This window comes from Serratia sp. CY44782, from assembly GCF_052168715.1.
Lineage (GTDB): Bacteria > Pseudomonadota > Gammaproteobacteria > Enterobacterales > Enterobacteriaceae > Serratia > Serratia nevei.
This window is the reverse complement of sequence record NZ_JBJNME010000007.1, coordinates 224,287-339,629: the sequence shown is the minus strand read 5'-3', so window position 1 is coordinate 339,629 and position 115,343 is coordinate 224,287. Positions and strand designations below refer to the sequence as shown.

95 protein-coding genes, 2 tRNA genes, 2 pseudogenes and 1 riboswitch (2 of these 100 only partly in view) are annotated in these 115,343 nt (G+C 60.1%); of the genes and pseudogenes, 55 read left to right on the top strand and 44 right to left on the bottom strand.

Annotated elements, in window-relative coordinates:
• Positions 1-39, top strand: partial view of an oxidative damage protection protein gene (locus ACJ8HT_RS15800; RefSeq protein ID WP_004937404.1) — the final stretch only. 234 nt of this gene lie to the left of the window's left edge; 39 of the gene's 273 nt are visible here — the last part of the coding sequence; the start codon falls outside the window, past its left edge; the stop codon is at positions 37-39.
• A 63-nt stretch (positions 40-102) separates the two neighbouring features.
• Positions 103-1,179: a membrane-bound lytic murein transglycosylase MltC gene (gene mltC / locus ACJ8HT_RS15795; RefSeq protein WP_004937402.1), complete on the top strand. Its 1,077-nt coding sequence runs from the start codon at positions 103-105 to the stop codon at positions 1,177-1,179.
• A gap of 50 nt (positions 1,180-1,229) precedes the next feature.
• Here mltC and speF read toward each other — a convergent pair whose 3' ends face one another.
• Positions 1,230-3,395, bottom strand: a complete 2,166-nt coding sequence (speF, locus tag ACJ8HT_RS15790; RefSeq protein ID WP_197653092.1) for an ornithine decarboxylase SpeF — start codon at positions 3,393-3,395, stop codon at positions 1,230-1,232.
• Between the two features lie 706 nt (positions 3,396-4,101).
• On the opposite strand from speF, the gene ACJ8HT_RS15785 reads away from it, so the two are divergent.
• From ACJ8HT_RS15785 to ACJ8HT_RS15700, 18 genes and pseudogenes are all read left to right on the top strand, one after another.
• Positions 4,102-4,177 (top strand) — tRNA-Phe (locus ACJ8HT_RS15785).
• 1,765 nt (positions 4,178-5,942) lie between these two features.
• Complete coding sequence (locus ACJ8HT_RS15780) at positions 5,943-7,238, top strand: lysine N(6)-hydroxylase/L-ornithine N(5)-oxygenase family protein (RefSeq protein ID WP_197653000.1); 1,296 nt, start codon at positions 5,943-5,945, stop codon at positions 7,236-7,238.
• A gap of 50 nt (positions 7,239-7,288) precedes the next feature.
• A complete protein-coding gene (locus tag ACJ8HT_RS15775) occupies positions 7,289-8,173 on the top strand; it encodes an ATP-grasp fold amidoligase family protein (protein ID WP_197653001.1) in 885 nt (294 codons plus the stop codon).
• Positions 8,174-8,801: 628 nt separating this feature from the next.
• Entirely contained in the window at positions 8,802-9,716 is a 915-nt protein-coding gene (locus ACJ8HT_RS15770; protein WP_194571738.1) for an alpha/beta hydrolase, read from the top strand.
• A gap of 429 nt (positions 9,717-10,145) precedes the next feature.
• A complete protein-coding gene (locus tag ACJ8HT_RS15765) occupies positions 10,146-10,556 on the top strand; it encodes a GNAT family N-acetyltransferase (protein WP_060422598.1) in 411 nt (136 codons plus the stop codon).
• A 27-nt stretch (positions 10,557-10,583) separates the two neighbouring features.
• Complete coding sequence (locus ACJ8HT_RS15760) at positions 10,584-11,273, top strand: helix-turn-helix transcriptional regulator (RefSeq protein WP_033636032.1); 690 nt, start codon at positions 10,584-10,586, stop codon at positions 11,271-11,273.
• Between the two features lie 20 nt (positions 11,274-11,293).
• Positions 11,294-12,595: a cytosine permease gene (locus ACJ8HT_RS15755; protein WP_197653002.1), complete on the top strand. Its 1,302-nt coding sequence runs from the start codon at positions 11,294-11,296 to the stop codon at positions 12,593-12,595.
• A 530-nt stretch (positions 12,596-13,125) separates the two neighbouring features.
• A complete protein-coding gene (locus tag ACJ8HT_RS15750; protein WP_194571737.1) occupies positions 13,126-13,740 on the top strand; it encodes a helix-turn-helix domain-containing protein in 615 nt (204 codons plus the stop codon).
• Positions 13,741-14,637 (top strand): queuosine precursor transporter, encoded by an 897-nt coding sequence (locus ACJ8HT_RS15745; protein ID WP_194571736.1) that lies wholly within the window; start codon positions 13,741-13,743, stop codon positions 14,635-14,637.
• Positions 14,615-15,248 (top strand): annotated as a pseudogene (gene queF, locus ACJ8HT_RS15740) (NADPH-dependent 7-cyano-7-deazaguanine reductase QueF). Before ACJ8HT_RS15745 ends, queF begins: the two are co-directional and overlap by 23 nt.
• 125 nt (positions 15,249-15,373) lie before the next feature.
• On the top strand, positions 15,374-17,521 hold the full coding sequence (locus ACJ8HT_RS15735) for a phosphocholine-specific phospholipase C (protein WP_194571735.1): 2,148 nt from the start codon (positions 15,374-15,376) through the stop codon (positions 17,519-17,521).
• Positions 17,522-17,607: 86 nt separating this feature from the next.
• The gene (locus ACJ8HT_RS15730; RefSeq protein WP_197653003.1) at positions 17,608-18,744 is read left to right on the top strand and encodes an ABC transporter substrate-binding protein; all 1,137 of its coding nucleotides are present in this window, start codon (positions 17,608-17,610) and stop codon (positions 18,742-18,744) included.
• A 160-nt stretch (positions 18,745-18,904) separates the two neighbouring features.
• Positions 18,905-21,028, top strand: a complete 2,124-nt coding sequence (locus tag ACJ8HT_RS15725; RefSeq protein WP_141960270.1) for a TonB-dependent receptor family protein — start codon at positions 18,905-18,907, stop codon at positions 21,026-21,028.
• A gap of 196 nt (positions 21,029-21,224) precedes the next feature.
• The gene (locus tag ACJ8HT_RS15720; protein ID WP_197653004.1) at positions 21,225-22,151 is read left to right on the top strand and encodes an aminoimidazole riboside kinase; all 927 of its coding nucleotides are present in this window, start codon (positions 21,225-21,227) and stop codon (positions 22,149-22,151) included.
• 195 nt (positions 22,152-22,346) lie between these two features.
• On the top strand, positions 22,347-23,756 hold the full coding sequence (locus ACJ8HT_RS15715) for a carbohydrate porin (RefSeq protein ID WP_197653093.1): 1,410 nt from the start codon (positions 22,347-22,349) through the stop codon (positions 23,754-23,756).
• Between the two features lie 63 nt (positions 23,757-23,819).
• Positions 23,820-25,190 carry a sucrose-specific PTS transporter subunit IIBC gene (locus ACJ8HT_RS15710; RefSeq protein ID WP_049198446.1) on the top strand — a complete coding sequence of 457 codons (1,371 nt, stop codon included), beginning with the start codon at positions 23,820-23,822 and terminating at the stop codon, positions 25,188-25,190.
• The gene (locus ACJ8HT_RS15705) at positions 25,190-26,599 is read left to right on the top strand and encodes a sucrose-6-phosphate hydrolase (protein WP_197653094.1); all 1,410 of its coding nucleotides are present in this window, start codon (positions 25,190-25,192) and stop codon (positions 26,597-26,599) included. The genes ACJ8HT_RS15710 and ACJ8HT_RS15705 overlap by 1 nt, the downstream gene beginning before the upstream one ends.
• A 21-nt stretch (positions 26,600-26,620) precedes the next feature.
• Positions 26,621-27,664: a substrate-binding domain-containing protein gene (locus ACJ8HT_RS15700; protein WP_197653005.1), complete on the top strand. Its 1,044-nt coding sequence runs from the start codon at positions 26,621-26,623 to the stop codon at positions 27,662-27,664.
• 55 nt (positions 27,665-27,719) lie between these two features.
• Here the strand turns inward: ACJ8HT_RS15700 and exbD are convergent, their stop codons facing one another.
• Together exbD and exbB are read right to left on the bottom strand one after the other, a co-directional pair.
• On the bottom strand, positions 27,720-28,142 hold the full coding sequence (gene exbD / locus ACJ8HT_RS15695) for a TonB system transport protein ExbD (RefSeq protein ID WP_004937307.1): 423 nt from the start codon (positions 28,140-28,142) through the stop codon (positions 27,720-27,722).
• Between the two features lie 3 nt (positions 28,143-28,145).
• A complete protein-coding gene (exbB, locus tag ACJ8HT_RS15690; RefSeq protein WP_074181144.1) occupies positions 28,146-29,126 on the bottom strand; it encodes a tol-pal system-associated acyl-CoA thioesterase in 981 nt (326 codons plus the stop codon).
• A 431-nt stretch (positions 29,127-29,557) separates the two neighbouring features.
• Between exbB and metC the strand changes: the two genes are divergently transcribed.
• Together metC and ACJ8HT_RS15680 are read left to right on the top strand one after the other, a co-directional pair.
• Positions 29,558-30,754 carry a cystathionine beta-lyase gene (gene metC, locus ACJ8HT_RS15685; RefSeq protein WP_197653006.1) on the top strand — a complete coding sequence of 399 codons (1,197 nt, stop codon included), beginning with the start codon at positions 29,558-29,560 and terminating at the stop codon, positions 30,752-30,754.
• Between the two features lie 145 nt (positions 30,755-30,899).
• Complete coding sequence (locus tag ACJ8HT_RS15680; RefSeq protein ID WP_038879412.1) at positions 30,900-31,559, top strand: DedA family protein; 660 nt, start codon at positions 30,900-30,902, stop codon at positions 31,557-31,559.
• Between the two features lie 10 nt (positions 31,560-31,569).
• On the opposite strand, the gene ACJ8HT_RS15675 is transcribed toward ACJ8HT_RS15680, so the two are convergent.
• Positions 31,570-32,490 (bottom strand): LysR substrate-binding domain-containing protein, encoded by a 921-nt coding sequence (locus tag ACJ8HT_RS15675; protein ID WP_197653007.1) that lies wholly within the window; start codon positions 32,488-32,490, stop codon positions 31,570-31,572.
• Positions 32,491-32,597: 107 nt separating this feature from the next.
• Between ACJ8HT_RS15675 and ACJ8HT_RS15670 the strand changes: the two genes are divergently transcribed.
• A complete protein-coding gene (locus ACJ8HT_RS15670) occupies positions 32,598-33,626 on the top strand; it encodes a zinc-dependent alcohol dehydrogenase family protein (protein ID WP_197653008.1) in 1,029 nt (342 codons plus the stop codon).
• Between the two features lie 7 nt (positions 33,627-33,633).
• On the opposite strand, the gene ACJ8HT_RS15665 is transcribed toward ACJ8HT_RS15670, so the two are convergent.
• Complete coding sequence (locus tag ACJ8HT_RS15665; protein ID WP_194243114.1) at positions 33,634-34,521, bottom strand: AraC family transcriptional regulator; 888 nt, start codon at positions 34,519-34,521, stop codon at positions 33,634-33,636.
• A gap of 226 nt (positions 34,522-34,747) precedes the next feature.
• On the opposite strand from ACJ8HT_RS15665, the gene yqhD reads away from it, so the two are divergent.
• From yqhD to ACJ8HT_RS15650, 3 genes are all read left to right on the top strand, one after another.
• Positions 34,748-35,911 carry an alcohol dehydrogenase gene (yqhD, locus tag ACJ8HT_RS15660; RefSeq protein ID WP_049196195.1) on the top strand — a complete coding sequence of 388 codons (1,164 nt, stop codon included), beginning with the start codon at positions 34,748-34,750 and terminating at the stop codon, positions 35,909-35,911.
• A 287-nt stretch (positions 35,912-36,198) separates the two neighbouring features.
• A complete protein-coding gene (gene dkgA, locus ACJ8HT_RS15655; protein ID WP_060424784.1) occupies positions 36,199-37,023 on the top strand; it encodes a 2,5-didehydrogluconate reductase DkgA in 825 nt (274 codons plus the stop codon).
• Between the two features lie 142 nt (positions 37,024-37,165).
• Complete coding sequence (locus tag ACJ8HT_RS15650) at positions 37,166-37,771, top strand: transglycosylase SLT domain-containing protein (RefSeq protein ID WP_141960282.1); 606 nt, start codon at positions 37,166-37,168, stop codon at positions 37,769-37,771.
• Between the two features lie 63 nt (positions 37,772-37,834).
• Here the strand turns inward: ACJ8HT_RS15650 and ACJ8HT_RS15645 are convergent, their stop codons facing one another.
• Both ACJ8HT_RS15645 and ACJ8HT_RS15640 read right to left on the bottom strand, forming a co-directional pair.
• Positions 37,835-40,003, bottom strand: a complete 2,169-nt coding sequence (locus tag ACJ8HT_RS15645) for a YgiQ family radical SAM protein (protein ID WP_060424780.1) — start codon at positions 40,001-40,003, stop codon at positions 37,835-37,837.
• A gap of 80 nt (positions 40,004-40,083) precedes the next feature.
• Positions 40,084-40,818: a GntR family transcriptional regulator gene (locus ACJ8HT_RS15640; protein ID WP_060424777.1), complete on the bottom strand. Its 735-nt coding sequence runs from the start codon at positions 40,816-40,818 to the stop codon at positions 40,084-40,086.
• A 658-nt stretch (positions 40,819-41,476) separates the two neighbouring features.
• Between ACJ8HT_RS15640 and ACJ8HT_RS15635 the strand changes: the two genes are divergently transcribed.
• Both ACJ8HT_RS15635 and ACJ8HT_RS15630 read left to right on the top strand, forming a co-directional pair.
• Positions 41,477-42,874 (top strand): purine-cytosine permease family protein, encoded by a 1,398-nt coding sequence (locus ACJ8HT_RS15635; RefSeq protein ID WP_025304294.1) that lies wholly within the window; start codon positions 41,477-41,479, stop codon positions 42,872-42,874.
• Positions 42,871-43,803 carry a PfkB family carbohydrate kinase gene (locus ACJ8HT_RS15630; protein WP_197653009.1) on the top strand — a complete coding sequence of 311 codons (933 nt, stop codon included), beginning with the start codon at positions 42,871-42,873 and terminating at the stop codon, positions 43,801-43,803. The genes ACJ8HT_RS15635 and ACJ8HT_RS15630 overlap by 4 nt, the downstream gene beginning before the upstream one ends.
• A gap of 34 nt (positions 43,804-43,837) precedes the next feature.
• On the opposite strand, the gene ACJ8HT_RS15625 is transcribed toward ACJ8HT_RS15630, so the two are convergent.
• Together ACJ8HT_RS15625 and xapA are read right to left on the bottom strand one after the other, a co-directional pair.
• Positions 43,838-45,088, bottom strand: a complete 1,251-nt coding sequence (locus tag ACJ8HT_RS15625; RefSeq protein ID WP_197653010.1) for a nucleoside permease — start codon at positions 45,086-45,088, stop codon at positions 43,838-43,840.
• An 81-nt stretch (positions 45,089-45,169) separates the two neighbouring features.
• Positions 45,170-45,991 carry a xanthosine phosphorylase gene (gene xapA, locus ACJ8HT_RS15620; RefSeq protein WP_047729825.1) on the bottom strand — a complete coding sequence of 274 codons (822 nt, stop codon included), beginning with the start codon at positions 45,989-45,991 and terminating at the stop codon, positions 45,170-45,172.
• Positions 45,992-46,128: 137 nt separating this feature from the next.
• Between xapA and ACJ8HT_RS15615 the strand changes: the two genes are divergently transcribed.
• Positions 46,129-47,040, top strand: a complete 912-nt coding sequence (locus ACJ8HT_RS15615) for a LysR family transcriptional regulator (protein ID WP_197653011.1) — start codon at positions 46,129-46,131, stop codon at positions 47,038-47,040.
• A gap of 17 nt (positions 47,041-47,057) precedes the next feature.
• On the opposite strand, the gene ftsP is transcribed toward ACJ8HT_RS15615, so the two are convergent.
• From ftsP to parC, 3 genes are all read right to left on the bottom strand, one after another.
• A complete protein-coding gene (ftsP, locus tag ACJ8HT_RS15610) occupies positions 47,058-48,473 on the bottom strand; it encodes a cell division protein FtsP (protein ID WP_049198460.1) in 1,416 nt (471 codons plus the stop codon).
• Positions 48,474-48,605: 132 nt separating this feature from the next.
• The gene (locus ACJ8HT_RS15605; RefSeq protein ID WP_004937266.1) at positions 48,606-49,340 is read right to left on the bottom strand and encodes a 1-acylglycerol-3-phosphate O-acyltransferase; all 735 of its coding nucleotides are present in this window, start codon (positions 49,338-49,340) and stop codon (positions 48,606-48,608) included.
• 246 nt (positions 49,341-49,586) lie between these two features.
• Positions 49,587-51,860, bottom strand: a complete 2,274-nt coding sequence (gene parC, locus ACJ8HT_RS15600) for a DNA topoisomerase IV subunit A (RefSeq protein WP_197653012.1) — start codon at positions 51,858-51,860, stop codon at positions 49,587-49,589.
• A 315-nt stretch (positions 51,861-52,175) separates the two neighbouring features.
• On the opposite strand from parC, the gene ACJ8HT_RS15595 reads away from it, so the two are divergent.
• Together ACJ8HT_RS15595 and ACJ8HT_RS15590 are read left to right on the top strand one after the other, a co-directional pair.
• Positions 52,176-52,757: an NAD(P)H-dependent oxidoreductase gene (locus tag ACJ8HT_RS15595; RefSeq protein WP_049198463.1), complete on the top strand. Its 582-nt coding sequence runs from the start codon at positions 52,176-52,178 to the stop codon at positions 52,755-52,757.
• A 33-nt stretch (positions 52,758-52,790) separates the two neighbouring features.
• Positions 52,791-53,099 (top strand): putative quinol monooxygenase, encoded by a 309-nt coding sequence (locus ACJ8HT_RS15590; protein ID WP_194572380.1) that lies wholly within the window; start codon positions 52,791-52,793, stop codon positions 53,097-53,099.
• Positions 53,100-53,104: 5 nt separating this feature from the next.
• Here the strand turns inward: ACJ8HT_RS15590 and ACJ8HT_RS15585 are convergent, their stop codons facing one another.
• The 6 genes from ACJ8HT_RS15585 to nudF all read right to left on the bottom strand — a co-directional run bounded on the left by ACJ8HT_RS15585 (position 53,105) and on the right by nudF (position 58,541).
• Positions 53,105-54,019, bottom strand: a complete 915-nt coding sequence (locus ACJ8HT_RS15585; protein WP_194572381.1) for a LysR substrate-binding domain-containing protein — start codon at positions 54,017-54,019, stop codon at positions 53,105-53,107.
• An 83-nt stretch (positions 54,020-54,102) separates the two neighbouring features.
• The gene (parE, locus tag ACJ8HT_RS15580) at positions 54,103-55,998 is read right to left on the bottom strand and encodes a DNA topoisomerase IV subunit B (RefSeq protein WP_025304305.1); all 1,896 of its coding nucleotides are present in this window, start codon (positions 55,996-55,998) and stop codon (positions 54,103-54,105) included.
• Positions 55,999-56,044: 46 nt separating this feature from the next.
• On the bottom strand, positions 56,045-56,629 hold the full coding sequence (gene yqiA, locus ACJ8HT_RS15575; RefSeq protein ID WP_038879469.1) for an esterase YqiA: 585 nt from the start codon (positions 56,627-56,629) through the stop codon (positions 56,045-56,047).
• Entirely contained in the window at positions 56,629-57,456 is an 828-nt protein-coding gene (cpdA, locus tag ACJ8HT_RS15570) for a 3',5'-cyclic-AMP phosphodiesterase (protein ID WP_004937250.1), read from the bottom strand. Before cpdA ends, yqiA begins: the two co-directional genes overlap by 1 nt.
• A 27-nt stretch (positions 57,457-57,483) precedes the next feature.
• Positions 57,484-57,909, bottom strand: coding sequence for a DUF1249 family protein (locus ACJ8HT_RS15565; protein ID WP_004937244.1), 426 nt, complete (start codon positions 57,907-57,909; stop codon positions 57,484-57,486).
• Positions 57,909-58,541, bottom strand: coding sequence for an ADP-ribose diphosphatase (nudF, locus tag ACJ8HT_RS15560; protein ID WP_004937242.1), 633 nt, complete (start codon positions 58,539-58,541; stop codon positions 57,909-57,911). The genes ACJ8HT_RS15565 and nudF overlap by 1 nt, the downstream gene beginning before the upstream one ends.
• A 346-nt stretch (positions 58,542-58,887) precedes the next feature.
• Here nudF and tolC point away from each other — a divergent pair, with 346 nt between their 5' ends.
• Both tolC and dhaR read left to right on the top strand, forming a co-directional pair.
• The gene (gene tolC, locus ACJ8HT_RS15555) at positions 58,888-60,402 is read left to right on the top strand and encodes an outer membrane channel protein TolC (RefSeq protein ID WP_197653013.1); all 1,515 of its coding nucleotides are present in this window, start codon (positions 58,888-58,890) and stop codon (positions 60,400-60,402) included.
• 152 nt (positions 60,403-60,554) lie between these two features.
• Positions 60,555-62,504, top strand: a complete 1,950-nt coding sequence (gene dhaR / locus ACJ8HT_RS15550) for a dihydroxyacetone kinase operon transcriptional regulator DhaR (protein WP_197653014.1) — start codon at positions 60,555-60,557, stop codon at positions 62,502-62,504.
• Here the strand turns inward: dhaR and dhaM are convergent.
• From dhaM to ACJ8HT_RS15530, 4 genes are read right to left on the bottom strand one after another with little or no spacing between them, the layout of a single operon-like run.
• Positions 62,501-63,934 carry a dihydroxyacetone kinase phosphoryl donor subunit DhaM gene (dhaM, locus tag ACJ8HT_RS15545; protein ID WP_197653015.1) on the bottom strand — a complete coding sequence of 478 codons (1,434 nt, stop codon included), beginning with the start codon at positions 63,932-63,934 and terminating at the stop codon, positions 62,501-62,503. The two genes, dhaR and dhaM, sit on opposite strands and share 4 nt — an antisense overlap.
• A gap of 17 nt (positions 63,935-63,951) precedes the next feature.
• Positions 63,952-64,584, bottom strand: a complete 633-nt coding sequence (dhaL, locus tag ACJ8HT_RS15540; RefSeq protein ID WP_174137187.1) for a dihydroxyacetone kinase subunit DhaL — start codon at positions 64,582-64,584, stop codon at positions 63,952-63,954.
• Between the two features lie 9 nt (positions 64,585-64,593).
• The gene (dhaK, locus tag ACJ8HT_RS15535) at positions 64,594-65,664 is read right to left on the bottom strand and encodes a dihydroxyacetone kinase subunit DhaK (protein WP_126179825.1); all 1,071 of its coding nucleotides are present in this window, start codon (positions 65,662-65,664) and stop codon (positions 64,594-64,596) included.
• 51 nt (positions 65,665-65,715) lie between these two features.
• Positions 65,716-66,816, bottom strand: a complete 1,101-nt coding sequence (locus tag ACJ8HT_RS15530; RefSeq protein ID WP_197653016.1) for a glycerol dehydrogenase — start codon at positions 66,814-66,816, stop codon at positions 65,716-65,718.
• Between the two features lie 353 nt (positions 66,817-67,169).
• Here ACJ8HT_RS15530 and ACJ8HT_RS15525 point away from each other — a divergent pair, with 353 nt between their 5' ends.
• Positions 67,170-67,838 (top strand): DUF1190 family protein, encoded by a 669-nt coding sequence (locus ACJ8HT_RS15525; RefSeq protein WP_033644601.1) that lies wholly within the window; start codon positions 67,170-67,172, stop codon positions 67,836-67,838.
• A gap of 3 nt (positions 67,839-67,841) precedes the next feature.
• Complete coding sequence (locus tag ACJ8HT_RS15520) at positions 67,842-69,002, top strand: glutathionylspermidine synthase family protein (RefSeq protein ID WP_033649062.1); 1,161 nt, start codon at positions 67,842-67,844, stop codon at positions 69,000-69,002.
• Between the two features lie 48 nt (positions 69,003-69,050).
• Here the strand turns inward: ACJ8HT_RS15520 and ygiD are convergent, their stop codons facing one another.
• Positions 69,051-69,833, bottom strand: coding sequence for a 4,5-DOPA dioxygenase extradiol (gene ygiD, locus ACJ8HT_RS15515; protein WP_197653017.1), 783 nt, complete (start codon positions 69,831-69,833; stop codon positions 69,051-69,053).
• A gap of 322 nt (positions 69,834-70,155) precedes the next feature.
• On the opposite strand from ygiD, the gene ACJ8HT_RS15510 reads away from it, so the two are divergent.
• Positions 70,156-71,688: an alkaline phosphatase gene (locus ACJ8HT_RS15510; protein ID WP_187321774.1), complete on the top strand. Its 1,533-nt coding sequence runs from the start codon at positions 70,156-70,158 to the stop codon at positions 71,686-71,688.
• 53 nt (positions 71,689-71,741) lie between these two features.
• Here the strand turns inward: ACJ8HT_RS15510 and ribB are convergent, their stop codons facing one another.
• On the bottom strand, positions 71,742-72,395 hold the full coding sequence (ribB, locus tag ACJ8HT_RS15505) for a 3,4-dihydroxy-2-butanone-4-phosphate synthase (protein ID WP_033636071.1): 654 nt from the start codon (positions 72,393-72,395) through the stop codon (positions 71,742-71,744).
• A 109-nt stretch (positions 72,396-72,504) separates the two neighbouring features.
• Positions 72,505-72,665, bottom strand: a riboswitch (FMN riboswitch).
• A gap of 145 nt (positions 72,666-72,810) precedes the next feature.
• On the opposite strand from ribB, the gene ubiK reads away from it, so the two are divergent.
• The gene (ubiK, locus tag ACJ8HT_RS15500) at positions 72,811-73,086 is read left to right on the top strand and encodes a ubiquinone biosynthesis accessory factor UbiK (protein WP_194572316.1); all 276 of its coding nucleotides are present in this window, start codon (positions 72,811-72,813) and stop codon (positions 73,084-73,086) included.
• 51 nt (positions 73,087-73,137) lie between these two features.
• Here the strand turns inward: ubiK and hldE are convergent, their stop codons facing one another.
• From hldE to ACJ8HT_RS15485, 3 genes are all read right to left on the bottom strand, one after another.
• Positions 73,138-74,568: a bifunctional D-glycero-beta-D-manno-heptose-7-phosphate kinase/D-glycero-beta-D-manno-heptose 1-phosphate adenylyltransferase HldE gene (hldE, locus tag ACJ8HT_RS15495; RefSeq protein ID WP_019453075.1), complete on the bottom strand. Its 1,431-nt coding sequence runs from the start codon at positions 74,566-74,568 to the stop codon at positions 73,138-73,140.
• Positions 74,569-74,645: 77 nt separating this feature from the next.
• Positions 74,646-77,483, bottom strand: a complete 2,838-nt coding sequence (glnE, locus tag ACJ8HT_RS15490; RefSeq protein ID WP_197653018.1) for a bifunctional [glutamate--ammonia ligase]-adenylyl-L-tyrosine phosphorylase/[glutamate--ammonia-ligase] adenylyltransferase — start codon at positions 77,481-77,483, stop codon at positions 74,646-74,648.
• A 45-nt stretch (positions 77,484-77,528) separates the two neighbouring features.
• Positions 77,529-78,836, bottom strand: a complete 1,308-nt coding sequence (locus ACJ8HT_RS15485; protein WP_197653019.1) for a CYTH domain-containing protein — start codon at positions 78,834-78,836, stop codon at positions 77,529-77,531.
• A gap of 278 nt (positions 78,837-79,114) precedes the next feature.
• Here ACJ8HT_RS15485 and ACJ8HT_RS15480 point away from each other — a divergent pair, with 278 nt between their 5' ends.
• Positions 79,115-79,735, top strand: a complete 621-nt coding sequence (locus tag ACJ8HT_RS15480) for a TIGR04211 family SH3 domain-containing protein (RefSeq protein WP_019453078.1) — start codon at positions 79,115-79,117, stop codon at positions 79,733-79,735.
• Between the two features lie 122 nt (positions 79,736-79,857).
• A complete protein-coding gene (locus ACJ8HT_RS15475; RefSeq protein WP_060424743.1) occupies positions 79,858-81,102 on the top strand; it encodes a multifunctional CCA addition/repair protein in 1,245 nt (414 codons plus the stop codon).
• Between the two features lie 39 nt (positions 81,103-81,141).
• On the opposite strand, the gene bacA is transcribed toward ACJ8HT_RS15475, so the two are convergent.
• Positions 81,142-81,966, bottom strand: coding sequence for an undecaprenyl-diphosphate phosphatase (gene bacA / locus ACJ8HT_RS15470; RefSeq protein ID WP_025160107.1), 825 nt, complete (start codon positions 81,964-81,966; stop codon positions 81,142-81,144).
• Positions 81,967-82,098: 132 nt separating this feature from the next.
• Entirely contained in the window at positions 82,099-82,458 is a 360-nt protein-coding gene (gene folB, locus ACJ8HT_RS15465; protein ID WP_197653095.1) for a bifunctional dihydroneopterin aldolase/7,8-dihydroneopterin epimerase, read from the bottom strand.
• A gap of 107 nt (positions 82,459-82,565) precedes the next feature.
• Here folB and plsY point away from each other — a divergent pair, with 107 nt between their 5' ends.
• A complete protein-coding gene (gene plsY, locus ACJ8HT_RS15460) occupies positions 82,566-83,210 on the top strand; it encodes a glycerol-3-phosphate 1-O-acyltransferase PlsY (RefSeq protein WP_047729813.1) in 645 nt (214 codons plus the stop codon).
• Between the two features lie 30 nt (positions 83,211-83,240).
• Here plsY and tsaD read toward each other — a convergent pair whose 3' ends face one another.
• On the bottom strand, positions 83,241-84,254 hold the full coding sequence (gene tsaD / locus ACJ8HT_RS15455; protein WP_049198481.1) for a tRNA (adenosine(37)-N6)-threonylcarbamoyltransferase complex transferase subunit TsaD: 1,014 nt from the start codon (positions 84,252-84,254) through the stop codon (positions 83,241-83,243).
• A gap of 325 nt (positions 84,255-84,579) precedes the next feature.
• Here tsaD and rpsU point away from each other — a divergent pair, with 325 nt between their 5' ends.
• The 3 genes from rpsU to rpoD all read left to right on the top strand — a co-directional run bounded on the left by rpsU (position 84,580) and on the right by rpoD (position 88,679).
• Positions 84,580-84,795, top strand: a complete 216-nt coding sequence (rpsU, locus tag ACJ8HT_RS15450; RefSeq protein ID WP_001144069.1) for a 30S ribosomal protein S21 — start codon at positions 84,580-84,582, stop codon at positions 84,793-84,795.
• A gap of 136 nt (positions 84,796-84,931) precedes the next feature.
• Positions 84,932-86,680: a DNA primase gene (gene dnaG / locus ACJ8HT_RS15445; RefSeq protein ID WP_025304325.1), complete on the top strand. Its 1,749-nt coding sequence runs from the start codon at positions 84,932-84,934 to the stop codon at positions 86,678-86,680.
• Between the two features lie 157 nt (positions 86,681-86,837).
• Positions 86,838-88,679, top strand: coding sequence for an RNA polymerase sigma factor RpoD (gene rpoD / locus ACJ8HT_RS15440; RefSeq protein ID WP_038879518.1), 1,842 nt, complete (start codon positions 86,838-86,840; stop codon positions 88,677-88,679).
• A 74-nt stretch (positions 88,680-88,753) separates the two neighbouring features.
• Here the strand turns inward: rpoD and mug are convergent, their stop codons facing one another.
• Positions 88,754-89,242, bottom strand: a complete 489-nt coding sequence (mug, locus tag ACJ8HT_RS15435; protein ID WP_197653020.1) for a G/U mismatch-specific DNA glycosylase — start codon at positions 89,240-89,242, stop codon at positions 88,754-88,756.
• 146 nt (positions 89,243-89,388) lie between these two features.
• Between mug and ACJ8HT_RS15430 the strand changes: the two genes are divergently transcribed.
• A tRNA-Ile gene (locus ACJ8HT_RS15430) sits at positions 89,389-89,464 on the top strand.
• Between the two features lie 106 nt (positions 89,465-89,570).
• Here ACJ8HT_RS15430 and ACJ8HT_RS15425 read toward each other — a convergent pair.
• Complete coding sequence (locus tag ACJ8HT_RS15425) at positions 89,571-89,792, bottom strand: hypothetical protein (protein ID WP_197653021.1); 222 nt, start codon at positions 89,790-89,792, stop codon at positions 89,571-89,573.
• Positions 89,755-90,402: a hypothetical protein gene (locus ACJ8HT_RS15420; RefSeq protein WP_197653022.1), complete on the bottom strand. Its 648-nt coding sequence runs from the start codon at positions 90,400-90,402 to the stop codon at positions 89,755-89,757. The genes ACJ8HT_RS15425 and ACJ8HT_RS15420 overlap by 38 nt, the downstream gene beginning before the upstream one ends.
• A 530-nt stretch (positions 90,403-90,932) precedes the next feature.
• Between ACJ8HT_RS15420 and ACJ8HT_RS15415 the strand changes: the two are divergent.
• Positions 90,933-91,561: pseudogene (locus tag ACJ8HT_RS15415) on the top strand (tyrosine-type recombinase/integrase); the annotation flags it as partial.
• Here the strand turns inward: ACJ8HT_RS15415 and ACJ8HT_RS15410 are convergent.
• Complete coding sequence (locus tag ACJ8HT_RS15410; protein WP_197653023.1) at positions 91,491-91,922, bottom strand: hypothetical protein; 432 nt, start codon at positions 91,920-91,922, stop codon at positions 91,491-91,493. The pseudogene ACJ8HT_RS15415 and the gene ACJ8HT_RS15410 overlap by 71 nt on opposite strands.
• 940 nt (positions 91,923-92,862) lie before the next feature.
• Complete coding sequence (locus ACJ8HT_RS15405) at positions 92,863-93,549, bottom strand: helix-turn-helix transcriptional regulator (protein WP_126180413.1); 687 nt, start codon at positions 93,547-93,549, stop codon at positions 92,863-92,865.
• A gap of 81 nt (positions 93,550-93,630) precedes the next feature.
• On the opposite strand from ACJ8HT_RS15405, the gene ACJ8HT_RS15400 reads away from it, so the two are divergent.
• Together ACJ8HT_RS15400 and aac(6') are read left to right on the top strand one after the other, a co-directional pair.
• A complete protein-coding gene (locus ACJ8HT_RS15400; protein WP_197653024.1) occupies positions 93,631-93,981 on the top strand; it encodes a hypothetical protein in 351 nt (116 codons plus the stop codon).
• 144 nt (positions 93,982-94,125) lie between these two features.
• Complete coding sequence (gene aac(6') / locus ACJ8HT_RS15395) at positions 94,126-94,566, top strand: aminoglycoside 6'-N-acetyltransferase (protein WP_197653025.1); 441 nt, start codon at positions 94,126-94,128, stop codon at positions 94,564-94,566.
• Here aac(6') and ACJ8HT_RS15390 read toward each other — a convergent pair whose 3' ends face one another.
• Positions 94,567-95,283 (bottom strand): HPP family protein, encoded by a 717-nt coding sequence (locus tag ACJ8HT_RS15390; protein ID WP_194571759.1) that lies wholly within the window; start codon positions 95,281-95,283, stop codon positions 94,567-94,569. It lies immediately after the preceding gene.
• 170 nt (positions 95,284-95,453) lie between these two features.
• On the opposite strand from ACJ8HT_RS15390, the gene yfcF reads away from it, so the two are divergent.
• The gene (gene yfcF / locus ACJ8HT_RS15385; protein ID WP_197653026.1) at positions 95,454-96,089 is read left to right on the top strand and encodes a glutathione transferase; all 636 of its coding nucleotides are present in this window, start codon (positions 95,454-95,456) and stop codon (positions 96,087-96,089) included.
• Between the two features lie 73 nt (positions 96,090-96,162).
• On the opposite strand, the gene ACJ8HT_RS15380 is transcribed toward yfcF, so the two are convergent.
• Genes ACJ8HT_RS15380 through ACJ8HT_RS15370 form a run of 3 tightly spaced genes read right to left on the bottom strand, consistent with a single transcriptional unit; the run spans position 96,163 to position 100,195 of the window.
• Positions 96,163-97,404, bottom strand: coding sequence for an aromatic amino acid transport family protein (locus ACJ8HT_RS15380; protein WP_197653027.1), 1,242 nt, complete (start codon positions 97,402-97,404; stop codon positions 96,163-96,165).
• Between the two features lie 58 nt (positions 97,405-97,462).
• Positions 97,463-98,917 carry an NAD-dependent succinate-semialdehyde dehydrogenase gene (locus tag ACJ8HT_RS15375; RefSeq protein ID WP_060451958.1) on the bottom strand — a complete coding sequence of 485 codons (1,455 nt, stop codon included), beginning with the start codon at positions 98,915-98,917 and terminating at the stop codon, positions 97,463-97,465.
• A 12-nt stretch (positions 98,918-98,929) separates the two neighbouring features.
• Entirely contained in the window at positions 98,930-100,195 is a 1,266-nt protein-coding gene (locus ACJ8HT_RS15370; protein WP_197653028.1) for a 4-aminobutyrate--2-oxoglutarate transaminase, read from the bottom strand.
• A 121-nt stretch (positions 100,196-100,316) separates the two neighbouring features.
• Between ACJ8HT_RS15370 and pdxR the strand changes: the two genes are divergently transcribed.
• A complete protein-coding gene (gene pdxR / locus ACJ8HT_RS15365) occupies positions 100,317-101,807 on the top strand; it encodes a MocR-like pyridoxine biosynthesis transcription factor PdxR (RefSeq protein WP_197653029.1) in 1,491 nt (496 codons plus the stop codon).
• A 15-nt stretch (positions 101,808-101,822) separates the two neighbouring features.
• Here the strand turns inward: pdxR and ACJ8HT_RS15360 are convergent, their stop codons facing one another.
• Entirely contained in the window at positions 101,823-103,442 is a 1,620-nt protein-coding gene (locus tag ACJ8HT_RS15360; RefSeq protein WP_197653030.1) for an ABC-F family ATP-binding cassette domain-containing protein, read from the bottom strand.
• A gap of 307 nt (positions 103,443-103,749) precedes the next feature.
• On the opposite strand from ACJ8HT_RS15360, the gene ACJ8HT_RS15355 reads away from it, so the two are divergent.
• The gene (locus tag ACJ8HT_RS15355; protein ID WP_197653031.1) at positions 103,750-105,771 is read left to right on the top strand and encodes an oxidoreductase; all 2,022 of its coding nucleotides are present in this window, start codon (positions 103,750-103,752) and stop codon (positions 105,769-105,771) included.
• 195 nt (positions 105,772-105,966) lie between these two features.
• On the opposite strand, the gene rlmG is transcribed toward ACJ8HT_RS15355, so the two are convergent.
• Complete coding sequence (rlmG, locus tag ACJ8HT_RS15350) at positions 105,967-107,106, bottom strand: 23S rRNA (guanine(1835)-N(2))-methyltransferase RlmG (RefSeq protein ID WP_015379148.1); 1,140 nt, start codon at positions 107,104-107,106, stop codon at positions 105,967-105,969.
• Between the two features lie 149 nt (positions 107,107-107,255).
• Here rlmG and ACJ8HT_RS15345 point away from each other — a divergent pair, with 149 nt between their 5' ends.
• From ACJ8HT_RS15345 to sstT, 5 genes are all read left to right on the top strand, one after another.
• Positions 107,256-107,762 (top strand): M48 metallopeptidase family protein, encoded by a 507-nt coding sequence (locus tag ACJ8HT_RS15345; protein WP_004937154.1) that lies wholly within the window; start codon positions 107,256-107,258, stop codon positions 107,760-107,762.
• A 50-nt stretch (positions 107,763-107,812) separates the two neighbouring features.
• The gene (locus ACJ8HT_RS15340; protein WP_194571495.1) at positions 107,813-108,793 is read left to right on the top strand and encodes a Gfo/Idh/MocA family protein; all 981 of its coding nucleotides are present in this window, start codon (positions 107,813-107,815) and stop codon (positions 108,791-108,793) included.
• Between the two features lies 1 nt (position 108,794).
• A complete protein-coding gene (locus ACJ8HT_RS15335; protein ID WP_060424716.1) occupies positions 108,795-109,526 on the top strand; it encodes a glutamine amidotransferase in 732 nt (243 codons plus the stop codon).
• Between the two features lie 252 nt (positions 109,527-109,778).
• Positions 109,779-110,747, top strand: a complete 969-nt coding sequence (locus ACJ8HT_RS15330; protein WP_060424713.1) for a TerC family protein — start codon at positions 109,779-109,781, stop codon at positions 110,745-110,747.
• 262 nt (positions 110,748-111,009) lie between these two features.
• Positions 111,010-112,245, top strand: a complete 1,236-nt coding sequence (sstT, locus tag ACJ8HT_RS15325; RefSeq protein ID WP_070915398.1) for a serine/threonine transporter SstT — start codon at positions 111,010-111,012, stop codon at positions 112,243-112,245.
• A gap of 52 nt (positions 112,246-112,297) precedes the next feature.
• On the opposite strand, the gene ACJ8HT_RS15320 is transcribed toward sstT, so the two are convergent.
• The 3 genes in view from ACJ8HT_RS15320 to ACJ8HT_RS15310 are tightly spaced (at most 55 nt apart) and all read right to left on the bottom strand, a layout consistent with a single transcriptional unit that may run on beyond the window.
• Positions 112,298-113,785, bottom strand: coding sequence for a UxaA family hydrolase (locus ACJ8HT_RS15320; protein WP_197653032.1), 1,488 nt, complete (start codon positions 113,783-113,785; stop codon positions 112,298-112,300).
• Between the two features lie 20 nt (positions 113,786-113,805).
• Positions 113,806-115,218 carry a glucuronate isomerase gene (gene uxaC / locus ACJ8HT_RS15315; RefSeq protein WP_197653033.1) on the bottom strand — a complete coding sequence of 471 codons (1,413 nt, stop codon included), beginning with the start codon at positions 115,216-115,218 and terminating at the stop codon, positions 113,806-113,808.
• 55 nt (positions 115,219-115,273) lie between these two features.
• Positions 115,274-115,343: the final stretch of a hypothetical protein gene (locus tag ACJ8HT_RS15310; protein ID WP_155296937.1), read on the bottom strand. The gene runs 98 nt beyond the window's last position; 70 of the gene's 168 nt are visible here — the last part of the coding sequence; its start codon lies off the right edge, out of view; it ends in the stop codon at positions 115,274-115,276.

Here is a 115,343-nt window from a genome sequence, read left to right as displayed (position 1 = left end):
GACGTGCACATCGAAGGCTATACGCCACCGAGCGAATAACGCTGTTCGGGCCAGGCGCTGGCCCGCTTCAATCCTCTTATACTTCTTCCAAACGGCTTTAAGATGAAGAAAATTTTAGCTTTGCTCGTAATAGCGCCTTTGCTGATCTCCTGTTCCGGCAAAAAAAGTGAAGAAATCAACGAAGCCTGGATTAAAGATACCAACGGCTTCGACATTCTGATGGGCCAATTCGCCCACAATATCGAGAACATCTGGGGTCTGAACGAAGTTCTGATCGCCGGGCCGAAAGACTACGTCAAATATACCGACCAATACCAAACCCGCAGCCATATCAACTTCGACACCGGCGCCATTACCATCGAGACCATCGCCACCACCGATCCGGCCGCGCACCTGCGCCAGGCGATCATCAGCACGCTGCTGATGGGTGACGATCCGGGGTCCATCGATCTCTATTCCGACGCCAACGATATCCAGATCAGCAAAGAGCCGTTCCTGTACGGCCAGGTGCTGGATAACAAGGGCGCGCCGATCCGCTGGGAATGGCGCGCGGCGCACTTCGCCGATTACCTGCTGCAGACCAAGCTGCAAAAGCGTACCTCCGGCCTGCACGTGATCTACTCGGTCACCATCCAGCTGGTGCCGAACCACCTGGACAAACGTGCGCACAAATACCTGCCGATGGTGCGCAAGGCGTCGGAAAAATACGGCGTGGACGAGTCGCTGATCCTGGCTATCATGCAGACCGAATCGAGCTTCAACCCGTATGCGGTGAGCGGTTCGGACGCGCTGGGCCTGATGCAGGTGGTGCAGCATACTGCCGGTAAGGATGTGTTCCAGATGCGCGGCAAATGGGGCACTCCGAGCCGCAGCTACCTGTTCGATCCGGAGAACAACATCGACACCGGCACCGCCTATCTGGCGATCCTGCAGAACAACTACCTGGGCGGCATTCAGAACCCGACCTCGCGCCGCTATGCGGTGATCACCGCCTACAACGGCGGTGCGGGCAGCGTGCTGCGGGTGTTCTCCAGCGACAGAACGCGCGCGGTGGGCATCATCAACGGCATGCAGCCGGGCGACGTGTACCAGACGCTGACCACCAAGCACCCGGCCGCCGAGTCGCGCCGCTATCTGGTGAAAGTGAATACCGCGCAGAAGAGCTACCGCAGAAAGTAACGCATTCCGCGTGGATAAATGAGAAGGGCCGGTGCGAACCGGCCCTTTTTCTATGGCTTGATCATATAGCCGAAGATGCGCTTCCAGCCGTGATCTTTTTTCTCGATGTAGACCCCCTGCAGCTCCGGCGAGAAGCCCGGCAGGCGGTTGATGCCCTCTTCCAGCGCCAGGAAGTAACGCTGCACCGCGCCGCCCCACACTTCACCCGGCACCACACACAGCACGCCCGGCGGGTACGGCAAGGCCCCTTCCGCCGCGATGCGCCCTTCCGCCTGGCCGATGGGCACCAGCTCGACGTTATCGCGGATAAACTCCACGTTGGCGTCCTGCGGGTTCATCACCACCGGCGGGAAATGATCCTGGCGGAACATCTCCTTTTGCAGCTGTTTGACGTCGAAGCTGACGTACAGATCGTGCATCTCCTGGCACAGCCGGCGAATGCTGTAGCCACGGTAGCGCTGCTCGTTCTTGCGGTATACCGTCGGCAGCACCACGCTCAGCGGCGCGTCCTCTGCAACATAGCGCTCGAACTGCGCCAGCATCTCCACCAGGTGCTCCATCTTGGCCGGGTTTTCCGCCGGGGTCAGCAGGAACAGGATCGAGTTGAGATCGCACTTCTCCGGCACGATGCCGTTCTCACGCAGGAAGTTGGCCAGAATGGTGGCCGGCACGCCGAACTCGGTGTATTGGCCGGTCGCGGCGTCGATGCCCGGCGTGGTCAGCAGCAGCTTGCACGGATCCACCAAATACTGATCCTGGGCATAGCCTTCGAAGCCGTGCCACGTTTCCCCCGGCACGAAGGTGAAGAAGCGCGCGTCGTTGGCGATAAGGTCAGTATCGTGATCCTGCCAGTCTTTGCCCGCCACCTGCTGCGGAATAAACGGCTTCAGCTGCGAGCAGCGTTTGAGCAGCTGTTTACGGGTCTCGATGCCCAGTTTGACGCAGTCCATCCACATGCGGCGTCCGGCGGGGCCGGCGTGCATCTTGGCGTTGACGTCCAGCGCGGCGAACAGCGGATAGAACGGGCTGGTCGACGCATGCAGCATGAACGCGTTGTTCAGGTGCTTGTGGTTGCAGTGGCGCTTTTGCCCTTTGATGTGGTCGTCTTTCTTGTGGATCTGCGAGGTCTGCGAGAACCCCGCCTGCTGTTTATGCACCGACTGGGTGACAAAAATGCCCGGATCGTGCTCGTCCAGCTCCAGCAGCAGCGGCGAACACTCTTTCAGCATCGGAATAAAGCCTTCGTAGCCCACCCAGGCGGAGTCGAACAGGATGTAGTCGCACAGGTGGCCGATGGTGTCGATCACCTGGCGAGCGTTGTAAATCGTGCCGTCGTAGGTGCCGAGCTGAATAATCGCCAGCCGGAACGGCCGCGCCGCCGCGGCCTTCTCAGGCGCCACTTCGCGGATCTGCTCACGCAGGTAGCGTTCGTCGAAGCAGTGCGCATCGATGCCGCCGATAAAGCCGAACGGGTTACGGGCGGTTTCCAGATAGACCGGCGTAGCCCCGGCCTGGATCAGCGCCCCGTGGTGGTTGGATTTATGGTTGTTGCGATCGAACAGCACCAGATCGCCACGGGTCAGCAGCGCGTTGGTCACCACCTTGTTGGCCGCCGAGGTGCCGTTGAGCACGAAGTAGGTTTTATCGGCGTTGAACACCCGCGCCGCGTGCTTTTGCGCATCCTTGGCCGACCCTTCGTGGATCAGCAGATCGCCCAGCTTGACGTCGGCGTTGCACATATCGGAACGGAACAGGGTCTCACCGTAGAAATCGAAGAACTGCCGTCCGGCCGGGTGCTTGCGGAAGAACTCGCCGCCCTGATGCCCCGGGCAGGCGAAGGTCGAGTTTTCCATCTCGACGTAGGTCTTCAGCGTTTTGAAGAACGGCGGCAGCAGCGCCTGCTCGTAGGCGTCGGCGGCGGCCTCCAGCTGCGCCATATAGAACGGCTTGCTGGCGCCGGCCAGCAGCGCGAAAACCCCACTGACGAACGGCAGATAGTCCGGCGAGAGATGCTCGTCCCCTTCCACCGCCACGAAGGTTGGAATGTCGAACCCCGTCGCCTGCAAGCACGCCAGAATGCCGGCGTTCACGTCGGCGACCGACACCACTACCGCCGCCACGTCGGTGTAGTCCGTCTGCTCTACGCGCACGATTTGGCGCAGCGTCTCAATGGTGGCGACCAGGCTGGCGCTGGTCGCGATTTTCAATTCTTTCATCATGCTGACTCTCAAACGGTGAAGGATGAGGGTGTGCCACCGGCACGGTAATGAGATAACGCGGTTATCCCGGCAAAAGCGATACCCGGGCACGGCAGCATAAGCGGCGTGCGTGACCGGCTCATGATCGGGGGATCATCAGGCGGCTATCGGGGGAACTGGTCTTGGCAGCGTCCGACAGGCATCAGTAAAATCAGGGCCGTAGCGCTGGCTTTACGCATGCCTAACAGCGAGCATCAGGCGGCCTTACCGCATGGCCGGCAGGCGTATTCGGGCGGATGACGTGCGAAGGAGACAACGGCGGAACGGTGGCGGCGTCAGATGTCTGGTGCGCAGCAGCGCTTGAGCAACAAAACCAGTCATGCCAATAACCCTCTGGCTTATAAGAAGCGGGAACACCGTCAGAGAACGGAGAGTGCTAAAATTTGCGCAATGATTGCATGATTCGTTGCGGGGTTCAAGCAAGAATCGCCTTGGTTGAGCGCGCATTGATTTAAACATAATGCATTGTTATTTAATTAAAAAAACATAAAAACCCATCAAATCAGCTGTATAAATACACGTTTTATATGCATATTTATTGAATGACGATACCCTCCCATTCCCCACTCCGCCGGGTTCGCTGCCTGAAAATAGAGCAACCGATCGGCTTTGTGACAGAAAGCGATTGACGCCACCCGGCCAATACGGTTTAATGCGCCCCGTTGCCCGGATAGCTCAGTCGGTAGAGCAGGGGATTGAAAATCCCCGTGTCCTTGGTTCGATTCCGAGTCCGGGCACCATATTTAGAAGAACCCGCCTATGGCGGGTTTTTCGCTTTCTGGAGTACGGACTCTTCATCGAACTGCGTTCGATTATTCGGCCCGAAGGCCTCACCCTACGGGCCAGCGCTAAAGCGCTGTTCAACGCGGCGCAAGCGCCGGTTGTCCGAGTCCGGTCGCCCTATTTAGAGAACCCAGCCTATGGCTGGGTTTTTGCTTTCTGGGGTACGGACTCTCCATCGAACTGAGTTCGATTATTCGGCCCGAAGGCCTCACCCTGCGGGCCAGCGCTAAAGCGCTGTTCAACGCGGCGCAGGCGCCAGTTGTCCGAGTCCGGTCGCCCTATTTAGAGAACCCAGCCTATAGCTGGTTTTTTGCTTTCAGGATTCACACTACCTGACCGTACAGGTTCTGATTGATAAAACGACGTCTGCATTATTAGAATATTTTTCAGCCGGTAAACAGCGTGCGAAAGTTTAGCTATCTCTGCAAAGCCGCCAGCTAAAAACTGGAATATTCCAGCATTACTTTGGACAATGCATTGCCCTACTCAGGGCAAATTTGTCGGCGTCGGGTACTATATAATGACACGCTTCTGACCAGAAGCGGTTAACGGGGGGGGACGTCAATCAGGGCAATAAAATTAATTATTTGCAGATACGTTTACATGCTAATAATAAAAAAACAAATCCAATTACATTATCGTGTATCTCGTAATAATGAAGGGATTATGGCATTTCCTGGATTGCAGGAAATTTTAGCTCTGGCAGTATAGCACGAGTTTCGGTGTAATTATGCTGCACGAGGTGTTGAATGAGACGCTGATCCTCGCCAGATCCCTGTCACCACCATAAGCATTTCGGCTTTCAAAAAAGCTATCCTATTCATTCCTGTGATTCGGCAACTGTTTCGCCCTGGCTGAAGAGTAAAAATTTTCCAAATTAACTGAGATATTTTTGTTGTCGCGGTCGGTTAACGTGCACCAAAATGATTGCCAGATAGAGGTTGCTCACTTCGCCGTCGTGGCCAGAATCTTTCGCTCCCAGCTCAAAGAATCTTCTTTTCCTGACAAACCTCGTCCCGCGCAAGTTCAACAAACGGTAAACCAGATAGTTAACGCAAACAATTCGCGGGCATCGGTTTATGCCATTGGGGGTAAAATCTCACGGTGATGAACGGTAAAAACAATGGGGAACCGTGCGGTCGTCCCGAAAGACAGGTTTAACCCCTCCAGAAAAACCCAGATAACCAATTGAATAAATTGATGAAAAATAATTTAATCAACCGATTTCATAATTTCACTTCCGATTTCATCTTTGCAAAAAGCGCCCGGCTTTTAATATCACGTTATTTCACCTTCTCAGCGCCTATTTTAGGGTTATTCTAAGCAACGAACACCCGATCCCGGAAATGCAAAACGAACGCAGGCTGGCACATACACCAGAAAATCAGATGAGAACCCATACGATGGGTAGCCGTTTCGGGCGATCGTTTTCATGGCGTCGAGACTCAAGGATATCGGATTTTTACTTAGGAATAATCATTAAAACCACATGCAAGCTTTCATAGGGATTTTCATGGAAAGAAATACGCCCGTAGCCTTTACCTGATGTGCTACCTAATTCTAAACGGGCATTTAAAAACTCGGTATTTCTGGCCCGTACACATTTTAATTAAATTTAATTCGTGAAGCTTACTTATAAGAAAAAGGCAGCCTGGTTGCTATAAGCCACCCTATCTGCAGCCGTATTTCTGGGTATTATTCTCATTATACTGGAGCTTATTAATGAATCAGCGTTTGGATATCATCGGCATTGGCCTTGGCCCGTCGAATCTTAGCCTGGCAGCCTTAGGAAGTGAAATAGAGGGGTTTACGGGGCAATTCCTGGAGCGCAAACCTCATTTCTCCTGGCACCCAGGGATGATCCTGGCGGATTGCAGCATGCAGACCAACTTTTTAAAAGATTTGGTGAGCGCGGTTGCTCCCACCAATCGCTACAGTTTCCTCAACTATCTGGTAAAAAACAGAAAGTTCTATCGTTTTCTGACGACGGAACAGCGCACCGCATCGCGTGAAGAGTTCGCCGATTACCTCACCTGGGCCGCCGGCGGGATGGACTCGTTGGCGTTTAACCAAGACGTTCAGCGGATCGAGTTCGACGATCGGCAGCGCCAGTTCGTGGTGACCACCTCGAATAAGGTCTTCCACGCCAAACACGTCAGCATTGGTATAGGCAAGAAAATAAAGTTGCCGGATTGCGTGACGGCGCAAAGCGATCGCTGTTTCCACGCCAGTGAAATGATGCTGCGCAACCCCGATTTGATCGGCAAACGCGTGGCGATCGTCGGCGGCGGCCAGAGCGGCGCCGATCTGTTCCTGAATATTTTTAAAGGGGAATGGGGGCAGCCGGAACAGCTCGATTGGATATCGCGCCGCAACAATTACAACGCGCTCGATGAAGCGGCCTTTGCCAACGAATACTTCACGCCCGATTACGTCGAGAGCTTTTACTCGCTGGATAGCGCGGCCAAACGGCATATGCTGGCCGAACAGAAGATGACCTCAGACGGCATCACCAGTGAGTCGCTGCTGGCGATTTATCGCGCCATGTATCACCGCTTCGATGTCCTGCGCGAGAAATTATGGGTGCGCCTGCTGCCCAGCCGTTCGCTGACGGCCGTGAAACACACGCTGGATAACGCCTACCAACTCGAAACGCGTCATCATCTCGATCACGGTGAAGAAGCCTTCAAGGCGGACGTGGTGATCTTTGCCACCGGTTATCAGACGGCCACGCCAGAGTTCCTTGAACCTTTGGCCCATCGCCTGCTGACCACTGCAGATGGCGAATACCGCATCGCCCCAGACTTTACCTTTGAGTGGGAAGGCCCCGCGGAGAACTGCTTATTCGCCATGAACGCCAGTATGCACAATCACGGCATCGCCGATCCGCAGTTGAGCCTGATGGCGTGGCGATCGGCCCGGATTCTTAATCGGGCGTTAGACCGCAAGCCATTTGATCTGGGAACCACGCCGACGGCCATTCAATGGCGCAGTGAAAGCGTGCCACACGCGTTTTAAATACAAGAACGTCTTAATCATTGTCACTACGCTTTGATGGAATTACGGATATGAAAAGACAAGTCATTAAATTTATTACGAAGCAGCTGGCCGTATTGGCTCCCGAATTCAAGGCCAGATTGCTCTACAAAAAAGCATTTGGCAAACCGTTAAACTTGCAGGCGCCGTCCACCTGGAATGAAAAGATCAATCACCTGAAGTTGAATGGTTATAGTCACAATGCGTTGGTGAAGCAGTGTGCAGATAAATACGCGGTAAGACAGTACATCAAAGATCAAGGGTGCGAAGAGATCCTTAATGAATTGTACTTTGCCTGTGATTCAGTGAACGATATTCCGTGGGACGCATTACCGGATAAATTTGTGATCAAAGGGAATCACGGTTCCGGGTATAACCTGATTTGCCAGAATAAAAAATTGCTGAATATCAAGAGCGCAAAAAAATTGATCGATGGCTGGATGAAAGATGATTATTGGAAAACCTATGTAGAACTCAACTACAAAGGGATACAAAAAAAGATCATTGGGGAGAAGTACATCGAATCGCCCAATGGTCACGGGCCTGAAGACTATAAAATCTATTGTTTCCGCGGTGTGCCTTACTGCACGTTGCTGTGTGTCGGCAGAGATACCGGGTCGCCGAAGTATTACTTCTTTGACAAAGATTTCAAGTTTCTGTGCTACAGCGATGACTGCCTGGCCTTGAGCCAGGAAGAAATAGACGCCTTCGTGAAGCCAGAGGGATATGATGCGCTGTTTGAGTACGCTTCACGCCTGTCCGCGCCCTTCGAGTTTGTTCGCGTTGACTTCTATATCTCCAAAGGCCAGATCATTTTCGGCGAATTGACCTTTACCCCATCCGCCGGGCTGGATACGGATATCCTGCCGCCAACCGATGTTTTGCTTGGCGAGATGTTGACGTTGCAACCGCACTGATTTTACCGGACGCCACAAGGAAGATTGGGTCGCGCACCTGGAGAAATACCGGCCGGCATTTTTGCAGCCTGCCGGCCGGTATCGCCTTGAAGATTATCGGGCCGATGATCACATCTGCTCATGCCACCGTTACGGCAAAGCCCTCTGTCACCTGCCCTTGGCTACCTGCACCAGACCCAAGGGCAATACCTCAGCCAGGCTGCATAACCATTTGAAAAACAATGGTATTGAGCGATTAATAAGAATCACTTACATATTTATAATAAAATGTTCTATATGTATAGGAAGCTATAATATAAGATACCGGAAAGTTTCCCTGGTGTTGTTGTGTGTCTTTGCCCTATTTTATAGGGCTTTTTTTGCTAAACATCGTTGATAACCGTGTGTTTTCACCCTTCTTCGCCGTTTGCTCACCCACAAAAATCATAATCATTTCTAATTAATTGTAATCCTTCTTATTCCTGACTTATCAATAATAACAAGGGGTTGCTATTAACCCGGCAAAGCAACTGGCGGCCCTCTCTGGGCTGCGGCCGCACTTCGCCGTCGGAATGCCCGCCCTAAAGGTAGGTTTTTGCCGGATGTGAACGGATGCTACTATCGGCCTTTTCCTAGGATGTTGACGCGCATGTTCTTGTCCAACCGGCATTTTATCTCCGCGCTTCTGGCGCTCGCCATCGGCCTTTGGCTGCCGGGCTCCGTGCTGGCCAGGCCCGACCTGGAACGCAAGATCGGCACTACCGTTGCCGATAGCGATTCTGCAGATTACCGTTTCAGCGATCTGCGCTTCACCTCCGCCGACGGCCAACGGCATTACCGCGTTCGCATCGCCCAGCCGCGCCAGGCCCCTGCGCCTGACGGCTATCCAACGGTTTATTTCCTCGACGGCAATGCGGTGCTGATGGGATTGACCCCCGCCTTGCTGGCCAAATTGGCGGCGGCGAAGCGGCCGCCGGTGCTGGTGATGATCGGCTATGACAACGATCTGCGCATCGATGCCGCCGGTCGGGCCTACGACTATACGCTCCCGTTGCCGGCAGGCATGAAGAGACCGCCACGGGCCGGCGGGGGCGCGGATGCGTTCTTACAATTGATTGAAACTCGGATCAAACCGGCAATCGCCGCCAAACTGGCGATCGATCCGCAGCGGCAAACGCTGTGGGGCCACTCCTACGGCGGCCTCTTTGTTCTGCACACATTATTCACTCATCCCGCCGCCTTCCAACGCTACATCGCCGTGGAACCTTCGCTGTGGTGGGGCAACGGCATGATCCTGCAAGAAGCGCAGCAGATGACGGAACGGCACCAGGCGCCGGCGACGAGGCTGCAATTGTGGGTGGGCCTGGCGGATCGCGATCGCGCGGCACCGCCCGGCGTGAAGAGCCCCGCCCTGCCGGCAAACGCCACGCGTTCATTGGCCGAACACCTGGCACAGCTCGACGGTCTCGTCGTCGGTTATCGGGAGTGGCCCACCTTAGGACACGGCGCCATGCTGGGTGCCGCCATCGAGCCGGCGCTGAGCAGTGTGATATCAGAAGACTAAATCAGCGGATCAGAGGGTATCGGCCACATTTTCATCTGCGGCTCATATCTTCTGATGAGAAGAGTGTTTAATATCTGAGACAGTGAGTGGCTGGCTATCGTGGGATGGGCGCGTCAAAAATAAAGTGGCTCCCCGTCGGCAAGTGAGCTTGCTCTATCCGGTGGAGCCATACAGTACTGCAGTTTTCCCGGTGGGGCCCTGGTGAGGCGCAAGTAGGAAAAGATGGTGTAAGCAGGGCATTTCAGCGTTTTAATACCGCCTGTTTCACTATTTTCTTCTCCCTGTGACGCCCACTATAAGCGCCCTCTCACCTGGCGGAAAAGGGTGAAAACCACCCTTGAAATACATTAATAAAAGTGATATTAGAAGCGGTTAGGGCAAAGCGCCTAGTTCAGTTTTGAATAATTAAATCAGGGAATTATATTAAAAATGAATATTAATATCACCGACAAACCCAACCCGCAGGATGAAGAGTTCGTTATCGACAGCCTCTGGGCTCACAACCATAAAACCCAGCCCGTAGACATTCACCCACTGTTTCTGACCGTCACCGACGACAACCAGCAGATCGTCGGCGGCCTGGTCGCACGTACCTGGTGGGGCGGCCTGGAAGTGCAGTATCTGTGGGTCGGCGATCGGTGTCGCAAGAGTGGTTACGGCCGCCAATTGATGCAGCTGGCCGAAGAAGAAGCCCGCAAGCGCGGTTGCCATATGGCCTATGTCGATACCTTCGATTTCCAGGCCAGAGGCTTCTACGAAAAATTGGGCTATCGGGTCTACGGCGAATTGGGCGACTATGCGCATCGCCACACCCGCCATTACCTGGCTAAAAGCCTGTAACGCGGCCTGAGCGGCGCAGAGGTAGGTATGGGTTCATCGCATAAAAATAATGAATCTTATTTTAAGGGCCTCATCACCATGATGGAGCATCTGAGCGAACCCTGGGGCATCAAAGACCAATTGTCCCGCCACCTCTATATGAACCGCGCCGCTTATCTCTATACCAATACGCCGCTGAATTTCGACGTTGCCGGCAAGTATGATCACGAATTTCCCGCCGACTGGGCCGACTCCGCCGCCGATTTTATCGAGCATGACAAAATGACCGAAGCGGCGCGCGATCGGGTCACGGTCATAGAAACGCACTACTGGTACGGCAAAGACAGCCTGACGCCGTTTATCAGCGAAAAGCTGCCGGTGTACAACGATGACAAACAGGTGATTGGCGTGATCTGGAACGCCAAGCCGATGAACAGCCTGTCGCCGCTGAAATACATCAATCAGCAAAAGCCCAGCGTGTTGACCACCGAAGTCAATAACGAGCTGTTCACCCGTGCCGAACTCGATGTTATTTTTCTTATGCTTCAGAGATTTACGGTGAAAGAGATCGCCAAAATCTATAACGTCAGCAATAAGACCATCGAAAACCGCATTTATAACATTTACCAGAAAGCCAACGTGCATACTCAGCAGCAATTTGAGGAGTACTGCAAATACGCCAACCTGGATAACTACATTCCCGATCGCCTGATAACCAAAGGCATTCAGTTTATTTGAACCGCAAGGAAGATCTCACCGTGATAAAGATCGAAGATTATCCGCTCACCCGGGTGCCGCAGGATAAAAGAGTTTCGTTTTTAAGCGTGGCCATCGTGCATATGGGCATGTTGACCGCGCTGGACCAGTTCATGCTCGGCGCCGTGCTCGGCAACTCCATGACGCTGCTTGACGCCTTCACCGCCATTTTCGTCGGCAGCCTGATCTTCGGCGTGGTGACCTACGGCCTGGGGCTGGCGGGCATGCGCGAAGGGATTTCCGGCAGCCTGCTGGCGCGCTGGTGCGGCTTCGGCCGTCTGGGGTCGGTGCTGATCGGCGTGGTAGTGGCCGTCAGCCTGCTGGGTTGGTTCGGCATTCAAAACGCCATTTTCGCCAAGTCGCTCGACTTCGCGCTCGGCAATAAGCTGGGCTTCGGCCTGGCCGCCGGGCTCTCGGGCACGCTGCTGACCATCCTGGTGGCATTCGGCTTCAAAGCGCTGCGCATCGCCGCCCGTATCGCGGTGCCGATGTTCATCATGCTGGTGGCCTATATATCGGTGACCGCACTGACCGGCCATAACCTGCAGGAGATCATCCAGCTGGCGCCACCGGGTGAACCGCTGACCATCAGCGCCGGCATCACCATCGTCGTCGGCGGCGCCATCGTGGCCAGCCTGATGACGCCCGACCTGACCCGCTACTCCAAAAACGGCAAGCACGTGTTCGGCGTCACGATCTTCACCATCATCGCCGGCGAGTTCGTGGTGAACGGCCTGGCGATCCTGATCGCCAAAACCCTGGGCACCGCCGATGTGGTCACCATCATGTCGCAAGCGGCCGGCGGCGCCGGTTTGCTGGTGGTGGTGTTCTCCACGCTGCGCGTCAACGATCTCAACCTGTATTCCTCTTCACTGGGCATCGTCAACGCGGTGGAAGGCATCACCGGCAAAAAGCTGAAGTACACCTACACCACATTAGTGATCGGCATTCTGGGTACCACGCTGTCGGTGCTGGGCATTCTTGACCGCTTTGTCGACTTCCTGACGGTGCTTGGCGTGGTCTTCCCGCCGATTATCGGCATCATGCTGGTGGACTATTATCTGCTGCGCAGCCATCGCAAAATCCTGGACGAAAGCCGCCGTACAGGCCAGCTGCCGAACGAAACGCCAACCATCGGTTGGGCGGCGATCGTCGCCAGCATCGCCGGCGGCGCCGTTGGCCTGGCGACCGAATGGGGCGTACCGACCATCAACTCCCTGGTGGCCGCCAGCCTGCTGTATTGGGTGCTCAAACTGGCCTTCAGTCGGGCGCAAAAACCGCTGGCTTCGCAGAAGTCGCTCTGATTTTCGCGCATGAAACAACGCACTCCTCCGGTGGCGGGGGAGTGTTTTATCTTCAGGAAAGGTGGGTATAACCTAAAAGAATGGGCCGATCGCGCAAACAAACGATCACGGTAGTTAGGGTTCCTGGTGTCGGTAGCAAGTTATCCATTACGCTCAAAGTGCGGCAACGCCCCCTCTGAGTTTTTATTATAAAAATCGTTGGCCTCAGTGTTTTGATCATAAAGAAAAACTTCAGCTTGCATGAACAGTAGCTCATGAAATAAGCTTTGGTCAACATAAAAGCACACATAAAACCGACTTTTGCGTTCACTTTTCCATAAGAAAAAGCTAATCAATTGATTTGCACAACTTTACCATCCTCACAGATAAGCCAGGTTATCCTCGTCAATATCACCGCGTTAAACGACTGACAAAAAACAATAATTAACACCAATAATCAGCCTATTACCTACCCGCTAACGCCCTTTTATCTGGACAACGCCAACCCGTAAGATATAGTGAAGCCTGCGTAATGTTTGTAAGGACAGCCAATGAAAACCACCAACGCACAGCGCAAAATCAACATCATTAAAAATATTGAATATCTGATGCGTACCCGCGGTGAAACAAAGGCTTCCTTTTCTAACCGCAGCGGCCTGACGCGCACCACCCTCTACAAAATTCTTGACGGAAGAGTGAACAACGTTCAGCAATCCACCGTTAATCGGATTTCCGATTTCTTCGGCGTCTCCTGCGAGGAGATCGAAGACTACGATCTGGAAAAACTGGAGTTGCTCAACGAAACGCTGTCCACCGAAGGCAACAAGAACCCTTCCGCCATTCCAGTGATCCCGCAGTCGCGTTATCTGGCCGTCTCGCAGCGCAAGGTCGGGCAACTGGTCACCGAGTTTCCTTTGACTTATTTCTTCGGCGATGAGTCGAACATGTTGGCAATGAAAATAGAGACCGAAATTAAAGGGGCATTTATTCCCGGCGAAGTCATTATCATTAAACGTCCGCCGGTACTGATTTGCGATTCACCTTTGCTGTTTCACTCGGGAAAAAGCGGCTTCTTTGTGGTTGACGACAAAGACAGAGAAAGCATGGACAAACGCCCTCAGGACACCGTGCAATTCCTGGGTTATATCGTTGGAGAAAGGTTATAAATGGAACCGAATCAGAAGTTCAAGCTGTTGGGCTTCACCCGGCATGGCACCATCGCAGCCAATGTCATGGTATTGGCCACCGGCAAAACCATTACCATGGGGCTGAATGAACTGGCCGACAGCGAAATATCAGAAGATCTGAGCCGGCACGAGCTGCAGGCGCTGTACCGCAAGCTCTATGGCGACAACCAACAAAAAACCGCCTACGAGCTCAGCGATCGCCATGAACGTTCCTGGTATGCCTACCTGATTATTACCGTGGCGCTCAGCGTGATTTATATCTTCTCAACGCTGTGCGGCGTCAAACCGATCCAAATCCCGGTGCTGAACCTCATCACGCCGCCGGCGATCTTCATCTACCCACTCACGTTTATTTTGGTAGATATTCTCAACGAATTCTATGGATTACGGCTGGCCAGGCGCACGATCATCATCTCGTTTATCGCCAACCTGACCTTCGTCTTCGGCGTTTGGGTAACGACGCTGGTGCCAAGCATTCCACAATGGGAGTACAGCGAGACCTACAATGGCATCGTACACAGTATCATGGCGGTGCTGGTGGCCTCTTCGGCAGCCTACCTGATCTCCGAGAACGTCAACTCCTACCTGATTTGCAAAATCAAAGAGTTGACCAACTCTCGTTACCTGTTTGTGCGCGTGATCACCAGCACCATAGTGGCTTCGGCCATCGACAGCGTGGTGTTCTGTACGCTGGCTTTCTACAACGTGCTGAGCTGGGACATCATCAAAACCATGATCCTGTCGCAGTTCCTGATCAAGGTGGTTTACGCCCTGTTGGGCGTCGGGCCGATCTACGCCACCCGTAGTCTGTTTAACCGCTATATCAATACCGAACAAGCAAAGGGCAATGAATATGCATATCCAAAAGCAAGATAAGATCACCCATCTTGGCGCGAACTCCGATTATCCGGATCAATATGCTCCCGCATTGCTCGAAGCCTTGCGCGTGCGCGCGTGCGCGATCTGATCGGCGTGGACGAGCGGCAGTTGCCGTGCAGCGGCTTTGATCTGTGGACCGCCTTCGAGCTGTCCTGGCTCAACGCCAAGGGCAAGCCGGTGGTGGGCATCGGCGAATTTACCTTCCCGCATTCCTCGTCGAACCTGATCGAGTCCAAATCGTTCAAGCTGTATCTCAACAGCTTCAACCAAACGCGCTTCGACAGCGTGGAACAGGTGAGCGCCGCCATGCAAAAGGATCTGTCGCGGGCGGCCAACGGCCAGGTCGCCAACCAGCCGGACTGGGACACCGCTATGAAGGCCGCAAAATCGACCGCGAAAGCCTGCTGCGCTACCTGATCTCCTTCCGCCAGCACAACGAATTCCACGAGCAGTGCGTCGAGCGTATTTTCAACGACATCAAGCAGAGCTGCAGTCCGGAAAAACTCAGCGTGTTCGCGCGCTACACCCGCCGCGGCGGCCTGGATATCAACCCCTTCCGCAGCGATTTCGAAACGGCGCCGGCGCTCGGCCGCCTGATCAGACAGTAAGCGTTATCCCCGCAATGCTCCCGCGAGGGAGCATTGTTCCCCCTCGCTTTCATCTCCCTGTTATTTTTCGCCATTATCGTCGTCAGCGGCTATCTTCAAAGCACACTGACGGAGATTAACGACGCATGCCTGACCTTTCACGCAGAGACATCCTGCGGGCTGCCGCCATCGGATCGGCGTTCTCGCTGTTGCCCGCCTCGATTCGCAAAGCACTGGCCATTCCCGCCAACAACCGCACCGGCACCCTGCGCGACGTCGAACACGTGGTGATCCTGATGCAGGAGAACCGCTCTTTCGACCATTACTTCGGCACTCTGCCGGGCGTGCGCGGCTTCAGCGATCGCTTTACCATTCCATTGCCCGGCGATCGCCATGTCTGGCAACAACAGGGCGCCGAACGGCTGGTGCTGCCCTACCACCTGGACAGCAAACGCGGCAACGCCCAGCGTGTCACCGGCACGCCGCATTCGTGGGTGGATGAGCAAGCCGCCTGGGATCACGGCCGCATGAGCGCCTGGCCCACCTACAAAACGCCGGCCTCGATGGGCTACTACCGCCAGCATGAGCTGCCGTTCCAGTTCGCGCTGGCCAACGCCTTTACTCTATGCGACGCCTATCACTGCGCCATTCACGCCGGCACCAACACCAACCGGCTGTTCCACTGGACCGGCACCAACGGCCCGTCCGCCGCCGACGTGGCGGTGGTGGTCAACGAATGGGACAGCCCCGGCCCGGCGGAGATCGGCTACCAGTGGACAACCTATCCGGAACGGCTGGAGGCGAGCGGCGTCAGCTGGAAGGTGTATCAATTCCTGCCGGACAACTTTACCGACAACCCGCTGGCGGGTTTTCGCCAATACCGCGCCGCCAGCATTCAGGTGGGCAATCCGGCGCGGCCGCCGAAGGACTTCAACGCCTTCGTGCACTATCGCGATGCGCTTAACGAGGCCGCGCCGCTGTACAAAGGCAACGGCAACACCCTGCCGGCCGCCGACGGCAACGATCTGGACGCCATGCTGGCCGGGTTCCGCTCCGACATACAGCAGGGCAAACTGCCGCAGGTCAGCTGGATCATCGCGCCGGCAGCCTATTCGGAACACCCCGATCCCTCCAGCCCGGTGCAGGGCGGCTGGTTCACCCAAGAGATCCTCAACGCGCTGACCGACAACCCGGAGGTGTGGAGTAAAACCGTCCTGCTGGTCAACTACGACGAAAACGACGGCTTTTTTGACCATATGCCTTCGCCTTCCGCGCCGTCGCTGCGCGAAGACGGCAGCTTCGCCGGTAAATCGACGGTGCCGTTCGACACCGAGATCTTCCAGCACGTGGCGCCGCCCGGTTCGCAGGATCAACCGCCGCCGGACGGCCGCATCTACGGCCCCGGCCCGCGGGTGCCTATGCTGGTGCTGTCGCCCTGGAGCCGCGGCGGCTGGGTCAATTCGCAGGTCTTCGATCACACCTCGGTGCTGCAATTCCTGGAAAAGCGCTTTCAGGTGCATGAACCCAACATCAGCGCCTGGCGCCGCGCCGTGTGCGGCGATCTCACCTCGGCCTTCAACTTTGTCGACCCTAACGGCGAAGCGCTGCCGAGCCTGCCCGCCACCAGTCGCCACGCCGCCGATGGCCTGCGCCAGCGCCAGGAACAGCTGCCGCAGGTACCGCTGCCACCGCTCGCCCACCAACGTTTGCCCCACCAACGCCGGCTGGCGCGCCCTTCCCGCGCGCTGCCTTATCAGCTGCACGTTGAAGCCACCGTCGCGGCCGAGCATCGCCGCGTGACGTTGAATCTGTTCAATACCGGCGAACAAGGGGCTGTGTTTCACGTCTACGACCAACGGGATCTGACGCAGATCCCGCGTCGCTATACCGTCGAGGCCGGCAAGGCGGTCAGCGACGACTGGCAAACGGAGAATGAGTACCATCTGTGGCTGCTCGGCCCGAACGGCTTTCATCGTGAGCTGCGCGGCGCCCTGAACCGGCCGCAGCCGGAGGTGCGTTTGCGCCCGACGGGCCGCAGCCTGCAGCTGCAGCTGAACAATCCGGGCACCGAAGCGATAGCGGTTACCCTCGAACGCTGCCCCTATACGCAGCAGGGCCCGTGGCACATCACGCTGCCGGCGGACGGTAGCCACCAGCAAACGTTTGACGCCCGCGCCAGCGGCGGTTGGTATGACCTTACGTTGCAAAGCCACGGAGGCTGGCTGCGTCGCCTGGCGGGGCGGCTTGAGGACGGCGAGCACAGTGTCAGCGACCCGCTGATGGGGCAGGAGTAACCGCTCGGCATCAAGGGAGTTCAAAAAGCGAAAGGATATCGCTTATCATTGCGTTCTCGTTCTTCGCCGATTACCCAAGGATCTTCATGCCCGCTGTCCTTATCGTTAAAGCCGGCCGCTGGTTGGCCGCCTGTGTGTTGCTATTGGCTGGCGCCGCTCAAGCCGCGCCGATCGTCGTCACCGATGTCGCCGGCCGCCAGGTCACCCTGCCGCAACCGGCCAAACGCGTTATTCTGGCCGACGCTCGCGCGCTGCTGGCGCTGAATATTCTGCACCCGCAGCAGCCGCTGAAAAACATCATCGCCTGGGACAACTCGCTGAAGGTCAAAGCGCCGGACCTGGTTGAAGCCTACGCGAAAAAATTTCCGCAGGTCATGCAAATCCCTACCTTCGACAATCCCTACACCAGTGATTTCAGCGTGGAAAGTGCGGTGGTGCGCCAACCGGATCTGATCATTTTCGACATCGGCCTGCTGAGCAAATTGAAAGACAGCGGCGTACTGACCCAGCTGGAAAAAGTTGGCATCCCGGTGGTGATCATCGATTTTCGCCAGCAGCCGCTGACCAATACCGTCGCCAGCATGACGCTGTTGGGTAAAGTGTTTGACGAGCAGCCCAACGCCGACGCCTTTATCCGTCTCTATCAGCAGCGCCTCGAACTGGTGCGGCAGCGGGTCGCTACGCTGAAGCCGGAGCAACGCCCCAGCGTCTTTATCGAGCGCAGCGCCGGCATCAAAGGCGAACAGTGCTGCAACACCTTCGGCAAAGGCAGCTTCGGGCAGTTCATCGATACCGCCGGCGGCAACAATATCGGCAGTAAGCTGTTTTCAGACATGGGCGGTGAAGTGAATGTCGAGCAGGTGATTAGCAGCACCCCGGATTTCTATCTGCTGACCGGCGCCGACTGGAGCCGCGGGCATCGCGGCACGCTGGCGGTGCCGCTGGGTTACACCACCGATATGGCCACCAGCCAAAAGAAACTGGCGCATCTGCTGGATCGCACCGGCATTAACGTGCTGAAAGCGGTGAAAGAAAAACGCGTGATGGCGATTTACCATCAATTTTACGACACGCCACTTAACTTTATCGCCGTTGAGGCGATCGCCAAATTCCTGCACCCGGCGCTGTTTAAAGATATTGATCCGCAAGCGGATATCGAAATGGTGCACCAGAAATTCACCGCGCTGGATTACAGCGGCGTCTTCTGGCTTACGCCGCAATAACCCCCGCCAGGGCCCGCCAGCCGGGCCCTGGTTCTCGCATTCATTATTTAGTTACCCGCTTAACTATCCCGTAACAATTCTATTTACTTGCCAATAATTATCATTAAGATTGTCTTTTCTAAAAAAACACATCCGGGTCTGAAACTCTTAAGGCATTATTATGTCACCTCTTTTTCGGCTTTCTCTGCTGACGGCTTCCATCGCTGTCGCGTTCCCTGTCCTTGCTACTGATAATTCATCTCAAAACGATACCGACACCGTGACCGTCGTCGGCAACTGGCTGGACAACCCTGATACCAGTTCGGTGCTGCTCAACCATCCGGGCGCGCGTTCCATCGTCACCCAGCAGCAGATGCACGAGCAAGGCGACCAGACCATCGCCGATAGCCTGCGCGGCGTGCCCGGCGTGCAGGTGCGCGACAGCAACGGCACCGGCGGCAGCGACATCTCGCTCAACGTCGGTGTGCGCGGCCTGACTTCGCGTCTTTCTCCACGCTCCACCATTCTGATGGACGGCGTCCCGCTGGCGGTCGCGCCTTACGGCCAGCCGCAGCTGTCGATGGCTCCGTTGTCTATCGGTAATCTGCAATCGGTGGACGTGGTGCGCGGCGGCGGCGCAGTCCGCTACGGGCCGCAGAACGTCGGCGGCGTGATCAACTTCGTTACCCGAGACATTCCCAAAACGTTTGGCGGCACCGCCAGCGTTCAAACCCAGGGCGCCAGCCACGGCGGCCTGAAGACCCTAACCAGCGCCTCCGTGGGCGGCACCGCAGACAACGGCTTCGGCGCCGAGTTGCTCTACTCCGGCCTGCACGGCCAGGGTTACCGCGACAACAACGACAACACCGACATCGACGATTTCATGCTGAAAACGCGTTATGCGTTTACCGATCGCGACGAACTGTTGGCCAATTTCCACTACTACGACGCCAAAGCCGGCATGCCGGGCGGGCTGAGCACCGCGCAGTACGCGCAGAACCCGTTCCAGTCCACGCGGCCGTGGGACCAGTTCGAAGGCCGCCGCAAGGATATGTCGTTCAAGTACAAACATCAGGAAGACGACAAGCAGTTCGAGGTGTTGACCTACTTCACCGACAGCTACCGCGGCAGCAACATCGAATCGGAAGGCACCGGCAAAAACGCGGGCCAGCGGCGCATGGTCTCCTATCCGCGTCACTATTCAACCTGGGCTATCGAACCAAGCTATTCGCAGGTCTTCCGCTTCTGGGATATGGCGCACGAGATCACCCTCGGTTACCGTTACCTGAATGAAACCATGGATGAAAAGGCGTCGCGTTCGGCCTGGTATAATCCGGCGAATATCGACTCGACGCCGGATACCCCGGACTATTACCAGCACACCTCCGGCGGCACCGCAGCCAACGCGTTCTATATCGACGACACCATCAACGTCGGCAACTGGACGATCACGCCGGGCCTGCGTTATGAAAGCATTCGCACCCACGTGGACGATTCGTTCAACAACATCAGCCGCGAGAAAAGCTACAGCGAACCGCTGCCGTCCTTGAACGTGATGTACCACCTGTCCGACGCCTGGAAACTGTTCGCCAACGCCAACACATCGTTCGGCAGCATGCAGTATTTCCAACTGACCAAAGGCGGCAACGGCAACCAACCTGCGCCGGGGCTGACGGCGGAAAAAGCGCACACCTATGAATTCGGCACCCGCTACGACGATACCGTGGTCAAAGCCGAAGCCACGCTGTTCTACATCGACTTCGATAACCAGCTGCAGTACATCAGCAACGACGTGGGCTGGACCAATATGGGCGCCACCAAGCATAAAGGCATCGAGCTGGCGCTCAGCTACGATCTCAGCGAGCTGAACCGGGCGCTCGACGGTGCCAGCGTCTACACCAGCTATACCTACACCAAAGCCAGCACCGACAAGGGCGACTTCGCCGGTAAAGATCTGCCGTTCTACTCGCGCCAGGTGTATACCGTCGGCACTCGCTACGCCACCGGCAGCTGGGTATGGAATCTGGACGGTTACGCACAGTCCAAACAGCATTCGCCGGGCACCGGGCCGGAGTACGTCACGCAGGAAAGCGCCGATGGTCAGTTCGGCGATATCGCCGGTTACATGGTGTGGAATATGCGCGGGGAATATAATTTCGGGCCGCAGCTATCGAACCTGACGCTGGGCGCCGGGGTGAAAAACCTGTTCGACCAGCGCTACTTCACCCGCTCCAACGACAATAACTTCGGCAAGTACGTCGGCGAACCGCGCACTTTCTTCGTGCAGGGATCGATCGCTTTCTGACGCGCCAGCGCCCACCACAGGCGCTTCGCTCATCAAACCGCCCGACCGAATCGCGGGCGGTTTTCCCGCATCTTGCCCATCCTGTTTTTGATCTTCCTCACTGACCAAGCAACTTGGAGCATTATTTCATTGCCTTGCTAAACCGGTTCTTCTATTTTAGCACCCCATCTGACAAGGACAAAAACAGGGATTAAGCATGATGAATCGCGTATGGGTACTGGGTGACGCCGTGATCGACCTGGTGCCGGAAAATGCCAACGGTTATCTCAAATGCCCCGGCGGCGCGCCGGCTAACGTGGCGGTGGGCATCGTCCGGCTCGGTGGCGACAGCGCCTTTATCGGGCGGGTGGGGCAAGACGGCTTCGGTGCCTTTTTGCAGCAGGTGCTGAGCGATGAAGGGGTGGATATCGGCCATATGCGGCCAGACCCCGAACACCACACCTCCACGGTCGTGGTGGATCTCGATCAGCAGGGTGAGCGCTCATTCACGTTTATGGTGCAGCCCAGCGCCGATCTGTTTTTGCAGCCTGACGATCTGCCGGATTTCCAACGGGGGGAATGGCTGCACCTCTGCTCCATCGCGCTCTCGCAGGAGCCCAGCCGCAGCGCGGCCTTTGCCGCGATGGAACGCATCCGGGCGGCCGGTGGCCGGGTCAGTTTCGATCCCAACATCCGCGAAGAGGTCTGGCGCCAGCCGGAAGCGCTGCGCCCCTGCCTGCAAAAGGCGCTGCTGCTGGCGGACGTGGTGAAACTGTCGCGCGAAGAGCTGGCTTTCATCAGCCATCTTGACGATCTGGAGAACGCCATTCGCTGGATGATGCAAACCTATCCGCTGCGCCTGCTGCTGGTGACACTGGGCGGCGACGGCGTCTATGTGCATGACGGCCAACGGCTGCGTCATTTCCGCGCGGCGCCTGTCGTTCCGGTCGATACCACCGGCGCCGGCGACGCCTTCGTCGCCGGGCTGTTAGCGGCGCTGGCACGCCTTCACGAATTGCCGCAGGAAGCGCAGTGGCCGGCGGTTATCGCCCAGGCTCAGGCCTGCGGCGCGCTGGCCACCACCGCCAAAGGGGCCATGACCGCCCTGCCCCACGCCGACGAGCTGGCGGCTTTCCTCCGTTGATCCTCTGCATCCACGGCGATCCTCAGGTTCGCCGTGGTCTTTTGCCCACGATTTGCGCGCTCGATCACAATAGCTGAATCGGGTTAGCTAACTGAGTTGCCAGCTCGCCTCCCTCTCGTTATCTTTCGCCATGAAAAACCGGTTTAGCAATTTAGCAAACAATAATAACAACCCTTACCCGGATGATAGAGGATGATGAAAAAACTCAGCTATTTGGCGATAACAACAGGGCTTTTCCTCTCCGCTTCCAGCGCAGCGGCATCGGGCAGCGGCGGCATCGAGGCGCGCCTCAACGCCCTGGAACACCGTCTGGCGCAGGCGGAACGGCGCGCCGCACAGGCTGAAACCCGCGCGACGGCGGCGGAACGCCGGGCGCAACAGCTGGAACAGCGTACCGCCAGCGCCGAGCGGCAAACCGCGCAGGTCGCGCAGCGCGCCGCCGCGTTGAAAACGCAATCCCCCTCGACCGGCGCACTGAAACTGAACGGCTTCAACGATCTGAAGCTGTACGGCGACGTGGAGTTCAACCTGGACGGCGCCAGCCGCAGCGGCCAACTGACGTCGCTGAAAGGCAGCGACCACAAGGACTGGAAGCCCGGCAACAAAGAACGTTGGGATATCAACGGCCGCATTCTGGTCGGGCTGGACGGCTACCGCCGCAATCAGGACGGCAACTTCTCCGGCTTCAGCGTGCAGCCGCTGGCGGACATGACCGGCAAAATGAATCTGGACGACGCCGCCTTCTTCTTCGGCAATGAAAAGAACTGGCAAACCAAAATCGGCCGCTTTGAAGCCTACGACATGTTCCCGCTGAATCAGGACACCTTCATTCAATACTCCGGCAATACCGCCAACGATCTGTACGCCGACGGCTTCGGCTATATCTACATGATGAAAGAAGGCCGCGGCCGCAGCAGCAGCGGCGGCAACCTGATGTTGAGCAAATACGCCGGTGATGTCTATATCGAGCTGAACACGCTGGTGGAGGACGGCACTTCGCTGTTCCAGGACAACAGCTACCACGGCAACGCCCTGGACAATAAGAAAAACGTCGCCTATTTGCGCCCGGTGATCGCCTGGAAAAAAGACGCCTTCAGCATCGCGGCGGCAATGGAAAGCAACGTGGTGAATAACGCCTACGGTTATCAGGACGGCCAGGGCCGCTTCGTCGATCAGTCCAAGCGCAACGGCTACGGCATGACGATGAGCTGGAACAACAGCGCCGCCGATCCCGACAACGGCGTGGTGGCCAACCTGAGCACCGCCTATCTGGATGCGTCAGGCGAGCAAGACTTTACCGCCGGCGTGAACGTGCTGTGGCGGCGCTTCGAACTGGGTTATATCTATGCCCATAACAATATCAAAGAGTTCAATACCGCCGGGATCGCCGCCGATATCCACAACCCGCTTAGCGAACCGGGCAACTACGACATCCACACCGTTCATGCGTCGTATCAGATACCTAACATTATGAATATGAAGAATTTCAATTTGTATTTGGGGGCCTATGTCTCGCTGCTGGAAGCCAACGCCGACAACAAGATAGTCAACGGCGACAACGACCAACGTTACGGCATGCGCGCCAGATTCAAGTATTTCTTCTGACATCGATTCACGTCGCTGCGCCGCAAACTGCGCAGCGGCATTTTTATTTAGCAAGGGGACAACATGGACATTACCGCAACCGCCAACGCGCTGTTGCCGCTGCTCGGCGGTAAAGAGAATATCGCCAGCGCCGCCCACTGCGCCACGCGCCTGCGCCTGGTACTGGTGGACGATAGCAAAGTGGATAAAGAGGCCATCGGCAAACTGGACGGCGTCAAAGGCTGCTTCAGCAACGCCGGCCAGATCCAGGTGATCTTCGGCACCGGGCTGGTCAACAAGGTGCATGCGGAATTCATCAAGGCGGCGGGCGTCAGTGAATCCAGCAAGGCCGAAGCCGCCGATATCGCGGCGAAAAAGCTCAACCCGCTGCAGCGCATCGCCCGCCTGCTGTCGAACATCTTCGTGCCGATCATCCCGGCGATCGTCGCGTCCGGCCTGTTGATGGGGCTGCTCGGCATGGTGAAAACCTATGGCTGGGCCGATGCCAACAGCGCGCTGTTCATCATGCTGGATATGTTCAGCTCGGCGGCGTTCATTATTCTGCCGATTCTGATCGGCTTCACCGCCGCACGCGAATTTGGCGGCAACCCCTACCTGGGCGCCACGCTCGGCGGCATTTTGACGCATCCGGCGCTGACCAACGCCTGGGGCGTCGCCGGAGGGTTCCACACCATGAACTTCTTCGGTCTGGACATCGCCATGATCGGCTATCAGGGCACAGTGTTCCCGGTGCTGCTGACGGTGTGGTTCATGAGCGTGCTGGAGAAACGGCTGCGCAAAGTGATCCCCAACGCGCTCGATCTGATCCTGACGCCGTTCCTGACGGTGGTGATCTCAGGCTTTGTCGCTCTGCTGTTTATCGGCCCCGCCGGCCGCGCGTTGGGCGACGGCATCTCCTTCGTGCTCAGCACGCTGATTGCCCATGCGGGGTGGTTCGCCGGGCTGCTGTTCGGCGGCCTCTATTCCGCTATCGTCATCACCGGCATCCACCACAGCTTCCACGCGGTAGAGGCCGGGCTGCTCGGCAACCCCAATATCGGCGTCAACTTCCTGCTGCCCATCTGGTCGATGGCCAACATCGCTCAAGGCGGCGCCTGCCTGGCGGTGTATTTCAAAACTCGCGATGCCAAAATCAAAGCCATCGCGGTGCCTTCAGCCTTTTCCGCCATGCTCGGCATCACCGAGGCGGCGCTGTTCGGCATCAACCTGCGCTTTGTGAAACCGTTCCTGGCGGCGCTGGCGGGCGGCGCGCTCGGCGGCGCCTGGGTGGTAGCCAACCATGTCGGCATGAACGCGGTCGGGCTGACGGCGATCCCCGGCATGGCGATCGTGCAAGCCAGCTCGCTGGTCAGCTATATCATCGGCCTGGCGATCGCGTTTGGCAGCGCCTTCGTGCTCTCCCTGCTGCTGAAATACAACACGGACGCGCAATGATGGAAGAACTCAGCTTAATCAAACAGGCGCTGCGGGCGGTCATGAACGGCCTGCCAGAGGCGCTGCGCGATCCGCACCGCCCGGCGTGGCATCTGGCGCCCAGCGTCGGTCTGCTGAACGATCCCAACGGCTTTATCCAACACAACGGCGTTTACCACCTGTTCTATCAGTGGAATCCGCTGGGTTGCGATCATCGCAACAAGTGCTGGGGACACTGGCAGTCGATCGATTTAGTGCATTGGGAACATCTGCCGATCGCCCTGGCGCCAGGCGCCTGTTACGACAGCCACGGCTGTTACTCCGGCTCGGCGGTGGTAGCGGAAGACAAAATCACGCTGATCTATACCGGCAACGTGAAATTCCCCGGCGGCTCACGCACCGCTTACCAATGCCTGGCTCAGGAAAGCGATCGGGGCGAATACCGCAAACTCGGGCCGGTGCTGCCGCTGCCGGAGGGCTACAGCGGCCACGTACGCGACCCGAAAGTGTGGCGGCATCAGGATGCCTGGTACATGGTGCTCGGCGCGCGTGACTTGCAGGATCGCGGCAAGGTGCTGCTGCTGCGTTCCAGCGATCTGCGCGACTGGCAAGCGCTGGGTGAGATCGCCGGTTCCGGCCTGAACGACCTGGGCGAATTCGGCTACATGTGGGAGTGCCCGGATCTGTTCGCGCTGGACGGCAGCGACGTGTTGATCTGCTGCCCGCAGGGGCTGGCGCCGCAGCCGGAACGCTACCTCAACCGTTATCAGGCCGGCTATCTGCTCGGCAAGCTGGATTATCGGCAGGCGGCCTTCAGCCACGGCGAATTTCACGAGCTGGACGCCGGCTTCGAGTTCTACGCGCCCCAGACAACGCTGGCGGAAGATGGCCGCCGCCTGCTGTTCGCCTGGATGGGCGTGCCCGAGCAAGATGAAGAAGCCCATCCGACGCGCCGTTATGGCTGGATACATACCATGACCTGCCCACGCGAGCTGTCGCTGCGGCATGGCCGCCTCCACCAGCGCCCGGCGCGCGAGTTGCAACAGCTGCGCGGCGAGCGAGAAGACTGGCGAGGCCGCGCCGATGACGCCCCCGCCTATGCGCTGGGCGCCGCGGAGCTGCAGCTGACGCCGCAGGGCGCGTTCAGCGCCGCCTTTGGCGACGCGATGATGCTGAACTGGGACGGCGAGCGGCTGCAGCTGACGCGCGCCTCTCTGGCCGACGGCCGGCCGGAGCACCGTTACTGGCGCGGCCCGGTCACGCATCTGCAGCTGCTGTTCGATCGCTCCAGCATGGAAATCTTCATCAACCACGGCGAGGCGGTGATGAGCGCGCGCTACTTCCCGGCAGGTGAACCGCAACTGCGGCTGAACGGGAGCGCAGCGCTGGCGTTGGAATACTGGCCGCTGACGCCATGCATGCTAGAATGACGCATCCTCCGATGACTTCAGATGGCGTCAGTGAAAAAAAATAAACGCATTACCATCAGTGACATCGCCACGCTGGCCGGGGTGTCGAAATCGACCGCCAGCCTGGTGCTGAACGGCCGCAGCAAGGAATACCGGGTGTCCGACGACACCCGCGATCGCATTCTGGCGCTGGCGCACGAACACCATTATCAGCCCAGCATCCACGCCCGCTCTTTGCGCTCCAACCGCAGCCACACGCTGGGGCTGGTGGTACCGGAGATGACCAACTACGGCTTTGCGGTGATCTCGCGCGAGCTGGAAACGCTGTGCCGCGAAGCCGGTCTGCAGCTGTTGATCGCCTGCACCGATGAAAACCCGGCGCAGGAGATGATGGCGGTGAACAGTCTGGTGCAGCGGCAAGTCGACGGCCTGATCGTCGCCTCCAGCCAGTTGAACGACGCGGAATACCAGAAGATCAACGTCGGGCTGCCGGTGGTGCAGATGGACCGCCTGATCGCCGGTTCCGAGCTGCCGCTGGTGATCACCGACTCGGTTAATGCGACCGCCGACCTGGTGGAAAAGGTCGCGCGCCAACATCCGGATGAGATCTATTTTCTCGGCGGGCAGCCGCGCATTTCACCGACCCGCGATCGGCTGGCCGGCTTCCAGCTTGGCCTGGAGCGCGCCGGCGTAACGTGCAAACCGGAATGGATCATCAACGGCAGTTACCACCCCAGCTCGGGTTACGAGATGTTCGCTCAGCTGTGCGCACAGCTGGGGCGTCCGCCCAAAGCGCTGTTCACCGCCGCCTGCGGCCTGCTGGAAGGGGTGTTGCGTTATCTGACGCAGCATCAGCTGATGGAGAGCGACATCCACCTGTGCAGCTTCGACGATCACTACCTGTTCGATTGCATGACGCTGAAGATAGACACGGTCGCCCAAGACTGCCGGGCGCTGGCGCAGCATAGCTTCGACCAGGTTACCGCGCTCATCGACGAGCGGCCGCTGGAACAGCATGCGCTTTATCTGCCGGGCCGCATCCACTGGCGCCATGCCGGTTCCCAGGCTTTGTTGGCCGGGGAGTGATATTTCTGAATCAATAAAAAAGGGCGCCTGAGCGCCCTTTATCGTTTTACTGCCGCTACTTGGCGGCGCCTTCCATGCCCACCAGCCCCACTTTCAGGTAGCCGGCTTTACGCAGGGTGTCCATCACGCTCATCAGCGTTTCATAGTCCACGCTCTTGTCCGCCTGGAAGAAGATGGTGGTTTCTTTGTTCGCCTGAGTGCGTTGATCCAGCACCGAAGTCAGCTGATCGGCATTCACCGGCTGATCGCCAACGTAGAGCTGCTTATCGGCCTTCACCGACAGGAACACCGGTTTTTCCGGCCGCGGCTGCGGTTTGGCGGAAGAAGCCGGCAGATCGACGCGAATATCTACCGTTGCCAACGGCGCGGCCACCATAAAGATGATCAACAGCACCAACATAACGTCGATAAACGGCGTCACGTTGATTTCATGCAGTTCGCCGCTGTCGTCCAGATCTTCATTTAAGCGCATCGCCATGACTCACCCCGCCCGCAGTTGGTGTGCGTGCTGTGAGCGCTTGGCTTCCGCCGTCGCGGCCAGATCCAGATCGCGGCCCTGCAGCAGCAAGACCTGCGCCGCCACATCGCCCACCTGGGCACGGTGGCCGCTGATGACGCGGGCGAAGATGTTGTAGATAACGACGGCTGGGATCGCCGCCACCAGGCCCATCGCAGTCGCCAGCAGCGCCTCTGCGATGCCCGGCGCCACGACCGCCAGGTTGGTGGTCTGCGAATGGGCGATGCCGATAAAGCTGTTCATGATGCCCCACACGGTACCGAACAGGCCGACGAACGGCGAGATGGCGCCGATGGTGGCCAAGAAGCCGTTGCCGCGGCCCATGTTGCGGCTGTAGGCCGCCACGCGGCGCTCGAGGCGGAAACCGGTGCGTTCCTTGATGCCATTGTTGTCGTTGGATTCCGCAGACAGCTCCAGCTCATTTTGCGCATCGTTCAGCAGTACCGCACTGACGCTCTCCGGGGAGAAGTTTTGCGCCAGTTCGGAAGCCTCATCCAGCGAGCGCGCTTCGGCCAGCGCCAGCTGCTCGCGGCGCAAACGGCGCTTGGCGCGCAGCAGTTCGCTGCCTTTGGCGAACAGAATGGTCCAGGTCACGATAGACGCCAGCACCAGGCCGATCATCACCGCTTTCACCACCGCGTCGGCGTGCTGGTACATGCCCCAAATGGACAGGTCCATGCCGCGGGTTTCCGGTGGCTGGATCGTCGGTGCCGGGTTCACCGGCGTGATGCTTTCCGGCGCGGCGGCTGCAGCAGGTGCAGGCGCGGTGGTCGGCGCAACGCTTTCGGTAACGGCCGGATTGGCCGCCGGCGCTGCCTGCGCGCTGCCGGCCAGCCCCACGACCAGCACCATAGAAGCCATCAGGCTGCGGCCGAAGGCCTTGCCCCACTGCGCCCGGCCCTGGCCGAACGATCCTTGATTTAAATTCTTGCCAGCCGTTTTCACGCTGTGCCTCCACCCATTACCGATCAAAATTAAGGAATAATTCAGCGTGCGATCATATCAAACCAACCGGGGATTGATAGTAGTTCTCATTATTATTTACCAAATAAACGAGAAAATTTTAGCCAACCCCGCCGCAAAGCGCCAATCCGCGCCCGTTCACCGCCAAACGCCCCTTTTATGGGGTTATTTCGTTACTTTTCTCCCACAACGGCGCAACAACGCCGCGCTGCCGAACGGCGTCTTGACCGAGGAATGGGCTTCTCTCTCGCCCCCCGGCAGAAGGATGAGGCGAGAAAGGCGTGCCCGGCAGCCAATTATAGCCGTTTCTGTATCTGGAAGTTAAAACGTCTGGATGGCTATATTAACTCATGCTAACGTAAGGGCTATCGTAAACGGGCACGTGCAGAGCAACCAGAGGTGAGCCAGGTACCATGACGTCAAAACACATCGAAACCACGCTGATCGGCGCCGGCCGCGGCAAACGCTACACCCAGGGCTCCGTCAATCCCGTCACGCAACGCGCCTCTTCTTTGGTTTTCGACTCCGTCGCCGCCAAAAAGCATGCCACCGCGCAGCGCGCCCACGGCGAGCTGTTTTACGGCCGACGCGGCACGCTGACCCACTTCGCCCTGCAGGATGCGATGGTGGAGCTGGAGGGCGGCGCCGGCTGCGTGCTGTACCCCTGCGGCGCAGCGGCGGTGGCCAATGCGATCCTGTCGTTCGTCGGCGCCGGCGATCACCTGCTGGTCACGGGTTCGGCGTACGAACCGACCCAGGATTTCTGCACCCATATCCTCGGCCGCATGAACGTCAGCACCACCTATTTCGATCCGCTGATCGGCGCCGACATCGCCACGCTGATCCAACCCAATACCCGCGTGGTGTTCCTGGAATCCCCCGGCTCCATCACCCTGGAAGTGCAGGACATTCCGGCGATGGTGCAGGCCATTCGCGCCGTGGCGCCGGAGGTGGTGATCATGATCGACAATACCTGGGCGGCGGGCGTGCTGTTCAAGGCGTTGGATTTCGACATCGACATTTCGATTCAGGCCGGCACCAAATACCTGATCGGCCATTCCGATTACATGCTCGGCACCGCCGTCGCCAACGCGCGCTGTTGGGATCGGCTGCGCGAGTACTCCTACCTGATGGGGCAAATGGTGGATGCCGACACCGCCTACATGGCGAGCCGCGGCCTGCGCACCCTGAGCGTACGCCTGAAGCAGCACGAACGCAGCAGCATCGAAGTCGCCCACTGGCTGGCGGCACGGCCGGAAGTGGCGACGGTCAATCACCCGGCCCTGCCCAGCTGCAAGGGCCACGAGTTCTACCGCCGCGACTTCAGCGGCTGCAACGGGCTGTTCTCTTTTGTGCTGAAAGAGCGGTTGGACGATGCGCAGTTGGCCGCCTACCTGGACAACTTCAGCCACTTCAGCATGGCCTACTCCTGGGGCGGCTTCGAGTCGCTGATCCTGGCCAACCAGCCGGAAGAGCTGGAAGCGATTCGCCCGGCGGGCGGCGTCGATTTCTCCGGCACGCTGGTGCGCCTGCACATCGGCCTGGAGAACGTCGAAGACCTGATCGCCGATCTGGCGGCCGGTTTCGATCGCCTCAACGTCGTGCGCTAAAGCGGATTCCGCTAATTTTCTTCGTCTCGTTTAATGTCGGCTTAAGCTATTAGCGGTACACTATCCGGGTAACTGTCAGATACGGTAACCGCCGCACCCTGGAGAACGTGACCCCGGGCGCAACCGGCATGCAACAGGACATAAAATGGATGTATTACGAGAGATTATTCATGCGCTTTGGCAGCAGGACTTTATTGCCCTCGCCGATCCAAGCGTAATTTGGGTGGTTTACGCCGTACTTTTCACCACTCTGTTTTTGGAAAACGGACTGCTGCCCGCCTCCTTCCTCCCCGGCGACAGCCTGCTGCTGCTGTCGGGCGCGCTGATCGCCAAAGGCGTGATGGGCTTTGCCCCCACCCTGCTGATTCTGACCGCCGCCGCCGGCCTCGGCTGCTGGCTGAGCTATATCCAGGGCCGCTGGCTGGGCCACACCGGCCTGGTGAAGGGCTGGTTGCTGCAGCTGCCGGCGCAATATCACCAACGCGCGCATAACCTGTTCAACCGCCACGGGCTGACGGCGCTGCTGATCGGCCGCTTCCTCGGCTTCGTGCGCACGCTGCTGCCGACCATGGCCGGCATTTCCGGGCTCAACAGCTCACGCTTCCAGGTGTTCAACTGGCTGAGCGCGGCGATCTGGGTTTGCGCGCTGGTGGGCCTTGGCTACGCTTTCAGCCAAATTCCGCTGGTGAAGCGCTACGAAAGCCAGGTGATGACCGGCCTGATGCTGCTGCCGCTGCTGCTGCTGTTCGTCGGCCTGCTGGGCGCCATGCTGGTCATTTGGCGTAAAAAGCGCGCCTCCTCCTGAGCCCGGCGCGCTACAGCGCCTTCTCGACCAACGCCAGACTGGCGGGCAACTTGCTCACCAGCGTATCCACCGCCAGCCGCACCTTCAGCGGCAGGTGAGGCGTGTGCGGCCACACCGCATGCGCTTCAAAGGCGGCGCCCGGCCGGTCGCGCAGCAAGCGCACCAGCGCCCCGCTCAACAGCTGCTCACGCACCAGCCAGCACGGCAGCCAGGCAATGCCGAACCCCGCCGTCGCCGCATCCGCAATCGCCTGCAGATCGTCCATTTGCAGCCGGTTAGTCGGCATCACTTCCTGCGGCTTGCCGTCGCTATCCAATACCAACCAGCTGCGCCGCGCACCGGCGCGCATATAGGTCACCGCCTCATGCTCCGCCAGCTGTTCGATGCTGTGCGGCTCGCCGCACCGCTGCAGATAGGCCGGCGAGGCACACAGCGTCATGCGATGATCGCCGATGCGGCGCGCCACCAGCCCGCCGCTGTTGGCCAGCGTGCCGTTGCGGATCGCCATGTCGAAGCCGTCCTCAATCAGATCCACCACCCGATCGTTGAACGACAGCTCCAGCTCCAGGCCCGGGTGCTCGCGCGTCAGCTCGGTCAACAGCGGCGCAATGCACATGCGGCCAAACAGCACCGGCATCGATACTCGCAGCCGGCCGCTGACCTGTCGCTTGCCCGACTCCAGCAGCGTTTCCGCGCTGCGGATCTCCTCCAGCGCCCGTAGGCAGCGCTCATAGAATAACGCGCCGTCGTCAGTCAGGCTCTGGCTGCGGGTGGTGCGATGAAACAGCCGCACGCCCAGCCGCTGTTCCAGCCGGGCGATGGTTTTCCCCACCGCCGAACGCGACAGGTGCAGCCGGCTGGCCGCCAACGCAAAACTGCCCGCCTCCACGGCGGTGACGAATACCGAAATGCCGCTCAATCGATCGCTCATGATTTGTCGCCCTGAAAGAAACAATCTTCGGAAATCTTATCGCCACTGGCGAACCTTCATCAACGATATTATCGTCCGGTCGTTAATCGCTGACTTTGGAGAACATCATGACCGACACGATGCAACGCTGGACGATGGACACCCTGGGGCGTGAACACCTGCGGTTGACCGTCGACGCGATCCCGCAGCCGGGGCCACACGAAATCAGAGTGAAAGTGAAAGCGGTCGCGCTCAACTACCGCGACAAACTGATGATTGAAAGCGGCATGGGGCTGACGCTGCCGCAGCCGTTCACCCCCGCCTCGGACATGGCCGGCGAGGTCGACGCTATCGGCCCCGGCGTCAGCCGTTTCCAACCCAGCGCCAGGGTCATCTCTACCTTCAGCCCCGGCTGGCTCGACGGCCGGCAAAAACCGTACGGCAATGCGCGCCAGGAGCCTTACCACACCCTCGGCGGTTTCTATCAGGGCGTGCTGGCGGAATATGTGATTTTGCATGAGGATTGGCTGGTGGCGGCGCCGGCGTCGCTGGACGACGTGCAGGCCAGCACCCTGCCGTGCGCCGGGCTAACCGCCTGGTTCGCGCTGGTGGAGCAAGGCAAGCTGCATGCCGGCGAGACGGTGCTGGTGCAAGGCACCGGCGGGGTGGCGCTGTTCGCGCTGCAGATCGCCAAAGCACACGGCGCCGAGGTATATGTGACCTCCGGCAGCGATGAAAAGCTGGCGCGTGCCCAGGCGCTGGGCGCCAGTCACGGCATCAACCGGCTGAACGGCGATTGGGTGGAAGCAATTTATGCGCTGACGCAGGATCGCGGCATCGACCATGTGATCGACACCGTCGGCGGCCCGAATCTGGGCAACTCGGTACGCGCCGTGGCGGTGGGCGGCCGCATCTCGGTGATCGGCGTGCTGGCGGGCGCCGAGATTTCCTCCCCCGCCGGCCTGCTGCTGCTGAAATCGGCGGAGATCCAGGGCATCGGCGTCGGCCACCGCCGCGCGCTGGAAGATCTGGTGCGCGCCGTGGACGCCGTCAACCTGCAGCCGGTGATCGACCAGGTCTACCGTTTCGATCAGCTGCCGCAGGCGTTGGATCACCTCGATCGCGGGCCGTTCGGCAAGATCGTCCTGACCCCGTAAACGCGGTTCAGCCCTCCAGCAGCAGCGGGTTGGCGTCGCGCAGCCGGGCGATTTCATCGCTCGGCGTCATGCCGAACAGGCGCTTGAATTCACGGCTGAACTGCGACGCGCTCTCGTAGCCGACGCGGATCGCCGCCGTGCTGGCCTTCAGGCCGTCATGCACCATCAACAGGCGCGCCTTATGCAGCCGGTACGACTTCACGTATTGCAGCGGCGAGGTGTTGGTCACCGCCTTGAAGTTGTGGTGGAACGCCGAGACGCTCATGTTGACCTCACTGGCCAACTGTTCGACGTTGAGGTTGTCGGCATATTGATTTTCTATGCGCCGCAGCGCCTTGGCGATCTGGCTGAAGTGGGTATGGCGGTTGACCAGCTCCTGCAGCGACGCGCCGCAGGTGCCGCGCAGCACGTAGTAGAGGATTTCGCGCACGATCTGCGGCCCCAGCACCCGGGCATCGAGCGGCTTGGCCATCACGTCCAGCAGGCGTTCGGTGGCACACAGCAGCTCTTCCGTCAGCTCGGCCAGGTTCACCCCGTTGCTCTCCGCCCGCGGTTGCATCAGGTAGTCGTCATCGCCGATGTCGATCAGCAAGTCCTGCAGCATTTGGGTATCGATATTGACCGCCAACCCAACCAGCGGCAGTTCCGGGCTGGCGAAGGTTTCGCACTCGAACGGCAGCGGCACCGTCATCAGCAGGTAGTTGCGCGGATCGTACTGGAACATCTTGTTGCCGCAATAGCCCACCTTGTGCCCCTGAAAGACGATCACGATCCCCGGCTCGTACATCACCGGTTGGCGCGGGCTGTGGCGATCGACATACAGGATCTTTACCCGCGGCACCGGTGACGGCGTGTAGCCGTTGCCGGTGGCGATAGCCATCGCCTGGCGCGCCATGCGGCTGCGCTGCGCATCGATTTCAATCACGGAAACACCCTCTTACAGTCAGAACGATTCGGCATAAATAATAATTTAAAACTCGCCATTTCTACAGTGACTTGTAGGAATAGGCAAGAACCAAACAGGAATGTGCATTGTGCGTTGCCGCCAGGTTCCTGACAATACGGGCCAGAAACCTTTGCGCCACTTTGGCGCCCGCCTGACAGAAAGAGAGAAATCATCCATGCAAAACTTCATTCTGCATACCCCAACCAAAATCCTGTTCGGCAAGGACCAAATTGCCGAAGTGGCCGGCCAGATCCCGGCGGACGCACGCATCCTGATCACCTACGGTGGCGGCAGCGTGAAGAAAAACGGCGTGCTGGATCAGGTGTACAGCGCGCTGGCCGGCCGCGACGTGCGGGAGTTCTCCGGCATCGAGCCGAACCCGACCTACGAAACGCTGATGAAAGCGGTCGAAGTGGTGAAGGCGGAAAACATCGATTTCCTGCTGGCGGTCGGCGGCGGTTCGGTGGTTGACGGCACCAAGTTCATCGCCGCCGCCGCGCGTTACACCGCCGACGGCGACGCCTGGCATATCCTGCAGACCGTCGGCAGCCACATCGCCGACGCGGTGCCGATGGGCTGCGTGCTGACGCTGCCGGCCACCGGTTCCGAATCCAACAGCGGCGCGGTGATCACCCGTAAAAGCAGCGGCGACAAGCAGCACTTCTTCTCGCCGCTGGTGCAGCCGCGCTTCGCCGTACTGGATCCGGTGGTGACCTACTCGCTGCCGCCGCGCCAGATCGCCAACGGCGTGGTCGACGCCTTCGTGCACACCCTGGAGCAGTATCTGACCTACCCGGTCGACGCCAAGGTGCAGGATCGCTTCGCCGAAGGCCTGCTGCTGACCCTGCTGGAAGACGGCCCGCGCGCGCTGGCCGAACCGGAAAACTATGGGGTGCGCGCCAACGTGATGTGGAGCGCCACCATGGCGCTGAACGGCCTGATCGGCGCCGGGGTGCCACAGGACTGGGCAACCCACATGCTGGGCCACGAGCTGACCGCCATGCACGATCTCGACCACGCGCAAACGCTGGCCATCGTACTGCCGGCGCTGCTGCACGAGAAGAAAGCGCAGAAGCGCGAAAAACTGCTGCAGTACGCTGACCGCGTCTGGGGCCTGCGCGAAGGCAGCGAAGACAGCCGTATCGACGGCGCCATCGCCGCCACTCGCGCCTTCTTCGAGCAGATGGGCGTACCGACCCGCATGGCGGATTATCAGCTCGACGGCAGCAGCATTCCGGCGCTGCTCGACAAGCTGCATCAGCACGGCATGACCGCCCTGGGCGAGCATCAGGACATCACCCTGGACGTCAGCCGCCGCATTTACGAAGCGGCGCGTTAATCGCAAAACGGCGATTTTTTGCTAGGCTTTAGTCTCCGCCAGCCATTTTTCGCCGCATCCGGCGCCCGGCCGATCACCGGGTGCCGTCGGGCGCCTCCGCGCGCCGCCGATCGTTTCGCACCACCCGTCTTACCGCTCATTCGCAGGGAGAGCGGGGAGAAAGTCGCCCTCCCGCCACCGCTGAAATTAGGCTGGCAAACCCGGCAACCGCCCATTTTGCCAACTAGAATTTATCTATAGCCGTTTCGGTGCCGCAGGCGCCGCAATCCGTACACAAGGAGATGCGCATGACAACGCAACAACCCATCATCAAACTCCACGATGGTAATCTGATGCCGCAGTTGGGTCTCGGCGTTTGGCAGGCGAGTATTGAAGAGACCACCCGCGCGGTGAGCAAAGCGCTGGAGATCGGTTACCGCTCCATCGACACCGCCGCGATCTACAAGAACGAGGAAGGCGTCGGCGCCGCACTGCAGTCCAGCTCGCTGCCGCGCAGCGAGCTGTTCATCACCACCAAGCTGTGGAACGACGATCAGGGCGATCCGCTGGCGGCGCTGGAAACCAGTTTGGAAAAACTCAGGCTGGACTATGTGGATCTGTACCTGATCCACTGGCCGCGCCCGCAGCAAGATCAATACGTCTCCGCCTGGCGCGAACTGATCAAACTGCGCGATCAAGGCCTGGTCAAAAGCATCGGCGTATGCAACTTCCATACGCCGCACCTGCAGCGCCTGCTGGATGAAACCAACGTGGCGCCGGTCGTCAACCAGATAGAGCTGCACCCGCTGCTGCAACAGCGCCAGCTGCGCGCCTGGAACGCCACGCACCATATCGCCACCGAATCCTGGAGCCCGCTGGCGCAGGGCGGTGAAGGGGTGTTCGACCAGCCGCTGATCAAGGCGCTGGCCGAGAAATACGAGAAAACCCCAGCGCAGATCGTGGTGCGCTGGCACCTGGACAGCGGCCTTATCGTGATCCCGAAATCGGTCACGCCGTCGCGCATCCGCGAAAACTTCGAGGTGTTTGATTTCAAACTCGATAAGGACGAACTGGGCGAGATCGCCAAGCTGGACGTCGGCAACCGCCTCGGGCCGGATCCGGATACCCTGTAACCCCTCCCCAAGCCCTCTCCCGTCGGAGGGGGCTTTCCCTTCCCGCGCATTGCTCCCTTGCGCCGCCTGACGTTATGATGACGACGCCGGAGGCCTCGCCCGCCGGTTAACGCCGTTAAAAAACAGACAAGCACGGAGCACCATGAAATTCTCTTTCTCACACGGGTTACGGCTGGGCATGCTTTGCGTCATGCTGGTGCTGGCGGGTTGCGCCGGCAAGAAACAGCGCGTCAGCTACGATCGCCACGCTTTCGATAGCGCCATTAAAGACGCCGCCAGCGAATACGGCGTGGACGCCAAGCTGATCACCGCCATGATCCAGGTGGAGTCCGGCTTCAACCCCGCGGCGGTGAGCAAATCCAACGCTATCGGCCTGATGCAGCTGAAAGCCGATACCGCCGGCTGCGATGCCTACCGCTACAAAGGCAAACGCGGCTGCCCGGACGATGACGACCTGCGGGATCCCGACACCAATATCGATCTCGGCGCCGCCTACCTGGCCACCTTGCAAAAACAGCAGCTTAAAGGGATCACGAACCCTGTTACGCTGCGCTACGCCACCATCATCGCCTACGTCAACGGCACCGGCGCGCTGCTGCGCACCTTCTCCAGCAACCGTCAGCAGGCCATCGCGATGATCAACAACCTGTCGCCGGAAGCCTTTAACTGGCACGTGCGCAAATACCACCCCGCTCCGCAGGCGCCGCGCCATTTGATGAAAGTGGAAGCCGCCTACGATAGTTTGTGATGAGCAAAAGTAAAAAGGAGAACCCCAGGGTTCTCCTTTTTGTTTGCGCACGCGGCGTGGCCGTTACGGCTTGGCTTTGCGAATCGGTTTGCGCGGCGGCCGGTTGGACGGCGTGCGCTGCCGATTGATATCGGTATGCTTGGTCAGCGCCGGCCGGGTATGGCGCTGCAGGCGTTTCGCTTCGCGCTGCTCGTCGATGCTCGGCGCCGGCACCAGACACTCGCGGCGGCTGCCGATCAGGTGCTTCAGCCCCATCTCTTCCAGCGCGGTGCGGATCAGCGCCCAGTTGGCCGGGTCGTGGTAACGCAGCAGCGCCTTATGCAGGCGACGCTGGCGATCGCCGCGTGGCACCACCACGTCTTCGCTCTTGTACCCCACCTTGCTCAGCGGGTTTTTGCCGCTGTAATACATGGTGGTGGAGTTGGCCATCGGCGAAGGATAGAAGTTCTGCACCTGATCGAGGCGGAAACGGTTCTTCTTCAGCCACAGCGCCAGGTTCACCATGTCTTCATCGCGAGTGCCCGGGTGCGACGAGATGAAGTACGGGATCAGATACTGTTCTTTGCCCGCCTGCTTCGAATAGTGATCAAACAGCTGCTTGAAGCGATCGTAGCTGCCCATGCCCGGTTTCATCATCTTCGACAGCGGCCCTTCTTCGGTGTGCTCCGGCGCGATCTTCAGGTAGCCGCCGACGTGGTGGGTCGCCAGCTCCTTGATATAACGCGGATCTTCCACCGCCAGATCGTAACGAACCCCGGAAGCAATCAGGATCTTCTTGATGCCCTCCAGCGAACGCGCACGGCGATACAGTTTGATGGTCGGCTCGTGGTTGGTGTCCATGTAGGTGCAAATCTCCGGATACACGCACGAGGCGCGGCGGCAGGTCTGCTCGGCGCGCGGGTTGGTGCAGCGCAGCATATACATGTTGGCGGTCGGGCCGCCGAGATCGGAGATCACGCCGGTAAAGCCCGGCACCTTGTCGCGGATCTCTTCGATTTCACGAACGATCGAATCTTCCGAACGGCTCTGGATGATGCGCCCTTCGTGCTCGGTGATCGAACAGAACGAGCAGCCGCCGTAGCAACCGCGCATGATGTTCACCGAGAAACGGATCATGTCATAGGCCGGAATGCGATCCTGGCCGTAGGACGGATGCGGCACGCGCTGATAAGGCAGCGCGAAAACGCTGTCCATCTCCGGCGTGGTCAGCGGGATCGCCGGCGGGTTGATCCACACGTAGCGATCGCCGTGTTTCTGCATCAGCGCGCGGGCGCAGCCCGGGTTGGTTTCATGGTGCAAAATGCGCGAGGTGTGCGCATACAGCACCTTGTCGCCCTTCACTTTCTCGAAGGACGGCAGCAGCACGTAGGTCTTCTCCCACGGCTTTGGCTTGGCGGCGCGTACGGTGACAGGCTTGGCTTCCGGCTCTTTCGGCTTGGCGCCGTCGGCGCACGGCAGATCGTCGCCGTACGGGTTCGGGATAGCTTCGATGCGGCCCGGCTTGTCGAGACGGGTGGAATCCACGCCGCTCCAGCCCGGCAGCGCTTCTTTGCGCATCACCGCGGTATTGCGAATATCGTGGATGTCGCCGATCTTCTCACCGGCGGCCAGGCGATGCGCCACTTCAACCAGCGGGCGTTCGCCGTTGCCGTAGATCAGCATGTCGGCTTTGGAATCCACCAGCACCGAGCGGCGCACGGTATCCGACCAGTAATCGTAGTGGGCGATGCGGCGCAGGCTGGCTTCGATGCCGCCCAGCACGATCGGCACGTCTTTGTAGGCTTCTTTACAACGCTGGCTGTAGACCAGGGTGGCGCGATCCGGGCGCTTGCCGCCGACGTTGCCGGCGGTGTAAGCATCGTCGTGGCGCAGTTTGCGATCGGCGGTATAGCGGTTGATCATCGAGTCCATGTTGCCGGCGGTGATGCCGAAGAACAGGTTCGGTTTCCCCAACCGCATGAAATCTTCTTTGTTGCTCCAGTCCGGCTGCGCGATGATGCCGACGCGGAAGCCCTGCGCTTCCAGCATGCGGCCGATGATCGCCATGCCGAAGCTCGGGTGATCGACATAGGCGTCGCCGCTGATGATGATCACATCGCAGCTGTCCCAGCCCAGTTGATCCATCTCTGCTCGCGACATCGGTAAAAACGGCGCGGTGCCAAAACATTCCGCCCAATAAGGCTTATAGGAAAACAGTTCACGATCGGGTTGGATCAGGCTGGTGGTGCTCATTCTGCTGCTCTTTTTACAGGTTAATTAATCGCCGGGCGGCGATTATACGCACTAGCTGCAAAAAGAGCATGGTTATTTCGCTAACCGTTCACTTCGAATTCATAAACGTCGCTGCGGCACAAGATATCGCTGAACTCCAGCGCCTCACCCTGGGCGTTGCGGCTGGTTTGGGTGATGTGCAACAGCGGCGCGCCACACGGAACGTTGAGCAGCTCGGCAACCTCGTCGCTGCAGGACACCGCCTTCAGCAGAAAGTGTTTATCTTCGGGCACGATGCCACGCGATTGCCATAAGGCATACAGCGAATGCTCCAGCTGCCCCGGTTCGGGCAGGAAGCGCGGCGGAATATAGGTGGTTTCCAGCGAGACCGGGCTGCCGTTCAGCAAGCGCAAACGCCGCAGTTTGATCACCTCATCCCCCTCCGCCAGCCCCAGCGCCGCCGCGGCCTTGGCCGGCGCGCCGACCCGGGTACGCAGCAGCCATCGGTTGCTGACGCTGCTGCCGTGGCGCAGCGCCTGAGCGGTGAAACCGCTGTCCTTATCGAGGGAATAGCCGATGCGCATCGCCACGCGGGTGCCAACGCCCTGCTGCCGCGAAATCAGCCCCTTCTCCTCCAGCAGCTTCATCGCCTTGCTGACGGTGACGCGCGATAGCCCCAGGCCTTCCGCCATCTGCCGTTCCGGCGGCAAAAACGCCTCCGCCGCCAACACCTGCTGCCTGATTGCGGTTTCTATCGCCGTCGCCAGCTGAATATAACGCGGCGCTACCGCCCCCTGCGCCAGATGGCCACGCAGCCAGGCCATAAAATCCGTCATTCGCCCGCCCTCTTACCTATGCCATTTGTCTGGATTTCGTTTTTTATCCTATCGCCGATCCGGCGATAAGCCCCTCACCTTAACTAAAATATCGCTAATGTTTTCAGAGTGGCATCACAATTTTTGCCTAATGGACTTTCATTGGATCTAGATCGCGCGTAATCTGTGCTTATTGATGTTGATACATCAATCGCACCAACACCAGGGACCCACTTTAAAAACAATAAAAAACCCGCTGCCAGCCCTAAAGGATACCCTTCATGGCCGGTAGCGGGGATATACTGTCAGCACAAACGGCCGAGAATAAGCAACGTAGCTAATGGATAGCTTGCTCACTGCTCATAGCCACATCACAGGATCCCCTTGCGGTGGGCGCAACGGATCGATGTCGGCAAATAGAAACGTTCCCGCTTCGCCAAACCCCGCTGCAGACCCACTCTTTGACTACACTCATTGGCGCCGTGCGGCCGACGTGCCTCACCCGATAAGGCGGATACCGCCCTCATTTTGACAGACCCGGCGGTCTCAGCCGCTACACACTGCGCGGAATCGGCGTCTTCACCGACAACGGAATAGCCGGCGTCAACCGCGCCAACGGAATCGATTTTCAGTCAACTGCGGCGGCCCTCGCGGCCCTGCGCTACAGGGATCATTTGCTATGACCGATATCAATCGCAATGAAGCATGGAAGGTAGAAAGCACCGGTATCGATCGGGTGCCGGACGCGGAACAGACCGGCAAGCCCATCGAGCTGTTTTGGATCTGGTCGGCGGCCAATATCGGCATTCTCGGCGTGGTGTACGGCGCCATTATCGTCGGCTTCGGCTTATCCTTCCTGCAATCGGTACTCGCCGCGCTGGTCGGCGTCGCCAGCTTCGTGCTGGTCGGCCTCACCAGCTTCGCCGGCAAGCGCGGGCGCACCTCTACACTGACGCTCTCGCGGGTGATTTTCGGCCTGAAGGGCAACGTGGCGCCCACCCTGTTCAGTTGGATCAACCTGATGGGCTGGGAAGCGGTCAATGTGATCACCGGCACCCTGACGCTGGCGGCGCTGTTCGAGGCCTTCGGGTTGGGTAGCAGCCACCTGCTGACCGCGCTCAGCCTGCTGCTGTTCGGCGGGCTCACTGTCGTCGTCAGCCTGCTGGGGCAAAATACCGTGGTCTGGATGCAAAGCTGGTTCAGCCGCATCTTCGGCACCATGACGCTGATCGTGGTGCTCTATATCCTGTTCAACACCGAGTGGAGCCAGGTGCTGGCGCTGCCTTCCGGCAGCTGGTTGACCGGCTTCCTGCCGGCGGTATCGGTGATCGCCGCCGGCACCGGCATCAGCTGGGCGATTGCCGGCGCCGATTACAGCCGCTATCAAAGCCCGAGCTCGTCGAGCAAAAGCATTTTCGCCGCGGTAATGGGCGGCGCCTGTTTGCCGCTGATGCTGCTGATGCTGGCCGGCATCCTGCTTTCCGTGCAGCTGCCCGATCTGGCCAGCGCCGCCAACCCCATCGCGCTGATAGGCTCCGTGCTGCCCGCCTGGATGGCGATCCCTTATCTGCTGGCCGCCACCGCCGGCATCGTCACCATCGCGGTGCTCAGCCTGTATTCCGCCAGCCTTAACCTGCTGACCATCGGCGTGCAGGTCAAACAGTGGCTGGCGGTGTCGATCGACGCGGTCGTAGTGCTGGGCATCGCCCTGTATGTGCTGTTCATCTCCGGCGATTTCATGGGGCCGTTCATCTCCTTCCTGGTGTTCTGCGGCGTCTTCCTGGCGGCCTGGGAGGCGATTTTCCTGCTCGATTACCTGTGCCTGCGCCGCCGCCACGGGTATGATGGCAACGCTTTGTACGGCCTGCATGGCCAGAACCGCGGCGTGCGCAAAGCCCCGCTGTTCTGCTGGTTCCTCGGCGCCCTGTGCGGCCTGCTGGTCACCAAAACCGGTTTTATCGACGGCCCGCTGGCCAAAGGCTTGTTCGCCGATTCCAGCCTGGGGCTGTTTGTGTCGTTCGCGGTGAGTCTGATCGCTTACGGTCTGTACCTGACCCAACGCAGAGAACATCAATGAGTGAGTGGGAAGCTGTAACACCTGTCCTGGTTATTGGGGGCGCGGTCGGCGATCTGGTGATGACGCTGCCGCGCCTGCCGACCAGCGGCGAAGATATCGAAGCCCAGCCGCAGGCGCGGCAAATCGGCGGCTGCGCGTTCAACGTGGCGCGCGCGCTGGTGCGCCTGGAAACGCCGGTGATTAACGGCATGCCGGTTGGCAACGGCGAATGGGGCGCGGCTGCCGAAGCCGCCATGGGCGAGCTGGGGCTGGAGGTGCTGTTGCGCCACGGCCAGATGGACAACGGCTGGTGCCTGGCGCTGGTGGAGCCGGACGGCGAACGCACCTTCATCACGGTTTCCGGCTGCGAAAGCCAATGGAATAAAGCGCAGCTGGCGACGCTGCCGCTGACGGAGCACACCCTGATCTACGCCAGCGGCTACGAGCTGGCGGGCGAAAGCGGCGAAGCGCTGCGCGAGTGGCTGACGCGCATGCCGTTCGACCAACCGCGCCTGATCGATCCCGGCCCGCGCATCGCTCAGCTCAGCGAAGATTTCTTCGCCATGCTCAGCGACAGCCACACCCTATTGACGCTCAACCGCGACGAAGTGGCCGCGCTGTGCGGCGCCGGTGACGCCGTGGAGGCCGCGCAGCGCTATGCCGCCGCCCGCAACCTGACGCTGATCTGCCGCCTGGATCGCGACGGCGCGTGGATCTGCGACGGCCGCACGCCGCCGCAGCACGTTCCCGCCTATCCGGTAGACGTCGTCGATACCATCGGAGCAGGCGATGCCCACTGCGCCGGTTTACTGGCGGGCCTGTCCGCCGGCTGGCCGCTGCCGCAGGCGGTCGATCTGGCTAACCGGGTCGCCGCCTGCGTGGTGGCCAGCCTCGGGGCCGCCAATCCGCCGGACTGGCCGCAGTTGCAACAGCGCTTCCCGCAGGCCTGACGTTTCAGGGCGCAGCCTGGCTGCGCCCTCTGCCTTACTGCGCCGCCACCGCGCTCTCCTGCGGCTGGTGGCGATAGTTGAAGCTCAACGCGAACACGATCCCCAGCACCAGCGTATACAGCGCAAACACCAGCCAGATGCTCTGCCAGTCTTTCACGCCGTCATGGCTGAAGAAGTCCACCACCTCGCCGCTGGCAAGCGCCCCCAAATAGGCGCCCAACCCGTTCACCATGGTCATGAACAGCCCCTGCGCGCTGGCGCGGATGCGGTGATCGGCCTCTTTCTCGACGAAGATGGCGCCGGAGATATTAAAGAAGTCGAACGCACAGCCGTAGACGATCATCGACAGCAGCAGCAGAACGAAACCAAAGCCGACCGGCGTGCCATACGCCAGGAACAGGAAACGCAGCGTCCAGGCCGCCATGCTGATCAGCATCACCTGCTTGATGCCGTAACGGCGCAGGAAGAAGGGAATGGTGAGGATAAAGAACACTTCGGAGATCTGCGACAGCGACAGCAGCACCGCCGGATACCGGACGCTGAGGCTGTCCTGATACAGCGGATTGAGCGACAGATCGTGCAGGAACGGGTTGCCGAAGGTATTGGTTATCTGCAGCGCCGCCCCAAGCAACATGGCGAACAGGAAAAACAGCGCCATGCGCCGCTGGCGGAACAGCACCAGCGCATCCAGCCCCAGCACGCTCACCCAGCTCTTTGACTCGGCCGCACGGTTGGTCGGGCAGCGCGGCAGCGTCAGCGAATAGGCGGACAGCAGCAGCGACGCCGCAGAAGCCAGGTACAGCTGCAGATTGCTGAGCTCGATTTGGCTAAAGCCGACCAGCCACATCGCCAGAATGAACCCCACTGTGCCGTACACCCGCACCGGCGGAAAGTCTTTCACCGTGTCAAAGCCGTGCTTCTCGAGGCAAAAATAGGAAATGGCGTTGGAGAGCGCGATGGTCGGCATATAGACCATGGCGTTGAACAGCATCACCCAGAACATCAGCATCGGTTGCTCAACCTGCGCCGCGCAGTACAGCGCCAGCGCCCCGAGCAGGTGGCAAAGCGCATACAGATAGTTGGCCTTCATCCACCGATCGGCAATGATGCCCGCCAGCCCCGGCATGATCAGCGCAGCGATGCCTTTGGCGCTGTAAACCATCCCCACCTGCATGCCGCTGAAATGCAGCGTGTTGATCATGTAGGAGCCCAGCGTCACCAGCCAGGCACCCCAGATAAAGAACTGCAGGAAAATCATGACTTTCAATCGTGTTTTTATCGCCATCGCCATCACCTTGTTATTATGCTTTCAACGATGATTGATGCGGCAGGCCCCCTGCAGCCCGCCGCCGGTTTGCTTGCGCTATTACAGCGTTTTGAACAGCTCGCGGATCAGGCGCATGAAATCGTCCGCCGCCAGCGCCGCGCAGCTGAGCGTTTGCTCATGGGAGAGCGGCGTATCCGACAGCCCTTCGGCGTAGTTGGTCATCGCGGATACCACCAGCACCTTGAGGCCGCAGTGGCGCGCCGTCAGGACTTCCGGCACGATCGACATGCCCACCACGTCACAGCCCAGGGTCTGCATCATGCGGATCTCCGCCGGCGTTTCGAAATTCGGCCCGGTGTAGGCGGCGAATACCCCTTCCGCCAGCGGAATGCCCGCACTCTCGGCCACCGCCGCCAGCTGGGCGCGCAGATCGCGATCGTAGGCGTTTGCCAGGCTAAAGAAGCGCGGCCCGAAGCGCTCGTCGTTGGCGCCGACCAGCGGCGATTCCGGCATGAAGTTGATATGATCGGTAATGGCCACCAGGCTGCCCGGCGCCACCGAGCGGCGCAGCGAACCGGCGGCGTTGGTCGCCAGCAGGAATTCGCAGCCCAGCAGTTTGAAGGTGCGCACCGCGGTGGTCATCACCTGCATGCCGCGCCCTTCATAGAAATGACCGCGCCCTTTCATGCACAATACCGGTACGCCCTCCAGCTTGCCGGCGACCAGTTGCCCAGCATGGCCGGCGACGCCGCTCACCGGAAAGCCCGGCAGCTCCGCGTAGTCGATGGTGACGGTTTCGGTCATCACCTCCGCCAGGGCGCCGAGCCCGGAGCCGAGAATCAAGGCCGCTTTCGGCTGGAAACCCGGCAGGCGTGCGCGGACGACATCGGCGCAGGTAAAAGCATCTTCTTGATTAAACATCGTATTCTCTCTTTCAGCGGGGGATAATAATCCCCATAGTAGAGAGCGAGGCTCAGCCGAGACCAATACATTCTTGGCGGCCGATTTATTCCATTTACCTATAAGTTGAGCTGCGTCACAAGGAGACGATATCCCGGATGAATCAGCCCCATGCCCTGCCCGATCCCGGCCGGATTAACTTCCGCCTGCTGCACTATTTCCGCGTAGTGGCGGAAGAGATGAACTTCACCCAGGCGGCTCGGCGGCTGAATATGTCACAGCCGCCGCTCAGCAAGCACATCAAGGAGCTGGAGAGCCAGCTCGGCGTGGTGCTGTTCAAACGCACCACCCGCTCCATGACGCTGACGCCGGCCGGCCGCACGCTGCTGCGCAACGTCGAGCGGCTGCTGGATCAGGCCGACAGCGCGCTGCATCAGGTGCAACAGATGGGGCGCGGCGAAGGCGGCCACATGGTGGTCGGCATGGTCGGCACCTCGGCCTGGGGCGGCCTGATCGCGGCGCTGCGGCGGTTCAGCAAGCAAAGCGCCGGCGTCACCTGGTCGTTGAACGAATTGACGCCCAGCCAGCAAATCGCCGCGCTGCAAAAGCGGCATATCGATATCGGGGTCTGGCGAGAAGCGCAGCAGCAGACGCTGCCGGGGTTGACCTGCCAACGGTTGGCGAGCGAAAGCATCGCCGTGGTGCTGCCGCTCGATCATCCGCTGGCGCAGCAGGAAAACATCCCGCTGGCGGCGCTGCAAAACGACAGCTTCATCGTGCTGCCACCGCATGAGGCCAGCCTGGGGCTGTATCTGCACAATCTGTGCCTGCAGCAGGGATTCTTGCCGGACGTCGCTTATCAGGTCAACGAGCCGCAAACCTTGCTGGCGCTGGTGGCGGAAGGCTGCGGCATTACGCTGCTGCCGGACAGCTATGGCCGCATTCCGTGGCCCGGCGTCCGCTTTTGCTCGCTGCAGCAGGCGCCGCCGGCGGATCTGTATGCGGTTTACCGCACCGACAGCGTCACGCCGGTGGTGCAGGCCTTTCTGGAGATGCTGCGGGCGCCGTAAGCGGCCCGCAGCGCAGATTACATCGTCGGCTGCACCATCAGCTGGCCGGCGGTGCCGCGATCGGCCATTTCCAGCGTCTGGCTGTAATACAGGAACGGGAAATGTTCGGAGGTAGGTTGGTTGAAATACACCAGCAGCTCAACGTCGCCATCGACCCAGACGGTGTCCTTCCAGCCGCGATCTTCCGCCATCGGCTGCGCGCCGTTGACGCGTTTGATCAGGAACTGCACGCCCTGAATATGGAACGACTGCGGCGTATCCGCATGAATGTTCCAGCGTTCCCAGGTGCCTTGCTGCGCCTGCACGTCGATGCGGTTCATGTCCCAAATCGCGCCGTTGATGCCAACGCCGCCGTCGCCCAAGCGGAAATCGCGGGTGCGGCTGGCGCTGCCGTCCAACAGCTGATCCGCCAGCAGGCGCATCGGCAGGTTGTCGGTCACCAGTGGCAGCAGGCCGGTCGGGCGCAGCGTCAGCACCTGGGTGGACACCAGAATGCTCGACGGCTCGAACAGGCCGCGCAGGCGATCCATAATGCCAGCCGCTTCACCGGCGGTGATGGTCACCTCGTCGCCCTTCGACATGTCGATCAGCACTTCCCGGCGTTCGCCCGGCGCCAGCGACAGCTGCTGCACCGCGACCGGCGCAGGCAGAAAGCCCTGATCGCTGGCGATCACGTTGAATGGGCGCCCGTCGCTGAGCTGCAGGGTATAGCGGCGCGCGTTGGAGGCGTTGAGCAGGCGCAAACGCACCCAGCCGCGCGACACTTCGACATACGGGTTTTGCACGCCGTTGACCAACAGCGTATCGCCGACGAAGCCGCCCTGCGACGGCGCATCGTATTGCGGCGTGCCGAAGTTATCGAAGCGCTTGTCCTGAATGATCAGCGGGAAATCGTCGACGCCGTAGTGGTTGGGCAGCGGCAGCGCTTTGCTGACGGCATCTTCCACCAGCCACAGCCCGGCCAGCCCGTTGTAAACGTGCGGCGCCATGCGGTTCGGCGTGTTGGCGTGGTACCAGCAGGTGGCTGCCGCCTGACGAATAGGCAGCACCGGCGACCAGTCGACGTTCGGCGACATCATGCGCGGCGCGCCGCCCATCAGCGTGCCCGGCACCTGCAACCCGCTGACGGTCATCGCCACCGGCTCCTGCAGGCGGTTGCTGTAGATCAGCTTGACGTCGTCGCCGCTGTAAACCCGCACCGTCGGCCCCAAATACATGCCGTTGACGCCCCACACCGCCGCTTTGCGGTTATCCATAAACGCCCAGTGGGCGCGCTGCAGGGTCAGGAACAGCGGCTGACCGCGGCGAGACTCCAGCAGCGGCGGAATGGGTAATGGGGTCTGCGTTCCGCTCGCCTCTGCCCTCAGCGGCACGGCGCTCGCGCACAGCGCCAGGCCCGATGCCTGTAAAAACTGACGTCGACTGAGTGACATATTTTCTCCATGAAAAGCAATAACTAAACCGTGTGCAAAACCCAAACGCCCGCCAATCAAGATTAGCAGGCGCTCAGGCGTTAACGGCGCTGAACGCCAATTAAAAACGTATTCTTTGAAGCCGGTAGACTCTTATTTTTTGGCGGCGTTGCGCTGGGCGACTTCGGCGTCCAATTCGGCGATCTTCGCCTCCATCAGCTCGCGGCAATGGGCCGCCAGCTCGCGCACGTTTTCTTTACCGTATTTGCTGGTATCCACCGGCGCCAACATCTCGACGATCACATGACCGTTATTCCAGCGATTAAGATTTATATTACCGCTGGTGGTCGATACGCAGATCGGCACAATCGGCACGCCGGCGGCGATGGCCGCGTGAAACGCGCCGGTTTTAAACGGCATCAGCCCGCGACCGCGGCTGCGGGTCCCTTCCGGGAACATCCAGATCGAAATGTCTTTCTTTTTGAACTGCTCCGCCACCTGGGCGATGGTGCCGTGCGCCTTGGCGCGATTATCACGATCTATCAGCAGATTACCGGTCAGCCAATACAGCGGGCCGAAAAACGGGATCCACACCAGACTTTTTTTACCGACGGTCACGGTGCGCGGCTGCACGATATTCGAGGCCGTCACCATGTCGTAGTTATTTTGGTGGTTGGCGATATAGATGCAGTTGCCGTTGTTGGCCGCATCGGCCGGCACGCGGGTTTCAACCTTGATGCCGAACAGCGTCGACAGGCGGCCGAAAAGGTGGCCGAAGGTCGCCACATGGCGGGGATTGCGCGGGCTGAACAAGCAATAAACAGAACCGAAAATACACACCAGAATACAGAAAAGAGTGGCGAGAACGGCACGCAAAATCAATAACATAACAACCTCATTAGCACACTGCCAACGCAGTTTACTTCGCTGCGCAGATTCCTTTACTCATTATTTGCCGGCCAGGCGATAAGCACGCCGATGTCGCCTGCCTTTCTCGCTATTTTCCCGCCAGCCGGCAATACGCACAATAATTTTATGCGCAGAAATGTTAACTATTTGGAAAATAAACGCCAGCAAAAATAAATAAGGCGGCCACAGCATGCTGCGACCGCCCGTTAACGCTAGCGCCAACGCTTACTCTTCGCTATCGCCGCCCGACGCCCGCACCGGCGCATCCACTTCAACGCGATCGATGCGCTGCAGGCCGCGCGGCAGCTGGGTGCCCTTGCGACCGCGCTCTGCACGGAACTTCTGCAGATCTTCCGGCCGCAGCGTCAGCTTGCGTTTGCCGACGTGCAGCGTGACGGACGCCTGCGGCGGCAGCACGAACAGCCAGGCCAGCTTGTCTTCACCGGCCGCCGCCTGGGCTGCCGGAATGGAGACGATCTTGTTGCCTTTGCCCTTCGACAGCTGCGGCAGATCGGCAACCGGGAACATCAGCATGCGCCCGGCGGCGGTGATCGACAGCAGCATGTCGTCTGCGCCGTGGATCTCCATCGGCGGCAGCGCCCTGGCGTTGTCCGGCAGCGTGATCATCACCTTGCCGGCGCGGTTGCGCGCCACCAGATCGTTGAAGGTGCAAACGAAGCCGTAACCGGCATCGGACGCCATCAGCAGCTTCTGATCGTCGGCCGCCATCAGCACCTGCTCAATGGTGGCGCCCGGCGGCGGCGTCAGCTTGCCGGTCAGCGGCTCGCCCTGCCCGCGCGCCGAAGGCAGCGTCATCGGATCGAGCGCGTAGCTGCGCCCGGTGGAGTCGATGAACACCACCGGCTGGTTGCTCTTGCCGCGCGCCGCGCCGCGGAAGCTGTCGCCGGCCTTGTAGCTCAGGCCGGCCGGATCGATGTCGTGGCCCTTGGCGCTGCGCACCCAGCCCATTTCAGACAGCACGATGGTCACCGGCTCGGACGGCACGAAGTCGTGCTCGCTCATCGCCTTGGCTTCCGCACGCTCGGTCAGCGGCGAACGGCGATCGTCGCCGTAGGTCTGCGCGTCGGCCTGGATCTCTTTCTTAATCAGCGTGTTCAGCTTGCGCTCGGACGCCAGCAGCGCCTGCAACTGATCGCGCTCTTTCGCCAGCTCATCCTGCTCGCAGCGGATCTTGACCTCTTCCAGCTTGGCCAGGTGACGCAGTTTCAGCTCGAGGATCGCTTCCGCCTGGGTGTCGGAGATGCCGAAACGCTGCATCAGCACCGGCTTCGGTTCATCCTCGCTGCGGATGATGTGGATCACCTCGTCGATGTTGAGGAACGCCACCAGCAAACCTTCGAGGATATGCAGGCGTTTCAGCACTTTCTCGAGGCGGTAGTTCAGGCGGCGGCGCACCGTGTCGCGACGGTAGGCCAGCCATTCGGTGAGGATCTCCACCAGCCCTTTGACCTGCGGGCGGTTATCCAGACCGATCATGTTCATGTTGATGCGGTAGCTGCGCTCCAGATCGGTGGTGGCGAACAGGTGGTTCATCACCTGTTCCAGATCGATACGGTTGGAGCGCGGCACGATCACCAGACGCGTCGGGTTTTCGTGGTCGGATTCATCGCGCAGATCTTCGACCATCGGCAGCTTCTTGGCGCGCATCTGGCTGGCGATCTGCTCCAGCACCTTGGCGCCGGACACCTGGTGCGGTAAGGCGGTGATCACCGCGCTGCCGTCTTCTTTCTTCCACACGGCGCGCATGCGCACCGAGCCGCGGCCGCTCTGGTAAATTTTGCGGATTTCATCGCGCGGGGTGATGATCTCGGCTTCGGTCGGGAAGTCCGGCCCCTGCACGAATTCGAGCAGGTCATCGAGCGAGGCGCCCGGCTTGTCGAGCAGCGCCACCGCCGCCGCCGCGACTTCGCGCACGTTGTGCGGCGGAATGTCGGTCGCCATGCCGACGGCGATGCCGGTGGTGCCGTTCAGCAGGATATTCGGCAGGCGCGCCGGCAACATCTTCGGCTCTTGCAGCGTGCCGTCAAAGTTCGGGATCCAGTCGACGGTGCCCTGCCCCAGCTCGGCCAGCAGCACTTCGGCGTATTTGGAAAGGCGCGATTCGGTATAACGCATCGCCGCAAACGACTTGGGATCGTCCGGCGCCCCCCAGTTCCCCTGGCCGTCCACCAGCGGATAGCGGTACGAGAACGGCTGCGCCATCAGCACCATGGCTTCATAACACGCGCTGTCGCCATGCGGGTGGTATTTACCCAGCACGTCGCCCACGGTACGGGCGGATTTCTTGAATTTGGCGCTGTTGTTCAGCCCCAGCTCAGACATGGCGTAGATGATACGGCGTTGTACCGGCTTCAAGCCGTCGCCAATATACGGCAACGCCCGATCCATGATGACGTACATGGAATAGTTCAGATAGGCGTTTTCAGTGAATGTGTGCAGCGGTAAACGCTCTACACCATCATGAGTCAGATCACTCATTACTCAATTATCCTCAGACCGTGGCTTGGCAATCCCTGGACGACAATAAGGCATCGCTTGTCGATTCTGCCCGCGATAGTAACCCATCTGCGGGGTAGCTGTCACAGTTGGCGCAAGGATCGCCGACCGAAGCCGCTGCCATCAGGGGGTTTAGGCAAAATTCCACCGAGATTGTTGATTAGGAGTCAACACTGTTGTGCCTGCCGTCACGTTTTTACTTGCTTAGTCAGCGATTACACTCTCGTTCAGCAAGCTGTTTTTGCGCACTGCAGCGGAAAACGGCATCAATCTTAACTCTGACGGGAGCCGCAAAAGATGAGCAATATCCTGATTATCAACGCTAAAAAGCAATTCGGCCATTCCAACGGCGAACTCAATCAAACCCTGAGCGACGTGGCGGAAAGCTTCTTGCGCGATCTGCAGCACGAGGTTCAGGTCACGGTGGTCGACGACGGTTATGACATTGACGCCGAGGTGCAGAAATACCTATGGGCCGACGCGGTTATCTATCAGATGCCGGGTTGGTGGATGGGCGAACCCTGGATCCTGAAAAAATACATCGACGAAGTGTTCACCGCCGGCCACGGCAGCCTGTACGCCAGCGATGGCCGCACCCGCTCCGACGCCGGCAAGAAGTACGGCTCCGGCGGCCTGATACAGGGGAAAAAATACCTGCTGAGCCTGACCTGGAACGCCCCGCTGGAAGCTTTTACCGATCCCGATCAGTTCTTCCACGGCGTCGGCGTTGACGGCGTCTACCTGCACTTCCACAAGGCCAACCAGTTCCTGGGGATGGAAGCCTTGCCGACCTTTATCTGTAATGACGTGATAAAACAACCGGATATCGAAACGGATATCGCACGTTATCGCGAGCATCTGGCGGCAGTTTTTGCTTAACTGACAGAAAAGGGCTTAGCCAACGAGGTAATGATGATCACCGTAATCGCAGAAATCAAAGTTAAACCCGGCCACCGCGCCACCGTGTTACAAGCCATTGAAAAATTGATGCCGTTGGTGCTGGCGGAAGAAGGTTGCGGCGAATACACGCCGATGATAGACAGCCGCACGCAGGCGCCCTGGCAGAAACGTTCGCCGGACTCGGTGTTTATGCTGGAAAAATGGCAAAGCCAGGCGCATTTGGAAAAACACCTGCAGATCGACCATATGCTCAAGCACCGCGAGACCATCAAGGACTACGTGCTGGGCACCGAGCTCTACGTACTGGAAAACGCGCTGTAATCCCTTCAGTGGCCCTCTGCGGCCTCTGGCGGTTCTCCCTCAAGGCGGGCGCTGACGTAGTCGAGAAAACAGGTGAGGCGCGCCGTCAGTTGAGCGTTGTGGTAATACACCGCATTGATCGGCTGACGCACGTCCAGCGTCTCCCGCACCAACAGCGGCACCAGCCTGCCCGCTTCGCGATCGCGTCGGGTCATAAAGTCCGCCAGCTGCACAATGCCCGCCCCGCGCAGCGCCAATTCACGCAGCGTCTCCCCGCTGGAGGCCGAGATCGTCGGTTCGATGCCGAAATGCCGCGCCTGCCGGTGACGCAGCGGCCACTGATTCAGCGATTCCGGGTAGGTGAACCCCAACAGGCAATGGCGATGCAAATCTTCCGCGCAGCGCGGTTCACCATGCCGTTGCAGGTAGTCCGGGCTGGCGAGGATGCGCAATCGGCTGTTGCCCAGCAGGCGCGCATGGAGCGTGGAGTCACGCAGTGCGCCGATGCGGATCGCGATGTCGGCGCGTTTCTCCAGCAGGTCGATATTGCGATCGTCGGTGTCCAGCTCCAGCTCAATCTGCGGATAACGGCGGCGGAATTCCGCCACCATCGGCACCAGCACGTGCGCCATGAAGGGGGCGGCGGCGTTAACCCGCAGCCGACCGGCGGGCTGTTGTCGCCGCAACGCCATCAGCTCTTCGGCCTGTTCCACCGAACGCAGGATTTCGCGCGCAGGCGCCAGGAAGCTCTGCCCTTCTTCGGTCAGGCTCAGGCGGCGCGTGGTGCGGCGCAATAGCGTAGCGTCGAGCTTCGTTTCCAAGCGACTGAGTGCGCGGCTGACGCCGGAGGTGGTTTGGCCGAGCCGATCGGCGGCGGCGGTGACCGAACCGCTGTCGACCACCGCAGTGAACGCCAGCAGCTCTTCGAAGGTGATCTTCACGCGGTTCGCCCCAGGTTGACGGGCGCCGCATGCAACGCCCTGCGGGAAAGCAGGCCCGGCGTTTCACCGGGCCAGGGTCAGGCTCAGACCGCCAGTTCGGCCATGTCGCCTTTGTCTTGCAGCCAGTTGCGGCGGTCTTCCGAACGCTTCTTGGCCAACAGCATGTCCATCACCGCCAGCGTCTGATCGACGTCATCCTCTGCCACCGTCAGTTGCACCAGACGGCGGGTGTTCGGATCGAGGGTGGTTTCGCGCAGCTGCAGCGGGTTCATCTCGCCCAGCCCTTTAAAGCGCTGTACGTTCGGCTTGCCCTTCTTGCGCTTCAGCTGTTCCAGCACGCCGGCTTTCTCTTCTTCATCCAGCGCGTAGAACACCTCTTTACCGAGATCGATGCGGTACAGCGGCGGCATGGCGACATAGACATGGCCGCCTTTCACCAGCGAACGGAAGTGGCGCACGAACAGCGCGCACAGCAGCGTGGCGATATGCAGGCCGTCGGAGTCCGCATCCGCCAGGATGCAGATTTTGCCGTAGCGCAGCTGGCTGAGATCTTCGCTGTCCGGATCGATGCCGATCGCCACGGAAATGTCGTGCACTTCCTGCGAGGCCAGCACTTCGTCCGAGGAGACTTCCCAGGTATTCAGGATCTTGCCCTTCAGCGGCATGATCGCCTGATATTCACGATCGCGCGCCTGCTTGGCCGATCCGCCCGCCGAGTCCCCTTCCACCAGGAACAGTTCGGTCATGGCCAGATCCTGCGAGGTGCAGTCCGCCAGCTTGCCCGGCAGCGCCGGCCCGCTGGTCAGCTTCTTGCGCACCACTTTCTTGGCGGCGCGCAGACGGCGCTGGGCGCTGGAGATCGCCAGCTCGGCCAGCTGTTCCGCCGCCTGAACGTTCTGGTTCAGCCACAGGCTGAAGGCGTCTTTCACCACGCCGGAAACGAAGGCCGCGCACTGGCGCGAGGAGAGACGCTCTTTGGTCTGCCCGGCGAACTGCGGATCCTGCATCTTCACCGACAGCACGTAGGCGCAGCGATCCCAGATATCCTCCGCCGACAGCTTCACGCCGCGCGGCAGAATATTGCGGAATTCGCAGAACTCGCGCATCGCGTCCAGCAGCCCCTGACGCAGACCGTTGACGTGGGTGCCGCCCTGCATGGTCGGGATCAGGTTGACGTAGCTTTCGGTCAGCAGCTCACCGCCTTCCGGCAGCCACAGCAGCGCCCAGTCCACCGCTTCGGTGTCACCGGCGAAATTGCCGACGAACGGCGCTTCCGGCAGGGTAATCAGGCCGTTAACCGCTTCCATCAGGTAGTCGGTCAGGCCGTCCTGGTAGCACCAGCGCTGTTCGGTGTTGTTCACCTTGTCGATGAAATATATCTCGACGCCGGGGCACAGCACCGCTTTGGCTTTCAGCAGGTGAGTGAGGCGCGATACCGAGAAGCGCGGGCTGTCGAAGAACTGTTCGTCCGGCCAGAAGTGCACGCTGGTGCCGGTGTTGCGTTTGCCGCAGGTGCCGGTCACCGTCAGATCCTGCACCTTGTCGCCGTTTTCGAAGGCGATGCCGTAGACGTTGCCGTCGCGGCGCACGTTGACTTCCACCCGTTTCGACAGGGCGTTGACCACCGAGATGCCAACGCCGTGCAGGCCGCCGGAGAACTGGTAGTTTTTATTCGAGAATTTACCGCCGGCGTGCAGCCGGCACAGGATCAACTCAACCGCCGGCACGCCCTCTTCCGGGTGGATGTCCACCGGCATGCCGCGGCCGTCGTCGATCACTTCCAGCGACTGATCGGCGTGCAGAATCACGTCGATACGCTTGGCGTGACCAGCCAACGCTTCGTCGACGCTGTTATCGATCACCTCTTGGCCGAGGTGGTTTGGGCGCGTCGTGTCGGTATACATGCCGGGACGACGGCGCACTGGTTCTAGACCGCTGAGTACTTCAATGGCATCAGCGTTATAGCTGGATTGAGTCATCGTTGATTATTTTTTCGTGGTTAAAGGGAGGTGCCGGAACGGTCCGTCAGACCGCGTTTAGCCCTAAAAAATCCACAATCTGGGGGAAGTAGTGCTCGAAACCGACGAAGGCGTGGTTTCCACCCGACTCCACCGTTTGCCGACACGCGGTGTAATACGCCACTGCCTGGCCGTAATCGAGAATTTCATCGCCCGTTTGCTGCAGCAGCCAGATTAAATCCGGCGACTCCAAGGGATCGATCTGCATCACTTTCAGATCGTAAACGTGACGTGACTCTAACACATATTGCTGGCCGGTGTAGGGGTTCTCGTTGGCGCCGAGATAGTCAACCAGCAGCTCAAACGGCTTGACCGCCGGGTTGACCACCACCGCCGGCAGCGAAAAACACTGCGACAGCCAGGTGGCGTAATAGCCGCCGAGCGAAGAGCCGACCAGCCCGAGCGTTTGGCCGGCGCGCTCCAGCACCAGATTCTCCAGCATCTCGGCGGCCTCCGCCGGAAAAGCCGGCAGCTGCGGCACCAGCATCTGGATATCGGGATGGTGCTCAGCCAGCCAGGCCTTGAAGGCCACCGCCTTGGCCGACTGCGGCGAGCTGTTGAAACCGTGCAGGTAGAGCAGTGTCGAAGGCATCAGTATCCATCCGAGTCCATATCGGGGCGGAAATCGTCGTTTTCCAGGCGGAACACCTGCGTCTCGACGCGGCCATCCGGCAACAGATCGAGGTAGCGCCAGCCGGGGGAGACGTCGTCGATGGTGAAGTTCGTGCAGTGCGGCTTGAATTGCACGCAGGTCGAGGGCGTCGCCAAAAGGCGCCGGCCCTGCCATTCCAGATCCAGATCCTGGTGAATGTGCCCGCACACTACGGTATTCACTTTCGGATAACGCAGCAAGATCGCACCCAGCATATGCGGGTTGCGCAGGCTGTGCTGATCAAGCCAGGTACAGCCGGAAGGCAGCGGATGATGGTGCAGCAGCAACAGCGTATAGCGCTCGGGGTGAGCCTGCAGGCAGCGCTCCATCCACTCGAGCTGGTATTCGCTCAATTCGCCGTGCGGCACGCCGAACACCTGGCTGTCCAACATCAGCACCTGCCAGTTATCGCCCAGCAGCACCTGTTTGGAAGGCGCGATACCGGCGGCGGCCAACGCGTCGACCATCGCCGGTTGAAAATCGTGGTTACCCGGCAGCCACACGCAGGGGGCCGGCAGTTGCGCGATGCCGGCGGCGAAGTGGCGGTACGCCTCCTGCGAATGATCCTGCGCCAAATCTCCCGTGGCGACGATCAAGTCGACATCGCGGCGCTGCGCCTGGATGGCGTCCAGCACCGCGTGATAGCTGCGATAGGTATTGATGCCGAGCAACGTCTCGTGTTCGCCGGCAAAAAGGTGGGTATCTGTTATTTGTAGAATCCTGACCGCGGCCCCACTCGCCACGGGCAGTTTAAACAGGCTTTCCAAATGGTGTCCTTTGTTATTTCAGTCTGTCTAACAAACCGGAACCGCCATCGCTCCATGCGCCAAACAGTAGCGCAGCCAATCAGCAAGAAACTGGTTAATTTGATGCTTTTCGTCGCGTTGATGCAACTTTTTATTAGGATAATCATAACGCGCTTTAAAGCGGTAGATCTGCTGACTGGAACACACTTCCGCAACCATGGCGTCATGGTACAGCCGCACCGTCATCGCGGGCAGGCTCCAGTAGCTGACCGCCGGAAAGATCTGCTCGATCTCCACCAGCGACGTGTAACGCGTGGACTCAACGATGGTCAAACGATAGCCGGCGCCGTTCACCTGATAAGTCACCGTTTCGCCCGCTTCGTCGTTGCGCGGCAACAAGCGGCGCAATTGCGCGAAGTTGGTTTCGCACAATCTCATCATTTCGGGGAAATCAGGGGTATAGCGCTGTTTCATTAGTTGGCCCACTCTTTTCTCAACGATTCATGGTGCAACGCCAGCCATTGCAATGCAATCACTGATGCGGCGTTATCGATCGCGCCCTCCTCCACCCAGCGGTAAGCCTGCTCGCGGCTGACCACGTGGACGCGGATATCCTCATGTTCTTCCGCCAGGCCATGGATGCCTTCGGCGGTGCCGGCGTCCACCTCGCCGACCATGATCGACAGACGTTCGCTGGTGCCCCCCGGGCTGGCCAGATAGCTCAGCACCGGCTTGCAGCGCCCGACCACCACGCCGGCCTCTTCCTGCGCTTCGCGGCGGCACACGTCTTCGACGCTTTCGCCGGTTTCGATCATACCCGCCACCATTTCCAGCAGCCAGGGCGAATTACTGGTATCGACCGCGGCGATGCGCAGTTGTTCAATCAGTACCACTTCGTCGCGCACCGGATCGTAGGGCAACAGCACCGCCGCATGGCCGCGCTCGAAAATTTCACGCGTGATTTCAGGGCTCATTTCGCCATTGAACAAGCGATGGCGAAACCGGTATAAATTGAGTGAAAAAAAACCACGGTACAGCGTCTCGCGTGCAATAATTTCTACATCTTTTTTATCGAAAGTGACGGGTGACGGCTGCGAACGGTTCATGTGCGAATTCTCCTGCGTAGTATGCCGATAAAATAAACGGTTTTGATGACAGAAACAGCGGGACTCTCCGCCGCGGCTTTATGTTAGGCTGTTTTTCGCCGCCGGATGCGGCACGTTTGTGCGCTCGCATGTAATAGTGGGAAACAATCCGGATTGTCAGCCATAATATCAGCTGCAGCCGACCCGGGCAGTTCGCCAAGGTAAATGGGCGGTCTGAAAGGTAAAAGTTACGCGAGATGGCACATTCAGCCACCTGATGCGTACCGCAGACTCTGCTAGAATCGGCAACTATTTCGTCTATCGTCAGCGCTAACATAGCAATATTGCTGCACAACAAGGAATGCAAATGAAGAAACTGCTCCCCCTTCTTATCGGACTGAGCCTGGGCGGCTTCAGTGCAATGAGCCAGGCAGAGAACCTGCTGCAGGTCTACAAACAGGCCAGGGAAAGTAACCCGGATCTGCGCAAAAGTGCTGCTGACCGCGACGCCGCATTCGAAAAGATCAATGAAGCGCGCAGCCCGCTGCTGCCGCAGCTCGGCCTGAGCGCCGGTTACAACTACAATAACGGCTATCGCGACAGCAACGGCGTCAACAGCAATGTCACCAGCGCTTCGCTCGGCCTGACTCAAACCATCTTCGACATGTCGAAATGGCGTGCGCTGACGCTGCAGGAAAAGACCGCCGGCATCTCCGACGTGACCTTCCAGACCGCGGAACAGCAGCTGATCCTCAACACCGCCACCGCCTATTTCAACGTGCTGAGCGCCATTGACACGCTCTCTTATACCCAGGCGAACAAACAAGCGGTTTACCGCACGCTGGATCAAACCACCCAACGCTTCAACGTAGGCCTGGTGGCGATCACCGACGTGCAGAACGCCCGTTCCGCCTACGATACCGTGCTGGCGGCCGAAGTCACCGCCCGCAACAACCTGGACAACGCGCTGGAATCGCTGCGCCAGATCACCGGCACCTTCTATCCTGAGCTGGCCTCGCTGAATACCGATCGCTTCAATACCCAGCGCCCGGAAGCGGTGAACAACCTGCTGAAAGAAGCGGAAGCGCGCAACCTGAGCCTGCTGTCCGCCCGTCTGAGCCAGGACCTGGCGCGCGAGCAGATTCGCTCTGCGCAGACCGGTTATATGCCGACGGTCAACCTGAATGCGTCGACCGGGATCACCAATACCCGTTACAACGGTTCCGCCACTCACGACACGCTGAGCTCCAGCCGTTACAGCAATTCTGACGCCGGTCAGAACCAGGTTGGCGTTTCGATCAGCCTGCCGCTGTACAGCGGCGGCGCAACCAACTCGCAGGTGGAACAGGCGCAGTACGGCTTCGTCGGCGCCAGCGAGCAGCTGGAAAGCGCCCACCGCGGCGTGGTGCAGACCGTGCGTTCGTCGTTCAACAACGTCAACGCCTCGATCAGCAGCATCAACGCCTACAAGCAGGCGGTGATCTCCGCGCAGAGCTCGCTGGATGCAATGGAAGCCGGTTATCAGGTCGGTACCCGCACCATCGTCGACGTACTGAACGCTACCAGTACCCTGTATAACGCCAAGCAGCAGCTTTCCAGCGCGCGTTATACCTACCTGATCAACCAGCTGAACATCAAGTCGGCGCTCGGCACGCTGAACCAGAACGATCTGCTGACGCTGAACGGCGCACTGGGCAAACCGGTGTCGACCGCGCCTGACGCCGTCGCGCCGCAGAACCGCTCTCAGGACGCCTACGCGGACGGCTACCAGGACAATGCGCCGATGCAACAGGTCGCCGCGCCGGCACCAAGCGCCACACGCGCTGCGGCACCGGCCGTCATCCAACCGGCACGCAACAGCGGCAACCCATTCCGCAACTGATGCGCGCGCGTTGATAAACACGGGGTCCGGCCTGCGCCGCACCCCGTTTTTTTTTGGCCCCTATTTCCCCACTTCTGCCCGCCGCCTCACAGCCGTCGCTGCCCCAGGTGGTATCATCGTCACTCTCGTTTTCGCAGTCTGGATGAGGTTCGATGGACAACGATTCACGCTGGCAGCGCTTGATTAACGACGGCGAATTGCCGCCGCCGCTGCGCCCGACGCAGGCGGTTTACGCCTCCTGGCTACGCTGCCGCAGCCTGATGCAGCCCGACGTTTGGCAAGCACCGCACCGCGCTCAGGGCGCCACCTTCGAATCGATTTGCCGCCGCAAGAACGACCTGCTGACGCTCGGCCAGGCGGCACTGGAAGACGCCTGCGAATACATGGAGCCGCGTCGTTGCCTGTTGATGATCCTCGACGAGAGCGGCTGCATGCTGTGGCACTGCGGCGACGCCAAAACCTGGGAGCTGTTGCAGCCATTGGGGTTCGCCCCCGGCGCTTACTGGGCCGAGGGGCAGATCGGCACCAACGCCCCGGCGCTGGCGGCGGCGGAAGGCCACCCGGTGCGGGTGAGCGGCGAGGAGCACGTGCGCCGGGCGCTGCAAGGCTGGTCGTTCTGCGCCACGCCGGTCTACGACAACAGCGGCCGCCAACGCGGCTCGATCGCGCTGGGCTGCCTGCTGGCCGACTGCGCCGCCGGCGATCTGTCGCTGACGCTGGCCATCGCCCGCGAAATCGGCAATTCGCTGAACGCCGACGGCCTGCTGGCGGAATCCAACCGCCATCTGAATCAGCTTTACGGCCTGCTCGATGGCGTGGACGACGGCGTTATGGCCTGGGATCACCGTGGCTACCTGCAATACATCAACCAACGCGCCGCCAGCCTGCTGAAGCTGGATGAACAGCAGAGCCAGGGCAAACCGTTGGCGCAGCTGCTGACGCTGCCCGCCCTGCTCAAACGCGCCATCGCCGACCGGCAGCCGCTGCAACACGTCGAAGTCACCTTCGAAAGCCAGCGGCAGTTTATCGCCGCCTTGCTGACGCTCAAGCCGATTTTCGACGGCGATCGCTGCAGTTTCATCGCCCTGCTGCACCCGCTTGAGCGGCTGCGCCAGTACGTCAGCAGCCAGCTGGGGCGCGTCAGCCACAGCTTTGAGCAAATGCCCTCCGCCTCGCTGGAGATGCGGCGGCTGATCCGTTACGGGCAGCAGGCGGCCAAGGGCCAGCATCCAATCCTGCTGCGCGGAGAGGAAGGGGTCGGCAAAGAGCGGCTCAGCCAGGCTATCCACAACGCCGGCGAACGCGCCGCCGGGCCGTATATCGCCCTCAACTGCCAGCTGCTGCCACATGCACAGGGGCTACGAGAACTGCTGGGCAGCGACGCTAGCGAAGAAGAGGCGGGCCAGCTGAGCAAATTCGAATTGGCCAACGGCGGTACGCTGTACCTCGAACAGATCGAATACCTGCCTGCGGAGATGCAGTCGGCGTTGCTGCAGGTGCTGAAAACCGGCGTGGTGATCCGCCTCAATTCCAGCCGGGTGATCCCGGTCGATGTGCGGGTGATCGCCGGCAGCGCCGCCGATTTGCCGCTGCTGGTGCAGCAAAACCGCTTCCGCCGCCAGCTGTTTTACAGCCTGCAAGCCTTCGAGATCCAGATCCCGCCGCTGCGCCAGCGGCTGAGCGATATTCCGCTGCTGGTCAAACACCATCTGCGCACGCTGGAGCAGCATTTTCAGTGTCGCTTTCGGGTGGATGACGAAGTGATGGCCCAGCTGGCGCTCTACCTGTGGCCGGGCAACGATTTGGAACTGAAAGGGGTGGTGGAGCGCGCGGCGATGATCTGCCACGGGCATCACATCCAGCTGGCGGACCTGCCGGCGCACCTGCTCGGCCAGCCATCGCTGCTGGAGAGCGATCCGCAGCCCGGCGCGCCGCTGTTGACGCTGACGGACATGGAGCGCCAGGCGATCCTCCGCGCGGCGACCGTCAGCCGAGGTCAGCTGACGGAGATGGCGCAGCTGCTGGGCATCGGCCGCACCACCCTGTGGCGGAAGATCAAACAGCACGGGATCGATATCCGCCAGTTCAAGCTGCGTGCCTAGTGGCTGAGCTGCAACACCCCACGCGCGGCGTCCAGCATCGCCTTCTGCCCGCTGCGGGTTTTGCTCAGGCAATCCTGCATGCCAACCACCATCGGAACGCCCATCGCCTTCGCCAGAATGGCGCTGTGCGACAGGGCATTGCCACCGCTGAGGCAGATGCCGAGCACCAGCCGCCTGTCGAGCATCACCACCTCTGAAGGCATCAGCTCGTCCATCACCAGTATCGACGGCTCTGCCAGCGCGATGGCTGGCAGCGGCAGCCCCTGCAGATGGCACAGCGTGCGGCGCAGCATGTCGCGCACGTCCAGTTCGCGTGCCCGCATGTAGTCGTCATCCAGCTCGCGGTACTCTTCGGCGATCGCCTCCAACACCTGCCGCCAGGCCTGTTCGGCGCAGCACAGCTGCTGCGCGATGCGGGTGTAAGCCGCCTGCTGCAGATCCGGATCGTCCAGCAGCATGCTGTGGGCGCCGAAGATCGCCGCCTGCGGCTTGCCGATCAGCGTACCGGTGCGTTCCGCCAGCCGGTTCAGATCGCTCAGCGTGTGCTGTAGCGCCTCCCGCAGGCGTTGCTGCTCGCCCAACACCTCGTCCGCGCCAATCCGTCGATCGGCGGCTGGCGGCCAGAAGCTGTGGGCCTGGAACACCGGCCCGCTGGTGACGCTCTCCGCTACCGGAATGCCATGCAGCGAAGGCTGCTGCCGCTCGGAAACCGTCTCGCCGAAATGTTGCTCCGCCAGCGCTTTGAACGCCGCCAGCGCTGCGTCCGCCTGCGCGCCGTCGGCGATCAGGCGAATAGTGTCGCCGTGGCGCACCTGCAGCAGCGCCAGCTGATTGAGGCTGCGCGGATCGACGCACTGCCCCTGCTTTTCCAGCACCAGCTCGGCCTTGAACGGCGCTAACGTCTCAACCAACCGCGCAGCCGGGCGCGCATGCAGCCCGTGCGGGTTCTGCACCGTCCAGGTTGCGCTTTTGCCCTGCGCCAGCGGCAAAGCCGCGCTTTTCGCCGTAGTAGATGTGGCCTCGCCCAGCTGCGCCTGTTTGGCCTGCAACGCGCCCTGCGCCTCCGCCACCACCTGCTCCAGCGAAGCGCCGGAGTTGGCGGCGACCACCGCCGCCAGCGTGCCTTCGACCAGCGGCGCCGCACACAGTCGCACTTTGGCGGCCAAGTCCGGATCCAACAGATCGAGCGCGGTTTCCGCGCTGAGCAGCGCGCTGCCCAAATCCATCAGCACCAGAACGCCGTCGCCGTCGGCAACCGCTTCGATCGCCTCCATCACTTTGACCGCGTCGGTGCCGATCGGGTGTTCCTCGTCATCCACGCCCGCCGCCAGTGCCAGTTTACAGCCGTCGCCGCGCATCATCTGCCGCGCCAACTGCTCAACGCCGCGCGCCAGCAACGCGCTGTGCGAAACCACCACGATATTAATCATCTCGCCTCCTGCTACGGCTAACTACCGGCGACCTCGGCCAGCGTTTTCATCATCAGCATCACCGAAGTGGCGCCGGGATCCTGGTGGCCGATGCTGCGCTCACCCAGGTAACTGGCCCGCCCCTTGCGCGCCTGCATGGTAATGGTGCTCTCCACCGCCCGCTCGGCGCTGTCGGCGGCGCGCTGCAGCGCCTCCGACACGCTCAGGTTCTGCTGCGCGGACTGGCCGAGGCTTTCCACCACCGGCCACCAGACGTCGCACATGGTTTTGTCGCCCGGCTCCGCTTTACCGCGCATCACCACGCCTTCCACCCCCTCCTGCATCATCTGCTGCAGCTCCGCCAAATCCAGGCTTTGCTTGGCGTTCGCCGCCTGCGCCGCGCGGATGAAGAAGGTGCCGAACAGCGGGCCGCTGGCGCCGCCCACGCTCGACAGCAGCGTCATGCCGGTGTTTTTCAGAATGAAGCCGATATCTTTGTCCGCCACCGACGGCAGCTTTTCCACCACCTTGTTGAAACCGCGATTCATGTTCAAACCGTGGTCAGCATCGCCGATCTCGGTGTCCAGCTGCGTCAGAAAATCGCGCTCCCGGCTGAATACCTCGCCGCAACGCATCAGCCAATCGACAACCTGTTGTTTGGTCAACGCCATGATTCCTCCTCAGCAACCCCAACGCAGCGCAGGCGTTTTCACCGGCGCATCCCACAAGGACAACAGCTCATCGTCCACGTTCAATAGCGTGATGGACACGCCCTGCATATCGAGCGAGGTGCAATAAGAACCCACCAAGTTGCGTTCGATAATGATGCCGGCCTCGGCGCAGCGCTCCGCCAATCGATGGTACACGCCATACAGCTCGGACAGCGGCGTGGCGCCCAGGTTGTTGACCAGCGCGATCGCCCGATCGCCACGCTTCAGCGGCTGCTTGGTCTGCATCTCATCGCGCCACTCGCCCTGCTGACGATCCCAGACGCGGATCGTGCGCTGATAGTGGCCGTGGTCGATCAGCGTATGGAACATGTCGTCCACCGCCGCGTTGAGCGTGGTGAACGGACGACGCGCAATGCCCGGCTCGCCGTGAATGCCCACGCCGAACTCCATTTCGTTCTCCGCCAGGGTGAACGACGGCTTGCCGGCGGCCGGCACGGTGCAAGCCCCCAGCGCAATGCCGATCGAATGCCCGTGGTTATTGATGCGATGTCCTAACGTCACCACGCTGTCCAGATCGTCGCCGCGCGCCGCGGCGGCGCCCAGCAGCTTCTCCATCAGCACGGTGTTGGCCACCCCGCGCCGCCCGGCGGTAAACAGGCTGTCTTTGACCGCCACGTCGTCATCCACCAGCACCGTCGCCACCGCGACGCCGCTGTCGTGCAGCAGCTCGGTGGCAGTTTCGAAGTTGAGCACGTCGCCGGTGTAGTTCTTGATCAGTAGCAACACCCCGGCGCCGCCGTCGATCGCCTGGCCGCACTCGTACATTTTATCTGGCGTCGGCGAGGTAAAAATCTCGCCCGGACAGGCGCCATCGAGCATCCCTTCGCCAACGAAGCCGCAGTGCATCGGTTCGTGGCCGCTGCCGCCGCCGGACAGGATCGCCACCTTGCCCGCCACCGGCGCGTCGGCGCGGGTCACGAACACCGGATCCGCGTGCACCAGCAGCTCGGGATGGGCCTCCGCCAGCCCCTGCAACTGCTCTTCCAACACCGACTCGACCTGATTAATCAGTTTTTTCACGATGGTTTCCTCTGTAAGAACAGGGGCGCGGCACGCCGCGCCCCAAGGGTATCAATGACGCTGCAGCCAGGCGGCGCCCAGCCTATCCGCCGTCAGGATCGCCGCCTGCACGCCCGCTGGGGTGACCTTGAACGGCATGTTGTGAATGGTTTCGCCGGCGGCGCAGCTGGCCTCGGCCACCGCCATGATCTTCGCCGTCGCATCGCCGGTGACGCCCATCTGCGCCAACGTGATCGGCAGGCCGATGCCATGACAAAACGCCAGCACGGTTTCAATCTGCGCCATAGGGCTGTTCTGCAGCACCAGCTGTGCCAGGGTGCCGAACGCCACTTTCTCGCCGTGATACAGGTGGTGGCACTCTTCCAGCACGGTAAAACCGTTGTGAATGGCATGCGCCGCCGCCAGCCCGCTGCTCTCGAAGCCGATGCCGCTCAGATAGGTATTGGCCTCAATGATGCGCTCCACCGCTTCCGTCACCACGCCGGCCTCGACCGCCAGTTTGGCTTTCACCCCTTCCGCCAGCAGCGTGTCATAACACAGCCGCGCCAGGCTGAGCGCCGCCAGCGTCGATTTGCCGCCGGCCATGCTGGTGGCCTGGGCATCGAAACAGGCCTGAGCTTCGAAATAGGTAGAGAGCGCGTCGCCCATGCCGGCCACCAGCAGGCGCACCGGCGCTTTGGCGATGATGGTGCTGTCCATCACCACCATGTCCGGGTTGCGCGGGTAAATCAGGTATTCGGCGAATTCGCCCTGTTCAGTGTAGAGGACCGACAGCGCGCTGGTCGGCGCATCGGTGGAGGCGATGGTGGGAATAAGCACCACCGGCAGCTGTTGGTAGTGCGCCACGGCCTTGGCGGTGTCGAGCGTCTTGCCACCGCCGACGCCGATCACGCCGCGGCAGCCGTGAGCCTGCAGCTCATGGCCGAGCCGGTCTATCTCTTTGCGGCAGCATTCGCCGTTGAAGCGGGCCGCGTGATGTTTCACGCTGTGCTGCTGCAGGCTGCCCATCAGGGTGTCGCCCGCCAGCTGCATCACGAAGTCGTCGGCGATCACGAAATAATGATCGGCAAGGGATTTGGCGTATTCGCCGACGGCGGCCAGCGCATTGGCGCCCTGAATATATTTGCCTGGTGACTGGATGATTCTCAACATAACCGGATCCTTGTAGGGAGTTGGCGATGGTAACGTTCAGATATCAGGTGATGACGCGCCGACTTCGCCGCCGGCTTGTTGTTGTGCTTCGACTATGAGCGCCCGCCGCCCGCCTGGCGAGCCTCGCGATTTTTGTTCCATTGTGGAACATCATCATAGCGACAACGTTTCATTATGAAACGCCGACGCGCATTTTTTCGCCGCGAAAGCGAACTGGCGCACACCCCAACGTATAACTGCGTAAAGAGTCGATTCTACGGGCGTTTCAGCTTTAATTTTGACCATGTTTCCCCTATCCTTAGCGCCACTACTGGGAAAGGGCGAAAACAGCCCGCATGATGGGATTGATAACGATGAAACGGACAAAAAACATCAACCAAGAGACGTTCCGCAAATCCTGGCGCAGCTACCGTGTCGCGCCCGTGGCCTTGGCGATCAGCGCTGTCTTTATGCTGGCCGGCTGCGAGAAGAGCGATGAAACGGTCTCCCTGTATCAGAATGCCGATGACTGTTCGCGCGCCAATCCTTCGATGAGCGAGCAGTGCACCACCGCCTACAACAACGCCCTGAAAGAAGCGGCGAAAACCGCGCCGAAATACGCCACCCGCGAAGACTGCGTCGCCGAGTTCGGCGAAGCGCAGTGCACCCAGGCGCCGGCTCCGGCGCAGGCCGGCATGGCGGCGGAATCGCAAAGCAGCGGCAGCTTCTGGATGCCGCTGATGGCGGGCTACATGATGGGTCGCCTGATGGGCGGCTCCGGCTTCGCGCAGCAGCCGCTGTTCACCTCCAAGAACGCCGCCAGCCCGGCGAACGGCAAGTTTGTCGACGCCAGCGGCAAGAGCTACGGCCCGGCCACCGCCGGCGGCCGCACCATGACGGTGCCGAAAACCGCCATGGCACCGAAGCCTGCGGTCACCAACACCGTGACCCGCGGCGGCTTCGGCGAGACCGTGGCCAAGCAGACCAGCATGCAGCGCAGCAGCGCCACCTCCAACTCCGGCTCTCGCAGCATGGGCGGTTAATGCATGAAACGTATTGCTATTACCGAGCGCCCGGACTGGCGTGAAAAAGCGACCGAGTTCGGGTTCCGTTTCCACACCATGTACGGCGAGCCCTACTGGTGTGAAGACGCCTATTACCAGTTCACGCTGGCGCAGATTGAAGAGATCGAAAGCGCCACCGCCGAGCTTCACCAGATGTGCCTGCAGGTGGTGGAAAAAGTGGTCGGCAGCGACGAGCTGATGGCCAAGTTCTGCATCCCGAAACACACCTGGGAGTTCGTGCGCAGCTCCTGGCGCACCAACCAGCCGTCGCTGTACTCGCGTCTCGATCTGGCCTATGACGGCGTCAACCCGCCGAAGCTGCTGGAGAACAACGCCGATACGCCAACCTCGCTGTATGAGGCGGCCTTCTTCCAGTGGCTGTGGCTGGAAGACCAGATCAACGCCGGCAAGCTGGATCCGGAATCGGATCAGTACAACAGCCTGCAGGAGAAGCTGATCGAGCGTTTCGCCGAGCTGAAAGCGCATCACGGCTTCGGCCTGTTGCACCTGGCCTGCTGTCAGGACAGCGAAGAAGATCGCGGCACGGTGCAATATCTGCAGGACTGCGCGCAGGAAGCCGGTCTGCCGACCGAGTTTCTGTTCATGGAAGAGATTGGCCTCGGCGAGAAAGGCCAGTTTACCGATCTGCAGGATCAGGTGATCGGCAACCTGTTCAAGCTCTACCCGTGGGAATTCATGCTGCGCGAGATGTTCTCTACCAAGCTCGAAGACGCCGGCGTGCGCTGGCTGGAGCCGGCCTGGAAGAGCATCATCTCCAACAAAGCGTTGCTGCCGCTGCTGTGGGAAATGTTCCCGAACCACCCGAACCTGTTGCCGGCTTATTTCGCGCAAGACGATCATCCGCCGATGGATCATTACGTCACCAAGCCGCTGTTCTCACGCGAAGGCGCCAATATCCAGATCGTCGAAAACGGTCAGGAAGTGGCGCGCGTCGATGGGCCATACGGCGAAGAGGGCATGATCGTGCAGCAGTTCCATCCGCTGCCGAAGTTCGAAGACAGCTACACGTTGATCGGCAGCTGGCTGGTGAACGATCAACCTTGCGGCATCGGTCTGCGCGAAGATCGCGAGCTGATCACTCAGGATCTGTCGCGCTTCTATCCGCACACCATCCTCGGCTGATCGCCCCACCGAAGACAAGAACGCCAGTCTCTGACTGGCGTTTTTTCTTTAGCCCACCTGCACCGACAGCATGCTCAGCGCCCCCATTTCGATACCGTCGATCGGCACGCTGATGGCCTCTTTTCCATCCCAACCGCCAAGCACGTACAGCAACGGCAGATAGTGTTCCGGCGTCGGATTCGACAGCGCCGCCCCCTCATGGCGCATGAAATCCACCAGAGGGTGGTTATCGCCCCGATAACGCAGGTTATCCCGGACAAAGTTATTGAACGATTCCGCCCACGGGTAGGCGCTGGTATCGCCCTGCCATTTCACCATGCGCAGGTTATGCACCACGTTGCCGCTGGCGACAATCATCACCCCCTCATCGCGCAGCGCCGCCAGTTTGCGGCCCAGTTCATAGTGATAGGCCGCCGGCTGCGTGCCGTCGACGCTGAGCTGCACCACCGGGATGTCGGCATTGGGATACATCTTGATCAAGACGCCCCAGGTGCCGTGATCCAACCCCCACTCGCCGAGATCGGCCGTTACCGGCACCGGCGCCAGCATTTGCTGCAGCTGCGCAGCCAGCGCGGGAGAGCCCGGCGCCGGATAACGGGTATCGAACAGCGCCTGCGGGAACCCGCCGAAGTCGTGAATAGTTTTGGGTTTTTCCATCGCGGTAACCGCAGTGCCGCGGGTATACCAATGTGCGGAAACCGCCACGATCGCCTTCGGGCGCGGCAATGACTCACCCAACGCACGCCATGCCTGGGTGTAACGGTTGTCTTCCAGCACGTTCATCGGGCTACCGTGGCCAAGAAACAGTGCAGGCATACGAGAGGTGTTCATAGGGAGATCCTTAGTTCAAATTGTGCTATGCCGCTACATTACGCGCTTTGCCGCACCAACACAGCCGGATAACCGTGATGAAGATATTCAATAAATTTGAATTAAAAACGGAGGAATGCGCCGGCAGACAGAAAGATAAAAAATTTATATATTTCAATAGATTAATAACAAACATGAATGTCATGGCATTACTGCCACACAGATCCAATTTGTGAACAATTTATGTATTTTTTGTTAACACAATCTATACACTCCTCCTCTGCCGACGGGTGCCGACAGCCCCGCCGCGCAATGGGAATTACGTCTCACCAAGGAGGAATTCATGTTCAGACTCACACTGGCAACCCGCCTGGCACTTTCCATGTCCTTATTCGCCGGCTGGACGGCAACCGCCGGCACAGCGGACAACGCGCAGCTGACGCAGCGCGAAGACCCTTACTTCCTTCAGGCGCAAGCTCAGCTGCAACAGCGGCTGAAACAGACGCCAAACACCAACCGCGCTAAAAACGTCATTCTGGTGGTCGGCGACGGCATGGGGTTTTCCACCGTGACCGCCGCCCGCATTTTTGAAGGGCAGCAGCGCGGCGTGGACGGCGAATCCAACGTGCTGGCCTGGGAGGCCTTCCCCTATCTGGCGGCGGCCAAAACCTACTCCGCCGACGCCCAAATCACCGACTCCGCGCCCAGCGCAGTGGCGATGACTACCGGCGTCAAAACCATCAACGATCTGATGGGCCTCAACCATACGGCTGCCCTCAATAATTGCGAGGACCAGCAAACCAAGGCCGTCACCACGCTGTGGGAGATGGCCGCAACGCTCGGCATGTCCACCGGCGCCGTGACGACCGCGACCATCACCCACGCCACGCCAGGTGCCACCTATGCCCATATCGCCAACCGCGATTGGGAATCCGACGCGAAAATGCCGGCAGCGGCCCTGGCCGCAGGCTGCCGCGACATTGCGCGCCAACTGGTGGAAATGAAGTACGGCAACGGCCTCAACGTGGCAATGGGCGGCGGGCGCGCCAACTTCCTGCCCGACAGCGTGAGCGACCCGGAATACCCCGGCAAGACAGGCGCCAGAAAGGATGGCCGCGATCTGACGCAGGCCTGGCTACAACGCTATGGCGAGCGAGGGCAATATGTATGGAATCAGGCGCAGTTCGACAAAATCGAGCCGGGTAAGGTCGACCACCTGTTGGCCCTGTTTGAGCCGTCGCACATGAACTTCGAGCACGATCGGCGGCAAGACGCGGCGGGAGAACCTTCGCTGGCGGAAATGACCGGCAAGGCCATCGATATTCTGGCCAAGAATCCCGAGGGCTACCTGCTGTTGGTGGAGGGTGGACGCATCGATCACGGCAGCCATAGCGGTAACGCCTACCGCACGCTGAGCGACGCGGTCGCCCTGAACGAAGCGGTGAAAACCATCGTCGACAAGGTCAATCTGGACGAAACCCTGGTAATCGTGACCGGCGATCACAGCCACACGCTGACCATCGCCGGCTATGCCAAGCGGGGTAATCCTATCCTCGGTATTTCCGTGGGGGTCAACGGCAAACCGCTGCTGGGCAGCGACGGCAAGCCTTACACCACCGTCGGCTTCGCCAATGGCCCCGGCGGCACGATCCCGCTGGCCGAACGCCCGGCATTGACCATGGAGCAGGCCACCGCGCCCGACTTTATTCAGCCGGCGCTGGTCCCGCTGAAAAGCGAGACCCACGGCGGGGAAGATCTCGGCATCTACGCCATCGGCCCCTGGGCCCATCTGTTCCAGGGCACGGTGGAGGAGAACTACACCTTCCACGTGATGAATTACGCCAGCCGCATCGGCGAACGCCTGTCAAAACGGTAGCCACAAAAAAAGCCGCGTTACGCGGCTTTTTTATCGTTGAAAGCGGCCGGCTATCAGCTGGCTTTTTTCTCGTGCGCCTGGCGGTAGGCCACCAGATCTTCGATGGTCAGCACCACCATGTCGTGCTGTTTGGCGAAGGCGATCACTTCCGGCGCGTGCGCCATGCTGCCATCGTCGTTGGTCAGTTCACACAGCACGCCGGCAGGTTTGAAACCGGCCATGGAAACCAGATCGATGGTCGCTTCGGTGTGGCCGCGACGGCTCAGCACGCCGCCCGGCTGCGCGCGCAGCGGGAACACGTGGCCCGGACGGTTCAGGTCGCTCGGCTTGGCGCTGTCTGCCACCGCCGCACGGATGGTGGTCAGGCGATCGGAAGCCGAAACCCCGGTGGTCACGCCCTGCGCCGCTTCAATGGTCACGGTGAAGGCGGTCTGGAATTGGCTGGAGTTGTTGGTCACCATCATCGGCAGCTCAAGCTGCTGACGGCGTTCTTCGGTGATGCACAGGCACACGATACCGCTGCCGTGGCGAATGGTCAGCGCCATCTGCTCAACGGTCATGGTTTCCGCGGCGAAGATCATGTCACCTTCGTTTTCACGGTTTTCATCATCGAGCACCATTACGCCGCGCCCGTTGCGCAGTGCGTCAATCGCGCGTTCAACGCGTTCTGTCGGCGTGCCGAAGTCTGAAAGTAGCGTCTGATTCATGGTAAAAAACCTCATTAAAAATTATGGATTACCAGAACCAGGGCGATCTTGAGGAGTAGCTAACAATAGCTAAAAAAATAACGCAAGCGGGCGCAAGCCCGGCAGATACCGTTACTCTCTCCCATCCGGACTATAACCGTCGGCCCCGGAATTACACCGGATCTGCTGACCTCTAACCGGCCCTGACAGGCTGGCTGAGCGCTCGCGGGCTTTCACCGTAGAAGGTGATTTACCGCCGGTGGGGACTTTCACCCCGCCCTGAGAATAAGCAGGATGACTATAACGCTAATGGGTAGGCAGGGCAATTGGCAAAAGCACAATTCGGCCACGCACGGCGAATGCGCTTAATGGTTTATCCGGCGGGCAACTCGCATTACACTAAGCGGCAGCTATTAAACTCTGAAAGGGATACGCCATGATTGACCCGAAAAAAATCGAACAAATCGCACGCCAGGTTCATGAGTCCATGCCTAAAGGCGTTCGTGAATTCGGGGAAGACGTTGAGAAAAAAATCCGTCAGGTCCTGCAGTCGCAGCTGACCCGCCTGGATTTGGTTAACCGCGAAGAGTTCGACGTACAGACTCAGGTGCTGTTGCGCACCCGCGAGAAGCTGGCGCTGTTGGAACAGCGCATGGCCGAGCTGGAAAGCAAACTGAGCGCGACACCGACCGCCAAACAGGAAGACGAATAATTCCCGCCAAGGGCGCGCACCGCGCGCCCTTGTTCTTCAGGTCGCCCGGCGTTAGCCGCGCCCGTCTTTGATCGCTTTGATGATGTTGGTGGTCGACAGCCCGTCTTCAAAGTTCAGCACTTTGACATCGCCGCCGTTGGCCCACACTTCCGCACTGCCGGCAATCTCTTCCGGTTTGTAATCACCGCCTTTCACCAGCAGATCCGGCAAAATGTCGGCGATCAAGCGCTGCGGCGTATCCTCTTCGAACGGCACCACCCAATCCACCGCTTCCAGCGCGCCCAGCACGATCATGCGGTTCTCCAGCGCGTTGACCGGGCGTGTTTCCCCTTTCAGGCGCTTGGTCGAGGCGTCGCTGTTCACCGCCACGATCAGGCGATCGCCCAGCTTGCGGGCGTTGGCCAGATAAGAGACGTGGCCGGCATGCAGAATGTCGAAGATGCCGTTGGTCATCACCACTTTCTCGCCGCGCTGGCGCGCCTGCGCCACGGCGTGTTTCAACTGCGCTTCTGTCATCACGCCAAAGCCGGTTTCGGCCCGGCCGCGCACCGCGTTTTCCAACTCGATGGGCGACACGGTGGAAGTACCGAGCTTGCCCACCACCACGCCGGCGGCGGCGTTGGCCAGGAAACAGGACTCTTCCAGCGAATTGCCGGCGGCCAGCGAGGCGGCCAGCACGCCGATCACGGTATCGCCGGCGCCGGTCACATCGAACACTTCCTGCGCCTGGGTCGGCAGGTGCAGCGGCTCAACGCCCGGCTGCAGCAGCGTCATGCCGTGTTCGGAACGGGTGACCAACAGCGCCGACAGCTCGAAATCCGCCACCAACTTCATGCCGCGTTCCACCAGTTCCGCCTCATCCTTGCAGTGGCCCACCACCGCTTCGAACTCGGACAGGTTCGGCGTCAGCAGCGTCGCGCCGCGATAGCGCTCGAAGTCAGAGCCTTTAGGATCGATCAGCACCGGTACCTTGGCGGCGCGCGCCAGTTGGATCATGCCCTGCACCTGGCTAAGCGCGCCCTTGGCGTAATCGGACAGCACCAGCGCCCCGATCTGCGGCAACGCCTGCTGAATGCGCTCCAGCATCGGCTGCGGATCGACGTTGGAAAAGCCTTCTTCGAAGTCGAGACGGATCAGTTGCTGGTTGCGCGACAGCACGCGCAGCTTGGTGATGGTCGGATGGGTCGGCACTGAGACGAAGTCGCAGCGCACGTTGACTTCATTCAGCTTGGCGCTCAGCGCCCGCGCCGCATCGTCGATGCCGGTCAGGCCCACCAAGCGGGAAGTGGCGCCCAGCGAAGCGATGTTCATCGCTACGTTAGCCGCGCCGCCGGGACGCTCTTCGATGGTATCGACCTTGACCACCGGCACCGGGGCTTCCGGTGAAATGCGGCTGGTCGGCCCATACCAATAGCGATCCAACATGACGTCACCGACCACCAGCACACCGGCGCGGCGAAAATCAGGCAGCGTAACTTTCATCCGATAACTCCAAAAAAGTACAAAATTTTAGTGGCGCAGATATTACCACAGACCACCGTAATACCCGCAAAAAGGTATTAATCCAGCCATTTGGCCCAGCTGATGCGCACCTGCTCGCGCTCGGCGGCAAACAGCTCGCTGCCGACCTTGCCGGAATGCTCCTGCAGCGCCAAATGGTGGATCTCGTCGCGCATGGTGACATAGGCCTGGGTCAGCGCGCGCGCCTCCTCTTCCGGCATGATGTCGTAATTGGCCATCAGCTCGAAGATGCGCACGTTGTCCGACCAACGCGTCAGCCGCGGTTCACCCGGCGCATAGCGTAAGACCAGATATTGGGCGATAAATTCGATGTCGGTAATGCCGCCCTCATCGGTTTTGATATCAAACAGATCGCGCTGCTTGTTGCCGAGATGGTTGCGCATCTTTTCGCGCATCTCGCGCACTTCGCGCTTCAGGATCTCCGCATCGCGCGTTTTGCACAGGATCTCGCGCCGGATCGCATCGAACTGCTGATGCAGCGCCGGATCGCCATGCACGATGCGCGCGCGCACCAGGGCCTGATGTTCCCAGGTCCAGGCTTCGTTTTGCTGGTAATCGGCGAACGCCTCGACGGTGCTGACCAGCATCCCCGCAGCGCCGGAAGGCCGCAGGCGCGCGTCCACCTCATACAGAATGCCGGAGGAGGTGCGGGTGCTGAACAGATGCATCACCCGCTGCGCCAGCCGCAGGTAGAACTGCCGGCCGTCGATGCAGCGATCGCCGTCGGTCATCACCTCCGGCGGGCAATCCAGCAGGAATACCAGATCGAGATCGGAACTGTAACCCAGCTCCCAGCCGCCCAGCTTGCCGTAGCCGATCACCGCAAAGCCGCGCCCTTCGCGCTCCTGCAGATGGGTCGGTTGGCCGTAGCGCGCCACCATGTCGCTCCAGGCCTGCTGCACCACCGCGTCTATGATCGCCTCCGCCAGATAAGTCAGGTGGTCGCTCACTTTCATCACCGGCAGCGCACCGGCGATATCCGCCGCGGCGATGCGCAGCTGCTGCGCCTGCTTGAACTGGCGCAGCGCCTCCAGCTTTTGCTCTTCGTCGTCTTCCGGCACCCGCAGCAGGTACTGGCGCAGCTCGCTGCGGTAGGCGTCCAGCGCCACCGGCTGATACAGCGTGGCCGGATCCAGCAGTTCGTCCAGCAACAGCGGGTAGCGCGACAGCTGGTTGGCGACCATCGGCGACGCGGCGCACAGGCGGATCAAATGGCTGAGCGCCGCGTGATACTCCACCAGCAGTTCGAGGTAGGTAGTGCGGGTGACGATGCTGAGCAGCAGCTGCGCCAGCCGCACCAGCGCGGTCGGCGCATCCTGGCGCGGGCACACCTCAGCCAGCAGGCGCGGCATCAGTTGATCGAGCACGTCGCGGCCGCGCGGGCCGATGGTGCGTTTGTCGACGTCGTGGCGGAAATCGGCGATGGTGCGCAGCATCTGTCGGCGCCCCTCTTCGTCCAGATGCGGCGTCAGCGGCGCCAGCTCGTTTTCCTCCAGCGCGTCCTGCCACAGGCTGTGGTAGTGCTGGTAGTCGGGATCTTCGCCGACATCCGGGCTATCATCGCCGATCAGGTCATCGAACACCGCCCGCACCGCCTGCATGTGCAACTCCAGTGCCGCCATCAGCGCCGGCCAATCCGCCAGCCCCATGCCGTAGGCCAGCCGCGTCTGATCGAGCGCATCCTGCGGCAGCGTCTGGGTTTGCTGATCGCCGATCGCCTGCAGCAGATTCTCCAGCCGCCGCAGGAACAGGTAAGCGGCGCTCAGCGCCCGCACCTGCTCGGCCTCCAGCAGCCCCAGTTCACCCACCGCCTGCAGCGTCGGCAGCAGCGAACGCCCCTGCAGCGCCGGCTCGCGGCCGCCGCGGATCAGCTGGAATACCTGGGTGATGAATTCGATTTCGCGAATGCCGCCGGCGCCCAGCTTGATGTTGTCCTTCAGGCCGCGACGCCGCACTTCACGGGCGATCATGCCCTTCATGTTGCGCAGTGACTGGATGACGCTGAAATCGATATAGCGGCGGAACACGAACGGCCGCAGCGTTTTGCGCAGCTCCTGGCTGTAGGCGTCTTCCGCGCCACCCATCAGGCGCGCCTTCACCATCGCATAGCGCTCCCAGTCGCGCCCCTGCTCCTGATAGTAATCTTCCAGCGCCGCAAAGCTCATCACCAATGGGCCGCTGTCACCGAACGGCCGTAACCGCATGTCGACGCGATAGACGAAGCCGTCAATGGTCTGCTGATCCAGCGCCTTGATCAGCCGCTGGCCAAGGCGGGTGAAGAACTGGGCATTGTCCAGCTCGCGCCGCCCGCCCTGAGTCTGGCCGTTTTCCGGGTAGGCGAAGATCAGATCGATATCCGACGAGAAATTCAGCTCGCCTCCGCCCAGCTTGCCCATGCCGAGGATCAGCAGCGGCTGCGGTTCACCGGCGGCGTTGCACGGCGTGCCCCACTCGCGGCAACAGGTTTGGTACAGCCAGTCGCGCGCGCTGACGATCAGTGTTTCCGCCAATCCGCTCAGCTGCAGTAACGTTTCTTCGGTCGAACACAGCCCCTGAGCCTGCGCCCAGGCGATGCGCACCAGCGTTTCACGGCGAAACAGACGCAGCGTGCGCATCAGCTGCGTCTCATCGCGCACCTCTTCCAGCTCGTCCTGCAGCCAGGCGGCATAGTGTTGCCACTCGCCGGGCGCCGGTGGTTGTTCGCGCAGCGTCGCCAGCCAGGCTGGCTGGGCAAGCAGCGCGTCGCTGACGAAGTCGCTCGACGCCAGCACCCACTGCTCCTGTTCGCTAAAGGCGCTGTCCGCGCCGTGAACTTCCTGAAAACGCTGCACAACCTGCTGTGCCTGAGCCTGTAACGCGGCTGAAAGTGGCGACATAGTGTATGACCCGTTCTGCGGCCCACGGCTGGCGGGCCGGCTTGATTAACGAAGCGCGCCGTTTAACCAGAATGGCGCATGCGATAAGGCCTGTTTGCGGCTGGCTTCATACCAGCCCTGACGGCGCTCGCTCAGCGCCGCCTGCAGTTCGCGCCAGGCCTCGATATAAGGGCCGGTCTGCTCGTCGGGGTAGGCACCCGACAGCAGGACCAGCGCCGAAATCTGACGCGTCAGGCGCGGCAATTGTTCCTGATATTCATCTTCGTTCAGCGTACGGCTGAAGGCTTCTTTCAGCTCCGCACCGCTGCGCCCCAGCATGATGTCGCTGAAGCGTTTGAAAGAACCGTCCAGCTTGGCCTGCGCTTTGGCATCGATAAACGGCCGCCAGGCGCCGCTCACCAGCCATGATGTGAGCGCCAACTTACATTGCAGGTAGGTGGCGCTGTAGCACAGGGCCTCTGGTTGCGCGGCTTTGTCCGCCAACAGCGGTTCGAGCTCGGTCAGACGGGCGCGCAGATCGGCGCTGGCCTTGCGCGGCACCAAACCGCCGAAGATCACCAGCGCCTGGCGAATCGTTCCGACCGCCTCAATCACCGAAGCGCGCGCCTGCGCGTCGCCGCGCAGCCACAGCTCTTCGTGGTACTGCCAGTGGCCCAGCGCCAGCTCGAAGGCGGCGATCATCCCCTGTTCCACGGTCGCCTTCGCCGCCGGCTTCAGCACCCGCAGCGGGCGCACCTCGCGCGGCGGATTGCCCTGCGCCAGGTGGTAACCGCGCGCCGCCTTGCTCAGGCTGCCCTGACGCAGCCCGCCGTGCGCCGCCAGCTCACCGGCCAACGCCAGCAGATCGGCGGTATTGCCGTTCAGCAGCTCCAGCTCTACCTCGCTCAGGGCTTCGCTGAGGTCACCGGCGCGCACCTCGCCCTGGTCCAGACCAATCTCGATCTCGCTTTGGCCGTAAGTAACCACCCACTTCTCTCGCACGAAATCGGTACGGAACAGAGGCTGCAACGCCTGCTGCAGCGCCGCGATATCGCAATCCTGCGGCCAGATGTCGGCAGGGAACTGCGCCAACGCCAGCTGCGGCTCAGCGATAGCGACATTGTATTCCGGGCGCTGGTGCAGGCCGCCCACCACTTTACCGGCGGTTTTGATGGTCATCTCATAACGATCGTCGAAACCGCGAATGCGCAGCCCCATGTCGTGACGGCGCAGGAAGTTGTCGGCCGTTTCGAAGTAAATGTTGGTCAGCTTTTGCGGCGCGGAATGCTGATGCGGCCAGGCGGCGAGCCATTGTGGCAAAGCGGCTACCGCTTGCGGCGCGGCGATGAATTTCAGTTCAATTTCAACGGTCATAATTCTTTAACACCAATAAGTTACGCATTCGCGTCGGTTTCAGCGCGGCGCGTTCGGCCCGCCGTATGCTGCCCAATGACGCACAGTTGCCATTATCTTACCGCGATTCCCGGCGCCTTAACCCTGCTAACTGTAGAAAAAACCTGTTACGTTATAAAACGCTGCGCAACTCACAGAATCAGCCACAGTAAGATAGTTCTCATTCCGGTTTTGGCGTTGCGTCGTCAGACTGAACGCTCTACTATCGTTCCATAAATTCACCCAGAAACGATGAACTAATGCAGAAATTACGCCTGATTTGCCTTGCCGCGCTGAGCTTCAGCATCACTTGGGCCGCACATGCCGAAGATAAACGCTATATCTCCGATGAGTTAAGCACTTACGTCCATAGCGGCCCAGGTAATCAGTACCGTATTGTCGGCACTCTGAACGCCGGTGAAGAAGTCACCCTGCTGAGCGTCAACGACAGCACCAACTACGGCCAGATCCGCGATCCGAAAGGCCGCACCACCTGGATCCCGCTCGATCAGCTCAGCCAGACGCCAAGCCTGCGCACCCGCGTGCCCGAGCTGGAACAGCAGGTGAAAACCCTGACCGACAAGCTGGCCAACATCGATAACACCTGGAACCAGCGCACCTCGGAAATGCAGGAGAAAGTCGCGGGCAGCGACAGCACCATCAGCAGCCTGCAGAAGGAAAACCAGGATCTGAAAAACCAGCTGGTGGTCGCGCAGAAGAAGGTCAACGCCGTTAACCTGCAGCTCGACGACAAGCAGCGCACCATTATCCTGCAGTGGTTCATGTACGGCGGCGGCGTCGCCGGCGTCGGTTTGCTGCTGGGCCTGCTGTTGCCGCACCTGATCCCGCGCCGCAAGAACAACAACCGCTGGATGAACTGATCTCAGTATCGTTCAGTTTGAGTATGGGCGCCTGCGGGCGCCCTTTTCATTGGTGCCGACATCCCGCGGCCAATTCATGTAATCTGATAGACAGAGCCTTACACGATATTCAGGAGTCAACAGTGCAGATTTATCTGGTCGGCGGCGCCGTTCGCGACAGCCTGCTCAACATCCCGGTGGTCGATCATGATTGGGTGGTGGTAGGCGCCACGCCGGCGGAGCTGCTGGCATTGGGCTATCAGCAGGTCGGCAAAGATTTCCCGGTGTTCCTCAATCCCGATTCTCATGAGGAGTACGCGCTGGCGCGCACCGAGCGCAAATCCGGCCAAGGGTACACCGGTTTTACCTGCTATGCCGCGCCGGACGTGACGCTGGAAGAAGATCTGCTGCGGCGCGATCTGACCATCAACGCCATCGCCCGCTCCGCCGAAGGGGAACTGATTGACCCATACGGCGGCGTGGCCGATCTGCAGGCACGCGTGCTGCGCCACGTTTCCGACGCGTTCGGCGAAGATCCGCTGCGCGTGCTGCGCGTGGCGCGCTTCGCCGCTCGCTTCGCCCACCTGGGTTTTCACATCGCCGACGAAACGCTCGCGCTGATGCGCCAAATGGCGCACGGCGGTGAACTGGCTGCTCTGACCGCCGAACGTGTCTGGAAGGAAACCGAAAAGGCGCTGCAAAGCCAGAGCCCGCAGGTCTATTTTCAGGTGTTGCGCGACTGCGATGCGCTGGCAGTGCTGTTCCCGGAAATCGACGCGCTGTTCGGCGTACCGGCCCCCGCCAAGTGGCACCCGGAGATCGACACCGGCGTGCACACGCTGATGGCGCTGGCGATTGCCGCCCGCCTCACGCCGGAGGTGGACGTGCGCTTCGCCACCCTGTGCCATGACCTCGGCAAGGGGTTGACGCCGAAAGAGTTCTGGCCGCATCACCACGGCCACGGCCCGGCGGGCGTGCGGCTGGTCGAAGCCCTGTGCCAGCGGCTGCGGGTGCCCAACCCGGTGCGCGATCTGAGCAAGCTGGTGGCCGAGTACCATGATCTGATCCACACCGTGAACAAGCTGCGGCCAGAAACCCTGCTGAAGCTGTTCGACGCCATCGACGTCTGGCGCAAGCCCCAGAGGCTGGAGCAGATGATCCTGACCAGCGAAGCGGACGCGCGCGGCCGCACCGGCTTTGAGGAGAACCCTTATCCACAGGGCGACTATCTGCGCCAGGCGTATCAAGTGGCGAACGCGGTATCTATCAAAGAAGTGGTGGCCAGCGGGCTGCAGGGCACCGCGATCCGCGACGAGCTCAAACGCCGCCGCCAGCAGGCGCTGGCCGACTGGAAACTCAGCCAAACGATTATCAACGATCAGGCATAAAAAAACCCCGCAGAGCGGGGTTTTTTCTTGGCGTCGGGCTTACAGGAATACCATGTAAACCACGGCTGCCACGATAAAGCGGTAGATGGCGAACGGCACGAACGAGATGCGTTTGATCAGCGACAGGAAGGTCTTGATCGCAATCAGCGCCACCACGAAGGCCGTAATGAAACCGACGGCAAACATCGGCAGATCGCCCCAGGTCAGGAAGTGCAGGCTCTTGTACAGATCCAGGCCGCTGGCGCCAATCATCATCGGCACCGCCAGGATGAAGGAGAACTCGGACGCCGCATAGCGGTTCACGCCCACCAGCATACCGCCGGCGATAGTGGAACCCGAACGGGAGAAGCCCGGCCACAGCGCCAGGCACTGGAAGCAGCCGATCATGAACGCCTGGCGGTAGGTGATGTCATCCAACCCTTCCGCGCTCGGTTTCTTCGGCTTCAGCCATTCCGCCGCCAACAGCAGCAGGCCGCCGACCACCAACGCGTACATCACGTTTTTCGGCGCGAACAGCGACTTGATGAAATCATGGAAGGCCAGGCCCAGCACCACCGCCGGGATCATCGCCAACAGGATGTGCCCCAGCTTCAGCTGGCCGCTGGTTTTGCCCTCGTGCTCCACCGGCTTGCCGCCAAAATGGATGCCGATCAGGCCGAACAGCCGGCGCCAGAACATCACGACTACGGCCAGGATCGACCCCAGCTGGATAATGACTTCAAAGGTTTTGGCTTTGTCGCCGGTAAAGCCCAGCCACTCGCCGACGATGATCATATGCCCGGTGGAAGAAACCGGCAGAAATTCGGTTAATCCCTCGACAACCCCAAGAACAAACGCAATAAACAGTGAATGCATGTCTGCCATGTGCTTCGCTCACCCCATAAAATAACGGCTATCACATAAAAAAGCGGCAATGCTTAAAGACAATGCCGCTAAAACAATTCTCAGGATTAAGACCAGGTTAACGGTCTTTCGTTGCAAGCAGATGACATAAAATCATGCGGGACGAGTGCCGCGCTCGATGATCACGCCGACCCGTCTGGCATGTGCTACAGCGCCCGGTTTGCTGACCTTAATACGGACCCAGGGGGAATTGAAGCGCTGAAGCAAAATTTCGGATATTTCCTCTGCCACTCGCTCGACCAGCGCAAAACGGTTCGACTCCACGTGCTGGATCACGGTGTCGCTGACGTCGGCATAGCTCAGACAGTCAGTTACGTCGTCGCTGGCGGCGGCCGGCCGGTTATCCCAGCCCATTTCGATATCGAACACCAGCTTCTGACGAATGCCCTGTTCCCACTCATAAACGCCAATGGTGGTAATTACGGTAAGCTCTTCAATAAATACGATATCCATCACGTCATTCTCTGTTTTTGGCCTTGCCGGATACCACTTCCAGCGGAATGTGCGTATTATCCATAGATGTTGCGAGTAAAACGACCATTATTAAACGGAACCGCGTTATGAGTGCTACCGCGCTTGGCATGATTATCTTCGCGTATCTGTGCGGCTCGATTTCCAGCGCGATCCTGGTTTGCCGGATCGCCAGGCTGCCGGATCCGCGTGAACATGGCTCAGGAAATCCCGGGGCGACCAACGTCCTGCGCATCGGCGGCCGGCTGGCGGCAGCGGCGGTGCTGGTATTCGATATTCTGAAAGGGATGTTGCCGGTCTGGCTGGCCTACAAACTCGATGTGCCGCCGCTGTACCTCGGCCTGACGGCGATCGCCGCCTGCCTGGGGCACATCTATCCGGTGTTCTTCCACTTCCGCGGCGGTAAGGGCGTAGCGACGGCGTTTGGCGCCATCGCGCCTATCGGCTGGGATCTGACCGGCCTGATGACCGGCACCTGGCTGCTGACGGTGCTGCTCAGCGGCTACTCTTCGCTCGGCGCCATCGTCAGCGCGCTGATCGCCCCGTTCTACGTCTGGTGGTTCAAACCGCAGTTCACCTTCCCGGTGGCGATGCTCTCCTGCCTGATCCTGATGCGGCATCACGACAATATTCAGCGCCTGTGGCGCGGCCAGGAAGGCAAGATCTGGGGCAAGTTCCGCAAGAAGAAAAACCAGGCGGATGCGGATAACGGCGACCAGCCGAAAGACGAATAACAGAAGGGCCGGATTATCCGGCCCTTTGCTTTATACCGCAGGCAGTTCCGCCAGCGGCCAGCGCGGCCGCACCGAAACGCTCAGCTCCGGGCTGGCGCCGCTCTTCAGGCGCACCATGCCGGCATAGGCGATCATCGCGCCGTTGTCGGTGCAAAATTCCGGGCGGGCATAGAATACTTCCCCACCGCGCTTGTGCATCATCTCCGCCAGCTTGGCTCGCAACGTGCGGTTGGCGCTCACGCCGCCGGCCATCACCAGGCGTTTGAAACCGGTCTGCTCCAGCGCGCGTTTGCACTTGATTGCCAGCGTGTCCACCACCGCATCCTCGAAGGCGCGGGCGATGTCGGCACGCGTCTGATCGTCGTTGCCGTTGGAGCGAATGGTGTTGGCGGCGAAGGTTTTCAGCCCGGAGAAGCTGAAGTCCAGGCCCGGACGATCGGTCATCGGCCGCGGGAAGGTGAAACGCCCCGCAGTGCCCTGCTGCGCCATCTTCGACAGCATCGGCCCACCGGGGTAATCCAGGCCGAGCAGCTTGGCGGTTTTATCGAACGCTTCGCCGGCGGCATCGTCGATCGATTCGCCCAGCAGTTCATACTCACCGATGCCGGTGACGCTGATCAGCTGAGTATGGCCGCCGGAAACCAGCAGCGCGACGAACGGGAACGCCGGCGGGTTGTCTTCCAGCATCGGCGCCAGCAGGTGGCCTTCCATATGGTGCACCGGCACCGCCGGCACGTTCCAGGCGAACGCCAGCGCGCGCCCCACGGTAGCGCCGACCAGCAGCGCCCCCACCAGGCCCGGCCCGGCGGTGTAGGCCACGCCGTCGATGTCGGCCGGGGTCAGGTTGGCCTCTTTCAGCGCCGCCTGAATCAGCGGCACGGTTTTGCGCACGTGATCGCGGGAGGCCAGTTCCGGCACCACGCCGCCGTAGTCGGCGTGCAGCTTCACCTGGCTGTATAATTGGTTGGCCAACAAACCGGTTTGATCGTCATACACTGCAATTCCGGTTTCATCGCAGGACGTTTCTATACCCAGTACTCGCATTACATTTCCCATCATTCACGTGCGGCCGCCAGTCTACCACATTCCGCCGCATTTACCGCCAGCGCGGCGCATCTTGTCACCGGCTCGCACCTATGTCGATGATTCATCCAGAAAATGCCCTGGCGATTAAACACGAGCATTTTTTTCTGATTAGTCTATAATCAGCGCCCGGTGCAAAATTGCGCACGTTGCGGCAGAGCGACGCGGGTTTCAATTTGCGGTGATGCTTTACAAAGCAGCATCCATTGGAGTAAAATTCCGCACCATTTTGAAAAGGCTGGCGCTTGGCCAGCAACAAACCGAATTTTATTGAGGTGAGAGGCACATGCCGGTAATTAAAGTACGTGAAAACGAGCCATTTGACGTTGCTCTGCGTCGTTTCAAACGCTCTTGCGAAAAAGCGGGTGTTTTAGCTGAAGTTCGTCGTCGTGAGTTTTATGAAAAACCAACTACCGAACGTAAACGCGCTAAAGCTTCTGCTGTGAAACGTCACGCGAAGAAACTGGCTCGCGAAAACGCACGCCGCACTCGTCTGTATTAATTCTTCGGGGGCAACCCCACCGCGTGAATTTCTGATTTTCAAAATCGCGCAGACCGAGTAGTTGCATACGAAGGCCGTGCTTTCCGAAAGGAATGCGCGGCTTGTTCTCGTTTATAGGCTAATGAAGTAAGGGCTTATGGCTGGACGAATTCCGCGCGTATTTATCAATGACTTGCTGGCTCGCACCGACATCGTCGACCTGATCGACGCCCGCGTGAAGCTCAAGAAGCAAGGCAAGAACTACCACGCGTGCTGTCCGTTCCACCACGAAAAGACGCCTTCCTTTACCGTTAATGGCGAAAAGCAGTTTTATCACTGTTTTGGGTGTGGTGCGCACGGCAACGCCGTCGATTTTTTGATGAATTACGACCGACTCGAGTTTGTCGAAACCATCGAAGAGCTGGCGACCATGCACGGGCTGGAAGTGCCTTACGAAGCGGGCACCGGGCCAACCCAGATCGAACGCCATCAGCGCCAGAGCCTGTACCAACTGATGGAACAGCTCAGCGCGTTCTATCAACAGTCACTGCAGCAGTCCTCCGGGGCACCGGCGCGCAGCTATTTGCAGCAGCGCGGATTAAGTGACGACGTTATTCGCCATTTCGCCATCGGCTTCGCGCCGGCGGGATGGGACAACGCCCTGAAGCGTTTCGGCCGCGACGCCGACTCGCGCCGCGCATTGAACGATGCCGGCATGCTGGTGACTAACGATCAGGGGCGTTCGTACGACCGTTTCCGTGAACGGGTGATGTTCCCCATCCGCGACAAGCGCGGGCGCGTGATCGCCTTCGGCGGCCGCGTATTGGGTGACGGTATGCCGAAGTACCTGAACTCACCGGAAACCGAAGTTTTCCATAAGGGCCGCCAGCTGTACGGCCTGTATGAAGCGCAGCAGAACCACCCTACCCTCCAGCGGCTGCTGGTGGTGGAAGGGTATATGGACGTGGTGGCGTTGGCGCAATTCGGCATCGATTATGCCGTCGCCTCGCTCGGAACCTCGACGACGGCTGAACACATTCAGCTGCTGTTCCGCGCCACCGACAACGTCGTCTGCTGTTACGACGGCGACCGCGCCGGCCGCGAGGCGGCATGGCGGGCGCTGGAAACCGCGCTGCCGTACCTGAACGACGGGCGCCAGCTGCGGTTCATGTTTTTGCCCGACGGCGAAGATCCGGACACCCTGGTGCGCAAGGAAGGCAAAGAAGCCTTCGAACAGCGAATGGAGCAGGCGCAGCCGCTGTCCACGTTCCTGTTCGAAAGCCTGCTGCCGCAGGTGGATCTGAGCAGCCCGGACGGGCGCGCCAAGCTGAGCACGCTGGCGCTGCCGCTGATTACTCAGGTGCCGGGCGAAACGTTGCGCTTGTACCTGCGCCAGGAGCTCGGCAACAAGCTGGGGCTGCTGGACGACAGCCAGCTCGACAAGCTGATGCCCAAGCAGGCGGAAAATGCGAATCCTTATCAGGCGCCCCAGCTAAAACGCACAACCATGCGTATACTGATAGGGTTGCTGGTGCAAAATCCGCAGTTGGCTACACTTATCCCTTCGCTTGAAGGGTTGGAGCAGACCAAACAGGCGGGATTGCCGCTGTTCGTCGAACTGGTGCAGACCTGTTTGGCACAGCCGGGCCTGACGACCGGGCAATTGCTGGAGCTGTATCGCGACAACAAATTCAGCCAGCAGCTTGAAACCTTGGCGACATGGAACCATATGATCGTTGAGGACATGGTCGAACAGACCTTTTTGGATACGTTGGCCAGCCTGTACGACTCGGTGCTCGAGCAACGGCTGGAAACGCTGATCGCCCAGGCCAGAACGCGCGGCCTGAGCCCGGAGGAACGTGAAGAAGTCCGTTCTCTCAACCAGGTTTTAGCGAAGAAAAACTGAATACCAAACGGCTTAAGTGCCGATAATTGCGAGGGCAGAGCCCTGCACAGTGCCGCCATAGTGGGCCGCGGCGATAACGAAAACGCCCCAAATGCTATTGTTGGCGGTTTCGCCGACCGACACCAACCTAAATACTCTGAAGTGTGGATACCGTCTTATGGAGCAAAACCCGCAGTCACAGCTGAAGCTACTTGTCACCCGTGGTAAGGAGCAAGGCTATCTGACCTATGCTGAGGTCAATGACCATCTGCCGGAAGATATCGTCGACTCCGATCAGATCGAAGACATCATCCAGATGATTAACGACATGGGCATCCAGGTGATGGAAGAAGCACCGGACGCCGATGACCTGCTGCTCGCCGAAAACTCGAACAGCACGGACGAAGATGCGGAAGAAGCCGCCGCACAGGTTCTGTCCAGCGTGGAATCCGAAATCGGCCGCACCACCGACCCGGTGCGCATGTACATGCGCGAAATGGGTACCGTCGAACTGCTGACGCGCGAAGGCGAAATCGACATCGCCAAGCGCATCGAAGACGGCATTAACCAGGTGCAGTGCTCGGTTGCCGAATACCCGGAAGCCATTACCTACCTGCTTGAGCAGTACGATCGCGTCGAAGCGGGCGAAGCGCGCCTGTCCGATCTGATCACCGGCTTCGTCGATCCTAACGCGGAAGAGGACATCGCCCCAACCGCCACCCACATCGGTTCTGAACTGTCGAGCGAAGAGCAAGACGACGACGACGAAGATGAGGATGCTGAAGACGACGATACCGAAGACGACAACAGCATCGATCCTGAGCTGGCGCGTCAGAAGTTCGCCGAACTGCGCGATCAGTACGAAGCGACGCGTCTGGTAATCAAAAAGAACGGCCGCAGCCACGCCAGCGCCGCGGACGAGATCCTGAAGCTGTCTGAAGTGTTCAAGCAGTTCCGCCTGGTGCCGAAGCAGTTCGACTTCCTGGTCAACAGCATGCGCACCATGATGGACCGCGTTCGCACCCAGGAACGCATCATCATGAAGCTGTGCGTTGAACAGTGCAAAATGCCGAAGAAAAACTTCGTCACCCTGTTCGCCGGCAACGAAACCAGCGATTCCTGGTTCGAAGCCGCGCTGGCGATGGCCAAGCCATGGTCGGAAAAGCTGAAAGACGTGGCTGAAGACGTGCAGCGCAGCCTGCAGAAACTGCGTCAGATCGAAGAAGAAACCGGCCTGACCATCGAGCAGGTCAAAGACATCAACCGTCGCATGTCGATCGGTGAAGCGAAAGCCCGCCGCGCGAAGAAAGAGATGGTTGAGGCCAACCTGCGTCTGGTTATTTCTATCGCCAAGAAATACACCAACCGCGGCCTGCAGTTCCTGGATCTGATCCAGGAAGGCAACATCGGCCTGATGAAAGCGGTAGACAAGTTCGAATACCGCCGCGGCTACAAGTTCTCGACGTACGCCACCTGGTGGATCCGTCAGGCTATCACCCGCTCCATCGCCGACCAGGCGCGCACCATCCGTATTCCGGTGCATATGATTGAGACCATCAACAAGCTCAACCGTATTTCGCGCCAGATGCTGCAAGAGATGGGCCGCGAGCCGACGCCGGAAGAGCTGGCCGAGCGCATGCTGATGCCGGAAGACAAGATCCGCAAGGTACTGAAGATCGCCAAAGAGCCAATCTCGATGGAAACGCCGATCGGCGACGACGAAGATTCGCATTTGGGCGACTTCATCGAGGATACCACCCTCGAGCTGCCGCTGGACTCCGCGACCTCGGAAAGCCTGCGTTCCGCCACTCACGACGTGCTGGCCGGCCTGACCGCGCGCGAAGCGAAAGTGCTGCGCATGCGTTTCGGCATCGACATGAACACCGACCACACGCTGGAAGAGGTAGGCAAGCAGTTTGACGTTACCCGTGAGCGTATTCGTCAGATCGAAGCCAAGGCGCTGCGCAAGCTGCGCCACCCGAGCCGCTCCGAAGTGCTGCGCAGCTTCCTGGACGACTAAGTCCGGCTGCCGCACCAAAAACAAAAACCCCGGCCTGCCGGGGTTTTTTTATGCCCTGAATACGCCCCGCCGCCTCATTGCAACGCCAGGAACAGCTCGCGATAGCTGGCGGTAAGCTGCTCCAGCGTGGTGCGGTTCAATCCGCTGGGGTTAGGCAATACCCACACCTCGGTTTCCCCCAGCGTCAGCGCCTGCTTGCCCCAGGGCGCGTTTTTCACCCCGAAGGCGGTGGTGAACGCCTGCTTGCCCAAAATCGCCAGCGCGCGCGGCTGATAGTGCAGGATCTTCTCTTGCAACACCTCGCCGCCGCTGCGCAGCTCGTCGCGCGACAGCTCGCTGGCCGCCACCGTCGGGCGCGCCACCAGCGCGGTAATGCCGCAGCCGTTATCCTTCAGCTGCTGCCACTGCTCCGGCGCCAGCTGGCGCTCGGTAAAGCCGGCCTGATGGATCACCTTCCAGAAGCGATTGCTGCCGTTGGCGAAAGGGTAGCCCTGATGGGCGGAAGAAAGGCCGGGGTTGATGCCGCAAAACACCACCCGCAGGTTAGGCGCCAGAAGTTCCATGAGTGTCGTGAGTCCATTACAGGGATTTACTGCGGTTATCGCAAAATCCGCCAGCAATTACAACAGGCTAGAACTGTGCAGAAAAGCAACATACGGGCGGGTAACTGTAGACCGCCGCTTAAGGATTCCCTATAATCTCGCGGCTTGGCCCCTTAGCTCAGTGGTTAGAGCAGGCGACTCATAATCGCTTGGTCGTTGGTTCAAACCCAACAGGGGCCACCAAATTTTAGCTTTAAAATCATATAAAAAAGCCACTTTTCTCGAAGTGGCTTTTTTATTTCGTGCTCACAGTGGCGGCAAAATGGCGGCAGTATGCCGGCACTGTCAGCTATCTTTCCCCTCTTAACCAGCCTATAGCCAGACTCACCAGGAAGCCGGCAAAGAAGGTCGCGATAGCCGCAGAGATAGATTTCCACCACTCATCAAACCAGAACAAGGCAACAAATGCCGCTATAGAGAACAGGCCAATGACTATGGATTCAGCCAGGTCAGCAGTTTGCCGGCCAACAAATTTAACGAACTTCACAAGAAAGGATTTTAGCCAGCTCATGGTTAACACCTGCGCAAAACTGATTAGAAGAATTATTGATGTAGATGAGATATGGCTCTAGGAACCCCTCAACGAGAAAATACGCCATATCCAGATTCATGCCCCTTATCTTGTAAAACGTTTTGGGAAATTTCACCTGCATACGTCTGGAAGCGAGCGCGGCCTCCTCAATCATCCCTTGGAACATAACCACGTTCAGTATGGCGGTCGCGCTGTACTTGATAAACCGCTTGTAGACAAGGCCGTAGCTCGCCTTGCGTATGATGTTTGAGGCTATTTTATTGGCAATGAAAAATTGTGTCACACTACGGCCCGCGATAAACCCTTCTGCGCGGTTAATCTCACCTGCAACAGCGCTCTTACTGCCCGCATCGAGCTTTGCATAAAAATCGTTGATGACAATCATCACCAACTTCCGTATTGGCTCTTGCTTATCAACGGCGGAGCGAATCAAAGAGACAAACCGTTCAGTTTCCCTAAAATTCCGCTCCTTAAGGCTACTGCCCACAACGCCAGAACCTTCCCACGTTCTCCGCATGCTGTAACCAAGGCTTGTCGGCAACGATCCGACTCCTTCCGCAATCCCTTTCGCTATTTGCTTAGCGTCCATAACATTCCCTTAAGCAAAAAATATCCAGGTCAGAGAATAACCAAATAGCAAGCCACTTACCAATAGCCAATGTCTCAGTGTGGCCAGAAATATAACCGCCCCACCCTTCCGATTTTTCCGGTCATTCTTTATGCTGATGGATGACAAAGGGGGGATTCTCTACCAGAATACCAGCTTCACAAAAACTTAGGTGCGATCATGCCGCCATCACGCATATTGCGTATTATACAGGTTCTGTGCGCGAGCAAATTCTCATCTCAAAACAACCTGTTGTTCCTTACAGGTCACACATGCACACGCAAGTGTATATTTATTGAACAATATATAAAAGTCGCATATCCGTAGCGTAAAATTACCGTTTTTAGTATGGGATTGATAAGATAAAACGACTTAATGATGCACCGGCTGTACGCAGAAGGAGTAACTGGCAACTCTTCGTGCAGACCTCGTAGCGCTCGACCGAATAAGGTAGAAAGAGTTATTCATATTCTTTGTTGCTAATTTGTCTGCTCTCAGATGTTATTCAATGGCTGAATCATGTCAGAGAATGGAAAGGTGACAACCCACTTAAAAATATTCGCTCTTACGCACAGAGGCAGTCAACATGGATATGGATTGGTTAACTCAAGATCAGGTTGTGTTACGAACAGGAGAGTATGAAAGACACGACCGTGCTGAGCTAAAAACCGAGGTAAGAATCTGTCCCTCCACTGGCGCACGGTGGTCTGAGGCCGAGAGTCTGAGAAAAAGCCAGCTCGCGAAATACAAAATCACATACACCAACACAAAAGGCAGAAAAAACCGCACCGTTCCCATTAGCAAAGAGAAAGAGCTCTATGAGTCTCTGCCTGATGATAAAAAAGGCCGGTTGTTTGGTGATTGTTATGGGGCGTTCTGATCTCCGCTGGAAATGACAAGCATCGAGTTACCAACAGGTCAGTTGACTCACGTTTTGCGACATACGTTCGCCAGTCACTTTATGATGAATGGTGGTAATATTTTGGTATTGCAACACGTACTCGGCCATACAGATATAAAAATGACAATGCGTTATGCACATTTTGCTCCTGACCATTTAGAGGATGCGGTTAGACTAAATCCGCTACAAATGGCGGTGCACGAGCCCACTTATACGACTCCACGAGCAGAGGTTTCTTAAAAGAAGGGGAATGATAGGTAGGTGCCGTTAATACCGACGTTTCATTGCTGAAAGCAGATTGAGTATAGGTAAAATCATACACTATGACTTTGATGAATTTCTCTAACGAAGCTCGCTCTTCCTCGACTATCTCACGTATTGCGTTATGAACACGCTCACGTAAGCTCAGCGCTTTTGCAGCCTCTTCGCCTTTATCATTTGGCGAAGCTATAGCTCCATTTCTCAGGGCTCTTGCTTTTGCGTTACGCAGCATCTGCAAGGTGGCATCCGGTAGTTTAGAAGCATCAGAGCTATCTAATACCTGAACAGCCATATCGTACAACTGCTGAGGAGGCAGTGCTTCAAAGTTCATATCATCCATCTGCTTGAATCCCTTCTATCCGCTACCCTGTTTGCACAAAATGCTGCTCCATCTGCTGCAAACTATCAGGAGGAATGGCAGACTTCCTCCATGATTAAAAAGGCGTTAAATTACTGTAATGTAATGAAATAGATGATTTTTTTTACGCATAAAATCTCCAACGTAAAAGTGATTTTGACAGTTCCGACTCAGTTTGAGTGTTTTGTAATCAGTGCCTTAAGCGCCTCCTTAAGGTAAAGGAACAATGACCGACTGCCGAGTGAGTCACTGTCGCTACCAAAGAAAAGTTGATACAACCTGAACAACCAATAGAAAAAACGCATATATTTTGTGCATTTTTCTATCTTGTCTACATTCTGGACAGGTTTGTTACAAGCCTTCTTACGGGATTTGCCTTTACCGTTATTATTTGTGTTGCGGTGAGATGTACGCTTCGATTTCATATCCGATTCTCCTGGACATGAAAGAAGCTACCTTTACGCCATCTTCAAGGCCGGGTTAGCGTTCAGAACAAGATACGGCCATTGATTAAATGGGGGTTAAATCTCATCAAATCAATCGACTGAACATAAAAATATGAACAAACTATTAATGGCGATAAAGTGGCGATAGAAACGGCTAAAAATGGCAAACCGATGGTTAACAGTGGCAAGCTATGTCAATGATAATTATAATAAATCATTGATTTTATGTCATTTGGGTAGGAACTCATAATCGCTTGGTCGTTGGTTCAAACCCAACAGGGGCCACCAAATTTTAGCTTTAAAATCATATAAAAAAGCCACTTTTCTCGAAGTGGCTTTTTTTATTTCTTGTTCACAGTGGCGGTACGAGTCTACCCACTGCCCTCAAGTGGCAGGTATTTAAACAGTCCGTCGTTACTGTGCCGCCCACACAATGACTCGTCGTGCCATTATCGCCAAATTCGTCTCCATAGCGCCTATGCTGCCGGTAAAGATTTAATATAATCTTCAAAACGTTTACCTCTTTCCTGTCGAAAACGTTCGCCGGTGTCCGTCAACGATAGAATGCCATCAACGCGCAGATTGCGGAAATCGGCTTTGGTCTCGCACCATATGGTCAGCAGCCATACGGCGTCAAACATCGTCAATCCTAATGGCCTGATATTTCTTCGGCTTTCATTACCTTTAAGGTCGCGATAGCGGACGGCCAACCGCTTTCTGCCTCGAATAGCCACGCGCAATGGCTCCAGATACCTGTCGGCCAGTTCATACTCCAGAGTCCTGCGCGAGACGGCGCGCAATGGCATATCCTCGTAACGTTTCTTCGCATCGTCATCCAACATGGCACCTATTTTGGCTGAAACGCGACGTGCCGCTTCACCCAGCTGCGCATCACCACGAGCCGCAATCAGACGAGTGCCCAGTATTATGGCCTCCAGTTCGTTAGCGTCAAAATGCAGCGGCGGCAAGAAATACCCCTTTTCCAGCTGGTACCCCAATCCAGACTCGCCGCGGATCGGAGCACCCATCGCCTGCAACGTGCTCATATCTCGATAGATGGTTCGCACCGAAACATCCAGCGTCTGGGCCAGAAACTCCGCCGAAACCGGGCGTTGTCTGCCGCGCAGTTGCTCGAGTATTGAAAATAACCTGACGGTTCTCACTGAATGCCTCCGACACCCCTGACAAAAATTGGCAGGGTCGCGGCCTATGATAGTCACTCACCCATTACTGGAAAAATTACCATGACATCCCCTAATCACATAACAGCATATTCCCCCGCCAGTGCCGGCCATGGCGTCGAACTGGGCCGCTTCAGGCTAAGAAAAGGCGTTACCGAAGAGAAGATGTACGCGGCCTATTGCCAAATGGTGCAACATCATCTGTCTGCGCAACCTGGTTGGCTACATCAGTATTTACTTAAACTGGACGGAGACGTTTTCGTCGATGTGGCCATTGCAGAAAACTATGCACAGTCGCAGGCCATCTGTACCAGTTGGCATGGCCAATCACATTGCGAAAGCTTCCTTAGCCTTATCGAGCCGGAGAGCATGCACTTTGGAACGTTAATGTGCGTTCCACTCGTTATTCGATAAGCACACCGGTCTCCGGCGGCCTCATGAACACGACGATCATTATCATAAGTGAGAGAAATGGCGAGATAGCGATGGAGAGATTGAGCTTGCGCGCCGAGACCTGCTACGCTCGCGGGTAACAAAAATCACCGCTAAGGCCCCCGCATGATCGTCATCTGCGACCACGACAACCTCGACGCCTGGCTGGCGCTGCGCACCGCGCTGTGGCCCTCCAGCTCGCCTGAAGATCACCGCGCGGAAATGCGCGAGATACTGGCTTCGCCGCACCACACCGCGTTTATGGCGCGGGGGCTGGACGGCGCTTTCGTTGGCTTTGCCGAGGTGGCGCTGCGCTACGATTACGTCAACGGCTGCGAATCGTCACCGGTGGCGTTTTTGGAAGGGATTTATACCGTCGAGCGCGCGCGCCGCCAGGGCTGGGCCGCGCGCTTAATCGCACAGGTGCAGGAGTGGGCGAAGCAGCAGGGGTGCAGCGAGCTGGCGTCGGATACCGACATCGCCAATCTGGACTCCCAGCGCCTGCATGCGGCGCTGGGCTTTGCCGAAACGGAGCGGGTGGTGTTTTACCGCAAAACGCTGGACTGATCAGGCGGTCTTGCTTTGCCGCTGATGCGCCAGTTGCTCGGCGCGCAGCAGGAGCTCCTGCAGGTCGTCCTCGTCAATATCGAACAGATCCCCCTCCATCAGCGCCTCGTGCAGATCGGCGCGGGTGATGGCAACGGCATCGATCGGCAGATTGGCCGGTTTGGCCTCCGCCGGCGCCAGCGCGTGCGGGTAGCGTCGCCCGGCCAGGTTATTGAACAGAATGGCCAGCGCCGCCAACAGCACCGAGTTTAGCAGCACCGGGTACAGCACGAAGTGGTAGCCCATCTGGTGAATGCCGGGGCCGCCGAGGATGGCGGTTAGCGCCACCGCGCCACCCGGGGGATGCAGGCAGCGCAGCTTGAACATCAGGCCAATGGCCACCGCCGCCGCTATGCCGCAGGCCAGGCCCGGATCGGGGATCAGCAGACCGGCGCTGACACCCACCGTCGCCGCCAGCGCATTGCCGCCGACGATCGACCAGGGCTGCGCCAGCGGGCTGTTAGGCACGCCGAACAGCAGCACCGCCGAGGCGCCCATCGGCGCGATAAACCACAGGTTCACCTCGCCCAAAATAAAGTGGCTGATCCAGCCGGCGAGCATCAGCCCCAAACCGGCGCCGACGCTGGAAATCAGCATCTCTCGCTTGCCCACCGCCAGCGGGTGCGGCCACAGGCGTGCGCATCCCACTTTTACTCGTTCTATCCACTGCGTCTTCATGTTACCCAATACGGCTCGATTCACGTGTTGGCAACAAATATATCACATCATCCTGAGGGAGCTCACGGCCCCGGAAACCGCGCCGCCCAAGAACTTTTAGCTAACAGATTGATTTTTAGCCTCCCCTCGACAATGATGAATGTTCCCCCCTTAACCCCGAGGAACCACCGATGTCTCAACCGATCACCGAGCTTTATACCGACAGTGAATTTTTCAGCCCGTACGCCATGTCCGCCTTTGTCGTGCTGACGGAAAAAGGCATTCCGTTCACCGTGAAACCGGTGGATCTGGCGAAAGAAGAGAACAAAGAGGCGGCCTACGCGGCGCTGTCGCTCACCCGCCGGGTGCCGACGCTGGCGATCGGCGAGTTTCAGCTCTCAGAGTCTTCGGCGATCGCCGAATACCTGGAAGACATCCACCCGGCCCACGCCGTGTACCCGCGCGACGTGAAGCTGCGCGCCAAGGCGCGCGAGATCCAGGCCTGGCTACGCAGCGATCTGCTATCGATCCGCGCCGAGCGCTCGACCGAGGTGGTATTCAACAACGGCAAGTTCCCGCCGCTGTCCGAAGCCGCGCAGGAGGCCGCGCGCAAGCTGATCGCCGCCGTGGAAAAGCTGCTGAGCCACGGGCAGGACAATCTGTTCAGGGAGTGGTGCATCGCCGACACCGATCTGGCGCTGATGCTCAACCGGCTGGTGATGCACGGCGATCCGGTGCCGGAGCGCGTGCGCCACTATGCGCACAAGCAGTGGCAACGCCTGTCGGTGCAGGCCTGGCTGGCGTTGTCGGCAAAGCGGCGAGCCTGAGAAAAAAATCGGCGGCCACGACGCCGCCGTTCTCAATGCCGAGAAACAACATCACTGCTTGAGGGAAGGCAAATCACCATCCAGAGGGCAGATAGCCTAACAATGAAGCGATGGCGTACACCGCGCTGGCCAGGTACAGCAACACAATGCTGATCTGCAGCAGCGGGTGCGTGATCCAGTTGCACTGCCAGCGCGGGGTCTGGTCGCCATGTTTGCGCGCGCCGCGCAGGATCAGCATCGGCATGATCGACAGGATCACTCCGCTGAACACCCCGGCGAAGTAGAGCGCGTTGACGAACGACACCAGCCCGCTGTAGGCCAGCACGAACGGCGGCACCACCACCAGCAGCAGCACGCCGAAGCGGCGCAGCGGCAGCTCGTCGTTGCCCAGCCGGAACTTGTCGAAAATATTGGTCAGGAAGCTGCCGCCCAATCCCCAGTACGAGGTCAGCATCGCGCACAGCGCGAAGATGTTGGCGGAGAAGAACGCCCACTGCCCCAGCGCCTGGCCCCAGGAGATGGTAGCCACGTCAGAGATGTCATCCAGCCCGCTGAGCGCGATCACCGACATCGGCACCGCCGCCAGCAAAATGAAGGTCACCACCATACCGACGATGATCGCCTTCGGCAGTTGCTCAGGCTTGTCGGCAAAGCCGCGCGCCATTTCCGGCACGATGTACTGCGCCGAGAAGCAGAACACCACCACGTTGAACACCGGCACCATATAGCGCCAGTCACCGTCCAGCAGGTTGCGCATCTGGGTGGTGTCTTTCAGCATCGTTGCCGCCACTAACGCGGTCAGCATCACCACCATGCCGATGCTGATGAACTTCTCGCCGCGGCCGATCGCTTTCAGACCGAGGTACAGCACGCCGGCGGCGGGCACGAAGAACAGCAGGCTGCCCAGCGCCGGCGAGATGCCAAACAGCGATTGCAGCAGCTTGCCGCTGCCTGTCATGTAGGCGGTAAGCGCCCCGACGCTGTTGACGCACACCGAAGCGAACATCAGCCAGGCGCCCAGGCCGCCGACGTAGCGCTTCGCCAACCCGCTCAGCTGCAGATGCGCGCGGGTGCGCAGCGTGGATTCAGCGACGTACAGCATAGTGATGGTGGTCAGGCTCCCCACCAGCACCAGCCAGAACAGCAGCGGCAGGAAACCGGCCTTGCTGGAAGCGTAGGCGATGGAGAGCACCCCGGCGCCGATGTTGGTGCCGACGATCATCGCCACCCCTTCGAGGAAACTTAACGATTTGGCGGGTGCAGGTGCTCGCACCCCGGCGCCAAGCGCCGGAGAAACAGAGATATTATCAGACATGCATCATCCTTTATCGCCCGGCGACGCTGGCCGCCGGGATGGGTTAACGTCCTGACGCTCAACAGCTCACATCGATACACAGGTATTTCAGCTCCAGATATTCTTCTATCCCGTAGCGCGATCCTTCACGCCCGAGCCCTGACTGTTTCACGCCGCCGAACGGCGCCACTTCGTTGGAAATCAACCCGGTGTTAATGCCGACCATGCCGTACTCCAGCGCTTCCGGCACGCGCCACTGGCGCGCGGCGTTCTGCGTGAACAGGTAGGCGGCCAGGCCGAATTCGGTGTCGTTGGCCATGGCGATGGCTTCCGCCTCGTCATGGAAACGGAACAGCGGCGCCACCGGCCCGAAGGTCTCTTCTTTGGCGAAGCGCATCTTCTGCGTTACGCCGGTCACCACCGTCGGCTGGAAGAAGGTGCCGCCCAGCGCGTGCGGCTGGCCGCCGGTGGCGATCTGCGCCCCTTTGATCAGCGCGTCGTCGATATGGCTCTGCACCTTCGCCACCGCATCGCTGTCGATCAGCGGCCCCTGGGTGGTGCCTTCCTGGCTGCCGTCGCCGACTTTCAGCTGCTCGACCGCCGCCACCAGTTTTTCCACCAGCCGCTCGTAGATGCCGTCCTGCACGTAGATGCGGTTGGCGCAGACGCAGGTCTGGCCGCTGTTGCGGAACTTGGAGGCCATGATGCCCGCCACCGCCGCGTCCAGATTGGCGTCGTCGAACACGATGACCGGCGCGTTACCACCCAGCTCCAGCGACAGTTTCTTGATGCTCGGCGCGCACTGCGCCATCAGGATGCGGCCGACCTCGGTCGAACCGGTAAAGCTCAGCTTGCGCACCACCGGGCTGTCGCACAGCACCTTGCCCACCTGCGCCGCTTCCCCGGTCACCACCTGCAAAACGCCGGCGGGAATGCCGGCGTCCTGCGCCAGCTTAGCCAGCGCCAGCGCGGTCAACGGCGTTTGCTCAGCCGGTTTGACGATGATGGCGCAACCGGCCGCCAGCGCCGGCGCCACCTTGCGGGTGATCATCGCCGCCGGGAAATTCCACGGGGTGATGGCCGCGCACACACCGATCGGCTGCTTCACCACCACCAGGCGCTGCGAAGCCTGCGGCGCCTGCAATACCGCGCCGTCCACCCGCTTGGCCTCTTCGGCGAACCAGGTGATGAACGACGCGGCGTACGCCACTTCGCCGCGCGCTTCCGCCAGCGATTTGCCCTGCTCGGCGGTCATCAGCTGCGCCAGATCTTCCTGCGCGGCCAGCACCTTGTCGGCCCAGGCCAACAGCAGTGCGGAACGCTGCTTAGCGGTCAGCTGTTTCCACTCGTTTTGCGCCCGCTGCGCCGCCGCGATCGCTTGCTGGGTTTCCTCTTCGCTGACCAGCGGAATGCTGGCCAGTTCGGCGCCGGTGGCCGGGTTGATCACCGCTTCGCGCTTGCCGCTCAGGGCATCGCACCATTCGCCGTTGATCAGACACTGGCTGCGCAGCAGCTCAGGATTGTTCAATTTCATGCCGTTCGCTCCTTAGTGGGCCAGCGCGCGAGACAGGATGCCCATCGCCTTGGTGAACTGATCGTCCGGGATGGTCAGCGGGTACAGGAAGCGAATCACGTTGCCGTTCACGCCGCAGCTCAGCAGCAGCAGCCCTTCTTCCATCGCCTTCTGCTGCACCTGACGGGTGATCTCCGCCGAAGGTTTGCCGGTGGCCGGATCGTTGAACTCCACCGCCACCATCGAGCCTTGCGCGCGCACATCGGCGATCGCCGGGCTGGTTTTGCGCGCCTGCTGCAACACTTCCACCAGGTGCTGCCCCAAACGCTGGGCGCGCTGGCACAGCTGCTCTTCGTCGATCACGTCCAGCACCGCATGCGCCGCGGCCACCGCCAGCGGGTTACCGGCATAGGTACCGCCCAGCCCACCCGGCGCCGGCGCGTCCATCACCTCGGCGCGGCCCGCCACCGCCGACAGCGGCATGCCGCCCGCCAGGCTTTTCGCCATGGTGATCAGATCCGGTTTAACGCTGTAGTGCTCCATGGCGAACAGCTTGCCGGTACGGGCGAAGCCGGTCTGTACTTCGTCAGCGATCAGCAGGATGCCGTGCTGATCGCACAGCGCGCGCAGCGCCTGCATGAATTCGGCCGGCGCCACGTTGAAGCCGCCTTCGCCCTGCACCGGCTCCAGCACAATGGCCGCCACCTGCTTGGGATCGATATCCGCTTTAAACAGGCGATCCAGGCTGTTCATCGCGTCTTCGGTGGTCACGCCGTACAGCGCATTCGGGTACTGGCCGTGGAACACCGAGCCGGGGAATGGGCCAAAGCCCAGTTTGTAAGGCGCCACTTTGCCGGTCAGCGCCATGGTCATATAGGTGCGGCCGTGAAAACCGCCGCCGAAGGTGATCAACCCCGGGCGGCCGGTGTAAGCGCGGGCGATCTTCACCGCGTTTTCCACCGCTTCCGCGCCGGTGGTGAAGAAGGCGGTTTTACACGGGCCGGCGATCGGCGCGCGCTGATTGATGCGCTCCGCCAACGAGACATAGCTTTCGTAAGGAACGATCTGATAGGCGGTGTGGGTGAAGGCCTGCAGCTGCTTTTCAATCGCGGCGATCACCTTCGGGTGGCGATGGCCGGTGTTCAGCACGGCGATCCCCGAGGCGAAATCGATCACTTCTCTGCCTTCCACATCCCACAACGTGGCGTTCTCTGCGCGCTCGGCGTAAAAACCACACATCACGCCCACTCCGCGCGGGGTGGCGTCCTGACGGCGTTGGTTCAATTCTGCGTTTTTCATGCTGTTTTCTCCGGTCGGTGCCAGTTACACGTTTCGTTCACATTCGTGAAACAATGCCGTTTATTTACACAGGATGTGGCCCTATAATCGAGTGCCAGTTACGAATAATTGAGGGATCCAATTGCGCTCATTGAGTGGTGATCTGTTGCTGCAGCGCCTCGGCGAGCAGCCCGATGACAAGCTGCACAAGCGGCTTTACAACGCGATCCGCACCAGCATTCTCGACGGCAGCCTGCCACCCTCCAGCCGCCTGCCCGCCTCGCGCGATCTGGCGCAGGAACTCAGCCTGTCCCGCAACACCGTGTTAACCGTTTATGAACAACTATTGGCGGAAGGTTACGTGTCGGCGCGCGCCGGCAGCGGCACCTTCGTCGCCGACACGGTGCCGGACAGCTGCCTCTCCACCGGTGGCGCCCCGGCGGACGGCAGCGGGCAACCGCGCCGCGTCGAACTGTCGGAGCGCGGCGCCACGCTGCTGCACCACGCCAGCGCCAGCCCCAAACAGTGGGGGGCATTCATTCCCGGCGTGCCCGACGTCAACGCCTTCCCCCATCAGCTGTTCAGCAAGATCCAGGCGCGCCTCAGCCGCCGCCCGGCGCCGCAGCGGCTGACCTACAGCAATCAGGGCGGTAGCCCGGAGCTGCAGCATGCGCTGGTGGAGTATTTACGGGTGGCGCGCTCGGTGCGCTGTTCGCCGGAACAGATCCTGATCACCGAGGGCATCCATCAGGCGATCGATCTGGTGACGCGCATGCTGTGCAATCCGGGGGATGACGCCTGGATCGAAGAGCCGGGCTATTGGGGGATCCGCAATATCCTGCGCATCAATGCGCTGAACATCTGCCCGCTGGCGGTGGACGAAGCCGGGCTGGTGCCGCCGGAGCAGCCGACCAACCCACCGCGGCTGATCTTCGTGACCCCGTCGCACCAGTATCCGCTCGGCTCGGTGATGAGCCTGGCGCGCCGCCAACGGCTGCTGGCGCTGGCGCGCAACGCCGGCGGCTGGATCGTCGAGGACGACTACGACAGCGAATTCCGCTTTTCCGGCCAACCGATCCCGGCGCTGCAAGGGCTGGAGGCCGACGCGCCGGTGATTTACATCGGCACCTTCAGCAAAACGCTCTACCCGGCGCTGCGCCTCGGCTATGTGGTGTTGCCGCCGCCGCTGGTGCAAGCGCTGAAAACCGCCCACGCCGAGCTGTACCGCGGCGGGCACCTGCTGATCCAGAGCGCGCTGGCGGAGTTTATTCAGGCGGGGCACTACACCGCACATATCCGCCGCATGCGGTTGCTGTACGCCCGGCGGCGCGCCTTCCTGACCGGATTGATCGAACAGCACCTCGGCAAACAGGCGCTCAGCGAATTCAACAGCAACGCCGGATTGCACCTGATCCTCAACCTGCAGGACGAGGCCGACGACGTGGCGATCGCCGCCGCCGCCGGCGCGCAGGGGGTGCTGGTGCGGCCGCTGTCGCGCTACTACATGCTACCCAACCGCCGGCGCGGCCTGTTGATGGGGTTTGCCTGCGTACCGGAAGAGCAGATGGCCGCGGCCTTCACCCAGCTGCTGGCGTGCATTAACGCGCCCGAGATGAAAAAGGCGGCCCCCTAGGGCCGCCTTTGCGCGTTACCAGGCCTGAAGCCGCCAGCCATCCGCCTGCCGGTTCAGGCGGTGCGTCGGCCGCAGCGCCTGCAGGAAGTCTTCGTCGTGCGATACCACCAGCATCGCGCCGGGAAAATCCGCCAGGGCAGTTTCGATCGCCAGCGACGACGCCAGATCCAAGTGGTTGGTCGGTTCGTCCAGCAACAGCAGCTGCGCCGGTTGTCGCCGCCACAGCGCGCAGGCCAGCGCCGCCTTGAGCCATTCGCCGCCGCTCAGCGAGCCCAGCGGCAGCGCGATGCGATCCGCGCCAAGCTGCAGCTGCGCCAGCCGGGTGCGCAACGCGCCTTCCGCCAGCGGCGAATCCTGCAGCCCCAGATGGTCCATCACCGACAGACTCGGGTCGAGCTGCGACAGGGTTTGATCGAGGTAGGCCGTCGACAGCGGGCAATGACAATGGCCGGAAAGCGCCGCCAGCTGACCGAGAACGGTTTTCAGCAAGGTGGACTTGCCGCAGCCGTTGGGGCCGGTCAACGCCACGCGCATCGGGCCGTCGATCCGCAGATCCAGCGGCGGCGCGCTGACGAACGGCAGCTGCAGCTGCTCGAGCACCAGCACCTGCTTGTTCGCGCTCACTTCGCTGCCCGGCAGCGCCAGCAACACCGGCTGCTCGTCCTCCACCCGCTGATAGGCCTCGCGCACCGCCGCATCGAGGCTGTCACGCTGATCCTGATGCTGTTTGCGCAGCGTGCCGAGGCTCTCCTTCGCCGCCGATTTGTAGGCTACCCGTTCGAAAGAGGCGATATTCAGCGTATCGACGACGCGCAGCGTTTGCGCCGAGCGCCGCTGGCTCATGTCGTGCTCTTTCTGCTGGCGGGCGCGTGTGCGGCGGCGCTCCTCGCGCGCATGCTCCAGATCGGCGCGCGCCGCCTGCTGCTCCGTGTCGCGCTGGCGCCGGTAGTCGTCGTAGTTGCCGCCGTAGCTGCGCAGCGCGCCGGGCGTCAGTTCGACGATGCGCTCCATACGCCCCAGCAGCTGCCGGTCATGGCTGGCGATCAGCAGCCCGCCGCGCCACTGATCCAACTGCTGATACAGCCAGGCACGCCCGGCACTGTCGAGGTGGTTGGTCGGTTCGTCCAGCAGCAGATAATCCGCCTCCCCCAGAAAAGCACCGCACAGCGCTGCGCGCATCCGTTCGCCGCCGCTCAGTGAGCTTGCGGCTCGCAGCGGCTCGAAGGCCGGCAACCCGGCGGCGGCGAAGGCGCTTTGCAGGCGATCGTTAAGATCCCAGCGCCCTTCCAGACGATCGATGTCGTCCGCCAACGGCCGCCCCTGCTCGATGCGCGCCAGCGCGGCGAAGACCTCTCCGTAACCCAGCAGCTGCGCCAGCGTGGTGTTCGCCGCGATCTCCGGCTGCTGTGCAACGTAAGCCAATGCGGCATGGGATTCGACGTGCCCGTTGCCCGGCCGATCCAGCCCGGCGATCAGGCGCAGCAGCTGGGTTTTGCCGGCGCCGTTGCGCCCCACCAGGCCGCAGCGCGACCGATCGAAAGCGAGATCCAGCGGGCCGAACAGCGTTTCGCCGTCAGCAAATTGGCAGGTCAGTTGATGTAAAACGAAATAAGGGGACTGCGCAAAATGAGCCATAAGCACTCCTGAATGAGATCAAAACATCCCCACAGGGCGCGGGAGCGCACAGCGTGGGACCAGATATCAACAGGTGTGGTTGTTCATTTTCGGTTATGGCTCCGCAGAGAGAAGGAATTTACAACGCGCAAAGGTTAACCGATCTTTTGTTCGTTATGCAAACGGTGCCTGAGATTCATGACGTCTATCACATTCGGCACAACGCAGATTCCCAAGCGGCGCGACAACGGCTAGATTTATCTCATCCGACCACTTATGTTCACATAATTATAACAACGGGCCCCGACTTCACCCGATGGAGAGTGCAATGAGCAATTACCCTCACCTGCTGGCGCCGCTGGATCTCGGCTTCACCACCCTGAAAAACCGGGTGCTGATGGGATCGATGCATACCGGCCTGGAAGAGCTGCCCGACGGCCCGCAGCGCCTGGCCGCATTCTATGCCGAGCGCGCCGCCGCCGGCGTGGCCCTGATCGTCACCGGCGGCATCGCGCCCAATGACAAAGGCGTGGTGTATCACGGCGGTTCCACCCTCAACAACGAGGCGCAACTGCCTCACCATCGGCCGGTCACCGAGGCCGTTCATCGCGCGGGCGGCAAGATAGCGCTGCAGATCCTGCATGCCGGCCGCTACAGCTATCAGCCGCACCCGGTGGGCCCTTCCGCGCTGCAGGCGCCGATCAATCCCTTCGCGCCAAGCGCGCTGAGTGAAGCAGAGATCGAGCAGACCATCGCCGACTTCGCCCGCTGCGCGGCGCTGGCGCAACAGGCCGGCTACGACGGCGTTGAGGTGATGGGTTCCGAAGGCTACCTGATCAACCAATTTTTGGCGGCACGCACCAACCAGCGCGACGATCGCTGGGGCGGCAGCTTCACCAACCGCATGCGCTTCGCCGTCGAGATCGTGCGGGCGGTGCGCCAGGCGGTGGGCGCGGAATTCATTTTGATCTACCGGCTGTCGATGCTCGATCTGGTGGAAGACGGTTCCAGCTGGCAGGAGATTGAACAGCTGGCGCTGGCGGTCGAACAGGCGGGCGCCACGATCATCAATACCGGCATCGGCTGGCACGAGGCGCGCATCCCGACCATCGCCACCATGGTGCCGCGCGCCGGGTTCAGCTGGGTGACCCGCAAGCTGATGGGCAAGGTGGGTATTCCGCTGATCACCACCAACCGCATCAACGATCCGGCGGTGGCCGAGCAGGTGCTGGCGGACGGCTGCGCCGACATGGTGTCGATGGCGCGCCCGTTCCTCGCCGATGCCGCTTTTGTGCAGAAAGCCGCCGAGGGACGCGCCGACGAGATCAATACCTGTATCGGTTGCAACCAGGCCTGTCTCGACCAGATTTTTGAAGGCAAGCTGACGTCTTGCCTGGTCAACCCGCGCGCCTGCCGCGAAACCGAAATGCCGTTGACGATGGCGGAGAAACCGAAAAAGCTGGCGGTGATCGGCGCCGGCCCCGCCGGGTTGGCCTTCGCCACCACCGCCGCCAGCCGCGGCCATCAGGTGACGCTGTTCGACGCCGCCGAGCAGATCGGCGGCCAATTCAACATCGCCAAGCAGATCCCCGGCAAGGAAGAATTCCATGAAACCCTGCGTTACTTCCGCCGCCAGTTGGCGCTGCGCGAAGTGACGGTCAGGCTGGGCGTCAAGGTCGAGGCGGCGGATTTAAGCGAATTCGACGAAGTGATCCTCGCCTGCGGCATCGTGCCGCGTACCCCGGACATCCCCGGCATCGGCCACGCCAAGGTGCTGAGCTATCTGGACGTGCTGCGCGATAAAAAACCGGTCGGTCAGCGGGTGGCGATCGTCGGCGCCGGCGGCATCGGCTTCGACACCGCCGAGTACCTCAGCCAGCACGGCGTATCCAGCAGCCTGGATCAGGCGGAATTCAACCGCGAATGGGGCATCGACGGCCGCCTTGAGCAGCGCGGCGGGCTGGCGGCGCAAGGGCCGCAGGCACCGCGCGCCGCGCGGCAAATCTATCTGCTGCAGCGCAAAACCAGCAAAGTGGGCGAAGGCCTGGGGAAAACCACCGGTTGGATCCACCGCGCCAGCCTGGCGATGCGCGGTGTGAAGATGCTCAACAGCGTCAGCTATCGGCTGATCGACGACGAAGGACTGCACATCACCCGCGCCGAGCAGGACAGCTGTCTGCCGGTAGACACGGTGGTCATCTGCGCCGGGCAGGAACCGCGCCGCGAGCTGCAGCAACCGCTGCTGGCGATGGGGAAAACCGTGCATCTGATCGGCGGCGCCGACGTGGCCGCCGAGCTGGACGCCCGCCGCGCGATCGATCAGGGTACGCGGCTGGCGATGGCGCTGTAAAAAAGGGGCGCACAGCGCCCCTGATATTGATGACAAACCTCATCCCCATGCCGGGTGGCAGAGAGCAGCGAATAGAAAACAAGGAAAATCAATTTATTGATTTTCGGCTGATAACCACAAAAGGGGGAAAAACCACGCTTTTTCCCCCTTTTGTCAACAGCCTGAGGGGCGCACCGCGCCCCTTGGTCATCATGCTCAGCGACGCGCGCCGGATTTCACCGCTCTCAAGATCACGAACTTCTTGTTCGAGGCCACCAGCGTGCAGTTGCCGAACAGACGTTTGAGCTTCTGGTGATAGTCGAGGTGGCGGTTGCCGACGATGCGCAATTCGCCGCCTACCTGCAGGCAGCGCTTGGCGTCGCAGAACATCTGCCAGGCGGTGTGATCGGTAATGGCGTGCTGCTGGTGGAACGGCGGGTTGCACAGCACCGCCTGCACGCTTTCGCGCTCGATGCCCGCCAGCGCGTTGTTCACCTCAAACTGGCAACGATCCAGCTCTTGCGGCAGGTTGTGCTCCACGTTCAGCTCGCTGGAGGCCACCGCCATGTAAGATTCATCGACGAAGGTCACCTGCGCTTCCGGGTTTTGCGCCAGCGCCGTCAGGCCAATCACGCCGTTGCCGCAGCCCAGATCGACGATGTGGCCGTTCAGGCCACGCGGCAGATGTTCCATAAACAGGCGCGCGCCGATATCCAGGCTGCCGCGCGAGAAGACGTTGGCGTGGTTATGGATAAGCCAATCGGTGCCGTCCAGCGTCCAGTCGGTGGTTTCCGCCGCCGCCGGTGGGACGATATCCGCCGCCTGGCAGAAGATCAGGCGCGCTTTCTTCCACGCCAGGCTGGTGCGCGTCGGGCCCAGTACCTTTTCAAACAGCTGCATAGTCGAGGTATGCACGTCGCGCGCCTTGGCGCCGGCGACGATCAGCGTGTCTTCGGTCACGACGTGGCGCAGCGCGCGCAGCTGCTGCTCCAGCAGCGCCAGCGCCTTCGGCACGCGAATCAGCACCACCGCCGGCGCCGCCGGCAGCTCGGCCAGGCTGTCCAACAGCGTGACCTGCTCGGGATCCAAACCGTTGAGCTTGAGGTTGTGGCGCGTTGCCAGCTGGCTCATGTACGAGTCGCTGACGCTGTAAGGGCGATGCGCGTGCAGCGCACAGGCCAGGGTGCCGAAGTTATCGTTGAAAATCAGCACCGGACGGCCGCCGATATCTACGTTTTCAAGCTGTTGCAGCAGATATTCATCCGCCGCTTCCCACGCCTGCAGCTGGGTGGATTCTTCCTGTTGGGGATAACGCTCCAGCTCAAGTTGCTGTGTTCCCAGATCGAGTTGGCTCATTGCCCCTCCTGACTGATAAAATTTGGGCTGTTTATCCCCTAAAAACGCCCGTCAGTAAAATGTTTTTTCGGATAAATTGCGTATGTCAGGATTTGAGCGAAAAAACAGCATAGAATGACCGGCTGAATGGCCGTTGATACGGAACAAGAATGTCTGAATTGACCTACCTGCAAGGCTACCCAACGCATCTGCAAAGCCAGGTGCAGCAACTGATCCATCAAAACCGGCTGGGAGACGTACTGCTGCAGCGCTATCCGCAGGTGCACGACTGTACCACCGACAAGTCGCTGTATCAGTTTACCGTCGATCTGAAAAACCAGTATCTGCGCAACGCCCAGCCGCTGAGCAAGGTGGCCTACGACAGCAAGATCCACGTCATGAAGCACGCGCTTGGCCTGCACACCGCCATCTCACGCGTGCAGGGCGGCAAGCTGAAGGCCAAGGCGGAAATCCGCGTGGCGACGGTGTTCAAGGTGGCGCCCGAACCCTTCCTGCGCATGATCGTGGTGCATGAGCTGGCGCACCTGAAAGAGAAAGATCACAACAAGGCGTTCTACAGCCTGTGCTGCCATATGGAGCCGGATTACCACCAGCTGGAGTTCGATACCCGGCTGTATCTGACGCACCTTTCGCTGTTCGGCGAGCTGTATGCATAGCGAGTGAGAGCGTGATAATCTGCGGTTTTAGGCCTGGACCGGAGCTCGCCATGATTCGCTTTGCCGTCGTCGGCACCAACTGGATTACGGAACGTTTTATCGATGCCGCCCATGAAAGCGGCAAACTCAAGCTGAGCGCCGTGTATTCACGCTCGCTGGACCAGGCGCAGGCGTTTGGCGCCAACTATCAGGTCACGCAGTTTTTCGACTCGCTCGAGGCGATGGCACAGTCTGACGCCATAGACGCGGTGTATATCGCCAGCCCCAATTCCCTGCACTGCCCGCAATCGCTGCTGTTCCTGCGCCATAAAAAACACGTGATCTGCGAAAAGCCGCTGGCCTCCAACCAGCACGAAGCGGAACAGCTGGTAGCCTGCGCGCGGGAAAATCAGGTGGTGCTGTTCGAAGCGTTCAAAAGCGCCTACTTGCCGAATTTCCTGGCGCTGCAGCAGGCATTGCCGAAAGTCGGCCGGCTGCGCAAAGCCTTTATCAACTATTGCCAATACTCTTCGCGCTACCCGCGCTATCTCGCCGGCGAGAACCCCAACACCTTTAACCCCCAGTTCTCCAACGGCTCGATCATGGACATCGGCTACTACTGCCTGGCCAGCGCGGTAGCGCTGTTCGGCGCGCCGCAGTCGGTGCTGGCCAGCGCCACGCTGCTGGATACCGGCGTGGACGCCCACGGCACCGTCTGCCTGAACTACGGTGATTTCGACGTCACGCTTTCCCATTCCAAGGTCAGCGACTCGGCGATCCCCAGCGAGATCCAGGGGGAAGAAGGCACGCTGATTATCGACAAGATTTCCGAGTGTCAGGGCGTGGCGCTGACGCCGCGCGGCGGCAACCGCCAGGATCTGAGCCAGACGCAGCACATCAATACCATGCTGTATGAAGCGCTGGCCTTCGCCGAGCTGATTGAGAAGCATCAGGTGGAACACCCGGGGCTGGAGAATTCGCTGATCGTCGCCCGCCTGCTGACCGACATCCGCCGTCAGACCGGCGTCGTCTTCCCCGCCGACGGAGAATGAGATGAAACCGCTGCTCGTGATGCAAACCGGCGACGCGCCGCAAGCCATTCGCCAGGAACTGGCCAACTTTGAAGGTATGTTCCTGCAACAGGGCAACATTGACGCCGAACGCGCGCACATCGTGCATCTTCCCGCCGGCGAACGGCCGTTGCCGCCGGCCGCCTATTGCGGCGTGGTCATCACCGGGTCGCCGGCGATGGTGACCGAACAGCTGCCGTGGAGCGAGGAAGCCGCCGAATGGCTGCGTCAGGCTATGGCGATCAAACTGCCGTTGTTCGGCGTCTGCTACGGCCACCAGCTGCTGGCCTACGCGCTCGGCGGCGAAGTGGGCTACCACCCGCAGGGCATGGAGGTGGGTACGCTGGAGATCGAACTGCTGCCCGCCGCAGCCGAAGACCGGCGCCTCACCCTGCTGCCGCCGCGTTTCAAGGCCAACCTTATCCATTCGCAGAGCGTGCTGACGCCGCCCGCCGGCGCGCAGACGCTGGCGCGTTCGCAGCAGGACGCGCACCAGATCCTGCGCTATGGCGATCACGCCCTGACCACCCAGTTCCATCCGGAATTCAACGGCGCGGTGATGAGCCAGTATCTGCAGTGGCTCGGCGAACTGCATCCCGAGCAACAAGCCCGCTATCAACAGCAACAACAACAGGTTAGCGACACGCCGTTCAGCCGCCTGCTGCTGCAGGGATTCGTCGTCAGCCTCGGCGCGCAAAAAGCGATGGCCGGCTAACGCGATTCACGTTGACCGCCGACACATTTTGCATTACTTTCTGCTCTGCAAAGGGGAGTAACTTCATTGCCGGTCAATCGTCATTACGATGCGCAAGCATCCGGTTACCGGGCAACCTGATGTCAAAGGTGTAACCACCTTCATCAACGTTGTAAGTGAGACCTTGCCGGAAGGCGAGGTTTGCTTGCAGCGTTCACAGAGCGGCTGGCGTCTTCCGACGTTGGCCGTTTTTGTTTTTGAAGGATACCTCTGATGATGAATTCCGTTGGCACACCGTGGTTATGGGGCAGCTTCGCCGCCGTCATAGTCGTGATGCTCGCAATCGACCTCCTGTTGCAGGGCCGTAAAGGCGCGCACACCATGACCCTGAAGCAGGCCGCCAGCTGGTCGCTGGTGTGGGTCAGCCTCTCCCTGCTGTTCAATTTCGGTTTCTGGTACTACCTGAATGAAACCGCCGGGCGCGCCGTCGCCGATACCCAGGCGCTGGCCTTCCTGACCGGCTACCTGATCGAAAAAGCGCTGGCGGTGGATAACGTGTTCGTCTGGCTGATGCTGTTCAGCTACTTCGCCGTGCCGGCCAACCTGCAGCGGCGGGTGCTGATCTACGGCGTGCTGGGCGCGATCGTGCTGCGTACCATCATGATCTTCGCCGGCAGCTGGCTGGTCAGCCAGTTCCAGTGGCTGCTGTATCTGTTCGGCGCCTTCCTGCTGTTCACCGGTATCAAGATGGCGCTGGCGAAGGAAGATGACTCGGCGATCGGCGACAAGCCGCTGGTGAAATGGCTGCGCAGCCACCTGCGCATGACCGACAGCCTGGAAGGCGAGCGCTTTTTCGTGCGCCGCAACGGCATCCTGTTCGCCACCCCGCTGGTGCTGGTGCTGATCCTGGTCGAACTGAGCGACGTGATCTTCGCGGTGGACAGCATCCCGGCGATCTTCGCCGTGACCACCGATCCGTTCATCGTCCTGACCTCCAACCTGTTTGCCATCATGGGTCTGCGCGCCATGTACTTCCTGCTGGCCAACGTAGCGGAGCGTTTCTCGATGCTGAAATATGGCCTGTCGGTGATCCTGGTGTTTATCGGCATCAAGATGCTGATTATCGACTTCTTCCACATCCCGATCGGCGTGTCGCTCGGCGTGGTGGCAGGCATCCTGACGCTTACCTTGCTGATCAACGCCTGGGTCAATCGCCGCAACGATCGCCTGGCGAAGAAATAACCACAATCTGTTATCCGGGGCGCTAGTCGCCCCGCGATTGTTTGGCAATTCCCCCAAAACGCCAAACGTTATTGCGATCACACAAATGTAACCAGTATGTTATCAAGTGTTGATCCGCGCTCAGAATTTCATCCCCGCCTCTTTCCAACATCATTCGATTGCTGAATACTGATTCGGCAAACACACTTAGTTACAGAATCATATAAAGCTACCCGGCGTCGTTCCCGCCGCGGCGGCCAGATAACATCAGGAAGAAAGCACTATGCAAAAACTATTACAAAGGATCACGCAGGGTAGCCTGGTCAAACAAATCATGGTCGGCCTGGTGGCCGGCATTCTGGTGGCGCTGGTTTCGCCGGCAGCCGCTGCGGCCGTCGGCCTGCTCGGTACCCTGTTCGTCGGCGCGCTGAAAGCGGTGGCTCCGGTGCTGGTGCTGATTCTGGTGATGGCCTCGATCGCCAACCATAAACAGGGGCAGAAGACCAACATTCGCCCGATCCTGTTCCTCTACCTGCTGGGCACCTTTGCCGCCGCGCTGGTGGCGGTCGTCGTCAGCTTTATCTTCCCTTCTACGCTGGCGCTGACCACCGGCGCGACGGACATTACCCCGCCGGGCGGCATCGTGGACGTGATGAAAGGCCTGTTGATGAGCGTGGTGGCCAACCCGTTCCATGCGCTGATTAACGCCAACTACATCGGTATTCTGGCGTGGGCCGTCGGGCTGGGGCTGGCGCTGCGCCACGCTTCCGAAACCACTAAAGGGCTGATCAACGACATGTCCCATGCGGTTACGCTGGTGGTGCGCGCGGTGATCCGCTGTGCGCCGCTCGGCATCTTCGGCCTGGTGGCTTCCACTCTGGCGGAAACCGGCTTCGGCGTGCTGTGGGGATACGCCCAGTTGCTGATGGTGCTGCTCGGCTGCATGCTGCTGGTGGCGCTGGTGCTCAACCCGCTGATCGTTTACTGGAAAATCCGCCGCAACCCGTATCCGTTGGTGTTCGCCTGCCTGCGCGAGAGCGGCGTGACCGCCTTCTTCACCCGCAGCTCCGCCGCCAACATCCCGGTGAACATGGAGCTGTGCAAGAAGTTGAACCTGAATGAGGACACCTACTCGGTTTCCATCCCGCTGGGTGCAACCATCAACATGGCCGGTGCGGCGATCACCATCACCGTACTGACGCTAGCGGCGGTGAACACGCTGGGCATCGCGGTGGACGTACCGACCGCCCTGCTGCTGAGCGTGGTGGCCGCCCTGTGCGCCTGCGGCGCCTCCGGCGTGGCCGGCGGCTCGCTGCTGCTGATCCCGCTGGCGTGCAACATGTTCGGCATCCCGAACGACGTGGCGATGCAAGTGGTGGCGGTCGGCTTTATCATCGGCGTGCTGCAGGATTCGGCGGAAACCGCCCTCAACTCCTCCACCGACGTGCTGTTCACCGCCGCGGCCTGCCAAGCGGAAGATCAACGGCTGGCGAACGAAGACCCGCTGAAGGTGCGTTAAGCGCAAGTTGCTTCATAAAAAGGCGCTCCCTCGAGCGCCTTTTTTGTCAGCGTTAGAGCGTCACCCCGCTTTTAAAGATCGCCAGCTCGCGGAAATCGTTGGCTTCATTGCGCGCCGGGCGGCCGTTGGCGATCTCGACGATCAGATCGACGAAGCGGCCGAGCAAGGTCTCCATCGCCACGCCGTGGATCAGGCCGCCGGCGTCGAAATCGATCCAGTGCGGTTTCTTTGCCGCCAGCTCGCTGTTGGTGGCCAGCTTCACCGTCGGCACAAAGCCGCCGTACGGCGTGCCGCGCCCGGTGCTGAACAGCACCATATGGCAGCCGGCACCGGCCAGCGCGCTGGTCGCCACCGCATCGTTGCCCGGCGCGCTGAGCAGATTCAGCCCCGGCACACGCAGCCGCTCACCGTACTTCAGCACGTCCACCACCTGGCTCAGGCCCGCTTTTTGGGTGCAGCCGAGCGATTTCTCCTCCAGCGTGGTGATGCCGCCGGCCTTGTTGCCCGGCGACGGGTTCTCGTATATCGGCTGCTGATGGGCGATGAAATAGCGTTTGAAATCGTTGATCATGTCGACGGTTTTGTCGAAGGTCTCCCCATCGCGGCAGCGGCTCATCAGAATGCGTTCGGCGCCGAACATCTCCGGCACTTCGGTCAGCACCGTGGTGCCGCCGTTGGCGATCACATAGTCGGAAAAGCGCCCCAACAGCGGGTTGGCGGTGATGCCCGACAATCCGTCCGAACCGCCGCACTCCAGGCCGAACTTCAGCTCGCTCAGGCAGCCCGGCTCGCGGCGATCGTGGCGCATCTCCCGGTACAGCTCGTGCAACAGAGCCAGCCCGGCCTCCACCTCGTCGTCCTGCTGTTGGCACACCATAAAGCGCAGCCGCCGCTCGTCCGCCATCCCCAGCGTGGCGCGAAAGGCATCCACCTGATTGTTCTCGCACCCCAGCCCGATCACCAGCACCGCGCCGGCGTTGGGATGGCGCGCCATGTTCTGCAGCATGATGCGGGTGTTGGCATGATCCTGCCCCAGCTGCGAGCAGCCGAACGGATGGCTGAACAGATGCACGCCGTCGATCCCCTCCGCCTGCGTTTGCTGCAAAAAGCGCTGCTGGATCTGGCGGGCGATGCCGTTGACGCAGCCGACGGTCGGCACGATCCACAGTTCGTTGCGGATCCCCACGTCGCCGCCGGCCCGGCGGTACAGCTGCACCTCGCGATCCGCCGCCTGCGGCGGCAACGCCGGGAACTGCGGCTGGTAACGGTAGCTGTCCAGATCGCTCAGGTTGGTTTTGGCGTTTTGCGAATGAATATGCTCCCCAGGGCCGATGGCCACGAGCGCGTGGCCGATCGGCTGGCCATATTTGATGATGTCCTCGCCCTCGGCGATCGGGCCGAGCGCAATCTTGTGCCCGCGCGCCACCGGCTGCGCCAGCGGAACGGCGACGCCTGCCAGCTCAACCGTGTCTCCGGCGGCCAGGTCGCGCAGCGCTACCGCCACGTTATCCTGCTCGTGAATCTTTATCGTACTTTGCATAAACCGGTCCCGGATAACGGCTACGCCAGGTCAATGGCGAAATAATCTTTGGCGTTGTCGAAGCAGATGTTTTTCACCATCCCGCCCAGCAGCGCGATATCGGCCGGCGCTTCGCCGTCCGTCACCCAGCGGCCGATCATCTGGCAAAGGATGCGGCGGAAGTATTCATGGCGCGTATACGACAGGAAGCTGCGACTGTCGGTCAGCATGCCGACGAAGCGGCTCAGCAGCCCGAGTTGCGCCAGCTGCGTCATTTGGCGCTGCATGCCGTCCTTCTGATCGTTGAACCACCAGCCGGAGCCAAACTGCATCTTGCCCGGCGTGCCTTCCCCCTGGAAATTGCCGATCATGGTGCCGATCACTTCGTTATCGCGCGGGTTGAGGCAATAGAGAATGGTTTTCGGCAGGCCGCCCTGCCGCGCCTGGGCATCCAGCAGCCGCGACAGCGGCTCCGCCAGCGGCCGATCGTTGATCGAGTCGAAGCCGATATCCGGCCCGACGGCGGCCAACATGCGGCTGTTGTTATTGCGCAGCGCGCCGATGTGATATTGCTGCACCCAGCCGCGGCGCCGGTATTCGCCGGCCAGGAACAGCAGCACCGCGCTTTTGAACTGCGCGCTCTGTTCCGGCGTCGGCAGCTCGCCGTTCAGGCGACGCAGCAGGATCGCATCCAGCGTCGCTTCATCGGCCTCGCCGAACACCACCACGTCCAGCGCATGGTCGGCCACCTTGCAACCGTGGGCGGCGAAGTGATCCATACGCTTGTGCAGGGCGTCGCACAGCGTGCTGAAACGGCCGATGGCGGTGTCCGCCGCCGCCTCCAGCTGCCGCAGATAGTCATTGAAGCCGGGCGCATCGATGGCGAAGGCCTTGTCTGGCCGCCAGCTCGGCAACACCTTGATATCGAAGCTATGATCGTCGACGATCGCCCGATGGTGGCGCAGATCGTCGATCGGATCGTCAGTGGTACCGACCATTTTCACGTTCATCTGCCGCATGATGCCGCGCGCGCGAAACTCATCCTGCGCCAGCAGCGCATTGCCGCGCTGCCAGATCTCATCCGCCGTGCTCGGCGACAGCAGCGTCCCGGTGATGCCGAACGGCCGGCGCAGCTCCAGGTGTGTCCAGTGATAGAGCGGGTTGCCGATGGTGTGCGGCACCGTGGCGGCCCAGGCGTCGAATTTCTCGCGATCGCCCGCATCGCCGGTGCACAGCCGCTCTGCCACGCCGTTGGTGCGCATCGCCCGCCATTTGTAGTGATCGCCCCGCAGCCAGATATCGTACAGGTTGCTGAAGCGGGTATTCTCCGCAATCTGCTGCGGCGGCAAATGGCAGTGGTAGTCGAAAATCGGCTGCTGCGCCGCGTAGTCATGGTACAAACGCCGGGCAAATTCGCTGTCCAGCAGGAAATCTTCGCTCAAAAACGTCGCCATCTCGGGCTCCTTACCTTACTTGCCGTGCGGCACAGGGATAGAATCACAAAAGTTATCACACCAATTTTAGCAAGCGTCCAGCAAATTTTTCCCGCCATCTGCCGTTTTGCTGTCCTCCAATCCCT

What these genes read in the sequence shown, in the direction of transcription:
- mltC (WP_004937402.1), top strand. Translation starts at nt 103, where the DNA reads ATGAAGAAAATTTTAGCTTTGCTCGTAATAGCGCCTTTGCTGATCTCC.
- speF (WP_197653092.1), bottom strand. Translation starts at nt 3,395, where the DNA reads ATGAAAGAATTGAAAATCGCGACCAGCGCCAGCCTGGTCGCCACCATT.
- ACJ8HT_RS15780 (WP_197653000.1), top strand. Translation starts at nt 5,943, where the DNA reads ATGAATCAGCGTTTGGATATCATCGGCATTGGCCTTGGCCCGTCGAAT.
- ACJ8HT_RS15775 (WP_197653001.1), top strand. Translation starts at nt 7,289, where the DNA reads ATGAAAAGACAAGTCATTAAATTTATTACGAAGCAGCTGGCCGTATTG.
- ACJ8HT_RS15770 (WP_194571738.1), top strand. Translation starts at nt 8,802, where the DNA reads ATGTTCTTGTCCAACCGGCATTTTATCTCCGCGCTTCTGGCGCTCGCC.
- ACJ8HT_RS15765 (WP_060422598.1), top strand. Translation starts at nt 10,146, where the DNA reads ATGAATATTAATATCACCGACAAACCCAACCCGCAGGATGAAGAGTTC.
- ACJ8HT_RS15760 (WP_033636032.1), top strand. Translation starts at nt 10,584, where the DNA reads ATGGGTTCATCGCATAAAAATAATGAATCTTATTTTAAGGGCCTCATC.
- ACJ8HT_RS15750 (WP_194571737.1), top strand. Translation starts at nt 13,126, where the DNA reads ATGAAAACCACCAACGCACAGCGCAAAATCAACATCATTAAAAATATT.
- ACJ8HT_RS15745 (WP_194571736.1), top strand. Translation starts at nt 13,741, where the DNA reads ATGGAACCGAATCAGAAGTTCAAGCTGTTGGGCTTCACCCGGCATGGC.
- ACJ8HT_RS15735 (WP_194571735.1), top strand. Translation starts at nt 15,374, where the DNA reads ATGCCTGACCTTTCACGCAGAGACATCCTGCGGGCTGCCGCCATCGGA.
- ACJ8HT_RS15730 (WP_197653003.1), top strand. Translation starts at nt 17,608, where the DNA reads ATGCCCGCTGTCCTTATCGTTAAAGCCGGCCGCTGGTTGGCCGCCTGT.
- ACJ8HT_RS15725 (WP_141960270.1), top strand. Translation starts at nt 18,905, where the DNA reads ATGTCACCTCTTTTTCGGCTTTCTCTGCTGACGGCTTCCATCGCTGTC.
- ACJ8HT_RS15720 (WP_197653004.1), top strand. Translation starts at nt 21,225, where the DNA reads ATGATGAATCGCGTATGGGTACTGGGTGACGCCGTGATCGACCTGGTG.
- ACJ8HT_RS15715 (WP_197653093.1), top strand. Translation starts at nt 22,347, where the DNA reads ATGAAAAAACTCAGCTATTTGGCGATAACAACAGGGCTTTTCCTCTCC.
- ACJ8HT_RS15710 (WP_049198446.1), top strand. Translation starts at nt 23,820, where the DNA reads ATGGACATTACCGCAACCGCCAACGCGCTGTTGCCGCTGCTCGGCGGT.
- ACJ8HT_RS15705 (WP_197653094.1), top strand. Translation starts at nt 25,190, where the DNA reads ATGGAAGAACTCAGCTTAATCAAACAGGCGCTGCGGGCGGTCATGAAC.
- ACJ8HT_RS15700 (WP_197653005.1), top strand. Translation starts at nt 26,621, where the DNA reads ATGGCGTCAGTGAAAAAAAATAAACGCATTACCATCAGTGACATCGCC.
- exbD (WP_004937307.1), bottom strand. Translation starts at nt 28,142, where the DNA reads ATGGCGATGCGCTTAAATGAAGATCTGGACGACAGCGGCGAACTGCAT.
- metC (WP_197653006.1), top strand. Translation starts at nt 29,558, where the DNA reads ATGACGTCAAAACACATCGAAACCACGCTGATCGGCGCCGGCCGCGGC.
- ACJ8HT_RS15680 (WP_038879412.1), top strand. Translation starts at nt 30,900, where the DNA reads ATGGATGTATTACGAGAGATTATTCATGCGCTTTGGCAGCAGGACTTT.
- ACJ8HT_RS15675 (WP_197653007.1), bottom strand. Translation starts at nt 32,490, where the DNA reads ATGAGCGATCGATTGAGCGGCATTTCGGTATTCGTCACCGCCGTGGAG.
- ACJ8HT_RS15670 (WP_197653008.1), top strand. Translation starts at nt 32,598, where the DNA reads ATGACCGACACGATGCAACGCTGGACGATGGACACCCTGGGGCGTGAA.
- ACJ8HT_RS15665 (WP_194243114.1), bottom strand. Translation starts at nt 34,521, where the DNA reads ATGGCGCGCCAGGCGATGGCTATCGCCACCGGCAACGGCTACACGCCG.
- yqhD (WP_049196195.1), top strand. Translation starts at nt 34,748, where the DNA reads ATGCAAAACTTCATTCTGCATACCCCAACCAAAATCCTGTTCGGCAAG.
- dkgA (WP_060424784.1), top strand. Translation starts at nt 36,199, where the DNA reads ATGACAACGCAACAACCCATCATCAAACTCCACGATGGTAATCTGATG.
- ACJ8HT_RS15650 (WP_141960282.1), top strand. Translation starts at nt 37,166, where the DNA reads ATGAAATTCTCTTTCTCACACGGGTTACGGCTGGGCATGCTTTGCGTC.
- ACJ8HT_RS15645 (WP_060424780.1), bottom strand. Translation starts at nt 40,003, where the DNA reads ATGAGCACCACCAGCCTGATCCAACCCGATCGTGAACTGTTTTCCTAT.
- ACJ8HT_RS15640 (WP_060424777.1), bottom strand. Translation starts at nt 40,818, where the DNA reads ATGACGGATTTTATGGCCTGGCTGCGTGGCCATCTGGCGCAGGGGGCG.
- ACJ8HT_RS15635 (WP_025304294.1), top strand. Translation starts at nt 41,477, where the DNA reads ATGACCGATATCAATCGCAATGAAGCATGGAAGGTAGAAAGCACCGGT.
- ACJ8HT_RS15630 (WP_197653009.1), top strand. Translation starts at nt 42,871, where the DNA reads ATGAGTGAGTGGGAAGCTGTAACACCTGTCCTGGTTATTGGGGGCGCG.
- ACJ8HT_RS15625 (WP_197653010.1), bottom strand. Translation starts at nt 45,088, where the DNA reads ATGGCGATAAAAACACGATTGAAAGTCATGATTTTCCTGCAGTTCTTT.
- xapA (WP_047729825.1), bottom strand. Translation starts at nt 45,991, where the DNA reads ATGTTTAATCAAGAAGATGCTTTTACCTGCGCCGATGTCGTCCGCGCA.
- ACJ8HT_RS15615 (WP_197653011.1), top strand. Translation starts at nt 46,129, where the DNA reads ATGAATCAGCCCCATGCCCTGCCCGATCCCGGCCGGATTAACTTCCGC.
- ftsP (WP_049198460.1), bottom strand. Translation starts at nt 48,473, where the DNA reads ATGTCACTCAGTCGACGTCAGTTTTTACAGGCATCGGGCCTGGCGCTG.
- ACJ8HT_RS15605 (WP_004937266.1), bottom strand. Translation starts at nt 49,340, where the DNA reads ATGTTATTGATTTTGCGTGCCGTTCTCGCCACTCTTTTCTGTATTCTG.
- parC (WP_197653012.1), bottom strand. Translation starts at nt 51,860, where the DNA reads ATGAGTGATCTGACTCATGATGGTGTAGAGCGTTTACCGCTGCACACA.
- ACJ8HT_RS15595 (WP_049198463.1), top strand. Translation starts at nt 52,176, where the DNA reads ATGAGCAATATCCTGATTATCAACGCTAAAAAGCAATTCGGCCATTCC.
- ACJ8HT_RS15590 (WP_194572380.1), top strand. Translation starts at nt 52,791, where the DNA reads ATGATCACCGTAATCGCAGAAATCAAAGTTAAACCCGGCCACCGCGCC.
- parE (WP_025304305.1), bottom strand. Translation starts at nt 55,998, where the DNA reads ATGACTCAATCCAGCTATAACGCTGATGCCATTGAAGTACTCAGCGGT.
- yqiA (WP_038879469.1), bottom strand. Translation starts at nt 56,629, where the DNA reads ATGCCTTCGACACTGCTCTACCTGCACGGTTTCAACAGCTCGCCGCAG.
- ACJ8HT_RS15565 (WP_004937244.1), bottom strand. Translation starts at nt 57,909, where the DNA reads ATGAAACAGCGCTATACCCCTGATTTCCCCGAAATGATGAGATTGTGC.
- nudF (WP_004937242.1), bottom strand. Translation starts at nt 58,541, where the DNA reads ATGAACCGTTCGCAGCCGTCACCCGTCACTTTCGATAAAAAAGATGTA.
- tolC (WP_197653013.1), top strand. Translation starts at nt 58,888, where the DNA reads ATGAAGAAACTGCTCCCCCTTCTTATCGGACTGAGCCTGGGCGGCTTC.
- dhaR (WP_197653014.1), top strand. Translation starts at nt 60,555, where the DNA reads ATGGACAACGATTCACGCTGGCAGCGCTTGATTAACGACGGCGAATTG.
- dhaM (WP_197653015.1), bottom strand. Translation starts at nt 63,934, where the DNA reads ATGATTAATATCGTGGTGGTTTCGCACAGCGCGTTGCTGGCGCGCGGC.
- dhaL (WP_174137187.1), bottom strand. Translation starts at nt 64,584, where the DNA reads ATGGCGTTGACCAAACAACAGGTTGTCGATTGGCTGATGCGTTGCGGC.
- ACJ8HT_RS15530 (WP_197653016.1), bottom strand. Translation starts at nt 66,816, where the DNA reads ATGTTGAGAATCATCCAGTCACCAGGCAAATATATTCAGGGCGCCAAT.
- ACJ8HT_RS15525 (WP_033644601.1), top strand. Translation starts at nt 67,170, where the DNA reads ATGAAACGGACAAAAAACATCAACCAAGAGACGTTCCGCAAATCCTGG.
- ACJ8HT_RS15520 (WP_033649062.1), top strand. Translation starts at nt 67,842, where the DNA reads ATGAAACGTATTGCTATTACCGAGCGCCCGGACTGGCGTGAAAAAGCG.
- ygiD (WP_197653017.1), bottom strand. Translation starts at nt 69,833, where the DNA reads ATGAACACCTCTCGTATGCCTGCACTGTTTCTTGGCCACGGTAGCCCG.
- ACJ8HT_RS15510 (WP_187321774.1), top strand. Translation starts at nt 70,156, where the DNA reads ATGTTCAGACTCACACTGGCAACCCGCCTGGCACTTTCCATGTCCTTA.
- ribB (WP_033636071.1), bottom strand. Translation starts at nt 72,395, where the DNA reads ATGAATCAGACGCTACTTTCAGACTTCGGCACGCCGACAGAACGCGTT.
- ubiK (WP_194572316.1), top strand. Translation starts at nt 72,811, where the DNA reads ATGATTGACCCGAAAAAAATCGAACAAATCGCACGCCAGGTTCATGAG.
- hldE (WP_019453075.1), bottom strand. Translation starts at nt 74,568, where the DNA reads ATGAAAGTTACGCTGCCTGATTTTCGCCGCGCCGGTGTGCTGGTGGTC.
- glnE (WP_197653018.1), bottom strand. Translation starts at nt 77,483, where the DNA reads ATGTCGCCACTTTCAGCCGCGTTACAGGCTCAGGCACAGCAGGTTGTG.
- ACJ8HT_RS15485 (WP_197653019.1), bottom strand. Translation starts at nt 78,836, where the DNA reads ATGACCGTTGAAATTGAACTGAAATTCATCGCCGCGCCGCAAGCGGTA.
- ACJ8HT_RS15480 (WP_019453078.1), top strand. Translation starts at nt 79,115, where the DNA reads ATGCAGAAATTACGCCTGATTTGCCTTGCCGCGCTGAGCTTCAGCATC.
- bacA (WP_025160107.1), bottom strand. Translation starts at nt 81,966, where the DNA reads ATGGCAGACATGCATTCACTGTTTATTGCGTTTGTTCTTGGGGTTGTC.
- folB (WP_197653095.1), bottom strand. Translation starts at nt 82,458, where the DNA reads ATGGATATCGTATTTATTGAAGAGCTTACCGTAATTACCACCATTGGC.
- plsY (WP_047729813.1), top strand. Translation starts at nt 82,566, where the DNA reads ATGAGTGCTACCGCGCTTGGCATGATTATCTTCGCGTATCTGTGCGGC.
- tsaD (WP_049198481.1), bottom strand. Translation starts at nt 84,254, where the DNA reads ATGCGAGTACTGGGTATAGAAACGTCCTGCGATGAAACCGGAATTGCA.
- rpsU (WP_001144069.1), top strand. Translation starts at nt 84,580, where the DNA reads ATGCCGGTAATTAAAGTACGTGAAAACGAGCCATTTGACGTTGCTCTG.
- dnaG (WP_025304325.1), top strand. Translation starts at nt 84,932, where the DNA reads ATGGCTGGACGAATTCCGCGCGTATTTATCAATGACTTGCTGGCTCGC.
- rpoD (WP_038879518.1), top strand. Translation starts at nt 86,838, where the DNA reads ATGGAGCAAAACCCGCAGTCACAGCTGAAGCTACTTGTCACCCGTGGT.
- mug (WP_197653020.1), bottom strand. Translation starts at nt 89,242, where the DNA reads ATGGAACTTCTGGCGCCTAACCTGCGGGTGGTGTTTTGCGGCATCAAC.
- ACJ8HT_RS15425 (WP_197653021.1), bottom strand. Translation starts at nt 89,792, where the DNA reads ATGAGCTGGCTAAAATCCTTTCTTGTGAAGTTCGTTAAATTTGTTGGC.
- ACJ8HT_RS15420 (WP_197653022.1), bottom strand. Translation starts at nt 90,402, where the DNA reads ATGGACGCTAAGCAAATAGCGAAAGGGATTGCGGAAGGAGTCGGATCG.
- ACJ8HT_RS15410 (WP_197653023.1), bottom strand. Translation starts at nt 91,922, where the DNA reads ATGGATGATATGAACTTTGAAGCACTGCCTCCTCAGCAGTTGTACGAT.
- ACJ8HT_RS15400 (WP_197653024.1), top strand. Translation starts at nt 93,631, where the DNA reads ATGACATCCCCTAATCACATAACAGCATATTCCCCCGCCAGTGCCGGC.
- ACJ8HT_RS15390 (WP_194571759.1), bottom strand. Translation starts at nt 95,283, where the DNA reads ATGAAGACGCAGTGGATAGAACGAGTAAAAGTGGGATGCGCACGCCTG.
- yfcF (WP_197653026.1), top strand. Translation starts at nt 95,454, where the DNA reads ATGTCTCAACCGATCACCGAGCTTTATACCGACAGTGAATTTTTCAGC.
- ACJ8HT_RS15380 (WP_197653027.1), bottom strand. Translation starts at nt 97,404, where the DNA reads ATGTCTGATAATATCTCTGTTTCTCCGGCGCTTGGCGCCGGGGTGCGA.
- ACJ8HT_RS15375 (WP_060451958.1), bottom strand. Translation starts at nt 98,917, where the DNA reads ATGAAATTGAACAATCCTGAGCTGCTGCGCAGCCAGTGTCTGATCAAC.
- ACJ8HT_RS15370 (WP_197653028.1), bottom strand. Translation starts at nt 100,195, where the DNA reads ATGAAAAACGCAGAATTGAACCAACGCCGTCAGGACGCCACCCCGCGC.
- ACJ8HT_RS15360 (WP_197653030.1), bottom strand. Translation starts at nt 103,442, where the DNA reads ATGGCTCATTTTGCGCAGTCCCCTTATTTCGTTTTACATCAACTGACC.
- ACJ8HT_RS15355 (WP_197653031.1), top strand. Translation starts at nt 103,750, where the DNA reads ATGAGCAATTACCCTCACCTGCTGGCGCCGCTGGATCTCGGCTTCACC.
- rlmG (WP_015379148.1), bottom strand. Translation starts at nt 107,106, where the DNA reads ATGAGCCAACTCGATCTGGGAACACAGCAACTTGAGCTGGAGCGTTAT.
- ACJ8HT_RS15345 (WP_004937154.1), top strand. Translation starts at nt 107,256, where the DNA reads ATGTCTGAATTGACCTACCTGCAAGGCTACCCAACGCATCTGCAAAGC.
- ACJ8HT_RS15340 (WP_194571495.1), top strand. Translation starts at nt 107,813, where the DNA reads ATGATTCGCTTTGCCGTCGTCGGCACCAACTGGATTACGGAACGTTTT.
- ACJ8HT_RS15335 (WP_060424716.1), top strand. Translation starts at nt 108,795, where the DNA reads ATGAAACCGCTGCTCGTGATGCAAACCGGCGACGCGCCGCAAGCCATT.
- ACJ8HT_RS15330 (WP_060424713.1), top strand. Translation starts at nt 109,779, where the DNA reads ATGATGAATTCCGTTGGCACACCGTGGTTATGGGGCAGCTTCGCCGCC.
- sstT (WP_070915398.1), top strand. Translation starts at nt 111,010, where the DNA reads ATGCAAAAACTATTACAAAGGATCACGCAGGGTAGCCTGGTCAAACAA.
- ACJ8HT_RS15320 (WP_197653032.1), bottom strand. Translation starts at nt 113,785, where the DNA reads ATGCAAAGTACGATAAAGATTCACGAGCAGGATAACGTGGCGGTAGCG.
- uxaC (WP_197653033.1), bottom strand. Translation starts at nt 115,218, where the DNA reads ATGGCGACGTTTTTGAGCGAAGATTTCCTGCTGGACAGCGAATTTGCC.